Here is a 114,119-nt window from a genome sequence, read left to right as displayed (position 1 = left end):
ATCAGATCGTCTTATTCAGGTTTGTGGCGGTTTAACCGACCGTGAAATGGATGCTCAAGTTTTAGATTCGATGGATCTAGAACGTGAGCGTGGTATTACGATTAAGGCACAAAGTGTCACTTTGGATTACAAAGCCAAAGATGGCCTAGTCTATCAACTCAACTTTATTGATACCCCAGGTCACGTTGACTTCTCCTACGAGGTCTCGCGCTCATTAGCAGCCTGTGAAGGCGCTTTGCTGGTGGTTGATGCGGGTCAGGGCGTTGAAGCTCAGACACTGGCAAACTGTTACACCGCGCTGGATATGAATCTAGATGTGGTACCTATTTTAAACAAGATTGACTTACCACAAGCCGATCCAGAACGTGTTGCTGCCGAGATTGAAGATATCGTCGGTATCGATGCCATGGATGCTGTGCGTTGTTCGGCTAAAACCGGTGTCGGTGTCGACGAGGTTTTAGAAGTCATTGTTGCCAAAATTCCACCGCCAGAAGGCGATCCTAACGCACCATTGCAAGCCTTGATCATCGATTCTTGGTTTGATAACTACCTAGGCGTAGTGTCGTTAGTGCGAATTAAACACGGTAGCCTGAAAAAAGGTGACAAGTTTAAGGTAATGTCTACTGGACAAAACCACACTGCGGATCGCGTCGGTATTTTCACCCCAAAACAAACTGATAAAACCGAGCTTAAAACCGGTGAAGTAGGCTTTGTGATTGCGGGTCTGAAAGAAATTCACGGCGCGCCTGTGGGCGATACATTAACTTTGGCCAAAAACGGTGCAGAAAAGCCGTTACCTGGTTTTAAGAAAGTGAAGCCTCAGGTATACGCTGGCGTATTCCCTATTTCTACCGACGAATATGAAAACTTCCGTGATGCGCTGAACAAACTCAGCCTGAACGATGCGTCATTATTCTTTGAACCTGAAAGTTCATCGGCACTCGGTTTTGGTTTCCGCATTGGCTATTTAGGCCTGCTGCACATGGAAATCGTCCAAGAGCGTTTAGAGCGTGAATACAACCTAGAGTTGATCACTACTGCGCCAACCGTAGTGTACGAAGTGGTGATGACCAACGGTGAAACGATTTACGTCGATAACCCGTCTGATTTACCAGCGATTAACAACATCGAAGAAATGCGTGAGCCGATTGTTGAGGCCAACATTTTAGTGCCAAAAGAATACTTAGGTAACGTGATTACCTTGTGTATTGAAAAACGTGGCACGCAAGTGAACATGGTTTACCACGGTAACCAAGTGGCTGTGACGTATCATCTGCCAATGGCGGAAGTGGTCATGGACTTCTTCGACCGTTTGAAATCCACTAGCCGTGGCTATGCATCACTCGAATATAACTTTATTCGTTTCGATCCCGCTGACATGGTGCGTTTAGATATTCTCATCAACGGCGACAGAGTCGATGCCTTGGCTATGGTTATCCATAGATCTAACATTCGTCACCGTGGTTTAGCCTTAGTCGATAAGATGAAAGAGCTGATCCCGCGTCAGATGTTTGATATCGCGATTCAAGCGGCTGTGGGCAGTCAAATTATTGCTCGTTCAACCGTGAAAGCCTTGCGTAAAGACGTAACGGCTAAATGTTATGGCGGCGACGTTTCTCGTAAGAAAAAACTCTTAAATAAACAAAAAGAGGGTAAGAAACGGATGAAGCAAGTGGGTAACGTTGAGGTGCCACAGGAGGCATTCTTAGCGGTACTTAAGCTAAACGAGTAATCGTTAGCATAAGAAATGACCATTTAGTTGACTATTGCGCCGCTGTTTGCGGCGCTTTAGTTAGGTTATCGTATTGGTTTATCACTTTGGTTTACCAAGGTCGAATACGGTAAGTTAACTAAAGTATGATATTCGCTGAGTTAGGCACCTTTAAATGATTTTAAAGCAGGAGTTCAATAAGCAATGGCAGCGTATTTTTCCATTATTCTAGTGCTAATCACCCTGATCTCGGGACTTATTTGGTTAGTCGACGTGCTCGCATTCGCCCCTAAGCGTCGTGAGAGTTTAGCGTTAGCCAAGGCCTCGCAAGCGACGTTAACCGAAGAAGCTGAGTACCAAATCATCCGTGAGTCGACCATAGTCGAAACCGCGCACTCTATTTTCCCTGTGATTGCCTTTGTGTTGATTCTGCGTTCATTCATATATGAGCCATTTCAAATCCCATCGGGTTCTATGATGCCAACCCTCTTAGTAGGTGACTTCATTCTGGTGGAAAAATTCAGTTATGGGCTTAAAGATCCTGTATGGCGCACTAAACTGGTTGAAACCGGCGAGCCAAAACGCGGTGATGTGATCGTGTTTAAATACCCTGAAAATCCGCAAATTGACTACATCAAACGTGTTGTCGGTTTACCGGGTGATAGAATTATTTACCGTAACAAGCAGTTGATGATCCAGAAGGCCTGTGGCGTTGAGCAAACAGATTGCCCAGAACCACAAGTTATCGCCCGCACTGAAATCAGTCGTGGTGATTACAGCCAAGATGGCGTGCCATTACTGCGTTACACGGAGCAACTGGGCGAAGTCGCCCACGATATTTTGATCAACCCAAGTCGTCCCGACATGCTGGGATATTTTAAGCGCGAAGGTAATTTACCCGCGGGTGAGTTTTTAGTGCCTGAAGGCCATTACTTTGCCATGGGTGATAACCGCGATAACAGCACCGACAGTCGTTTCTGGGGCTTTGTGCCAGAAGAAAACCTTGTTGGTAAAGCGGTAGCGATTTGGATTAGTTTTGAATTTGACCGTTCAAAAGCCGACTTCCTCCCAACTTGGGTACCGAGCGGCGTGCGTTTTGAGCGTGTAGGTGGAATTAAATAGCATGGAACCGATTAAAAATTTGCCACGTTTGTGTCGTACTTTAAGTTATGAGTTCAAGAATATTGAGCTGTTGACTCAAGCGTTGACCCACAGAAGTGCGGCAAATAAACACAATGAACGCTTAGAGTTTTTAGGTGATTCAATTTTATCTATTGTGATTTCTGATGCTTTATATCATCAGTTTCCGAAGGCGACCGAAGGCGATTTAAGCCGGATGCGCGCTACCTTAGTGCGCGGTGATACCTTAACGATCATCGCCCAAGAATTTAAGCTCGGCGATTATTTGTATCTAGGTCCTGGTGAATTAAAAAGTGGTGGATTTAGACGCGAGTCGATTCTTGCCGATGCGGTTGAAGCCATTATTGGCGCCGTTTACCTTGATTCCGATCTCGAAGTTTGTCGTGCATTACTGCTGAAATGGTATGCCGAGCGTTTGGCCGAAATTCAACCCGGGATCAGCCAGAAAGACGCAAAAACCTTACTGCAAGAACATTTACAAGGGTTTAAAAAGCCGCTGCCTGATTACCAAGTAATCAACATAGAAGGCGATGCCCACGATCAGACATTTACCGTTGAATGTCGTATTGAAGACTTGAGCCAAAGCGTCATTGGTGTGGCGAGTTCACGCCGTAAAGCCGAGCAAATCGCGGCCGCTCAAGTATTGGAGTTACTAAAGAAATGACCAAAAAAACAGACTTGTCAGGTATCGATGCTGCAAAAGCGGCAACTGAGCCGAGTTTAGATGAGTTACTGGCAAGGATGAATGCGGCCGCGCCAACGCCGTCGGCCCATTACGATGTCACTTATTGCGGCATGGTGGCGATCATTGGTCGCCCTAACGTCGGTAAATCGACGTTAATCAATCGTTTGCTTGGCCAGAAGGTGAGTATTACTTCTAAAAAACCGCAAACGACGCGCCACCGTATCATGGGTATTCATACCGATGGTCCTAAGCAAATCGTGTTTATCGATACACCGGGTTTGCACATTGAAGAGCAGCGGGCGATTAACCGCCTGATGAACCGCGCGGCGGCCAGTTCACTTGCCGATGTCGCTATGGTCATTTTCGTGGTCGATGGCATGACGTGGACCGCCGATGATGAGATGGTGCTCAGCAAGTTACGCCGTGGCGGCGAAGAGCGTCAGACGATTCTGGCGATCAACAAAGTCGATAATATCAAAGACAAAGAATCACTGTTCCCGTATTTGGAAGAAGTCGCCAAAAAATATCCTTTCGATGAAATTTTGCCAATTTCAGCCAGCAAGGGTACTAACGTCCAGCGAATTTTAGAGCTGGCAGCGGCATCGATTCCTGAAGGACCTTTCTTCTTCCCTGAAGATTATGTTACTGACCGTTCGCAACGTTTTATGGCGTCGGAAATTGTGCGTGAAAAACTGATGCGCTTCCTAGGTGATGAATTACCCTATGATGCCACGGTTGAGATCGAACAGTTTAAGATGATGGAAAATGGCGTTTATCAAATCAATGCCCTGATCCTCGTCGAGCGTGAAGGTCAAAAACGTATGGTGATCGGTAGCAAGGGCGAACGTATTCGCACTATTGCGACTCAAGCCCGCTTAGACATGGAAACCTTGTTTGATAATAAAGTCTTCCTTGAAGTGTGGGTGAAAGTGAAATCTGGTTGGGCCGATGATGAACGCGCCCTGCGTAGCTTAGGTTACGGCGACGATTAAGCATTAATTCCAGCGAGCGCGCTTACCGATGAAACGTGGCTATGTTCTGCATCATCGTCCGTATCGAGAGTCCAGTGTCTTAGTTAACCTCTTAGTTGACGGCATTGGACGGGTCGATGTGGTTGCCCGAACCGGCAGCGGTAAGCGCTCTATCAAGAGTATTCTCCAGCCCTTTCAACCGCTGATCTTCGAATTTAGCGGTAAGTCTGAATTAAAAACCTTAACCCAAGTCGAAGCCGCTGCACCTGCTGTGCCTCTATCGGGCCAAAGTTTGTTTGCTGGCATGTATATCAATGAGTTATTGGTTCGCACTTTGTCTGTGCAGCACAACGCTGAAGAGTTATTCCTCATTTATCATCAAGCCTTAGTCGGCCTTGCCGCGAAGTTTTGCCAATCCCAACTGCGTTATATTGAGCTCGCCTTGCTGCGGGAATTAGGTTTTATGCCTTCGCTTAGCCGCGATACTCAGGGCGAACCACTGGTTGCTGAAGATTATTACCAGCTCGTGCCTGAGTTAGGCTTTCAATTTGTGCTCAACTCCCGTGCGCGTAACGCCTATCAAGGCGCAATGTTGACGGCGCTTAACGATAATCAACTCACCGACGCACATTTTTTAAGCGCTAAGTTGCTGATGCGCTCCCTGTTAACACCATTACTTGGTACGAAACCTCTACTGAGTCGACAATTGTTCGTCAGCACTGCCGTACCAACTAAGATAGATGGGAATAATTCGCCCTAGCTCCTGTTTTTTAGCGTGAGCCTAAGTACAATAGGCCGCAATATCAGCGTTAAACATTAAGGAGTTCCCGATGAGCCGTATCTTATTGGGCGTGAATATCGACCATATTGCTACTCTGCGCCAAGCCCGTGGCACCAGTTATCCTGATCCTGTGCATGCCGCCGCCGTTGCTGAACATGCTGGCGCCGATGGCATCACTATCCATTTGCGTGAAGACAGACGCCACATCATAGACCGCGATGTATATTTGCTGGCAAAAACCTTGAAAACCCGCATGAATTTTGAATGTGCAGTGACTGAGGAAATGCTTAACATCGCCTGTGACATTAAGCCGACCTATGTTTGTTTAGTGCCAGAAAAGCGCCAAGAAGTCACGACTGAAGGCGGTTTAGATGTGGCGGGGCAGTTAGATAAAATCACTGCTGCGGTCACTCGTTTAGCCGCTGAGGGCATTCAAGTTTCCTTATTTATTGATGCCGATAAAACCCAAATCGATGCCGCTGTTGCCGCTGGCGCACCGCTTATCGAAATCCATACTGGCTGTTATGCCGATGCGAAAACGGAAGCAGAAGAAGCCACTGAGTTAGCGCGTATTAGCGAAATGGCCAAATACGCCCATGGCAAAGGTTTAGTGGTTAACGCGGGTCATGGTTTGCATTATCACAACGTGAAACCGATTGCGGCGATTCCTGAGTTATATGAACTCAATATCGGTCATGCGATTGTCGCCCGTGCCGCGATTGACGGTTTAGCGACAGCAGTGAAGGACATGAAAGTGTTAATGCTTGAAGGTCGTCGAGGCGAGTAATGGCGATTGTCGGCCTAGGCACAGATATCGTCGAGATTGAGCGTATTCAGGCGCATGTGGCGCGCGCAGGTGACAAGCTGGCGAAACGTGTGCTGACCGAGGCTGAGTTGGCCATTTATATTGCCCATAGTCAGCCAAGCCGTTATCTTGCCAAGCGTTTTGCCGCCAAAGAAGCTGCAGCCAAAGCGCTCGGTACGGGTATTGGCCGCGGCGTGTCGTTTCAGCATATTCACATTGGCAACAATGAGGATGGTGCGCCGACGATTCACTTTACTGAAGGGGCGCTTACGCGCTTACAGCAGCTTAAAGCGACGGTTGGGCATATCTCTATTGCCGATGAAAAATCCTATGCGATTGCGACGGTAATCATAGAGTCTCAATAAACCCGAGTTTTGTGTTTGTCGTCTATCAAGAAGGAACCTCAGGGTTCCTTTTTTCATTTATGGATGGGTATCAAAATAAGTGCCAAATCAGTTAATGCAACAATTTATTTACTTTTGCTGTTCAGCTTAATTGTTTTACGTTAGTTTATGGCTTGCGCACCTCGCAATTTGGCGCAGGCAAGAGCAGGGGAAAATGAAGAGGAACCCAGAATGAAATCCGCCGCAGAGCAGTTATCGACCTACAAAAGTGTGCACTTAAATCAGCGTAATATTCAGACCCATTTTATTGGTATCCCACTGATTATTTGGTCTGCTTTCCTGTTGCTGGCCACTGTACGTATTCCGCTTGGCAGTCTGGGTGAGACCAGTTTAGCCGTGATTGTCGGCGTGTTAGTGTCGGCCTACTATGTCCGTTTGCACTTAAGGCTTTCAATGGGGCTGATCTTATTTATGGTTCCTGTGCTGCTCACGACTGAATGGGCGGCACATATCGCCGGTGCCACTTGGCTTGCCCTAGGGGTATTTGTGGTGGGCTGGGTGTTTCAGCTAATCGGCCATCAATATGAAAAAGCCAAGCCTGCCTTTGTAGATGATTTGAATCAGTTATTAATTGGGCCATTCTTCTTGATGGCGGAAGTGTATTTTATGTTGGGCCTAGAAAAGGCGCTCAATGCCCAGATAACGCCGATGGCGATTGAAAAGCGCCGCGCACTTGAGGCGAAAAAGATTTAACTCGTTACATCACTTGGGAAAAGTATTGCTCGGGGGAGCAGTCGGCCGAACGACATATTAGTATGTGGTTCGGCCGATTTTTTATGGGGAAAATCGAAAGCTAAGCTCTAGGCGGGTGATAATGCAGCGGTATAATACGCACGGTTTTAATCATATTTTCAGCCACATCGATGATCTCTAAGGGATACCCAGCTAAACGTAAACTGGTATTCGCTGAGGGGATTTCCTCTAGGTATTCTAGGATCAGACCGTTGAGGGTTTTAGGGCCGTCGGTCGGGAAGTTCCACTTCATTTCTTTATTCAAATCACGAATGGTAATGCTGGCATCGACTAAGTAACTGCCATCTTGCTGCACTTTAATATCTTCACTCGGCGTGGTTAACATTGAGGTGGTAAAGTCGCCGACAATCTCTTCGAGAATATCTTCGAGCGTTACCAGACCTTGAATATCACCATATTCATCAACCACTAAGCCGATACGCTCTTTGTTCTGTTGGAAGTTAGCCAGCTGTACATTGAGCGGCGTACCTTCTGGCACAAAATAGAGTTCTTTCACTGCGCGCAGCAGAGATGACTTGCTGAATTGTTCTTTCGATTGTAGTCGCAGGGCATCGCGCAAATGAATAAAGCCCACCGCATCGTCAACTGTGTCGCGATACACTAGCACTCGGGTGTGCGGGCTTTGGATCACCTGACGATTGATGACTTTAAATTCGTCATTGACGTTAATCCCGTAGATATCCGAGCGCGGCACCATAATATCTTCAACAGTGACTTTCTCTAAATCTAGGATAGATAACAGCATTTCTTGGTGACGTTGGGGGATAAGTGCCCCAGCTTCATGTACGACAGTGCGTAACTCTTCTTGGCTCAACGCATCGCTACTATTGACGGTTTTTATCCCCATCAAACGTAAAAAACCTGACGTGATGAGGTTAACGCCTTTCACTAAGGGCGCTAATAGGATCAACAACCAACGCAGCAGTATGCTGGAGGGGAAGGCGATACGTTCGGGATTGAGTGCGGCGATGGTTTTGGGGGTGACTTCAGCAAATACCAATACAACGAGTGTCAGCACACCGGTAGCGATGGCGACACCTAAGTCCCCCCAGAGGCGCATACCAATAATAGTGGCGATAGCCGATGCTAAAATATTGACTAAGTTGTTGCCGATTAAGATCAAACCAATCAAACGGTCAGGACGCTCAAGCAACTTCAAAGCTCTAATCGCCCCTTTATGGCCATTACTGGCTAAGTGGCGTAGACGGTAGCGGTTGAGTGTCATCATGGCGGTTTCTGAGCCTGAGAAATAGGCAGAGAATAGGATAAGCACTAGTAAAACGATCAGGAGTGCGCTTGTCGATATAGCGTCCAAAAAAGGCTCCAATATGGCCAGTAAACTTAAGTAAATACCGACATTTAAAAAAAGTGTCAAGTCGGCAGCGGCATTAACTGCCTTTGCCGACTTAAATGTTTAGTTGAGGATTAACTCTTTGACAATGCGCGCGCCAAAATAAGCGAGCGAAAGTAAGGTGGCGCCAGTCAAAGTGTAAATGACTGCGGTACGAATTTTACAGCCGACCCAATACTGTTGCCACAACATAGTTATGTATACAAACCAAGCCATTATCGACAGGATTGCCTTATGACCTTTGCCATCGGCGAACATGTCTTCAAGGAAGATAAAGCCGGTTGCGAGTGATAAACTGAGCAAGATAACGCCGATAATCACTAAATGATAAAGTTGCTTCTCAACTGTCATCAGTGGCGGAATGCCAGGGCTCAGCATAAATTGCTTTTTCTTCAGCTTATTTTGGATCATCGCCAGTTGTATCGCATACAGGGCGGCAATCATCAGAGCACTGTAGGCCATGAGTGACAATACGACGTGGGCTAATACTTCAGGATAAAGCTCAAAATGCGTGATGAACTTAGGCGGCAATAACCAGAGTAGGGCGACCGAGAGCACAGAGCAGGCGTAAACCACGGGCACTACGACAATCACCTTCAGCCTGAACATTAATATTGTAAAAGTGAAAGCGATAATCCAGTTTACTAAGGAAATCACGTTCGTCAGGCTAAAGTTTTGCCCATCGGTGGTGAAAATCACTTGGGATAATGCTGCAGCATGCAGAATGACCGCAATAGCTGCTATACCTGCGACGGCGCGGCGATTCGGACCGTCGGGGTGGAACAATCGACTCGTCACTAGTACCAATGCAATGCAATAAAAAAACATGGCTGAGGCAGAAAAGATGACCATGGGTAATTAACCTATTTGTGTAGTTAAAGGTGCCTTATAAACGGGGCATACAGATCAATATTTTCCCTAGAATAACATGAGCCGTCGGCAAATGGGCAGTGACATGAGTTGCAAAATTTAGCAGATTCTTATTGTTAGGGTTAAATAGTGTGTTAACGACAATAAAACATGACTCAGCGCAAGTAAAACACTTAACCACAATCAAGATGGGTGCAGCAGTAGCATAATGCGCATGCATCGTTATAATACAGCCCATCAATCGAGATTCTTAAAGGTATAGAACAGGACGATGTTTGAGAACCTAACCGACAGACTGTCACGCACACTGAAAAATATCAGTGGCCGTGGTCGCTTAACTGAAGAAAACGTTAAGGAAACCCTGCGCGAAGTGCGTATGGCACTGCTGGAGGCCGATGTTGCCCTGCCTGTGGTGCGCGAATTCGTTAATAATGTAAAAGAACGTGCCGTTGGCCAAGAAGTCTCTAAAAGCTTAAGCCCTGGTCAAGCCTTCATTAAGATAGTTCAAAGTGAACTTGAAAAATCCATGGGTGAGGCGAATGAGGCCTTAGATTTAGCCACTCAGCCGCCAGCCGTGATCATGATGGCGGGTTTGCAAGGTGCGGGTAAAACCACCAGTGTGGCCAAACTGGGTAAATTTTTACGTGAACGCCATAAAAAATCGGTATTAGTGGTCAGTGCTGACGTTTACCGCCCAGCGGCGATTAAACAGCTTGAGACGTTAGCGCAAGAAGTCGCGGTGGAGTTTTTCCCATCGGACGTCAGCCAAAAGCCAATCGACATTGCGAAAGCGGCGATTGCCCACGCTAAATTAAAGTTCATCGATGTGGTGATCCTCGATACCGCAGGTCGTCTGCACGTCGACGAAGCCATGATGGACGAGATCAAAGGCTTACACGCTGCGGTCAAGCCTATTGAGACCTTGTTCGTTGTGGATGCTATGACAGGTCAAGATGCGGCGAATACGGCTAAGGCGTTTAACGAAGCTTTGCCACTGACAGGGGTTATCTTAACCAAAGTCGATGGTGATGCACGTGGTGGTGCAGCGTTATCGATTCGCCATATTACCGGCAAGCCGATTAAATTCCTCGGTGTCGGTGAAAAGACCGACGCGTTAGAACCGTTCCATCCCGATCGTATTGCCTCGCGTATTTTGGGTATGGGCGATGTGTTATCGCTGATCGAAGAAGTTGAGCGCGGCGTCGATAAAGAAAAGGCCATGAAACTGGCTTCGAAAGTGAAGCAGGGTGGCAGTTTCGATTTAGAAGATTTCCGTGAGCAGTTACAGCAAATGAAAAACATGGGCGGCATGATGAACATGCTGGAAAAACTGCCCGGTGTGGGTCAATTGCCCCCAGAAGCCTTAGCGCAAATCCAAGACGGCAAGATGACAGGCCAAATGGAAGCCATCATTAATTCGATGACGTCCAAAGAGCGTAAGAACCCTGATTTAATCAAGGGCTCACGCAAGCGTCGTATTGCTGCGGGTTCTGGCACGCAAATCCAAGACGTAAACCGTTTATTGAAACAGTTTACGCAAATGCAAAAGATGATGAAAAAAATGTCTGCTAAGGGCGGCATGCAAAAAATGATGCGCGGAATGCGTGGCATGATGCCGCCTGGAATGAAATTTCCAGGCCGTTAATCGGACATTTTTAGTTAAACCTAGCACTTTATCAGTCGGTTGACTCTGGTAACAATGAACCGCTAACGAAGGACGCAGGCGTAATAATCGCCATCTTTGGTTGCATTAGTTGGAAACTCAGGTAAAATCTTCCGGCTTTCTATCTGGGACTCTTCGCGAACACGGGGTTCCAGTTTTTATTTTTGCTTCAAAGCAAATCATTAGAGGATTGAAAACGCATGGTTACCATTCGTTTAGCTCGTGGCGGCGCAAAAAAGCGTCCATTTTACAACATCGTTGTTGCTGATAGCCGTAACGCTCGTGACGGTCGTTTCATTGAGCGTGTAGGTTTCTTCAACCCATTGGCCCGTGGCCAAGAAGAAACATTACGTTTAGACCTTGCTCGCGTTGAGCACTGGGTTTCTAACGGTGCAGCTGCTACAGAACGCGTAGCAAAATTGATCAAAGACGCTCGTAAAGCAACTGCTTAATAGCGTTAAGGTATAGATTGATGAGCAGTAACCAACAGCCAGTCGTACTGGGGAAATTAGGCTCCTGTCATGGCATTAAAGGTTGGCTGAAAATCACCGCCTATACCGATTCTGTTGAAGGTATCTTTGACTACTCGCCTTGGCTTATTAAAGAAAATGGTGAGTGGCGCGAAATAAAGGTCACCCAGTGGCGTTATCAAGGCAAGGCCGTTGTTGCCTTACTTGATGGCGTAGAAACACGGGAGCAAGCGCAAATGCTCACAAATTGTGAGATTGCGATTTTGCCGGAACAGATGAACGATTTGCCAGCAGATGAATTCTACTGGCGTGATCTCATCGGTTGCGAAGTGGTCAATACAACTGGCTATAACATGGGGATTGTCGATCAGATCGTGGAAACAGGATCGAACGACGTATTACTCGTTAAAGCCAACGCTAAAGATAGTTTCGGCAAAGTGGAACGTATGATCCCCTTTGTCCCTGAGCAGTTCATCAAAACGGTGGACCTGCAAGGTAAACAGATTTTAGTGGATTGGGATCCTGACTTCTAAGTCGAGGTACAACAGATGTGGTTAGGGGTAATAACCCTGTTCCCAGAGATGTTCCGTGCCGTGACAGACTTTGGAGTTACGGGTCGAGCCGTGAAAAACGGCCTGCTCGAGTTGCACACGTGGAATCCCCGTGATTTCACCCATGATAGACATAATACGGTAGATGACAGGCCTTACGGCGGTGGTCCCGGAATGTTGATGATGGTGCAACCCTTGCGCGATGCCATTCATGCAGCGAAAGCCGCAGCGGGTGAAGGTGCGAAGGTGATTTACTTGTCACCTCAAGGACGCAAGCTGGATCAGCAAGGCGTCACTGAGTTGGCTCAATCATCACGTTTGATTTTGGTCTGTGGTCGATACGAAGGTATTGATGAACGCATCATTCAAACGGAAGTGGATGAAGAGTGGTCGATAGGGGATTACGTGCTTTCGGGCGGCGAATTACCGGCGATGACTCTGATAGATTCAGTATCGAGATTGGTTCCTGGCGTGCTAGGAAAACAAGCTTCGGCGGAGCAAGATTCTTTCTCCGACGGTTTACTGGATTGTCCACATTACACTCGCCCTGAAAGCCTTGATGGTGTTGACGTACCGGCAGTGCTGCTAAGTGGCAACCACGAACAAATTAGACTCTGGCGTTTACAGCAAAGCCTTGGTAGGACTTTACTGAGACGGCCAGAATTATTGCAAAATCTAGCTCTGACTGACGAACAAACGACTCTATTAGCGCAGTTCGTTGAAGCAATGAACAAGCATGCTTAGTCGTAGCTCAGTTAATTCTAGAACGGAGTAAGTTATGAACAACATCATTAAAATGCTCAACGATGAGCAAATGAAACAAGACGTACCTGCGTTTGGTGCTGGTGATACAGTAGTAGTTCAGGTTCGTGTTAAAGAAGGCGATAAAGAGCGTTTACAGGCTTTTGAAGGCGTTGTAATTGCTAAGCGTAACCGTGGTCTGCACTCTGCATTCACAGTACGTAAAATCTCTAATGGCGAAGGTGTTGAGCGTGCTTTCCAAACGCACAGCCCACTGATCGCTAGCATTGAAGTTAAGCGTCGTGGTCGCGTTCGTCGCGCCAAACTGTACTATCTGCGTGATCGTTCAGGTAAATCTGCACGTATCCGTGAGAAGCTGGCAACTAAGTAATAGTTACCGCTACAGAAAACAAGACGTAGTGTTCGCACAGAAAACCGCCCTAGTGGCGGTTTTTTGTTGCTGTTTTTTGAGTATTTATACTTGATCTAAAGAGAATGAACAGGCATAGTGGTCGCCTGATTGTAATGGTGTAGCATTACAAAAGTGCATTGCGATGGATTTACGCTATTTTTCTTCCGAAATGAATGCCCAAGCTGACTTGAAGTCCTGCTTCGACAACTGGGTTAAACACTAAGTCTTAGGTGGTAAGCATGCAACAAGATACGATTAACAACGTACACATCAGTTCAGAAAAAGTCTTAATCACACCGCAAGAGCTTAAAAATGCCTTGCCACTCTCTGAGCATGCTTATCGTTATATCCTCAATGCCCGCAAAACCGTGGCTGATATTGTCCATAAGCGCGACAATCGAGTATTGATCGTCACCGGGCCTTGCTCCATCCATGATATCGCCGCCGCTAAGGAATACGCTTTAAGGCTTAAAACCTTGCACGATGAACTCAGTGATGAGTTTTACATCTTAATGCGAGTGTACTTTGAAAAGCCGCGTACTACGGTCGGTTGGAAAGGCATGATCAACGATCCCGATATGGATGAATCCTTCGATGTCGAAAAAGGTCTGAAAATGGCCCGTGAGCTGATGATTTGGTTGGCCGAATTAGGGCTACCAGTCGCCACTGAAGCGCTTGATCCTATCAGCCCTCAGTACATTTCTGAGCTAGTGACTTGGTCGGCCATCGGTGCCCGCACCACTGAATCGCAAACCCATAGGGAAATGGCATCGGGTCTTTCTATGCCAGTTGGCTTTAAAAATGGCACCGATGGTAAGCTCGATGTGGCGATTAATGCGCTAAAGTCAGCGGCCAGCAGTCACAGATTTATGGGCATTAACCAACAGGGCCAAGTCGCCTTATTACAAACTGCGGGCAATCCCGATGGTCATGTGATTTTACGTGGCGGTGCATCACCAAACTACGATGCCGCAAGCGTGGCAGAATGTGAGGCACAGCTTCACAAAGCCAAACTCAATGCACGTTTGATCATCGATTGCAGCCATGGCAATTCATCCAAAGACTACAGCCGCCAAAAGCCTGTGTGTGAAGATGTGTTCGAGCAGATTTATAACGGCAATAAATCGATCATCGGCGTTATGCTTGAAAGCCACTTAAATGAAGGCAATCAAAGCTGCGATAAGCCATTAAGCGAGCTAGCTTACGGTGTATCTGTGACAGATTCCTGTATTAACTGGGAAAAAACAGAAACCATTTTACGTGACGGCGCGGTGAAGTTATCTTCAATACTCCCGGCACGCTTCGATATGCTTAAAGTTGCTAACGCTTAAATTGGCGACAGCTTAATGGACTCAGGTATGAATGAAAAAACAACGGCCGAATTAGAACATCTTCGCGGCCTGATTGATGGTGTCGATCAGCAATTATTGCATTTACTGCGTAAGCGCTTAGATCTCGTGGCGCAAGTGGGCACAGTGAAACACGGCGCCGGTTTACCGATTTATGCACCGCAGCGTGAAGCCGCCATGCTCGCTAAACGCCGCGAAGAAGCGAAAAGCATGGGGATTGCACCGCAATTAATTGAGGATATTTTACGCCGCTTGATGCGCGAGTCTTATCTCAATGAAAAAGATGTAGGCTTTAAGCAAGTTAAAAAAGATCTCGGCTCAGTGGTGATTGTCGGCGGTAAAGGGCAACTCGGTGGACTGTTTTCACAAATGCTGACCTTATCTGGCTACCAAGTGAATCTGCTCGATAAAGATGATTGGCAGCAAGCAGATAGCCTATTTGCCGATGCGGGCATGGTGTTAGTGACTGTGCCGATTGCGATTACTTGCGAGCTTATTCGCGAAAAGCTGACCCAATTACCAGCCGACTGTATTCTGGCGGATTTGACCTCCATCAAGACAGAGCCGGTTAAAGCCATGCTTGAGGCGCATTCTGGTCCTGTCGTCGGTTTCCATCCTATGTTTGGTCCCGATGTGGGCAGTCTGGCGAAACAAGTCGTGGTGGTGTGCCACGGTCGTGAGCCTGATAAATACCAATGGTTACTCGAGCAGATCGCAATATGGGGCGCGCGGATTGTCGAAGCAGAGCCTGAACGTCACGACAGTGCGATGCAGTTAGTGCAGGCAATGCGTCACTTTTCGACCTTTGTGTATGGTTTGAATCTGTGCAAGGAAGAGGCAGATATTGATACTTTACTGCAATTTAGCTCGCCGATTTATCGCTTAGAATTGGCTATGGTAGGGCGCTTATTCGCCCAAAGCCCAGAGCTTTACGCCGATATTATTTTTGCCCAGCAAGATAGCCAGCATGCTATTGGTGATTACTTAGATAACTACCGTGAAGCGTTAGAGCTGCTAAAACGCGGCGACAGGAACGAGTTTATTAAGCAGTTCCAAACCGTCGCTAAATGGTTTGGGGATTTTGCCCCTCAATTCCAGCGTGAAAGCCGTATTATGCTGCAATCGGTCAATGATATGAAAACCAATTAATAAAGAGTAAGTTACTCTTAAAAACGCCCATCATTGACGGGCGTTTTTTTATGGATTTTTGGCAGGTCTTATTGCCTTTATTAGTGATTGCTTAAGGTGATCGTTCTCTAACATTTAGCATTCCATTCTAGAAATGACTGTCGCTTATGGCGTGTTTAGGTAGACTAGTTTTAAACATGCAAAAATAAAGCATGAATTTAAATTAGGAGTCTATCCATGTTCTGTATTCAATGTGAGCAAACCATTCGTACACCCGCTGGCAATGGTTGTAGTTATTCCCAAGGTATGTGTGGCAAGTTGGCGGCAACGTCTGATCTGCAAGATTTGTTGATTTATATGCTGCAAGGCGTGTCTGTGTATGCGGTTAAAGCCCGCGAGCTGGGCATTATCGATGCTGAAATTGATAGTTTTGTGCCTAAAGCCTTTTTCGCGACCCTCACCAACGTAAATTTCGATGACGAGCGCATTATGGCCTATACCCAGCAGGCGGCTCATTATCGTACTCAGTTAAAAGCTTCTTACGAAGCGGCTTGTGAACAAGCGGGTATTGCCGTTGAGCAAGTGCCGCAAGTCGCTCAGTTAGTGCTGGGGACCAGTAAGATTGAAATGCTAGCGCAGGCACCAATTGCACTGCTGAATAAAGATAAGCATGACGTTCATGAAGACATCATGGGGTTAAGACTATTGTGTTTGTATGGCCTTAAGGGCGCGGCTGCTTATATGGAACATGCTCGCGTGCTGGGACAGACTGATGCCAATGTTTCAGGGCGCTTCCATGAAATCATGTCTTTCTTAGGTGAGCCGAGTGTCGATGGCGATAAACTATTTACCACTGCGATGGATATTGGTCAGTTGAACTACCGCATAATGGCCATGTTGGATGCGGGTGAAACTCAGGCCTTTGGTCATCCAGAGCCAACGGTGGTGAATACTAAGCCCGTTAAGGGCAAGGCAATTTTAGTCTCTGGTCATGATATGAAGGATTTAGAGCTTATCCTTGAGCAGACAGTCGGTAAGGGCATCAATGTGTTTACCCACGGCGAAATGTTGCCCGCACTGGCGTATCCTGCCTTTAAAAAATACCCACAGCTTGTCGGTAATTACGGCAGTGCTTGGCAGAATCAACAGCAAGAATTTGCCAATTTCCCTGGCGCTGTGGTGATGACGTCCAATTGTATTATCGACCCCAATGTTGGCAGTTATAGCGATCGTATCTTTACTCGTAGCATAGTGGGTTGGCCTGGTGTGGTGCATATCGAAGGCGATGATTTCTCGGCTGTGATTGATAAAGCGTTAGCATTAGAAGGCTTTATCTACGATGAAATCCCCCACACTATCACCATTGGTTTTGCCCATAATGCCTTGATGGCGGCAGCGCCAGCTGTGGTTGAAAATGTAAAAAGTGGCGCGATTAAACACTTCTTCCTCGTTGGCGGCTGCGATGGTGACAAGGCCGACAGAAGCTACTTTACTGAACTTGCTAAATCCACACCTAAGGATTCAATAATCCTGACGCTAGGCTGCGGTAAGTACAAATTCAATAAGCTCGAATTTGGTGATATTAACGGTATCCCACGCTTGCTCGATGTGGGCCAGTGTAACGATGCCTATTCTGCGATTCAGTTAGCGATTGCGTTAGCTGAAGTATTCGAATGTGATATCAATGAATTACCATTGAGTTTAGTGCTCTCTTGGTTCGAACAAAAAGCCATTGTGGTGTTACTGACACTGTTGTCACTCGGTGTGAAAAACATTCGCACAGGCCCGACACCACCTGCATTTTTAACCGCCAATCTCGCCAAAATTTTGGAGGAGAAGTTTGGCTTACGCAATACCACCACAGTTGAGGCCGATTTAAAGACCATGTTGAACGTGGCGTAAATCAGTCGGTGCTCATTGCTGAAGTCCGCTGAATATTGTGGCTTAAATCAGCAATGAGTGGTTGCTTAACTGCGGTTTTAATTTCGATTTTGCCGAGGGTTAAAACCGCAGTGTGTTGCAGGTAAAATGTAATGAATGCGATAAATTTGAGTGTGATGGCAGGGGCGAAAGCGCTCCATAAACCCAAAAGTGTTAACCCAGTAGACGGTGGGCCAGCGCAAATCGGAGCAGGGCTAAGTGAGCTGGTGTGCGTTGAACGCTGGAATGAAACTATCGATGTGGTGAGTTTTCGTTTTCAGGCGGGCGAGCCGATGAAGTTTGACTATAAGCCCGGCCAGTTTATGGCCTTTGTGCTCGACATTAACGGTGAGCAAGTGTGCCGCAGTTATACTTTGTCGTCATCACCATCGAGACCCTATTCCTTGATGGTGACAATTAAGCGTGTGGCGGGTGGACTGGTGTCTAATTATCTTATTGATCACTTGCAGCCAGGCCAGCAAGTGCGCGTACTGCAACCGACGGGGCAATTTAACTTAGTTGATATCCCTGCGGCGAAATACTTGTTTTTGAGTGCAGGTTGCGGCATTACGCCCATGTATTCGATGTCACGTTATCTAACTGATACTCAAATTGATGCCGATATTGCCTTTGTGCACAGCGCGCGCTCAGACGCCGATATTATCTTTAAATCATCATTGGAGACGATGGCAAACCGCTTTAACGCATTCAAACTCAGTTATGCGCTGGAGTCGGCGACCGAATCACTTTTATTCTCTCCAAAGATAAGCTTTGATATAGGGCGATTAACTGCGCAGATGCTGCAAACCTTAGTGCCTGATGTTACTGAGCGAACAGTTTATCTCTGCGGGCCTGAGCCTTATATGCAGGCCGTAAAAGTGTTATTGGCCGAACTCAATTTTGATATGAGTCAGTTACACCATGAGAGTTTTGCCACCGCGGAGAAAGCCGCACGTCATCAGCTTATGCAAGCAAATTCACCTACTGAAACGCATGATAATCCACAAGCAGAGGCTTTTACCTTGCCTATTTTTAACTTAGCTATTGGGGATCGCAGCACAAAGCTAACACAAGGGCTGAGTTTACTTGAGGGAATCGAGTCTGAAGGATTACCGATTATTGCGGCTTGTCGTTCGGGCGTGTGCGGCGCTTGTAAATGCCAAGTCTTGGAGGGAGAAACCACATCAACGAGTGTGATGACACTGAGTCCTGCGGAAATTGACGCGGGGTTTGTGCTGGCGTGCTCTACAACGTTAACGTCCGATGTGAGACTAAAACTCTAGCGCGCTGATTAGTGATAGTTATACAGGGCTTATCAGGCTTATTCTTAAATGGATGGAAATATTTCTAATCCTTAGTTGCGCTTATCTCAGTGAGAACGTAAGGTTAATGACAAGGGCGTATGATGTTGGCGCCCAGTCCATTAGTCTGGCTGGAGTCTCTCAATGACAATGACAACCACTTATGCCGCAAAAATTGAAGACCGTTCTCTTGGGCATTTGTTGTACGCCTTGATGTCGGGCTTTCCCTTATTATTACTTCCCGTGCTGCTAAGTTTGTTCATTAATGTTTCCCAACGTCAATCTCATGGAAACCCATTATTGGCGTCGCATTTGCGTTGGCAACGGCATTCTAATGTCGCCTTTCTTGGCTTGTTAGTGCTCGGCTATTGCGTGCCGTTAACTTGGCTCAGTCTTTCGATTTATCTTTTTGGGATCATTTGGTTTTGCCACAGGATCATTAAAGGGTGGTTAAGTCTATTGGATGGTTTAGAAATCTAAACTTGTGCTAGAGTCTCTAAATTGATGATATTTAGAGGCTCTTATGTCCAGTTACCAAATTCTGTGTATCCTCTGCGCCTTGGCGCTAGTCACTTCAGTTGTCTCTTCACGCGTCCATAAACTGCAGGAAACTGTGGCCATTACGGCTATCGCCCTAGGCATGAGTTTGTTATTACTCCTAGGGGGAAAGGCCTTAGGCGGGCATGTCTATTTGTATTTTGTCTCAGGCTTAGAGAAGCTCGATTTTCAAGCCTTGCTGCTCAATGGCATGTTAGGTTTTTTACTCTTTGCCGGCGCATTGCAGATCCGTTTAAAAATACTGAGACATCAGAAGTGGGAGATTTTAATCCTCGCCTTTGTCAGCACTTTATTATCGACCTTTATCATAGGAGGACTGTTATTTTGGGGCGCACCTATGTTGGGTCTACCGCTACAACTCAGCCACTGCTTGCTGTTTGGCGCCTTGATCTCGCCAACCGACCCCATCGCCGTTTTGGCTATTTTAAAGAAAATGGGCGCACCGGAAGATATTGCTATCCAAGTGGAAGGTGAATCTTTATTTAACGATGGCATAGGGTTAGTTATTTTTGTGGCGATATCGCAATTAGCCTTCTCCACTGAACCGCTGACGTTTATCCATATCTCTGAGTTATTTATTCGTGAAGCAGTCGGTGGGGTCATTTATGGCGGCATACTTGGCTTTTTATTGCATCATTTTTTCCGCTACTGTGAGGAAGAAACGCAATTGATGCTGGTTACACTGCTGATCCCAACCGCGGGCTATGTGATGGCGGAAGTGTTTGGAGTTTCTGGACCTTTAGCTATGGTGAGTGCGGGGATCATCATAGGTAATTTCAGTGTGCCTAAGTTCTTTGCCCGCCACGAGCGAGTGAAGTTACTGACATTTTGGTCGCTGATTGAATCCTTCTTTAATGCATTACTCTTCCTACTGCTCGGCTTACTGCTTTTGTTAGTCACTTTTAAAGCGCCGTTGTGGTGGTTTATGTTTGTGGCGATTCCATTGGTATTATTGGCGCGTGCCGTGAGCGTGTTATTACCTTATTTGGGCTTTAGGTTGTTTAAGTCTTACAACCCCTATGCAGAGACGATTCTGATTTGGGGTGGTTTAAGGGGAGGATTAGCACTCGCGATGGCGATGAGTTTACCTGAGGGGATTGTCATCGATGCTATTGGTGGTGTGGAGCTGAGGGAATTATTGTTAGTGATGACCTATGCCATCGTCGTATTTTCGATTTTAGTGCAGGGCTCTACTATGACAGGGCTTATCCGCAGGAGTAATGCGGTTACCGAACCATCGAGGGCTGTCGGCTCTTCTGAAAATGCATAAAGGATGACTGGGCAGCGATAGTAAACAATATTAAGCCTGTTAGTCATCACGCTGACTTGCAGGCTTATTTCAGTCAATCAGGGATAAAAGAAGTCTCATTTATCCCTGAATACACTTCGAACTAACCCCATTTCACTTTAAATTAAATCACTCAAGATCAAAGTTTTAGACCGCCCGATATAATTCCCGCACTACAGCGCTAATTAAGTTAAGCGACTCAGAGTCATTATTGCTGTCGAGTGGGCAATTGAGTATCAATCCATCCACTTTAAGCTGCTTAATACCTTGGGTTTGAACCAGCAGGGCATCATCCGAAACGGCATAGCTAGGGTTGATCAAAATGGGCAAATGACTCGTGGCTTTAATCTGGATCAGGCTCGCCAAATCGAGTGAGGGTAGATTGGCGTTATTTAAGGTTCTAATGCCAGAGTCACACAGAATAAGTTGCTGATTGCCTTGGCTTAAGATAATTTCTGTTGCCGTGAGTAATTCTTCAAAACTTGCCATATCGTTACGTTCAAGTATTAAAGGTACAGGTAAGGTGCCCGCTTGGATGAGTAAGGTTTGATTAAACATCTGCTTACCCGCCAAGAACAGCATATCGGCGTGCTGAACGGCTAATGGCATATCGGCTTCTTGCTCTATGGCAATAATGCACACTAGACCATATTGGTGCAGGATTTGACGCAGTTTAGCTAGGGTCACTTCCGCCATAGCCACTTGATTAACAGCATTAAGTAGAACCGCTTGGAATCCCGCTTCTTTAAGCTGTTTCACTTGCTGCTCGAAAGCCGATAACGCTAAGTGTGAAATGTCATTATTCAGCGTGATTTGCGCTATGGCACCGACATGCCCTGCACCGATTGTCATTGCACCGCAGTTGATCTCACTGGCTTGCTCTTTATAGGCTTTGCTATATCGAACAGGGCTGGTATTTGCATCATTCTCGCTGATAACTTGATCCTTAGAGGTGCTAGGTTCAATCAGTAACTGGCTGTTGCTCAGCTGCGTGGGCTTAACTGTTTCGCAAGGATAACAGCCTAATACTTTGATAAAACGGGTGATCCGCTCGAGTTGCTTTAAACCCGCCTGCATAGATTCACTGGAGATATTCGCATCGATATCCAAATAGAACATCTCTTCCCAAGGTGTTCCTGGGATCGGGCGTGACTCTAATTTGCTCATGTTTAACTGATGCGCCTTCAGAACCAGCAGAGCTTCCACTAAAGCACCTGCTTTTTGGCCTGTTGCCATGATCAATGTAGTCTTAGCGGGTAACTGCTCTGGCACGGCAACGGCTTTGCGGGCAACAACGATAAAACGGCTCTGGTTGATCTTCTGATTCGCTAAGCCTGCTTCTATCGACTCTAGCTGATAGAGTGCACCACCTTCGGCGCTACCAATTGCTGCAGCGCTGTTATCTGGGCTTTGATTCACCTTGTCCATGGCTTCTGCGCTGCTTGAGCAGTACTCCAGTCTCAAGTCTTTGTGCTGACTTAAATATCTGCTGCATTGGCTAATAGGCTGAGGGTGGGCATAGACAGTTTTGATGTCGGCTAATTTACTGCCAGCTTTTCCTAGTAGGCAATGGCTGACTTCAATCGTCGTTTCACCAACGATCGATAGACTGGTGTGCTGCAGTACATCGTAGACTTCGTTGATTGAACCCGAGGAAGTGTTCTCAATCGGCAGGAAACCATAATCAGCATGCCCAGACTCAACGGCTTGCACTATTTCATCGAAACTTTGGCAACCTAAGTCTAGCATTTCAACTTGGCGGCGTTGGCAATAGCGGGTCGCTGCGAGATAAGAGTAAGAGCCTCGTGCACCGAGGTAGGCGATACAATACTGCTGTTTTTGTGTTTCTGGGTTGGCACGGCCGTGAAGGTAAGCTTGTTGATTCAATACAGAATCTTCAATGATGCTTTGGTAAAGGGAGATAACATAGTGGGCATCTAATCCCTTTTCTCTGCCTTCTTTCACTAGTCTAGCGAGCAGTTCCTTTTCCCTTTGAGTATCTCTGATGGGTCTGACATCCACTTCTTTGCTACGTGCCACTTCTAGACTTAAGCGACGGCGCTCTGCGAGTAATGCCAGCAGTTCATTATCCAGATTGGTGATCTGCTCTCGGGTTTGATTTAAAGGCTGTGGTGTATGCATTCTGACCTCAATTGCCGCCATGTATTTTATCAATCGTTTAAGACAAAAAAGCCTCCCAGTTGGGAGGCTTTGGATTTTTACTTTCGTTTTTACACAGTAAATCCGCCTCCTAGAGTGGGGGTGTAAAAAAGAAAGTAAAAAAAGCTGCTGTTATCATTTTCATGGTCTTAAAACTAAAGGGCTAGGGCTTAGCTGTCAATCAAAACTTTCTCACAGACAGCCTAAAAAGAAAGCGCACCCGAGGGTGCGCTGGTTTGAGTATGAATATATGGTCAAGCGAGTTTATCCTCCTTATGGTCAGTGTGGGACAAGGTAAAACACTCGTTTATCTTACATTTACGTGTAACAGTAAAACGTTAACAACTCACTAGATAACGACTTGCATTTACAATGAACATTAACAAGTACTTTATGCGGCATAGCGTATAACATTGAAACTATGCTTTTTGAGTACCAGCGAACTTACGTTGACATGTCTTGCACTTATATTTTAACAATTAACACTTACATGGATCTATAACATTAAAAACTAACACTAACAAAAAAACATTTAAAATAAACGATTTACGGCTCATCAGTTGTACTAGGTACATATTACTGTAAAAACAGCTTAGCCTTGTCATGCGTTTAGGTCTTGCTACTTACGTTATTACTTTTTACTTTAAAACCTAACGTGTTAATACATGGAGCGTATAACAAACTCTCATTTACTGTTATTACATTTTTCGTCAAGTCTAGATGTCCTCCTTTTTAGTTGATAATTAAACATTATTTAAGGTGTCTATAAAGTATCAAAACTCAACTAACGGTAAAAGTTAACACATTACATAAATAAATATTTATACGATTTACAGTTTTTACTATGCAAATAACACTAAGTAAACTAATAACTTTTAATAAAACCAATGTATTGCACTTACATTAAACGCTTACATTAAATCTCACGCTAAAAACGCTAACTTACATATCAGTGTAAATATGACTCACTTCATATGACTAATCTACATCTAACTAAGCGTGACAGTTGTTAGCTCATTTATCTCCGTGTTTAGCACGCATTGGTGCCGACCCGTTTTGCAATAAGCACTTTTGCCAATTTAGCTTTTGTTAATGTGACTTTTGTTTATGTTTACCTAGGCCTCCATTGTGGATATAAAAAATTGGATAGTTAAAGGTTTCGCTAATGTACTCGTTGCGCTGTACTCGGCTCCTTATGTTTACTCTGGTATTCAGCAATGCCGCCTGTTTCTGGTGGTCATCCTGTTATTCGGTCAAAATTGAGCACTACTTTTAGTGAATGCCAACATACTTGATTGTAACTAATATCAACAATATCAATATTATCAAATTGTTCGCTTTTGTGTTGCCTCCTTTCTAAACTTACTATTGAAAGTGGAACCTAGTTGAAGGTATAACATTGAGCTTTTGAACGTGAAAATTATAAGTAAAATTAATCATTAACAGTAAATCTTAGAACTTAAAACCCTTAATACTTAAAACTATATAGCTTAGATTGGTCGTGCTCCTTAGTTATATCCAGTAACGTTATTTATAACTTAATATCTGTTAATCAATATATGTAAATCAAAAATTAAAGTAAATCAACATTTGAAACGATTTAAATTCGCACCACTTCGATTCTTGCTGTCACTTTGTAAAGTGTAGTAGGTATTTAGTCAAACGAACTGTTTTTTCATCATTAAAATGATTGCACTAACCTTTTGTAAAAACTGTGATCTGATTAAATATTTCTACTTTATTGCTCTCAAAGTGGTGCGTTTCTCGCACTCACTAAACGTAAATTATGCCGCATCTTCCTCCTCGTACTCGTCGTCAACTTCAACAATATTATTAGTCGGTGTTAATGATGTGGAACGTTGTGCTTCCGGTTTGTGTGTTATGCGATTGAGCTGCTTCTCTAATTTTTGGCCCATAGCGTTAATCGCAGTATATAAATTTTCATGTTTTGCTTGAGCGAAGAGTTCTCCATTTGGGATGCCAACCGATGCTTCAATTTTGAAACCAGGTTTCTCCTCCGTAATGATTACATGGGGATTTATCATTTGCACATCATGCCTTGAAAGTTTTTCGAAACGGCTTTCAATACGTTCGCGAATAGGAGATGTGACTTCAAGTTGCTTGCTAGTAATCTTTAGCATATTTCGAACCTTCTGTTGTTTCCTTGGATTTCAGATTACCAAGGTCTGCACTATAAAACGAGATCTAGATCACATTTTTGTACCAGTTCGTTACTGTTCGTTGGATATTTGATCACTTAGACAAATATCAATAATTCCTGGCCAAAAAGCCTTGTATTGCCTGCTAAATCGGGTCATATTCGATGGGATAATTCCGTAGTCTTTGCCCTTATTTGCTTATATTTACTTTAAGTTTCATCCCAAATCCCGATAAAATACCTCAACTTATTTCATTCGTTCACTTTGAGTTTGCCCATTTTATGAATACTGAATACGTTAAGATTAAGGTCTGGGATTTACCCACGCGAATTTTCCATTGGGGCATGGTGTGTCTGTTGGCACTTTTATGGTGGAGTGCTGACGCTGGCGAAATGCAGTGGCATCAAATTTTTGCTTATAGTTTGCTGATCCTCATTGGATTTAGGATCTTCTGGGGGATCATTGGTAGCGATACGGCAAGGTTTAGCCATTTTGTTCATCACCCTAAGGTTGTGCTCGACTACTTGAAAGCAATCAAAACTAAGGGAATGTCCGTTGTGCTGGGGCACAATCCTATTGGTGGCTACATGGTTGTCGCACTGATTGGGATCATTAGCCTGCAATTAGTCACAGGCCTTTTTGCGACCGATGATATTTTTACCGAAGGTCCGCTCTATAACTATGTCAGTTCAGATACCAGTGGATTTTTGACTTGGCTACATAAGATGAACTTTAACCTTATCCTAGCGCTGAGTGCCATTCATGTACTGGCAGTGGTTATCCATGCCATCAAGGGCGATAAGTTAGTTGGTGCTATGCTCAGTGGTTACAAGAAGGTCTCTAAGGTGGCACTGTCATCAAGCGTGAATCGTGATCTTACATTCAAGTCAGAGTGGCTTGCCTTAGTGCTGCTGGCTGTATTAGCGGCTGTGGTCTTTGTGTATTTAATGTGGCCGATAGTGCAAGTGCTATAGTTTTACGCAGAGTGTTTGAGTAACAAAAAGCCTGCTAATTAGCAGGCTTTTTGATGGACGAAAAACTAAATAGAACTAGTCTTTCTTATAAACGTCGTGACAACCTTTACAGCTTTTTCCTGTATTCATAAAGGCTTGCTTGATTTCAGCTTGATCACCTTTTTGAGCAATAGTAGCAAGAATGGCGGCATTCTCTTGGAAAGTTTTCATTTTTGCATCGAAATCAGCTCTGTCTTGCCAAACTTTGGCTAAGGCTTCAGTGTCGCCTTTGTCTGAGCCATCAATAAAACCTTCGAAAGGAATTTTTGATAATGCAGCAACATTCGTTGCGCGCATTGCGAAGGTTTCCGCTTCGAAAGGTTTTTTGCCTTTCATCATGGCAGCCATATCGCCGAAGTTATAAGCAATAAGACCAAATGCAGATTGGCGGTATTCAATCGCATCTTTAGAATCTTCGAAATTGTGTGCCTGTGCAGCTGAAGCCAATAGAGTACTGGCAACGAGAGTAAGTAGTAATTTTTTCATCGTATTCTCACAAATTAGCGTCGAAGTGTGACATTGCGCTTCTATTGTACACAAATTAACTTGATGTACTAGAAGCATTTTTGTCAGTTTTTGTCTGGATAAGATGACTAAACGTAACAAGTTATTTGTATGAAAATTGATGTCGGTTTAACAACAACGCTACTCTAGATGGTTTTAGTGTTAAGCCAGTCATTGCCTAAGAAAGATCTGGCTTATATGAATTTAACTGTAAGCGACTAATTTTTGTATTTAACATAGATACAAGAAGGGCAGCCTAGTGGCTGCCCTTCATTCAGTTAGAACCAATTATAACAAGTGAATCAGAGTAAATGAGAAGCTTAAGCTTCTAACTTAGCGAACTCTGATTTTTGTTCGTTGAGCTTGTCCATGTCACGCTTGAGATCGGTCATCTTAGCGCGCTCTTTGTCGATAACCTCGGCTGGAGCTTTTGCCACAAAACCTTGGTTCGACAATTTGCCTTCGATACGAGCGATCTCTTGGCCGAGTTTTTCAAGCTGTTTGTCGATACGGGCCATTTCGGCGGCGACATCGATTAAGCCTGCCATAGGGATCAGCAGCTCCATTTCGCCAATCAAACCTGTGGTCGACATAGGCGCAGTTTCGCCATCGGCTAAAATGGTCATGCTTTCTAAGCGGGCAAGTGTGGTGAAGAAGGTTTGGTTGGCTTCAACACGGGCTTTATCCTGCGCGCTAACACCACGAAGTAGGGCATTTAGCGGTTTAGATGGGGCAATGTTCAGTTCGGCGCGAATGTTACGCACAGCGACGATCACTTGCTTAACCCATTCTAAATCGGCCATTGCTGCGCTATCGACTTTAGCTGCATCAAATGTTGGGAACGGTGCCAGCATGATGGTATCACCAGCGACACCAGCTAACGGTTTAACGCGCTGCCAGATGGTTTCAGTGATATACGGCATCATAGGGTGCATCAGGCGTTGCATCGCTTCGAGCACTGTCACTAAGGTGTGACGGGTGCCGCGCATTTGCGCTTCGCTGCCATTTTGCAATACCGGTTTAGTTAATTCTAAGTACCAGTCACAGAACTGGTTCCAAGTGAACTCATACAGGGTATTGGCTGCTAAGTCGAAACGGTAGGCTGTCATGTGATCGTCAAAGGTCTTAACGGTTTGATTGAACAAGCCAATAATCCAGCGATCGGCCAACGACAGTTCCATCTCGCCGCCTTTGTGCTCTGGTGAGCCTGGGCCGCAATCTTGATCTTCTGTGTTCATCAGCACGTAGCGTGAGGCGTTCCATAACTTGTTACAGAAGCTACGGTAACCGTCTAAGCGCTTCATGTCCCAGTTGATGTCACGACCCGTTGATGCCATTGCCGCAAGCGTAAAGCGCAGTGCATCAGTGCCGTGGGCTTCGATACCGTCGGCAAACTCTTTGCGAGTGCTCTTTTCAATCTTGGCGGCCAGTTGTGGCTGCATCATGTTGCCGGTACGTTTTTCAACTAAATCTTCAAGTCCGATACCGTCGATCATATCTAATGGATCGAGTACGTTACCCTTAGATTTTGACATCTTGTTACCCGCTTCATCGCGGATAAGGCCGGTTACATAGACAGTTTTGAACGGGACTTGTGGCTTGCCGTCTTCATCTTTGATGAAGTGCATGGTCATCATGATCATACGGGCAACCCAGAAGAAGATGATGTCAAAACCTGTCACCAACACGTCGGTTGGGTGGAAGGTTTTTAAATCTTCTAAATTGTCAGGCCAACCTAAGGTTGAGAACGTCCACAGGGCTGAGCTGAACCAAGTGTCCAGTACGTCTTCGTCTTGGCGCAGTGTCATTGAGTCGGCGATATTGTGCTTAGCACGGACGTCGGCTTCGTTGCGGCCGACATAGACTTTGCCGTTTTCGTCGTACCATGCAGGGATGCGGTGACCCCACCACAATTGGCGCGAAATACACCAGTCTTGAATGTCACGCATCCACGAGAAGTACATGTTCTCGTATTGCTGCGGCACAAATTTAATGCTGCCATTTTCAACGGCTTCGATAGCGGTTTTCGCCATTGGCGCAACAGCCACATACCATTGGTCGGTTAGCATAGGCTCGATAACCACACCTGAGCGATCGCCGTAAGGCACTTTCAAGGCGTGAGGCGCGATTTTTTCGAGCAGACCTAAGGTGTCAAATTCAGCGACGATAGCATCGCGCGCTTTAAAACGGTCAAGTCCGGCAAAACGTTCTGGCAGGCTGCCATCGAGCGTTTTGTTGAAAGTACCGTCAGAGTTCACCACTTCGGCGCTTGCACGAATGGCGGCATCTAAGGTCAGTACGTTGAACATTGGGAGGTTGTGACGTTTACCGACTTCATAGTCGTTAAAGTCATGGGCAGGGGTGATCTTGACACACCCTGTACCGAAGGCCATGTCGACGTAATCGTCGGCCACGATAGGAATGCGGCGGTTAACAATCGGCAATAGAATAAACTTACCGACCAGCGCTTGATAGCGTTCATCATCGGGATGCACTGCAACCGCACTGTCGCCGAGCATGGTTTCTGGGCGCGTGGTAGCGACTTCTAAATAGTCTTTACCATCGGCTGTCAGTTCACCGTCGGCCAGTGGATAACGCAGATGCCACATGTGGCCCTGTTTTTCTTTGCTTTCCACTTCTAAATCAGAGATAGCCGTGTGCAGCTTTGGATCCCAGTTGACCAAACGCTTACCGCGATAAATCAACTCGTCTTCGTACAGACGTACAAACACTTCTTGCACTGCCTTGGACAAGCCTTCGTCCATAGTGAAACGCTCGCGGTCCCAATCAACAGAAGCGCCCATACGACGTAGCTGCTTAGTGATAGTGCCGCCCGATTGCGCTTTCCATTCCCACACTTTATCCATAAAGGTATCGCGACCTAAGTCATGACGATTTTTGCCTTCTTCGGCTTCAAGCTTGCGCTCAACCAACATTTGGGTGGCGATACCCGCGTGGTCGGTACCGACTTGCCATAGGGTATTTTTGCCTTTCATCCGTTGGTAACGGGTTAAGGTATCCATAATGGTGTCTTGGAAGGCGTGGCCCATGTGCAAGCTACCCGTCACGTTTGGTGGCGGGATCATGATGCAATAATTGCCTTGGGATTCATCGCCGTGTGGCTTGAAGTAACCTTGCTCTTCCCAGTTTTGGTAAAGAGTTTGCTCGATGGACTGCGGATCGTATGTTTTTTCCATGGGAACGTGTCTGTCTCAAACTAATTAAGTGGATGTGTTGCTAAGTCTTGGGTCTGTAAATTGACCCCTAAGCCGCGATACTGTCGATAACGTTCGCGAGCGACCGCTTTATGCTGATCGTCATTGGCAACAAAATCGATAATGTGGCCAAAGTTTACCGCAAATGGGGGCGCTTGGTCTGCAAGATTAATCAGAACTTGGCGACTTTTGTTGGCGCCGAGGCGATCAAAACCAATTTCAACCGGCGATCCTGTCATCGGGCCTTCACCTTTTAGGTTATGGGGTACAAAGGCACTTGGCTCAAATTGCCATAAAAGTTCATCAATTGCATGGGCTTGCTGTTTATCTTGGCAATGGATATAGACCCATTGTTGCTTCACAAAAGCCTGCTGCGCCAGTTGGCATGCCAGAAGATGCATCTCGCAAAGTGCAGGGTTCGCATTCGCGGTTACAACAGGTGAATCAGCCTTGGCTTTGGCAGGCGATGTCACTGGCGGCATAAGATAAAACAGCACTTGAGTCATGATTTCAATGCCTTGCTTCACTTGTTTTAGTGGCGAACGAAAGCAGCAGTTTACACTAAAAGTCAGTATGGGTTAATGCTTAGGACAAACCTTACGGTGAGGTTTTATCTATCACTGTCTGGCTGGACTTAATGGGATGCTTTCAAACCGTTGGAGATGAAGAGGGTAGAGCTATAACTCTTTGAAAAATGATTCTAAAACCATTAGTTTTTCAGTTTTTTTATTTTCTTAATTTATTCAGAAAATCGATTTTCTGATTAAATTAAGAAAATAAAAAAGGCGAAGATTTTCATCTTCGCCTTTCATTTATCGAGCCTTTAACACACTAAGGCCGGATAGTCGGTTATTCGCCGAGTTCAACGCCAGCACGATTGATCAGGAACTGAGTCAATAGTGGCACTGGACGACCCGTAGAACCTTTGTTAGCACCGCTATTCCAAGCCGTGCCTGCAACGTCTAAGTGAGCCCAGTTGTACTTTTTAGCAAAGCGAGAAAGGAAACATGCTGCTGTGATAGCGCCAGCTGGACGGCCACCTAAGTTGGTCATGTCAGCAAATGGGCTGTCGAGCATATCTTGATACTCATCCCACAATGGCATGCGCCATGCGCGGTCACCACTTTGCTCACCAGCACTTAATAGCTCGTGTGCCAGAGGGTTATGCGATGAGAACAGACCCGATGCGTGTTTACCAAGGGCAATCACACACGCACCAGTCAGGGTTGCAGTATCGATAACTAATTCAGGATCGAAACGCTCAACGTAGGTTAATACGTCACACAGCACTAAACGGCCTTCCGCATCGGTATTTAACACTTCAACGGTTTGACCTGACATAGTGGTCAGAATGTCACCTGGACGGTAAGCATTACCCGATGGCATGTTTTCACAGCCAGCCAGAATACCCACAACGTTGATAGGTAACTTCATATCACAGATGGCTTTCATGGTGCCGATAACACCTGCTGCGCCGCCCATGTCATATTTCATTTCGTCCATGGCTTCGCCAGGTTTCAATGAAATACCACCCGAGTCGAAGGTTAACCCTTTACCGACTAATACGATGGGTTTTTCTGTGCTATCGACAGCGCCCTTGTATTCCATCACTGTCATGATGGATTCGTTGGCACTGGCGCGACCGACTGCAAGGTATGAGTTCATGCCCAGTTTGGCCATTTGCTCTTCACCGATAGTGGTGACATGCAGAGTGTCGTGCATTTCAGCCATTTGGCGCGCTTGCGAGGCCAAATAGGCTGGATTACAGATATTAGGTGGCATGTTGGCCACATCGCGACATAAGTGCATGCCGGCAGACACTGCCATACCATGCTCGATGGCGCGCTCACCTAAGGTTAATTCACGGCGAGTGGGTACATTGAACACTAATTTACGCAGTGGACGGCGGGTTTCACCTTTGCGGGTCTTTAGGGCATCAAAGCTATAAAGACTGCTATTGGTGGTTTCAACCGCTTGGCGCACTTTCCAATACGTATCGCGTCCTTTCACGTGCAGTTCAGTCAAGAAGCAAACTGCTTCCATTGAACCTGTTTCGTTAAGGGTGTTGATTGTCTTAGTGATGATTTGTTTGTATTGGCGTTCGTCTAGTTCTCGTTCTTTGCCACAACCCACTAATAAAACACGTTCACTCAATACGTTAGGAACATGGTGCAGCAACAACATCTGGCCAGGTTTACCTTCCAGATCGCCGCGACGCAGTAGGTTACTGATATAACCTTCGCTAATTTTATCTAATTGCTCCGCGATACCAGACAGACGACGGGGTTCATAAACACCGACCACGATACAGGCTGAGCGTTGTTTTTCGGGGCTACCGCTCTTTACGCTAAACTCCATGAGCACTCCTAGATTCTTAAAGACAAATTTTTATATTTATTGGATAATGTCTGCTTGTCCCGAAAAGGGCCTAAGTTATTACTCCAAAGGTGATTTATTCTCGGCGCTTGAGTCACGCATTTCGTGACGTTAAGTTTACCTAGAACCCCTGAAGCTGGTCAGAAAACTATCAAAAGTAAACAGTTTACATGAAAGTTAGTCTGTTACCAGCAAAAAGATAAGTTTAGAGACCGGATCCTGCCTGTGATTGTATTTAAATACCTTATTCGAGAAGTTTTAAAGGCACAAATTGCGGTACTTTTAGTGCTGTTAACTATTTTTATTAGCCAGCATTTCGTGCGTATACTGGCCGATGCCTCCGACGGCGATTTTCCCGCCTCTTTAATCATGACTCTGATTGGGCTTAACTTGCCATATCTAGTGATCTTAGTCCTGCCGTTAAGTTTGTTCTTGGGGATTTTACTGGCCCACGGCCGTATGTATTCCGAAAATGAAATGGTCGTTCTCCATGGTGTTGGGGTCAGTGAGTGGTATGTCACCCGCGTGACGCTGATTCTTGCCGTGATCAATATGTTGTTTACCGGCTATTTATCCCTTTATGTCGCCCCTTGGGCAGAAGAGCAGCAAAACCAAGTGCTCGAAAAAGCCCAGTCCGAAGCCGGGCTTGCGGCCTTAGTACAAGGGCGTTTTCAGGCGAGCCCTAATGGTCGCGCGGTATTATTTGTAGAACGTATCGGTAAAGATAACGAGTTAGATAAAGTGTTTGTGGCCCAGTTGCCAGACCCAGATGACGAAACCGGTGTCACCAATGTGGTGGTGGCCAAGGGTGGTCGAGTGCAGGAAGATAGTTCAGGCGCCCAGCAATTGAACCTGAATGATGGCGTGCGTTATCAAGGCAGCCCGAAGGCGAAGGACTACCAAATGATCGAATTTGGTGGTTATAAAATGCAAATTAAAGAGCAGCAAGTCGACGAGCGTCGGCGTAAGTTATCTGCGCTGCCTGTCGATGAACTCGTCAAAATCGAAGGGGCGGAAGCCGTTGCCGAATTCCATTGGCGTCTTGCCATTCCGCTGGCGATTCCGATCATGACCTTGATTGCGGTGCCACTGGCGCGGGTGAATGTGCGTCAAGGTAAGTTCGCTAAAATGTTCCCTGCAGTACTCTTGTACCTTGGCTATTTTGGCCTCATGGTCGCCGGACGTAAGGCATTGCAAGATGGGATTATTCCATTGTATTTAGGCATGTGGTGGATCCATATTTCAGCGCTCTTGATGGGGCTGTTCTTGCTCGGCAAAGATAGGCCTATATTTAGTCGTATCTCGACCCTGTTTGCCCATAAGAAGGTGGCGGCATGAAGATATTAGACCTTTATATCGCCAGAGTATTGTTAAGCACTTCAGCGCTGTGTTTGCTGGTGTTGACTGGCTTGTCGGGCATCATTAAATGGGTTGACCAGCTGCGCTTAGTCGGTCGTGGCACCTATAGCATGATGGATGCGGGCATCTATGTGTTGTTTTTAGTGCCACGGGATATCGAAATGTTTTTCCCTATGGCCGTGCTGCTGGGCGCGTTGATTGGCATGGGAATGCTGGCATCGAACTCTGAACTTGTAGTAATGCAAGCTTCTGGCATGTCACGTTTGCAGATCACTATGTCTGCGATGAAAACCGCTGTGCCCTTGATGTTGCTGGTGATGGTGTTAGGGGAATGGGGCGCACCGATTGCCGAGCAAAAGGCTAATGAGTTGCAAGCTATTAAACTCTCAGGCGGGAGTTTAATTAAGTCCCACCGCGGTATTTGGGCAAAAGACGGTGATTTGTTCGTGAACATTGGTGAAATTGAAAACATCAATAAACTCAACAACATTACGCTTTATAAGTTCAATAGCGAACTCAAGCTCACCAACGTTGTACATGCGGACCGCGCGGTGTTTTCCCAAGACCGTTGGCGTTTATTCGACGTCAAACGTACCGATTTAAGCTATGAGAAAGTTGTGCTTGAGTATCTGGAAGAAGACCAATGGCAGTCGAGTTTAACGCCGGATAAGCTCAGTGTGGTTTCGATTAAACCTGAAGCGTTATCTATCCGCGGTCTGGTCGGTTATCTCGATTACCTTAAAACCAACAGCCAAGATCCTAGCCGCTATGAATTGGCACTGTGGCGCAAGGTGATGCAGCCGGTGACGGTTGCTGTGATGATGTTAGTGGCACTGTCGTTTGTATTTGGGCCGCTGCGAACTGTGACTATGGGCGCGCGGGTATTGCTAGGGGTTGTGGCGGGTTTCAGCTTTTATATCAGTAATGAGATTTTTGGTCCTATGAGCATAGTGTATGAGTTACCTGCCTATGTGGGGGCTGTGGCACCAAGCTTGCTGTTTACCGGCGTTGCCTTCTACTTTATCCGGCGATGATACTCATCTTATTACTCCCCGTTTAGTTTATAAGAATAGTTTATAAGAACAGTTCCTAAAAAATAGCCCATAAAAAACGACGCTTTTGCGTCGTTTTTTGTATTTCGGATTTACTTAAGAATAAACTTATGCCCCGTGCCAGTTACGCATTTGATTGGCTTCTTTAGACAATACAACCACTTCTGAGCGGGTCATACTATCTTGTAGGGCAAGCTTATTGCCATTGATGAGGATCCACAGATTACCAATGCCGAGCAGTGACCAAACGATGCGAGCGTAGGCCGTGATCATGCTTAAGTTTTGGCCGTTTGGATGTTGGATCTTAAGCCGCCAAGCGCGCATCCCTAAGGTTTGACCGCCCTTACTCCAGAACAAGGCGTAGAAAGTGCCAACACACAAGACGAGCCAGAGTTGATAAATACCATGGTAAATCGGCGTGCCATTGAGCGCGTCAGAGACATGCTCAAAGCCATTCATGCCAGCCAATCCTGAAGCGGTAAGGCCGTAGAAAATGCCAAAGCCCACAGCGCCAGAAACCATATAAACGGCCACGGCTAACAGCGAATCGTAAACGGCAGCACCTAAGCGGCGAAAGAATCCCGCACGGGGAAAGTTAGCATGTTCGGTATTGAGCATCACAGAGTCCTGTTTTTAAAGTGCTTAAGGCGAATACAAAAATGAATAACCTGCCTAGGCTTCGGGTTCTTCGTCTCTAACAAAGTGGATATTGCTAAAGCCAAAACGGGCAAATTCTACTTTTCTGAATTCTTTTTCAGCCTTAGCACCCTTGCGCGACGTCATGGCGACTTGTTGCTCCATGGCCAAAAATTTGGTCAGATCGATACCTTCGGCTTCGGCCACGGCTTCATATAAATCATGGTGTTTGTCGTAGCTAAAGGCGATGGTTTTAGTCTTACCTTTGAAGGTATAAGTGACTTGACGGGCCATGGGGGAGCTCTCCTGAAATCAGTCTGAAATTAATTAAATTCACTTCTAAAAATAAAATACACAGCACCTAATATGCACAATCCTGCCCACAGATAATCGAGCTTCAATGGTTCTTTCATATAGAAATAGGCAAAGGGGACGAACAGACTTAAGGTGATGACTTCTTGTAAAATTTTTAACTGGCCGACGTTCATAACCGTGTAACCGATACGGTTAGCGGGTACTTGCAGCAAGTATTCAAATAGGGCGATGCCCCAACTCACTAAGGCGGCGATAATCCAAGGCTTTGAGCCTAAGGTTTTCAAATGCCCATACCAAGCAAAGGTCATAAAGATATTGCTTAGGCAGAGTAAACCAATAGTGGTCAGGGTTGGATTCATCTTTCATCTCTATGATTAAATTTATAAATCATATACATAGCGTCGTCGGTATAACTGCCAAGGCACTTGTCTATGGCCTGAGGCTTAAAGCCCATTTTTAGCCAATAACTGTCGGCGCCTTGAACGGCAACGAGGGACAAGGAATTGAGATTATAACGATCCGCCAACAGTGTTAAGCGGGTGAGTGCTTTAGCACCTGCGCCTAAACCTTGGGCTTTGGCTGAAAGCGCAATATCGTGCAGGTATAAAGTATCAGCCTTAGGTAAATGGGTGATGGGCTGATATAGCGCTGGCGGCATATTGGTGGTCCAAGGGTGAGCCAAGCAATAACCGACAACTGAGCCATTTACTTCGAACACAAAACAGGACTGTGGAGATACCTGCCATTTACTTTGCAGCACGTGCAATGGCTCAGGATCCAGTTGTGAGTAACACTCATCTTGGATTGCTAAAATGGCATCCCAATCCTGTGGGGTGATTGCTCGCAGTAACATGGCAGACATTTATCCTGTTTCAAGAGCCCCGTTTCAAGAGTTCTGTTGAAGGAACTCCGTAGAAAGAGTCCTGATTCAAATAAGCTCGGCATTATAACCTCAAGCGGCTTCAAAATGCAGGCTCCAACGGCAATATAAAGCGCTTTAAAACCCGTATAAACTGAGCTTTCAGCGCTTTTAAGTGTCCGCAGCGGTTAAATGCCCAGATATCGTTGGCGCAGGTGACGCTCAAGATATTGACCATTTAAGGTTTCGCCCGTTGCTTGGCGGATCAGTTCATCGGTCGTGAGCAAGGATCCCTTTGACCAAATGTGCTCGCGCAGCCATTGGAATACCGAGTCCAACTTGCCTGCATCGATTAGGGCTTCAATCGGTCCTAAGGCTTTTTCCATCGCAAAACGACATTGAGCGGCATACATGGCACCTAAGGTGTAACTTGGGAAATACCCTAGCTCACCGACAGCCCAATGGATGTCCTGCATGCAACCGTCGCGGTAATTGCCATCAGTATTGATCCCCAGTAATTGTTGCATCTGCGTCGACCAAAAATCAGGTAAATCATCGACGGTTAAGCTGCCGTCGACAAAGGCTTTTTCTGCCTCAAACCGCAGTAAAATGTGGCAGGGGTAAGTGACTTCATCGGCATCGACGCGGATAAGTCCGGGATTCACGCGGGTGTAATGCTGGGCTAATTCTTGGGCGCTGAAATGACAATTAAGATGCTGCGCGATTTTAGGCTGCAACTGGCGTAGAAATGCCGGATTTGCCCCAAGCTGCATTTCGCAAAATAGACTTTGGCTTTCGTGGATGCCCATAGAACGTGCAAGCCCAGCGGGTTGACCGCGCCACGCTTGAGGTAAACCTTGCTCGTATCTGGCATGGCCTGTTTCATGAACTATGCCCATGATAGCACTGCTAAAATCGGCCTCATTGTAGCGAGTCGTTATCCGCACATCGCTTGGCACGCCGCCACAAAATGGATGGCTACTCATATCCAGCCTGCCGTGATTAAAGTCAAACCCCAAAAACGCCATGACGTCACGGCCAAGGGCTTGCTGCGCGCTGATATCGAAGGGGCCATTAAGCACAAGCTTAGGCTCGTTTGCCTGCTTAGTCAGCACTTCTTGGATGAGTGTCGGTAGCCAATCTTTCAGGCCGCCAAAGGTTTGTTCTAGCTTTGCCGTGGTCATTCCCGGTTCAAATTTATTGAGCAGGGCGTCATAGGGCGTGATATTTTGCGCTTCGCCGCGGATCTGCGCTTCTTCCTTGGCAAGGTCGATGACCGCTTTTAGATTGGGCTTAAAGCCCTGCCAGTCATTATTTTTACGCTGCTCGCGCCACGCATTCTCACATTGATAGGCCATCTTGGTTTTGGCTTGTACTAGGTCGCCGGGCACTAAGTTGGCCTGTTGATACTGGTATAGTATTTCCCGCAGATTGGCTTCTTGCTCTGTTGAGAGTGATTCGTCCTCCGCGCCGTGTAAGTGCTCGGCTAAGGTGTCTGAGGTTTTGAGACCGTGGATATGCAGCGCCAGTTCTGCCATTGCATCGCCGCGATCTTGACCACCGCCCATCGGCATCATGGCCGCTTGATCCCAGTCACCCAAAGCGCTGAAATGTTCAAAGTGAGAAATTTTCTGGAAATGTGCCGTTAGTTTGTCGTAACTTGGCGTTGGTACTTTAGTCTTAGGTGTGCCCATGGGATTTCCCTTCTGGCGCATAAAACCTGCGCGAATAAATAACAATAACAGGATGATAATACAATGAAGTCAAAATCATATAGCACTAAAACGCTAAAGGCCGCGCTGTGCCTGAACCTCGCCGCTATCGCTTCGACGGCGCAGGCGGGTGCCGATAAATTTGTGGCAGGGCCTGCTATTCCTGAGTTTGGTCAGATTGCCAAAGTCGACAGCATGATGCCCATTCCTAAGGACATGAAGTTTAAAGTGGCTTTTGATATGAGTAAGGCGGCCGATGTGGGCAAGACGAATCGTCAGCTCGAAAGTTTAGCGCGTTTTATCAACATGCATGTGGCGGCAGGCGTTAAAGAAACCGATATCGAGCTGGCTATGGTGGTGCACGGTGGCGGTATTAGCGATTTAGCGGATGATGTTTTTTATGCCAAGCAGCATTCAGGTGCCGTAAACGCCAATCGCACTTTGGTTAAGGCTCTGGTTGATCACGGCGTGAAGTTTTATATCTGCGGACAGAGCGCCGCTTATTTTGATTTAACCAATGCCTCATTATTACCTGGTGTTGATATGGCATTATCGGCGATGACAGCCCACGCTATTTTGGCGCAGCAGGGTTACAGTGAAAATCCATTTTAGGGTAAATTTTTAGTTTGGAAATAAGGCTTGGCTTGCTATTCTGTGGCGCATAAGTCGATAATTACAGTGAAATAAATGGAATGCTGTATTGTTCAAGGAGATGACTATGTGGGCGTTTTTAGTTGAGCAGCCTAATTTACCTTACACCATAGCTTTTGCCTGTGTTCTGGCCCTCGGTGTGTTTGAAGCCTTCGCGTTAGTCATTGGCTTAAGCATGATGAGTGCGCTAGACCAATGGGTGCCTATCGATGCGGATTATGACGCAGAGGTGAGCCCTGGCGGACTTACTGGCATTGCCGGTTGGCTGTGCCTCAATCGACTGCCGTTATTGATTTGGTTTGTGCTCGCGCTGACCAGTTTTGCGATAGCGGGTTATATCGTCAATTTTATCAGTTTCAATGTCGCTGGCCTTTTACTGCCGCAACTGTTCACCTTACCCATAGCCATAGTTGCGAGTGCCTTTTCTTGTCGTTATTTCGGTCGAGTGCTGGCTGATCATCTGCCGAAAAATGAATCGAGCGCAATTTCGCTTGATGATTTGAGCGGCTATGTCGCGACTATTACCTTAGGCTGCGCCATTAAAGGCATGCCCTCTGAAGCCGTTGTGCGTGATAAACACCAACAAAAACATTACGTCTTAGTCGAGCCTGAAACCTCGGGCATCGAGTTTGCCTCTGGCACTCAAGTAGTGCTACTTAAGCGTGAAGGCCGTGTCTGGTCTGCTACGCGTTTTGATAATTAATCGTCCCCAGCCATAAATCAATTGAAAGGAAATCAAATGGATGTGTTAACTGATATCGGTTCATCCGGTAGTTTTATTTTGCTCGTTGCCGGCATGGTGTTACTTGGCTTCATCGTGATCGGGTTAATTTTTGCCAAGTTATATAAACGTGCAACCAAAGAAATGGCCTTTGTGCGTACCGGCTTTGGCGGTGAGAAAATCATTAAAGATGGCGGCGCTATCGTACTGCCAGTGCTGCATGAAACCATTTCGGTCAACATGAATACCCTGCGTATCGAAGTGGAAAAAACTCAGAAAGATGCGTTGATCACTAAAGACAGAATGCGTGTCGATGTGAAGGCCGACTTCTACTTACGTGTTGCCCCAAATTCCGATGGTATTTCGATGGCGGCGCAAACCTTAGGTACGCGCACAAACCGCGTTGAAGAGCTTAAAAAGCTGATGGAGTCTAAGTTTGTCGATGTACTCCGCGCTGTTGCTGCTGAAATGACCATGACAGAAATGCATGAGCAGCGTGCCGATTTTGTGCAACGTGTGCAAAATAACGTGGCTAACGATCTGGAGAAAAATGGTCTCGAACTCGAGTCGGTTTCGTTAACGGGTTTCGATCAAACTGATCTACAGTTCTTCAATGAAAACAACGCATTCGACGCCGAAGGTCGTGCACGTCTTGCGAAAATCATTGAAGAGAAACGTAAAGAAACCAACGATATCCAACAGGATAACCGGATTAAGATCGAGCAACGTAACCTCGAAGCCGAAAAAGAATCCCTAGAGATTGAAAAGTCGGAAGAAGAAGCACGCCTGATCCAGCAACAGTCTTTGGAATTTAAACGCGCCGATCAAAAAGCGGAAATCATTAAGCAGAAAGAAAATAAGGCCCGTGAAGAACGCGAAGCCGAAATTGCTAAAGAGCGCGCTATCGAAACGGCTCAAATCGAAAAGACGAAAGATATCGAAACCCGCGAGATTGAAAAGTATAAGTCGATTGAGCAATCGCGCATTCAACAGCAAAGAGATATCGAAGTTTCTGAGCAGGAAAAACGCATTGCGGTTGCGGCGAAATCTGAAGAAGAATCAGCTGCCCGTGCCCGTGCTGCTGAAGCCGAAAAGCTGAAAGTTGAGAAAGAAGAAGCGGTAATCACAGCGCGCCAAGTGGCCGAAGCGAACCGCCGTAAAGAGATTGAAGTGATTGATGCCCGTAAAGAAGCTGAGCGTGATGCGGTAGGCGTAACTGTACAAGCCGAAGCTGAGAAACGTGCCGCTGAAGACAGATCGAGTGCGATTTTGATTGAAGCGCGCGCCAGTGCCGATGCGAAAAAACTGCAGGCCGAAGCGGATGAGAAGGTCTACGCCGTTGAAGCTGCGGGTAAGCAAGCACTTTACGAAGCCGAAAACGTCTTGAGTGATGAGCAAATTGCCCTGCAAAAATCCCTCGCGATTTTAAAAGCGCTGCCTGAAATCGTGGCACAAGCCGTTAAACCGTTGGAAAACATCGAAGGCATTAAAATCCTTCAAGGCTATGGCGCTGGCAATCAATTGGCAGCGGGTGGCGAAGGCGCTCACCATCAAGGTGGCATTGCCGAGCAAGTGACTAGCGCTGCATTAAACTATCGTGCCAATGCGCCGGTGGTTGATGCTATGCTTAGGGAGTTAGGGTTAGTGAATGGCGACTCTGGCACCTTAAATGATTTATTAAACGGCAATAACACCTTAACCGCCGAGGCGTTAAGTGGCGTGAAGCCGTCTCATGCTGGACTTAAAGATTACAGCCAAACGCAGGTGGTCGAGAGTCAAAGTGTGCCTAAGCCGTAAGGTCGACTTAGCTAACTTTACGAGGTTAGCTTTATGAGATTAAATCTGCTTGATTAAATAAAAACGCTCGCATTTTTGCGAGCGTTTTTATTTTGAGGCCAATAAAATCTACCAGCCTATTGGCGCACCTTATCGCCCCCCCCCAATGAGCGACCTTCGGCATGATAGGTTGCGCAGGACTCCTGTCCCGATGGGTAAATTCGACCACAGCTGGCATCACTTTGATAAACCCCGCCAAAGCAGCGTGCATGGACGACTAAACCATCGATCAGCGTGTGACAAGCCGTGCAGGTTGCTAAGGTTGGCCGTATTGGCTCAGCTTGCCAGCGTTTGAGTGTACTTGTTGATAATTTCGTCAATTTTACCGTTGGCTTTTAGGGTTGCTATCGCTTGATTGATGGCAGGCAGCAAATCGGCATGCTCCTTACGTAACCTAAACACTAAGTCCCCATCGGAATGCACCGCCGCAAGGGCGACAGGGATCCGCAACTGAGTCGACCAATACAAGGCTGGATAATTACCGGAAATAATCGCATCGACTCTGTGTTTATCTAAGGCTTTGACTAACTCTTGCTCAGAGGTAAAGTCGGCACGGATAAAGTCCTTATCGTCGTGGTATAAATAACCGCGCACTGTCCCGATTTGTTTACCTTTTATCTGGTCGACATCCTTATATTTACTGACATTTTCAGGCAGGGTGACCACATATTCGGTGATTTGCATTATGGGGGCGGATTTAACAAACAGCGGCCCCAAATCCTGCTTTTCAAACCAACTCGGGCTGACGATATCAAAGTCGAGTTGACCGGTTTCCAGAGCGTTATTAGTGCGCTTTGGCGGCAAGGTGAGGATTTCACCGTCGATTTTAGCTAAGGATAGAATCATCGGGATAAGCTCAGTGATCATCCCCGGCGCCTCGGCTTGATCACCGATAAAATACGGATACCAAGAGTAGGAGCCAGTGATATTGTATTTGAGCTGCTCCGCATAGGCGTGTGGTTGAGTAAAGCAAAGGGCAAACAAGGCAAATCGAACTAAGTGTTTATACTGCAAACATCGCTTAACCATATTGCTTTTATCCTTGTTATCTCTGCTTTAGCCAAGGCCTATCCGATGGCCATTCTACCTAAACTGTGTGAATAAATTGTTTATTGGGTCACAATCAGTCACATCTGCCATAGTTAAACAGTTTTCACCTTTACGCCATTACACTTTACGCTATGACACCTAAGCCAATAGCTGACACAGGGCGGGCTGCTGATTATGCGGGAAAATTTGGTAGGTTTTATGGTGCTTAACCAAGCTGGTTTTCTTATTGCCTTGGCTGAGTAATAACCTATGGGATAGGGCGATACGCGTTAGCGTCTGTTCATCGGCGCGGACATATAAGTTGATTGGTTTGACTAACTGATTGTCTTTAATATGTTGATTAAATTCTTTTGCATCAATTACTAAGCTAGATTGACCATCAGCATCGAGTTTGAGCTTGGCGCTGATTTCAGTGTCAGTAAAGACTAACCATTCGGCTTGCTTTAAAGTTTCTATCATAGCATTTAATGCCGTACCTAACGCTTGCTCTGATGTCTCAACTGTTTGATATTGATGCACTATCCTTTCTAGCAAACGCTTGAGTTCGGCGCCCGCACCTTGGCTGCGAGCCAAACGTATCCAAGCCGTCAGATCGTCGGCTACCAGTTTAGAAAAGCGTTTTTCCTTTAAGGACTCGACCATCCAATTACACAAAAAATGACTTTCCTGCGCAGAAGTGCGCTGGGCTTTCTTGGTCTGTGCTGAAGCGGTTAAATCGGCAAGACCCGCAAGGGCGAGTTCGAGCACAGCTTGGTTATAGGTTTGAGAATTCATTATGACTCCGCCGCGGGCTGAAGTGATGTTATCTATTTGAACTTGGACGATATTGATTGCGGCGGAGCTAGTTTAGCAAAGCGGTCGATAAACCGATATTTATTCTTGCGATCCCACCAAACTTGCGGCGGTTAAGATCAGCTTAGGTGCGGGTCTGACCTTGTAGTTAGGATTCACATATTGGAAATGAATCAAACCTTTATCATCGCTAATATAAATGGCGGGTACAGGTAAGACTAAACGTTTGGCTCCCTCGGGAGTCGTCCACATTGGATTATCGACATGAAGACGCGAAGTATAGATCTCAGTGACCTTTTCGCTTGTGTAAAAAGCTAAGCCAAAGGCTTGCGCTGCCAGCATTTTTTCATCGGAAAGCAGCAGATACTTAAGCTCATTTTTTGCCGCCGAAGCCTTAAGTTGCGCTGGCGTATCGGGTGAAATACCCACTAATTGAAAGCCCATTTTTAATAATTCAGGTTCAATCGCCTTTAGCTGTCCCATTTGATTGTTGCAAAAGGGGCACCAGCCGCCACGGTAAAAAAAGAAAATGGTTGGTTTTTGTGCGGTTAATTTCGCTAAATCAACGCTTTGGCCATTCATATCTTGTAAGGTAATTGCGGGAATTTGTTCGCCATTGAGCAGTGGGCTAACCGAATATTCATCCTTAGCGATAGGTTGAGCTAGCGTGGTAAAACTGCCAAGCAGTAGGCTGGTGGTCAGTAAAAAGCGCTGTAGTAGGGACGGCATAAGTAATCTCTCTTTGTTATGGGTTATTCTATCAATTCAAGCGATTGGCTCTGGTTTGTACGCTTGTTGGGGCGTGAATGGGGAAGACTGTTATAAGAACGGCGAATGCTGCAATTTATTGCAGTGTGTATCCAGATTAAGTGGTGTTTTTAAAGCAATGCAGCTCAATCACCCAAAAGCTCGTTTTAGTCTCATATAAGTCAATGGTGTGAACCGATAATGTGGGCTAATCGAGTCAGCAGATCGAGTGAGCTAAGGTGGGGCGCCGAACGCGAAAGTGATAATATTGCCACAGCCTTGAAAGGCTGAAGTGATGTTTGGTAATTTTTTCAATAGGAAAGTGGTAAATGGATAAGGGATTATTTAAGGCGTTAAAGAAAGTCTATTATAAAAAGTCGTACCGCAAAGACGAGCATGGTTATCAACAAAGAATCGATAATGGCGATGTGTTTGATGTCGATACGGGAACTAATATCTACTCCTATCAAGGCCTATCTGATACCGAAATCGCATTGATTGAACAGAGTGGCTATCCGGTCAATAACAGGGTTAAGCTAAGCCATGATGAGGCCGTTCTTGCCTATAAAAAACTACTCCTAGAGCCTAATTTGTCACTGGAAAATCTGTTGGCGGCCTATTTATGTGGTTTTTCAAGTTTCCCGCGCGGTCGTCAACCCATTCTCAGCTATCTGTTTGCGAAGGCGCTACCAGAACATTCGATGGCAACCGCTAATGACATTTGTCCTGTGTGTTCCATCAAGCGCGTTAACTGGATTGAGCAGGGGCAAAAAATCTTTTCCTGTTACGCTGGCAGTGTGTGGAACGAGCGCTGGGCGCACAACCTCATAGAATTACAAGAATTTTGTACGCTATCGCCTTGTAAACCCAATGCAGAGGATGTGGCCATCTTCAGTTCATTAATTGAAGCTATCCGTCAGGCTCCTTTAGATGAAACACCCGGAAAACTCGAGCAAAGGGTGAAGAAAGCCAAGATTATCCCCAATTTTAATAAGTACAGTTTCCGTGGCCAACTGATGGTGTTAGCTGAGCTTGGCATCATGCCAAATTCCTATGTTGAGCCGCTTTATGAAGCATTTACGCCATTTGAGGAGATCTGCAATATCAAATACCCGGGCAGTATTCGCTCTGACATCATCTTACCAGCTTGCGGGCTGGCGCGGCGAAAATCCCATTGATGAGCAAAGGCTTAAACAGTTATTTGGTGGTTTTTTGGAATAAGTGATCGGCCACAGTTCCGTGGGTTAAGTATTGTGCAAATGAGGTAGGGGATAACTTGCCGATTGAGTCCGTCACAGAGTTCGGACTGAGATAAGCCATCTTTAGAGCGAGTCACTCTTATAGCCTATGGCTTGTAGCTTATTATTTCGGCTCAATAAAAAAGCGCCCCTTGGGACGCTTTTTGCTTTAATAACGAGACTGATAGGCGAGGTGCATTGCCTATGTTAGTTGTTTATTTCAGCTTTTTCGCTTTGCTAGGTGCTTGACCCACCTTCATTTTTACGCGGCGGCCTTGCATGTTTTTCTCAGCAGTAACTTGAGCGCCGACGTTGTCGGTTCTTTGTTGTTTCTTGGCAAAGCTACGGCGGGTTTGCAATTGCTTTAATAGCAATTCGCGGCTGCCCACTTCATAACCTGGCACAGTGACACGGCGAATTTGTTGACCGATCAGTTTTTCGATATCGGCTAAGGTACGTTCTTCTTCGCGGCTCACAAATGAAATGGCTACGCCAGTTTTACCCGCGCGACCTGTACGACCGATACGGTGGACATAGTCTTCGGCGAGGAAAGGTAAGTCATAGTTGACTACGTATTCAAGGCTTGGGATATCCAGACCACGGGCGGCAACTTCGGTGGCAACCAGTACGCGTACATCACCTGCCACAAATTCACGCAGGGCGCGGCGACGACTGCCTTGGCCTTTATCACCGTGGACCACTTCAGATGGGATCCCATCTAAATTCAATTCTTTGACTAGCGTATCGGCGGCATCACGGGTCGCGGTAAATACTAATACCTGTTGCCAGTTTTTCTTGCCAATTAGCTCAGACAGCAGTTCGCGTTTACGGCGTTGTTCAACCGGATAAACCACTTGGCTAACCGTATCGGCCGTCGTGTTTTGCTTATCAACGCTGATCACTTGCGGTTTAACCATCATATCGTTGGCGAGTTTTTTCACCGCACTTGAGAAAGTGGCCGAGAACAACAGGTTTTGACGCTTCTTATTTACCGCTTGAAGGATCTTTTGGATATCGGCGCTAAAGCCCATGTCTAACATACGGTCGGCTTCGTCTAGGACTAAAAAGTCGACGTTCGACAGGCTTAAGTTACAGGCGGTAAGGTGCTCAAGTAAGCGACCTGGGGTGGCAACAATAACATCGGCGCCGCGTTTCAGCTTTTGCGCTTGTGTTTCTATCTTTACGCCACCATAAATGGTTAACACGCTGAAGTTTAAGTACTTGCAGTAAGCCGTAACGTTGTCAGCGACTTGAGCCGCAAGCTCACGGGTCGGCGTAAGGATTAATACGCGGGCATTCGACTTTAACGTTTCGCTTGGATTTTCAACCATCTTTTGCAGGATCGGCAGCGCGAAGGCGGCGGTTTTACCCGTACCGGTTTGGGCACTGGCTAAGACATCTTGGCCGCGGCGGATAGCAGGTATCGCTTGCTGCTGAATAGGCGTCATTTGTTGATAACCGCAATCTGAGATAGCGCGCAAAATCTCGGGGGAAAAACTAAAAGATTCAAATCTCATTTTGGATTCCTATCGTTCACTTATTCAAACATTCAAGCACCGCGAGCCTCTATTATTTACTCGACTAAGGAGAGAGGCGTGCCGACTGGCTCATTCTTCCACACAGATTTTATAAGAAAAATGGCGGGCGCGGAGTATAGCAAAAATTTCGGTTAAAACCTGAACTTTTTAGTGTTTTGGCATTTTATCTGCATCATTTTATCGCCAAGAGATAAAAGCCTTAGCGACGGCTCAGGCGGGATAGGGCCAATTCTGCAAGCACTGGGTTGGATCAGTACTGGATTGAGTATGCTCTTAGCTGAGTATGATTTAAGGTTGAGTGACGGCTGGCGCAAAGAATGGGCTAAATAAACGCGATAGAAAAATGCCGCAGTTTTGGCTGCGGCATTTTATATCTTGCTTATGACTAACCGAAGGTGCGTCTCAAGCCGAGGGCTTTCTCGGCATTATGCTTAAGCAGATGGGCGGCATCACCAATCAGATGGGTTGCGGCCAAGTTCTCTGCGCTTGAATGGGTGATGGAGTGTATGTTGCTGGCAATCTCGTTGACCACTTGACGCTGTTGATCCGCTGCGACCGCATTTTGCTGGGCAAAGGTGTGGATATCACTCACTTCTTGGTAAATGGTATTCACATTGTCGGCGGACAGTTGGATGTCGCTAGCGCAGCGTTCCGCGTGTTGGCGGCTTTGTTCCATTTCTTTGGCCCATGCGTTGAGCATAGAGAACATCTTATCGACACTCTTTGAAATACTGTTGGTCGACAGTTGGGTTCGACTCGACAGCGCGCGCACTTCATCGGCGACCACGGCAAACCCACGGCCTTGTTCACCTGCACGGGCAGCTTCAATGGCCGCATTGAGGGCGAGAAGATTAGTTTGCTCGGCGATGGAGTCAATTTCGCCCATCGCATTAGCAACTTGCTCGGCTTCTTTATTCAATTGATGGGCATTGTTAGCTGCATCGGCAACAGACTTGGCCAGTTGTTCCACTTTTTGAGTGTTGGCCTTCATATTGGCGCTACTTTTAAGGCAAAGATCGTAGGCGGTATTGATGCTGGTGGATGTGAGATGGGTATTCTGCGCGACTTCAGTGATGGTTGAACTCATTTCTTCCATCGCACTAGAGAGCTGTTCTAGCTGACTTTTCTCTTGATCTAGGCTGACATAGGTTTGCTCGGTCGCGACCACTAATTGATCGGCAATCGCATGCAATTGATTGGCTTGATCTTGTGTGCGCCCCAGTACGCCACTCATTTTGGCCTGCAGCATGATGAGCTGGAAATCGAGGATAGAAGACGTATCGGCACCCGAGTAGATGTAGCGACTGATAGAGTCGTATTTAGTTTGCATTTCAATCAGTTTAGCGGGAATGCGAAAGGCCTCATCGTAGAATATAGCCAAGTTTAAACTCATCAAAACCGCCCCCGCGATAATCACGCCCCAGCCCCAAAAGTAGCCCGCGATCAGTAAGCCGGTCGAGGCGACAACCGCCGAGAGGATACGTTTCTGCATTAAGCTTAAGGGCTTAGAAATGGATTTATCCAGTTTAAGTCTTTGGTATATCTCATTTGCTTTGCTGACGTAGGCGGCTTGAGGCTGAATACGCACCGACTGATAACCAACGATAGTGCCGTTTTCAAATAATGGTGAGACAAAGGCATCGACCCAATAGAAGCCACCATTCTTACAGCGGTTCTTCACTATGCCGCGCCAAGATTGGCCCGACTTAAGCTTTTCCCACATTTCTTTAAAGGCGGCGCTCGGCATATCGGGATGGCGAACCATATTGTGGGCACTGCCAATTAACTCTTGGGCGCTATAGCCAGAGACTTCAGCAAAACGGGCATTAACGTAAGTAATGATACCGCGAGTGTCGGTGGTGGAAATGAGTTCATCTTGTGGTGTTAAGCGGATTTCTTGATCTGATCTCTGTGCATTCAGTGTTCTGTGGGCAGACGCGTTACTCTGGCTCATTTAGTGTGTCCATTCAGGGCCGATATGGTTTATTGGGGTTCAGGGGCGCGGTGTTAGGCGCTAATTTTCTTGCGCTTACTCTCATTGGGGTAAGCTTGTTATGTGACAAGACTATCATTTTTGTATGGGTATAGGAGAGCGGTTTTTGATGGTTTACCCATAAAAATCAATCGTTCGTTGTATTTGTAAGCTATTGCAAAATATAAAAATTTTAAGTAGTGCAAATATGGAATTAAACGAGCGTTTATCCTGCTAAAACGCAAATTTCAGTATTTTGTATAGGGTTATTGTTTTAACAGATATTGAGTAGAAAGTAGGCATCATATTATTTGCAAAATCTGTGCGGTGGCATTGGCCTAATGTCCTTGATTCGTTTGCCATATCGCGGCATTCATTCGGACGGTTTATTTGTCATAGTCTATTCTTTAATGGGCAATAAACTATGGCTTGCTGGATGTGTGATTTATCTGGCTTTGCCTCAGTTTTGTCATCTTATTCGCACCCTTTAGTTTATTAACTCAGGTTCATTAGCTTAGGTTCATAAGATCAGCTTCATTAGCTCATAGCGGGAATGCAACATAAGAGGATTTTCCCATGGCGATATCACTTAGACGTGGCGTAGCGAAATTGGCTACCGCGTCCTTGGGGACAGCAGCGGCACTGCCCCATTGGCGACGTTTGATTTTTGAACGTCTATTTGGCTTCCTTGCGCTTCTCTGCGTGCCCGTATATATCACCAGCGTGTATTTATGTGTCATCGCCGATCTTTGGTCTATGGTGGTATTCGATACGCTGGCTTATTTGTTTTTATTGGTTTTACTGTATTTTCCTAAGCTTGCTGATAGCACGCGTTTTGGCGGTGGTTGTTTGTTAGCGTTTGCTATCGGCGTTGGTTTTTTGATTGCGATTGGTCCATCGGGTGCGGGGTTCTTCTGGTTATTTATCTTTGCGCCATTAGTTGGCATTTTCTTAGGAAGTCGCGCGAGCTTATATGCCCAATATTTAAATGGGCTGAGTCTGGTACTGATTGGGCTTGCCTATCACTTTGGCTGGTTAAACTGGCCTGATATTCACGGTTACAGTTTGGGTATTTGGGCCGTTGTCGTGGTCAATTTTATTGTAACCAATGCCATGTTGACCCTAACCATCACTTACTTATTAGGTAAGTTGGCGGATTCACTCGATTCAACCTTAGCCTCGCGCCAAGCGACTGTATTAGGGTTGGCCAAACTTGCTGAATACAGAGATAACGAGACGGGTGCGCACTTACTACGTATGCGGCAGTATTCGAAAATGCTCGCGGCGCAGCGGTTGCAGGCCGACAATCCACCTGCTGAATTAAACGATGATTTTATTCAAGATATTAGTCTATCGGCCATTTTGCACGACATAGGTAAAGTCGGTATTGCCGATGCGATTCTACTCAAACCGGGTAAATTAACCCCGCAGGAGTTTGAGCAGATCAAAGCTCACCCTGTGATTGGTGGGCAAGTGCTACGCAGTTTGTTGGAATATGCGCCCCAATGTACGTTTATTCGGATGGGCCAAGATATCGCGTCGGGTCACCATGAAAAGTGGGATGGTAGTGGTTACCCCTTAGGGTTGAAAGGTGAGGATATTCCGCTTTCGGCACGCATAGTTGCCTTAGTGGATGTCTATGATGCGCTGACTTCGCCGCGATGTTATAAGCGACCCTTTAGCCACCAAGAGGCTATCGACCTAATTATTGAAGGTAAAGGTAAGCATTTCGATCCTGAGTTAGTCGATTGTTTTATGGTAATTCATCAGGAGTTTGAAGTGTTATCTAAGGCATCGCTGGATGATGCTTATCAGCCTATGGCGCAGCCTACTATGGTCTAGCGGCTCAAGTTTACAATCGTGTTTTGAAATTGAAAATGTGTTTTGAAACCATGTTTCGAAACTATGAGCTGAAAGCATGCTATTGAAATACGACTAGGCCTTGAAAATACAGAAGCAGTGCTAAAAAAACGCCCAAGGCTCATAGCCTTGGGCGTTTTATTTTGTAGCATATAACGGATGTAGAAGATGATTTAAATGACGACTTAAATCGCTACTTATCCGCAGGAGTGCTAAATCGCTCTAAATCGCTCTAAATCGCTCTAAATCGCTCTAAATCGCTCTAAATCGCTTTAGTCACTTGCGTTAACCACGCGAGTTCATCACCGGACATCTGCGGCGAAAGTGTATTAAACACTTGCTGATGGTAAGCATTGAACCAGTCAATTTCGCTTTGTGTTAGCAAGCTCTTATCGATTAGGCGGGCATCCATAGGGATCATAGTCAGTGCATCGAACTCATACATCTCGCGCTCTGCGCCTTTCAGTGCTTCACAGTGTTGCACTACGACTAAGTTTTCTAAGCGAATGCCAAAACTCTCAGTGCGGTAGTAACCCGGCTCGTTGGAAAGCACCATGCCGGGCATCAGTGCGATACCGTTGACATTTTTACCTATGCGCTGTGGGCCCTCGTGCACACTTAAAAAGTGACCCACACCATGGCCTGTGCCGTGGTCGTAATCAAAGCCATGTTGCCATAAATATTGGCGGGCGAATGCATCGAGTTGCTGGCCTGAAGTGCCTTTAGGGAAGCGAGCTTGGTCCAGCGCGATATGGCCTTTTAGCACCAGCGTGACCATTTTTTTATGTTCATCAGTGACTTTACCAATCGCAATAGTACGGGTCACATCTGTGGTGCCATCGATATATTGCGCGCCAGAATCCACTAAGTAGATGCTATCCATCGTCATCATCGCTGGTGTGCCATTGTTGTGATTGTAATGGCACATGGCGGCATTGGGGCCCGCTGCAGAAATAGTGTCGAAACTTGGCTCGCGATAGCGCTCATCTTGCAGGCGGAAGCTTTCTAACTTATCGGCAAGTGTGGCTTCATCGTGCATACGCTTGGCGGCGACTTCGGCATCTAACCATGCAAGGAAGCGGCTCACAGCAACGCCATCACGAATGTGACAAGCGCGCATTCCGGCAAGTTCTGAGGGATTTTTCTGCGCTTTAGGCAAAGAAACCGGATCAATGCCAGCAATCAATTTAGCCCCCGCTTCACGGGCGAGGTTTTGTGCCCAAGCGTTAGCTGAGTTTGGATCGGCAAGCAGTTTAACGCCTGATAAACTCGCCAGCGTATCGGCGAGGGACGCTTCACTTTTAAAGCTAACGCCTGCACCGACATGCTCCTCAATGCCCTCTGGAAGTTTGCTTAAATCGGTAAACAGCTGCATATCGCCATTAGCGTGGAGTAGGGCACTGCCGAGCACAACGGGCAGACGCGGCACATCGTTACCGCGAATATTTAACAACCAGCAGAAAGAATCTAAGGCGGCGATCAACGCGACATCAGCACCGGCTTTTTTCACTAAGGCGCCAATTTCAGTACGTTTTTGCAGACTGGTTTTACCGGCACTCTCGTTACTGAATAACGTGATTGGCGCACTCGAGGGTGCGGGGCGATCCTGCCAATGTAAATCGATAGGGTTTTGCTCAACCGCCACTAATTCGATTTGGGCTTTGTTTAAGGTCGCTTTGGCATTTTCAAACCAAGCTAAAGTATGCAAGCGTGCATCGAAGCCAACGCGTGACCCCGCTGGTAGCGTGTCACATAACCATTCAATTTGTGGCGTGTCTGTCAGGCTTTCGTAGCTGAAAAGTGCAGCATCCACTTGCAGACGAACTTGCACCGTATAACGGCCGTCGGTAAATATTGCTGCTTTATCTTTCAATACGATAGCCATGCCTGCCGAACCGGTAAAGTGGGTTGCCCAGTACAAACGTTCGTTGTGTTCTGGCACATATTCGCCCAGATACTCGTCGGCGCGGGGAATGATAAAAGCATCGAGATTGGCAGAAGATAATTCGCTGCGAATAGCGTCGAGGCGGCTGGCGATAGAATGTGACATATGGGCTCCAAGTGAGACTGGCACGCTGTGCAAGTCGGTAGGCAAAGCTTGCCTAAGGATAAGTAGGTCTATGTTGATTTGAGTTCTAACCAGCTCGGATTATCGCAAGCCTAACGCGCGAGATGCAAGGGGAGCGAATAAAGGATTTTGTATACAATCGTGAATTTGTGCTGACTGCGATGGGCAAGCTAAGCTTTTAAATCCTTAATTTATTTGTGTGACTCTTAGCATAAAACCTGAGTAAAACAAAATGTCAGTCATGTTTTTTTAGACTTGTTCCTTACAAATTAGCTACTTAAGTTTTATTCAATCGCTAACATTTGGACCCTATGCTAACATTTGCCATCTCCGCTCGGGGTCAGAGTGGGGCGCATGTATCAGTGGAGTAAGCGATGCAAATACTAACAATAGATGTGGGCGGTACGACAGCCCTGTTCGAACTTCAGCTCGCGGGACATACAGAACAATATAAAATTCCCACAGGCGAAGGTTTTAAAATTGAAGAGTTAAATAATCAAATCGCTGCGCTCGAACGCGATTACGATTTACAAGATTATCAATTAGCGATTGGCGTACCAGGACTGGTACAAAATAATCGTTTGGTTGCCTGTAAATCATTACCCGGGCTCAATGGCTTGAGCTTCGATACAGTGAAAACCCAAGGTGAGCTTAAGTTTATCTGCAACGATATGGATGCGGGTATGCAAGCCACGTGCGATGCCAAATATGCCTGTGAGTTGTTGGTCATGTGCGGTACAGGGATAGGGATGTCGATTGCGTTTAATGGGCAAGCCTTTACCGGTGCGACGGGGGTTGCAGGCGAGTTGGGGCATTGCCGCGTGATGACAGAATCAGGTGAATTTAGCTTAGAGCAACTCGCCAGTGGCGATTCTGTGCGCAGCCGTAAAATCACCACTCAGGATGATTTATACCGTGCGGGCAGTTACCTTGGTATGGGGTTGGCGTGGACCGTTAATTTATTTAATCCCAATCGAATTTGGCTCGCAGGCAACATGATGAACAATGCCCCTTACTACAAAGGTTGCCTCGAAAGTTTAAAACAAATGGCATTAAGCGCGCCCTTAGCTGAGATGAAAATCAACCGTGTCGATGATATGGAAACCTTAGTGTGCCGAGGTTTGTCTGTGATGCTCGCAAGGGATTATCCCCGCGCACAAGGATCATAGATGCTGTTTGCTTATGATTTTGAGTTATTAGAGTTCAGCGGCTCAGTGCTACTGGTTTAAGCAGTATTAGCAGCATAAATAGTGAAATTGAGAACAGGACAGATGATGCCTTTGGCTTATCGTGTCCTGTTTTTTTATGGCTAAAATAGTCAGCAAATCATTAATTATCAAAGTAAATATTAGAAATAGTTGAACTGTATTTAATTGCTTTCTTATCAGACCACTACCTTAGTTGATAATATTTTGTTGCATTTTTATTGCGCTTACGTCTATGCTGATTATCGCAATGACAACGTTGTCATCGCGTGTAAAAGGCAAACCAGTTGAAAAACTGGGACGCAAAGCCTCCGGTCTAAGGGTTCGTCTGTACCTATGATAGCGGGGATACCACAGGTTTTTCTTCGTGCAATTGTCTGTCGTGTTGCATGGTCTTAAGAGAGTGTTGTTTCCTGTCTACGCTTTGTTTGCCTTATTGATTCATATAAAAAATTCAATAGGGATATCTCATGTTCAAGACTCAAATTTCAACATCAGCCTTGCTGGTGGCATCGGCGCTGGCATCTACCGTGAGTGCCAGTGCATTTGCCGCAGCGCCCGGCAAACCGACTATAGGTTGGGGTGAAACCAAGTTCGCTATTATCGAAGTTAATCAAGCTGCTACGGCTTACAATCAGTTGGTAACCATTAAAGATGCCGCCGACGTGTCCGTCAGCTGGAACCTTTGGAGTGGCGATGTGGGCAATAAAGCCCAAGTGCTGCTCAACGGTAATGTCGCTTGGGAGGGCCCCACGGGCGCTTCGGGCACCGCTAACTTTAAGGTGAACAAAGGCGGCCGTTATCAGATGCAAGTGCAACTGTGTAACAGCGATGGTTGTACGGCGAGCGATGCCAAAGAAATCCTCGTGGCCGATACCGATGGCAGCCATTTAGTGCCACTCAATGCTCCGCTTAAAGAAAACAATCGTCCATACGTTAACAAGTCGGGCAAAGTGGTCGGCAGTTACTTTGTAGAATGGGGTGTGTACGGCCGTAAGTTCCCAGTCGATAAGATCCCAGCACAGAACTTAACTCATATTTTATATGGCTTTACCCCTATTTGTGGTGGTGATGGCATCAACGATAGTTTGAAAGAAATCGACGGCAGTTTCCAAGCGCTGCAACGTGCCTGTAGTGGCCGTGAAGATTTTAAAGTCGCTATCCACGATCCTTGGGCGGCGGTCCAAATGCCACAGGCGGGCGTGAGTGACTACTCCGATCCCTACAAAGGTAACTTCGGCCAATTGATGGCGCTCAAGCAAGCCCACCCCGATCTAAAGATTTTGCCTTCGGTTGGTGGCTGGACGTTATCTGATCCCTTCTTCTACTTTGGCGATAAAAGTAAGCGCGATACCTTTGTCGCATCGGTGAAGGAATTCCTGCAAACGTGGAAGTTCTTTGACGGCGTTGACATTGACTGGGAATATCCAGGTGGTGGCGGTGCGAATCCAAACTTAGGTAATGCCAATGACGGTGAAACCTATGTGACTCTGATGCGTGAACTGCGCGCCATGCTCGACGAGTTAAGTGCTGAGACGGGTCGTACCTATGAACTGACTTCCGCAATTGGTATCGATGCTCAAAAAATGGCAAAGGTCGATTATCAGGCCGCTCAGCAGTACATGGATTACATCTTCTTAATGAGTTACGACTTCAATGGCGGTTGGACGAACACTGAACTCGGTCATCAAACCAATCTTTATGAGGCGAGTTGGGATCCTGATACCCGCTATACCACAGACAAGGGTATTAAAGCTCTGTTAGCTCAAGGTGTTACTCCAGGAAAAATTGTGGTTGGTGCCGCTATGTACGGCCGCGGCTGGACAGGCGTGAATGGCTACACGGGCAATAACCCATTCACAGGGACAGCGACGGGCAAAGTGAAAGGCACATGGGAAGATGGCGTGGTGGATTATCGCCAGATAGTGAACGAGTACATGGGGAGCGGTTGGACTTACAGCTATGATGAAACGGCCGAGGCGCCATCTCTGTTCAAGGCATCTACGGGTGATTTAATCACTTTCGATGATGCTCGTTCCGTTAAAGCTAAGGGCCAATATGTGCTTGCCAATCAGCTAGGTGGTTTATTTGCGTGGGAAATTGATGCCGATAACGGCGATATTCTAAATGCGATGCACGAAGGTTTAGGTCATGGCGAAGGAACTACGCCACCGGTGAATAAAGCGCCGATTGCCAATGCGGGTGCGGATGTGAATGTCACAGGTCCCGCCGATGTGGTGCTAAATGGTAGCGGATCGCGCGATCCTGAAAATGAGGCACTGACGTATCTTTGGACTCAAGTGTCTGGCCCAACGATTGCCATCGCAAACGCCGATATGGCGAATGCGGCAATTCAATTGGCTGCAACGCAAACTGATGTTGCCTATAGTTTTAGTCTTAAAGTCACTGATCCAGAAGGGTTATCTGCCACAGATTCAGTGACAGTGACCAATAAGGCGGATACTCCGAACCAAGCTCCCGTGGTGAGTGTAGCTGCCACTGCAACAGTGGAAGCGGGTAAAACTGTTAGCATAGTGGCGAGTGCCTCTGATGCCGACGGTGATGCCTTAACTTACGCTTGGACTGTGCCCGCTGGCGTGTCGGCAACCGGACAAAATAGTGCCACCTTAGTGGTCACTGGGCCTAATGTCACCGAAGCGACCAGCTATGGTTTGAGCGTGCTGGTTTCTGATGGTGCCTTAGATGCGAGCGCATCGACGAATCTGACAGTGACGCCAAAAGTGATCGGTGGTGGTTGTGATGCAACCGATCCTAATGCCGGTAACTATCCTGCTTGGCAAACCAGTGTGGTGTACAACACGGGCGATACTGTGAGCCACAGTCAGTTGGTATGGAAAGCGAAGTACTGGACTCAGGGCAATACGCCAGCTCGCACCGCTGATCAATGGCAGTTACTCAGCCAAGTTGATCTCGGTTGGGATGCGAGTGTGGTGTATAACGGCGGTCAAACCACCAGCTATAACGGTCGTGTGTGGAAGGCGAGTTACTGGACTAAAGGTGATGTACCAGGCGTTGCGGCGGTATGGGTTGATATTGGCGCAGCAAGCTGTCCTTAATCATCCAACATACTAATATTATTTGAGTTATTGAGACAAAAAGCCCTGCGATAATGCAGGGCTTTTTATGACGCGATTAGGCTCATTGAAGACAGATTTAATCAATCTTAAGCAGTTCTACATCAAAAATGAGCACTGAACCACCACCAATTTTGCCCGTGCTGCGATTGCCGTAGGCGAGTTCACTTGGGATAAAGAAACGCACTTTATCGCCAACGACCATAAGTTGCACGCCCTCGGTCCAACCTTTAATTACGCGGTTAAGCGGAAATGCGATGGGCTCACCGCGATCAACCGAACTATCGAACACAGTACCGTCGATCAAAGTGCCATGATAATGCACTGTTACCGTATCGCTGGCTTTAGGGTGAACAGTGCCATCGCCTTGAGTTAACACTTGATATTGCAAACCCGAAGCTGTGGTGATAACACCTTCTTTAGTTTTGTTTTGCGCTAAAAATTCATTGCCTAAACGGATATTCTCTTGGGCGGCTTTTTGGCCGTTCATTGAGGTAAAGAAGTAAAAAATCACCCCAGCAATCACAGCAACGGCAAGTAACATTTTCATATAAAGAGCACCTTAGTTAATTTTGGCCATATTATCAGTTTTTTAGCTTGAGATGCTATCGGCACTCGCGTGTGCGTAGGGCTGGCTATCTGGTGCTACCAGTTCAACGCTTTAAAAACCCCCTCAAGACTTTATCCCGCTTTAGAGATCGCTTAACCTGTGGGCTTAAGACTCAATAAAAATTCAATAAAAACAGATAAAAACTAGAATTTAGATAATAAACAAGGAAAGTCTATGTTAAACAAAGCGGCAAAACCTCTGGTCAAACTCGTCGACCGATTCCTACCCGATCCCTATATATTCGTGCTTTTACTCACCTTAGTGGTGTTAATTGCTGCCGTGGTCGCAGAACACAAAACGCCACTAGAAGTCATTAATTATTGGGGCGATGGCTTTTGGACCTTGCTGAGTTTTTCGATGCAGATGCTGTTAGTGCTGGTGGCGGGATTCATGCTGGCAAGCTCGCCGCCGATTAAAAAGCTGCTCGATGCGATTGCAGGATTCGCTAAATCGGCACCGCAAGCCATTATTTTAGTAACCTTGGTCTCACTGGCCGCCAGTTGGGTTAACTGGGGATTCGGGCTAGTGGTGGGCGCGTTATTTGCCAAAGCCTTAGCGCGTAAAGTGAAAGTGGATTATCGGCTGCTGGTCGCCAGCGCCTATTCTGGCTTTGTGGTTTGGCATGGTGGGCTTGCGGGTTCTATCCCATTAACCATAGCAACGGCTGGGCATTTCTCTGAAGCACAAATTGGCATTATCCCAACCAGCGAAACCATTTTCGCGAGCTTTAACTTACTGTTAGTGGCGATTCTGTTTGTGGTCATGCCCTTAGTGAATCGCTTTATGCTGCCTGAAGACAAGGACAGCATTTATGTCGACCCAAGTGCCCTTAACGACAAAGGCAGCGAACCCGCAGCTTCGGCGCTGGAGCTTAACCCTGCCAATGTGAGCGAGTGTCAGCTTGAAAGCCGTCCTGCGGAAAAGCTTGAAAATAGCCGCTTACTCGGCTGGAGCGTCGGTGGCGCTGGGCTTGTGTACTTAGGCTATTACTTTTGGGTACAGGGCGGCAGCTTAAACCTTAACTTAGTGAACTTCTTATTTTTGTTTCTCGCCATCCTCTTACACCAAACGCCACGCAGTTTATTAACCAGCTTGAATGAGGCCATTAAGGGCGGCGCAGGGATTGTGATCCAATTCCCTTTCTATGCGGGCATTATGGCGGTGATGGTGCAGTCGGGTTTAGCCCAAAGTATTTCGGAAGGTTTTGTGGCCATAGCCAGTGCCGAGAGCCTGCCATTTTGGAGCTTTATTAGCGCGGGAATTGTGAATATTTTTGTGCCATCGGGTGGTGGTCAGTGGGCCGTGCAGGCGCCGATTATGTTACCCGCCGCCGAAGCCTTGGGCGCCGATGTTGCTCGGGTAGCCATGGCCGTAGCTTGGGGCGATGCCTGGACTAACCTTATTCAACCTTTCTGGGCACTGCCCGTGCTGGCAATTGCAGGCTTAAAAGCGCGGGATATTATGGGATTTTGTTTAATGCAGCTGATGATCACAGGCGTGATTATCAGTATCGCGTTGAGCTGGTTTTAAAGATAATAAACAGTGCAAAACTAAACAGGGTAATTCTATGATTACCCTGTTTTTTAGTTAAGGTTTCAATGATATTAATCGCTTGAACCATTTACTTTTTTTGTTGCTTCATCAGCAGTGATTTGACCAAATAGAGCTGACATCATATAGCTAATACGATTCGCAGCATTACCAAACTTACTCGGGTTCGCAGTATAGGGTACTTGAAACTTAACACTGCCAACTCTTTGGCCATTCTGAAATGCGTTAATTTCAGCGCTTTTTAAATATAATGCCAAGTCCCAAGTCCAATTACCTTCATATTCTAATGTGAGTTTATTTAAATCATGTTTAGAACCATCAGGCTGCACTGTGTAGGTGTAATTATTTGCTTTTAGCCATGTCTCCATTGTTTCTTGGAAGCCGTCACGTGTTTCTTTATCTTTAATAATGACTATTTCTACATTGTTAGTATTTGTTTCTATTGGTTTTGCTGTATAGCGAGGTGCGGCACAACCCGATAGTATTGCAACACCCAAAACTGCAACTAAAAATTTTTTCATAATTTAACCTTTTGTTTTTGTATTAAAATAAGTTAAAGCGTATTAGTGACAAACTTTAGATTTTCATAGAATCCATAGCTTGCTAGATAAACATATCTACGGCGCCGGTTTTTATGCCATAACCCAGCACGGCTAAGTTAGCGACAACGGTGAGCCAGAAGACGTTTCTAAATGAGGCTTTAACTGACTTGTGCCTTAACACGTTTTGGGCAAACAGGGCGCCGGGCCAACCGCCCATGAGCGCCAGCAGATGCAAAGTGCTTTCTTTAGTGCGCCATTTACCGCGTTTTGCGGCGGATTTATCGATAGCGTAGGCGATAAAGGTTAGCAGGCTCAGTGTGAGGTACATACCCGCAATGCCGTAGGGCAACATATGTTGCTGCGCTGCGCCGATTAAACCAGCAAGAAAAATCACCACCAATAACAGTGGCATAAGGCTTGAGCCTGAAGCGGCTGCATTGGATTTTTGAGCGCGACTACTTTGGGCGCGATTGTTTGTTTGAGCACTATTGTTTGAAGTGCGACTGTTCTGAGCGCGATTGTTTTGTGGTCGACTCTTTTGAGCACGATTTGTTTGAGGTGAAGCGCTGTTGCCCATTTTGGCCGGTTTTTTGTTCGTCATTATCTGGTATCAATCTCGTGTCAGTGTTTTTAAGCTTGCTTGTGTTCTTGTGATGTCGCGTATTTTTTAAACGCGAGGTGGCGCCAAAGTTTTTCCAATGGCCCTTGCTTGAAATAGCGTAAGTACAGGCTGGCTAACAGTAATTGCACTACTGAATAAACCAGTGCCATAGCCATGTATCCCCATCTGTCTAGACTCAATAGCAATTCGGGGGCGAAGTGCCTAAACACTAACACGCCAACGATGGATTGCAGAATATAGAGGCTAAAGGCGAGTTTGCCAACATTTTGCAGTGGCGTGAGTCTATTTGGATTATTTTGGCAAATTTTAACCATAATATGAATGTAAATCAGCGCCATAGGAATAGCGCTTAGCATGATTAACACATCTGAAAACGTGACTAGAATAGGGTTGTCCGTAAAGTCTAAACCGGTATCAAGTAGCGATACCGTCACGCTGGCTAGCACTAATTTCAGCAGTTGTGGTTTGCTAAAACCCCGCTCAAAAGTCCCCTGTTGATACAAGGCCATGCCGAGCTGCATCAAGCCCGCCGTAAACCACATTATGGTAAAAGGGATCACCAGCGCCATATAACCCACTTGCATCAAATGCAGAAACAGTTGGTCGGCATAGCCTGAGGTCCATGCGCTGTATTGCTCTGCAAATAGACTCGATTCTCGAGTGAAAGGTTCATCGCTGCCCGTAAGGCTAATCAGCGTGATGATCACTAAGGCGCTTAAAATAAAAATATTCGCTTTGCGCTTAAGGGCTTCAATACTTAAATCTTTGTAACACAAAGCTAAAAATCCGCTGAACCCATAGGTTAATAAAATATCACCAGGCCAGATAATGATGCCGTGGAGTAAGCCAAACACCATTAGCCATTTCAAACGTGAGCGCAGTAAAGGATATGCTTCTAGGCCTTTGGCGCTAAATCGCTGATATTGAATAAAAAGCCCGACGCCAAACAAGATGGAAAACAGACTGATAAAGCGCGCCTCGATGAAAAAGTTACTGAACACTTTGATTATGTGATCCGACAGCGGCGGCGTTTCGTGGGGCGCATAGCCAAAAAAAGTAATGCCCATAAAATAGATATTCATAAAAAATATCCCCAACACGGCTAAGCCGCGAATGGCATCGAGATTGGCATTACGCTGTGCAGGAATCGTCATGACGACTGGCTGCGTGGAGTCTGTTCTTGACCAAGGGTCTTTAGGTAAGTTGGCTGGCACGTTAGCAGAGTTCCTTTCGCTAGTAGACATGTTCCACTTTTCACTGGGATTTGGGAGGGCTAGCCTAGCAGGCGCTAGCCCCCAATGAAATACAGCCAATACAAAAAGTGAAATACAAAAAAGATAGCAAGTGAAATATAGAAAGTGATTGAGAAGAGTGAAGATCCACTACTCGCCGATATCTTCGTTCCAGAGTGTGGGATGGTTAGCGATAAAGTCGTGCATCAGTTGTTTGCACTCGGCGTTATCGACCACAGTGACATCGACGCCGCGGGATTTGACATAGGCTTCTGGCCCTTGAAAGGTGGTGTTTTCACCGACGATGACTTTAGGTATGCCATAAAGTAATACCGCGCCGCTGCACATATCACAGGGCGATAGGGTGGAATACAAGGTTGCTCTTTGGTACTCGGCGGCACTAAATCGGCCGGCATTTTCGAGGCAATCCATTTCGGCATGTAGTACTGAACTGCCTTTTTGTACCCGTTTATTGTGGCCGCGCCCGACGATTTTGCCATCGATCACTAATACCGAACCAATGGGGATGCCGCCCTCGGCGAGTCCTTGTTTGGCTTCTTCAATGGCTGCCGCTAAAAATTCATCCATCTTGATATCCTTAAAATATGAACCCTTAATATTAAACTCAGCATAGCACTCGTTTGGGAGACAATCTAAATGGTTTTGATTTGTTGCTTCAATAAGTCCCTCAGGCTATCAATAATCGGCAGCGAAGCCATTTCTGGCCGATAAATCAGGCAGATATCGGCGGGGATTGTTTGTTTTAATTTAATAAACTTTACCCTAGGCCAAGGCTGTGATGCATAACTTTGCGGCACTATGGATACCCTGTTATCGCCAGCGATGATGGCCATCAAGCTATTGGGCTCGATCATTTCCTGTACTAATTGCGGCATAAATCCTGCGGCCTGACAGCTGGCGATAATCAAATCGCTAGAGGCGGAATTGGCACGGCTGAGTAAGGTAAAGGGCTCATCTTTGAGTTCACTTAAGTCGATGCTTTTACGTCTGGCTAAGGGATGTTTATTTGCCAGCGCTAACACCATAGGTTCGCTGGTGATGGTTTCGGCGATTAGGTGCGGCAGATTTAAGGTGTCGGCGTAGCGCACTAGGCCAAAATCGATTTCTTGATGCGCTAAGGCGACTTTTTGAGTTTCAGGTGATAACTCTTGAAAGATCAGCTCATTTTCAGGGCATTGCTTGCGAAAGCTTTTCAGAATGTCACCAAATCCCATCCAAAAAAGCGAGCTCATGATGCCAATCCGAATATGGTTTCTATCGAGTCGTCCAAGCTGAGCCACTTGCTCCAATGAGGTATTCACCAGCGCGAATATTTGCTCGCACTTTTCTTTTAACAATTGGCCATAGGGTGTGAGCTCTACTTGCCGAGTGCTGCGAGTGAACAGCTCAACACCAAGGAGCGATTCCAACTCTTTGATTTGTGCGCTCAGCGGAGATTTCGATAGATGCAGTTGCTCGGCGGCAGCGGTAAAGTTTTTTACTTCAGCAACCCGATGGAAATACCGCAGCATCTTCAAGGTAACGAGTTCTGGTGCGTTTATCTTGCTCATCTCAGGCTCACTATTTTTAGCTATTGTCCTTTTTATCAGCACAATAGTGCGGTTAATCGCGATTATTTGCAACCCCAAGCCCGCTTATACTGAGGGTCGTTTACTCTTTCATTCCTTTGCTATGAGGTACCTTGTATGAGCCATGATCCTGTTATTAATGCCCTTGCGACGATTCGAGCCCGTAAACCGAATTTCTCTCCCCGCGCAGCGATGATTTTGGGCTCAGGGCTTGGCGCGTTTGCCGATAATTTAGATAACAAAGTGGTGATCCCCTATGAAGATTTAGACGGCTTTCCCGTGAGTACCGTCGTCGGTCACTCGGGAGAGCTCGTGCTAGGCAGCTTACATGGCATCGATATAGTGTGCATGAAAGGCCGCGGGCATTTTTACGAGCACCAAAGCATGAAAGTGATGACGACGCCGGTGCGTACTTTCAAACGTTTAGGGTGTGAATTGTTACTGGTGACTAACGCTGCGGGGTCATTACGACCAGAGCGGATCGGCGTGGGATCATTAGTGATTTTCAGCGATCACATCAACACTATGCCGGGTACGCCCATGACGGGCGCAAACGATGAAAGTTACGGTTCACGTTTTTTTAGCCTAGCCAATGCTTATGATAAAGACCTGAGAGTAGAAGCCTTAAGTGTCGCAAAAGCCGAAGGCATTGAAGTGAATCAAGGGGTCTTTGTGTCCTACTCTGGCCCGTGTTTTGAAACCGCGGCCGAAATCCGCATGATGCAAATCATCGGTGGCGATGTAGTGGGAATGTCTGTGGTGCCAGAGGTTATTTCGGCGGCGCATTGTGGTTTGCCCGTCTTGGCTGTGTGTGCCATTACCAATATGGCAGAGGGATTGGGGGACGTGCAGTTATCCCATGAACAAACTTTAACATCCGCTAAGCTTGCCGAAGCTGACTTTATCCGTTTAATTGAGCGTTTTACCGCCAGCCATTTTGCTTAATATCTGGTTTAACTGGGCTGCTGTATAACGATAGGGCGCGATAAAGGGCTGCTATTTTAAAAGCTCGTATTTAACAGGTCGAATTAAGCTCTCGTATTTAAGAGTTCGGATTTAAAAATCCGCACTTAAAAGTGAGCGAGCAAGGCGGCGTGCAATTGCGCTATCTGAGTTTTTTAACGAAATACGGCTGAAGGCTAAAATGGGAGCTTAGCTCCCTTTTTAGCTGCTGACATTAAGCCGCAGCGCTCGATGCAAAACGCTTATTTCTGCGGTTTTTCTGAAATCCACAGCTTGATATGGCCCTTAACCACAACTACACCTTGGGTGTCGTAGGCGGTAACGGGAACCAACATATCGCCCGGAGTCCATTGCTCTGGCGTCACTTCGGCGATACACAAAATATCGCTGCCGGCTTTAGCGGTATAATCCAAACTCATGCCCTTAGGGATCCAACGTAAATGCTTTGGAATTGAGGCTTCGGCCATCACGCCCATCGCCATTTCTAGGCCGTTACAAATCGCAATCACATGCACAGTTTTTATATGATTATGAACGGCATGGCGTTTTTTAATTAAACAGGCGCAATGATTAAGGCGTAATTCAGTGATCAGTGGTTTGATGGTGCCGAAATAGGGTGCCATGCGTGAAACCATGATTGAAAACAGTTTTTGGCCGAAGGGATAACGGCGAGTCTTGTGGTAGAGCGCGAGCACTTTATTTGGTTTTTGTTCTGCAGTGCTAGAAGAGTCTGTCTGGCTCATGGTCATCCTTAATAATGATGCAAAGGGGGATTGTTATCTTGAGCCTGTTCCAAGTTGGGTTTGGACCGCTCTGGTCGGATGAGTGTAACATTAGGATAACAACAAATACCAGTCGGCATAATTAAGCAAACTTCATTTCGCGGTTTTTAGTGTAACACCGTATAATTGCGGCCAATTTGTCGTTTAACGGCAATGGCATATTGATTTAACTACAAGGACTCACAGTGAAATATTTGCTGACGTATTTTAAGGGAATGGCCATGGGCGCTGCCGATGTGGTGCCAGGCGTTTCAGGCGGCACCATAGCGTTTATTACCGGTATTCTCGATACCTTGCTCGACAGTGTAAAACGTATCAATCCTTCCCTTTGGGGCGTAATCAAGTCGCAGGGCATAAAAGGGGCATTTGCCCATATTAATGGTGGCTTTTTAGTGAGTCTGCTGGCGGGGATCCTAACCAGTATTTTTACCTTTGCTAAGTTAATCTCTTGGTTACTGGTGACGCACCCGATCCCGATTTGGTCGTTCTTTTTTGGGCTTATTATTATCTCTGTCGTGCATATGCTTAAGCAAGTGAATGGTTTCACTGTGGCACGTTTAGGTTTATTTGCCTTAGGTGTGCTGGCAGCATGGGCGATAACTGTGTTAAATCCGGTCGCGGTAGAAGCCAGTTATATGAATATCTTCTTCGGCGGCGCGATTGCGATTTGTGCTATGGTGTTACCGGGGATTTCAGGCAGTTTTATCTTATTATTGTTAGGCTTATATCCCGTGGTTTTAGCTGCGGCTAAAAATATTCAGCTGGATATTTTGGCCTGTTTCGCCGTTGGCGCTGTGATGGGATTACTGACGTTCAGCCATTTATTGTCGGCATTGTTGCGTAAGCACCACGATGCCACTATCGTGTTTCTAACCGGATTAATGTTAGGCACCTTAGGTAAAATTTGGCCATGGAAAGAAACTTTAACTTGGCGGACCAACTCCCATGGTGAGCAAGTGCCGTTATTGGAACAGAATATTTCGCCGCTTAATTTTGAACAAGTGACCGGCCAACCTTCGCAACTCGCCTTTGCGATTGTGTGTATGCTGGCGGCGATTGCACTGGTATGGGGGTTAGAGAAAGTGGGCAAAAGAGATTAATCCTTTATTTAATACCCTTGATATAACGTTTCCCCTATCAAAGCAGCGAGCCTTCGCTGCTTTGTTGTTTTCGCCCCAAAGGCAACAGATATTTAATTTTCATGGTTTTTTTGTACAATACTTAGCCTTTGCAGAGGTGTGGCTTTGGTTGAAGGCACCTGTATAAATTCAGTATGAGTTTGTCGTTACGATAAGGATGTTTTGTGAATAAGAATACCGTTTCATGGGCGGGCGCCGCGCTCGCTTTCTTCGCGTTAACCCATGTGATTACCAATAGTATCAATAAGCAAGATGTCGGGCTCTCCCCAGAGCAACGCACGCAGATGGAAAACACCTTGCAGCAGTATGGGCCCAAGGGCAAGGCATCTCAGTATGGCCAATATGCTCCAGCCGATAATACCAATCTCACAACTGACAACTCCCTCAAGAATGTCCGGCATATCTACAGTAATAAAGGTGCTTTTGCGGCACTTCGGCAGGATGGCAGCGTGGTGACATGGGGCGATCGTCAGTGCGGCGGCGACCATAGCGCCGTGGCGGCTGAATTAGTCAATGTAAAAAGCATTTTTGCTTCGACAAATGGGTGTGGTTTTGCGGCATTAACCCAAGACCATCGACTGGTGATTTGGGATATGGGGGATGCACCAGCATTACTTAAAGATAAATTCACGCAAGTGGCAGATTTTGTAATGCGTGATGATCTGTTTGCCGCCATAAAACGAGATGGCAGCGTCATCAGTTGGTCTATCGTGGATGGGTCTTTGGATGAATTAAATCACGGAATTTATTCAGCGCCAGCGTTGAAGAATGTGCAGAGTGTGAGTATCAATGATGCAGCATTTGCTGCGTTACTACAGGATGGCACTGTGGTGACCTGGGGTTCGGCCTATCACGGTGGTAATAGTCAACACCTTGCCGCAAAACTTAAGAATATTAAAGCTGTTTATGCGGCGCCAAGTGCCTTTACTGCCGTGACTCAAAACGGGGAGCTAATGTCTTGGGGGAGCGTCAATGATGGTCAAGAAAGCCAAAGACAACTGGCTAGACTCATTGAGTTTACGGCAGTTACCAAAGTTGTTCATTCAGAATTTGGTTTTACTGCATTAATGGCCGATGGAAGAGTCTATGCGTGGGGTGAAGGTTTTTTGCCAGAGAGTCGTGTACTTTTTCCGTTAGCCTTAGCGAACTCACCTGCTAATAGCCAAGAAAAAGTCATTGATATTGTAGCTAATGATGGCGCTTATGCTGTGTTAAAAGCGAATGGCGATGTTGTAGTTTGGGGTCATAAACGCCATGGCGGTAATGCTTCGGCCGTGCAAAACAAGTTGCAACATGTACGCGCACTATATGCGATAGATACGGGGTTTGTTGCGCTGCGAGAGGATGGCACATCAATAGGTTGGCAAGGAGCAGAGGATTTAAGTGGTGAACCTATGATGCAAGAGATTACAGATGTAGTTCAAGTGGTTACGTTAAATCAGAGTTATGCTGCGTTGAAAGCGGATGGCACTGTAGTAGAGGATAGCGCGGGACCTAAGCTTGGTGTCTCTGAGGTTATCGAGCTTATCCCAAGTGTTATGGGATTTACCGCTAAGCGACGTGATGGGAGCCTTTCTGTTTGGCAATTTGGCGGGCTGAGTTGGCATGCTAAAAAACAAGATATTGATCTAACCGATGTCATTGAGGTGCGTGGCAACATATCAAACATGATAGCGCTCACTTCTGATGGTAAAGTTTTGACGTGGGATCTGTTAGGGAGTGGCGGTGAAGCTGATGCTGATATGTCATATTAAAACGAGGCTGGAATATTTCATTTCAGCCCGTTGATTCAATCATGCACGCAATTAAGCTTGATTGGCTTTGATTTCTCGCAGATAGCGATAAATCGAATGCACTGAAATCCCCAAGCGAGTTGCTGCTACTTGGGCGCTGTCCTTGAGTTCGAAAATCCCTAACTCATGCAATTGATTAACGATTTCGCGGTTCTTCTGTGAAGGGGAAATCCCAGAGTTTGAGCGCACTTCATGGTTGATACTGTCAATCGTGCTATGCAGCGCTTCATCGATATTGCGGGCAAACACCTCGGGCGAGCTGGTCAGTTCGCTGCCAAGGAGTTGCTCTGGCATCATAGTGCGCAGCACAGATTGCAGTGGTGCATCCATGTCGCTGTTAATGCACAGCAAACCTATGGGCTGATTTTTACTGTTACGGATCACAGTCGTGATCGATCTTAGCGTCTTACCATTGGCGCATTTCGTTAGGTAAGAGTTAGAAATATCCTGACCTGTCTTGAGTTTAAGCAAGGCAAGGTTGGTTATCGGCGCACCGACTTCACGGCCTGTAACATGGCCATTGGCAATTTTGACCACAGACGGATGTTTCGCATCTAGGCTGTGCAATACCACTTCTGTGTGTTGGCCATACATGGCAGCGATGCCATCGACGATATTTTCGACCGATTTCAGAATATCCAGATCACTTTGCGTTAAATCTTGCAGTTTCACAATTTCAACCTTTAGTTATTAACCCGCTATTATTCAGCGGGTTAAAATCATTATGCCGACATAATATCGATAATAGTGACATCTGTGGATGACATGCCATTGAGGATCATTTTGCCAATGTTTTTAATGGTTTTTTCAACATCGGTAGCAATAATACCTTGGCCGGAGACATTGTGACTACTGAGCGCCATCAAAAATGAGCGTACGGCCGCACTGGAGGACGTGCTGACCTTCATGGCGCAGGAGGCTTTCGCGCCATCACACACCATGCCCGAGCTGTCGCTGATCACGTTTTGAATCGCGAAACAGGATTGTTCGAACGAACCTCCCGCCAAATACACCATAGCCATAGAAGCGGCTGCGCTGGTGACTGTATTACCACAAAATGCCGACAGGGGTGGGTAATGGGACTTGATATAAATCGCCCCTAGATGGCTCATTATCAAGGCGCGGGCGAGCTGTTCTTCCGAAACCTTATAGCATTGCGCCGTTAATACCACGGGAATAGTCGCGGCTATGCCTTGGTTGCCACTGCCAAGATTACTCATGGCGGGCAAGTTCGCACCGCCCATGCGCGCATCGGAGGCGGCAGCCGTTAACATCACGATTTTATTGAGTAAATCTTCACCAATAATGCCAGCGGCTATGCCACTTTTCATGGTGCGACCGACTTCGAGTCCATAGGGATTCGCCATGCCTTCATCGGATAATTTGCCGTTTAGCTCAGAGGCTTCGAGGATGAATTTGATCTCTTCGAAGGGGACTTCTTGGGCGAAGCGATAAATGGATTCGATAGTGATGTCCACGCCTTCACAGATAGACCCCGTGGCTTTAGCTTGCGTGCTATCGACACTGAAGACGGATTCGCCGTTGAGGCGCTTTTCGGCGATCAGTGTATGGCCGCCGCAGATTTTCACTAGGGCTTCGCGGTCGCCTTTTTTCGCGATGACACAGCAATAGATAAACTCTGCCGTTTCAGTGCGCTCAACTGTGACTTTACCCGCATCAATCAATGCCTGTGCTTTGGCGACTTGCTCCGGCGTGATTACGGCTAATACTTCTAAGCCCGCATCAGGATTGCCAGCAATGGCGCCTGCAGCAGCAGCAATTGCCAGACCGATTTTGCCTGTGCCAGGTACAAATACGCCCATAGAGTTTTTATAAAGATTGTCAGACACTTGTACCGCAATTGAATCGGGTTCAACACCCAGTAAGGCGCGGGCGACGGCGGCGGCGTAAGCAGCGGCGATGGGCTCAGTGCAGCCTAATGCGGGCTTAACGACTTGTTTGATGATGCGAATATACTGCTGCCATTGGGGTTTCATCAGCTTACAACCTTATGTTAATGCTTAAATGTTAACGTGTGCTATGGCTTCAACTTCCACTTTAACGCCCAGTGGAAGATCCTTCACCGCAAAACAGCTACGTGCAGGGCAGTCGGTTTTAAAATAGGTTTTATACACTTCGTTAAAGGCGGCAAAGTCACTGATCTCAGCAAGATAACAAGTGGTTTTGAGAACCGTGTCTAAGCTGCCACCGCCCGCTTCAAGCACGTATTTGAGATTATCTAGCGATTGAATCGATTGTGCGGTGATCCCACCGTCAACCACGCCGCCTTTCTTTTTACAAACGGGCAGTTGGCCAGAGGTGAAGATGAGATTGCCATAGCTCGTACCGTGTGAATAAGGGCCAATGGCCGCGGGAGCACGTTCTGCATGAATAATAGTTTTCATTGTCTCTCCAACTTGCAAATAAAATTGAATGCCTAGGTCGGCGCATGTGCAACATTATTTGTATTTTTATGTTTTATTGCAATTATTTTTTAATGAATTTCATTTGTCACTGCGGTTTGTGCGCTATTTATCTCGTTTTCAGTCAAGTTGTGAGCTTTAACTCTTTGTTCAACAAAAGTTGAGTATATTGATTGCTGAGTTTGTTTTGTTCAAATATATTTGCATAAAATAATAGCAACAAGGTAAAGGTGAAATAATGGATGCAACAATTACTGCTGCACAGTGGAAAGCAGATACCCGCTTCGATAGTACGGATTGGGGCTGGATTATCATGAGTATTGGAATGGCGATTGGCGCGGGGATCGTGTTTTTGCCTGTGCAGGTCGGTTTAATGGGGTTATGGGTGTTTTTACTGTCTGGCATTATTGGCTATCCTGCCATGTATATGTTTCAACGGTTGTTTATCAATACCTTAGCCGAATCGCCTGAGTGTAAGGATTACCCGAGTGTGATTTCGGGTTACTTAGGTAAAAACTGGGGCATGCTGTTGGGCGGCTTGTACTTCATCATGCTGGTCATTTGGGTGTTCGTTTATTCAACGGCCATTACAAACGACAGTGCTTCATTTTTGCAAAGTTTTGGGGTCACCAAAGCGTTATTGTCAGAAAATCCTTTTTATGGTTTAGCCTTAATCTGCGGCTTAGTTGCCTTAGCCTCCCGCGGTGAAAATCTACTGTTTAAGATCTCCACTTTTATGGTGCTGACTAAGCTGGGTGTTGTGGCTGTGTTAGGGTTATTGATGGTGGATAAGTGGGATATCAATAATATTGGCGCTATCCCTGCAACGGGTGATTGGTTAAAAGATGCGGTCGTTATGCTGCCTTTTACGCTGACATCGATTCTGTTTATTCAAAGCTTAAGCCCTATGGTGATTTCATACCGTTCACGGGAAAAATCTTTAGCCGTGGCGCGCTTTAAAGCGATGCGCGCGATGAATATTGCCTTTGGTGTCTTGTTTGTCGTGGTGTTCTTTTATGCCGTATCATTCACGCTCGCTATGGGTCACGAACAAGCGGTGCGCGCATCGGAAGAAAATATCTCGGCCTTGGCCATGGTCGCCCAAGGTATGCAGGGGCAAACGCTGAAATTACTGAGTCTGACACTGAACATTTTTGCCGTCATGACGGCTTACTTTGGCGTGTATCTTGGTTTCAGAGAAGCTTGCCAAGGGCTAACCATGAATATGCTGCGTCGGTTTATGCCTGAAGATCGCATCAACAAAAAGCTTGTCGGTTACGGCATCATGATTTTCACGATTCTACTGTCGTGGGGCGCGATTGTATTGAATGCGCCAGTGCTAAGTTTTACGTCAATTTGCAGTCCAATCTTTGGTTTAGTGGGTTGTTTAATTCCCGCTTATTTAGTGTATCAAGTCCCCGCACTGCATAAGTACAAGGGCATGTCGCTGTATATCATTATCATCACGGGTTTATTACTGTGTGTATCACCTTTCTTGGCGTTTAGTTAGCAGGGTTAAAATGGGGGAAGTTAAGCTTTGATGCATAAAAACCGGTATTGAGTTACTCAATACCGGTTTTTTGCGGGGAAAACGACCTTAGACAATTATATCAAGCCATCATTTCAAGCAATCATGACAAGCCATGATCCCAAGTAATCATCATAAGTCGTCCTCAAAGTTTGAATTGTGAGGTGGCGTTTTTCAGTTCATCGGCAAAATCAACTAGCCCTTCGGAGACATTGCGAACCTGCGACAGAATTTGCAATGTCTGTTCGAATGAAGCGTTCATATTGACGACATTATCGACCACTTGGGAAGCGACTGAGGCTTGCTCTTCCGTTGCCGAGGCAATGTGGGTGTTCATGCTATTGATACTGACAATCTGCTGCTGAATCGATTTTAATGCACTGCCTGTGTTTTGGGCATTGTTTTCATTTTCTGAAGATTTCGACATGGCCACATTCATGGTATTGACCGAAGAAATGGCCGCCGTTTTAAGGTTTTGCAGTACATGACGAATTTCTGTGGTTGCATCTGCGGTTTTAGAGGCGAGGGCACGGACTTCATCCGCTACCACGGCAAAGCCCCGTCCTTGCTCACCCGCGCGGGCAGCTTCGATGGCAGCGTTCAGTGCCAACAGGTTAGTTTGCTCAGCAATCGAGGTAATCACATTTAAGATAGAGGTGACATTTTCAGTGTCTCTGGCAAGTTCATTAATCGAGTTAGAAGCGGCCTGAATCCCCGTATTTAATTCCTGTGAAATATCAATAGTCCGCTGGACGACAGTCATACCTTGCATGGCTTCTTTTTCGGCTATCTGGGCAGCACTGGCGGCTTGGCGCGCATTTTGTGAAATTTCGATGACAGAGTGGCGCATATCTTCCATTGAGACTTGCACAGCACTGGCATCATGGCTTTGTTTCTGAGTTGCATGCGTTGCATCTTCCATACGTTGTTTGAGTAAGTGCGAGCTTGCAAGCAAGGGATCGGTAACATTCACCACCCTGCGAATCGAATCACCGAGTAACCCAAGGAATCGATTGAAGTTACTCGACACTTGGCCGAGTTCATCACTACCAGACACGTTAAGTTTATGGCTAAGATCACCCTTACCATCGGCGAGTTCACTCAATGACTGGGCAACATTACGGGCAGAAGAGCTAATGGCGCGTGCAATGGCGATAGTGACAATAAACATCACGATCAGCAAAGCGATACCGATGGAGAGGGTAAGCCATAAACTTTGCTCCGATCTGTCGCCTGCTTCTTTTATTGATTGTTTAAATTCGAGTACTTTTTCTTGTTTGTAGTTTTGTATTTCATTGAGCACTGCTTCATAGGCTTGGGATTTTTCTTGGCTGATTTGGCCAATATTTGCCATATCAATCGTACCTGCCAGCATGCCTTTAGCCAGCTTAATTGTCATGTCGTTATAACGGGTTAATTTAGCCGATAGATTGTTGAGTTGATTGGCTTGTGAGGGATCGACGTTGTCTAACTGTTGGAGGTTTTTGCGTAAAGATTCGTACATAGTACCTGCATTGGTTAACAGGTCTTCGTCGGCAAAAGAAACGGATTGAGTATAAAGCTCATCGAGTCGTTGGATAAAAAACACGTTTTGATTGGCGAGTTCAACCCTTTGGTAAACTTGCTGCTCCATATAGTTAAGAGTGGTGCGATTTTTATTTATGGAGATAACACTAATGCTTAAGTTTAAAGCGAAAATTATGACTGCTAAAATAAATATCGCGATAACTTTTTTAAAAATAGAAATGTTATTAAAGAAATTCATCCCTTGCCCCCAAGTTGTGCCGAGCTAAAGCCCGGCACTCCAATCTAAAACTCGGCAATAACTTTTACCGAATCATTGGCCTCACTACTATCAATATAGCCAATAATATTAGGGTTAGATGCAACTAATTTTATCATCTCCGCCCCACTACTGACCTCCTTGGGTGGCGTTCCTTTGCCTGTAAACACTTTCTGTGACCAATATGACTTAAGTTGGCTGGATGACTTGCCCAATACTTTAGTGTCAAATGTCTCCCTTAAGGGCATAGCGCTGTCAAGATTGACCGGTACTGCTTGGGCTCCTCCGGGGAAGGTCTTTGTTTTTCCTAAAAAAATATTCTCAATTGATTTTTGATCTATTGCATCCGCATTACTGGGATTTACTATGACAACTACGCCAGCAAATAATGGCATTGAGAGTAAACTGAGTAGGATTGAGCAAACTAATTTTTTCATATCTCTCTCCTAAAATACTAAATCAATACCAAGACTGATGGATTTCGAATCCCCTGCGATTTTCAAGCCTGGGCCGCCATCATCTTTAACATCATCATATTGAATTTTAAAGGCTGCCGAGGGGTGGAAATCCCAACGTATTCCTACTGAACTCGTATGGTGCACTTCGAGATTTTTACCTTCATTGAAGTCCGAATAGGAAATGTATGGCATCACTGAATCGATACGGTAGCCGAAAGTGAGTAAGTAAGTATCTAGATTACTCCCATCGAGATCTAAGCGGTTCAGCTCAGATAAAAAAAGGAAGTTCTCATAATCTACGTTAACTGATAGTCCATAAAACTTGCCTGAACGTTGGGTGCTGCCATTCCATTCCTGCTGAATTCCACCAATATAACGTTCATTAGTGTATTGCATATGTGTAAGGCGAATATCTAACCAATCTTTATTGAATTGGACAACAATACCGCCTATGTCCTTCCACACTTCTCGGGTATTTTCGAGGAAGAAAAAGTCAGATAACAGTTTATTGGGTTCACTATCTTCGCTACCGTAATAAACTTGCCCTGACATGGTCCAGTCGCCAATTAAATAATTATATAGCGCGCTGACACCTGTGTAGTTAAATATTTGCCATGTGTAGTTATCTGCGGGTGGACGTATCCAAGGATAGGCATATCCAACATCAAAGAAATCACTGTAATAGTAGAGAGGTAAGCGTTTTTTACCGCCTTGTACAGTCCAATGATCATTGATCTCGTAGGATAAATAAGCCCATTCAAAACTTGCCGAAAAATCATCGGCACCGCGTGAAACGACCTGTGCAGTGGCAGTTAAACCTTCGAGTAAATCAGCAGAAAATTGGATACCAAATAAGGTATCCGGTTTAAAGCTAATATCTTCATCGTAGGCACCAACGAGTGGATAGTCTGCGAGAAAGGTGGGACCTAAATCAAACTCAGCAACGCCAGAACCTTCGAGAACTTGACCCGCGACAACTGAGGCAAAACCTGAAATGTTCACTTCTGCATACGCGGTGGTGCTGAGCAAGAGTGAGCAAAGACCTAATGAAAACTTATGTTTCATAAAAAAGCCCTTTAAAGTGAAGTATATTCGTTTTTAAGCCTAGAACAGGTGTGAACATACGCAAACTTTTATGGAACATTTTTGCAACACGGTGGTCTAAGTCCCATTTCGGACGATGGGCTTGAAATTTATGTTGTGATTATGGAGTTGAAAGCGCTAGATGTGCCCATTCTAGAGGCAACAAGTTTAGAGGCCGCAATTTTAGTACACACTTAAATTGCAGATTTAAGCGTATAATTTTTAGCTATTAAATTCGAATTTTAGCTAGAAAATTCGAATTCAGTTTCATTTTTTGTAAATAATAGTTCGGCCAAGAGAATAACTCATTTTATTAAATGAGAACTCTGCACGTTTGCACTATAAATAACTAGGAATTATCTCCCTCATAAATATTAACTTCGACTAATGTTGATATTTTTGCGGTGTGATTATAAATGAAATACGAGTGATACTTGTTTTAGTCGGCTTAAATTTGTTCAGTTTATATAATCCTCTTAATTTTTCATCGTCTTAGTCTTCTAAAATTGCTCTTCTAAGAAAAGTCGACATTTATCCCATTTTCACGAGTATGTAGCGCTGCGGCATATTTTACTGCGTCTTTTTCTCCGATTTACGGTCTTTGTACTGTATGGTGAGCAGCCTCAATTGGGTTTGATTGCTGCATAGGGCCATAGAACCTATAATCTTGCTCTGTGATGTTGAGTTCTCTTCTTTCTAACATGATCCAATAAAAGGAATGTCATAATGCAAAGACGCAATTTTTTAAAAAGTGCGGCTATTTTGTCGACTGCGGGTTTTATCACGCCGGTACTGGCATCTTCCTCTAAATCGAGTGTCGTTGAACATAGCTCAAGCGATGGACGTCGCCGTTTTATCTTAACCAACACTTACCATCTTGTTGCTCCTGAAGGCTCTGTGGGCGTGGTTAAGTTGTGGATCCCTTTGCCTGAAGACACGCAATTCCAACGGGTCAGTAAGCTGAGTTTCACCGGCAGTTTTAAAGATGCCTATATCAGCTCAAACAACAGCTATGGCGCTAAAACGCTGTTTGCGACTTGGCCAGATGCTAAAGACAGCATGACAATGACCGTTGAGTTAGACATTGAAACCTTAGATTGGGAACCGCTTAAAAGCGGCGCTTTGACTCACTATCGCACACCAACACAGATCCACTATCCTGCAGATGTAGAACGTTATTTACTGCCGACTAAACATATGCCAATTAACGGTATTGTGAAGCAAACGGCGGATAAAATTGTGGGTAGCGAAACTGAACCACTGAAACAAGCGCGACTGATATACCTTTGGGTTAGCGCCAATATGTTCCGCGACAATAGTGTGATTGGCTGTGGTACAGGTGATGTGGCCAGCATTTTAGAAAGTGGCAAGTTAGGCGGTAAGTGTACCGACATTAACTCGGTATTTGTGGCGTTAATGCGCGCTGTGGGTATCCCTGCCCGTGAAATGTTTGGTATTCGCTTAGGTCAGGCGATCAAGATGGGTCATTACTCTAAAAAGGCCTTTGGGAGCGCCGATGACAAAGGGGCTGCCGATGTCAGTGGCGGTCAACATTGCCGCGCTATGTTCTATTTAGCGGGTTATGGTTGGTTGCCCGCCGATCCTGCCGATGTGACTAAAATGCGCTTAACAGAGAAAAAAGAACACAGCGATCCTGCGGTTCAGGCGGTGAATGATTACCTCTTTGGTAACTGGGAAATGAACTGGGTTGGCTTTAACTATGGTCGCGACTTTGATTTATTCCCTGAAGCCGAGCAGACACCACTGAATAACTTTGGCTATCCGTATGCGGAAGTCGATGGCGATCCTGTGAATTATTATGAACCAAAAGTGTTTGCCTATGACTACCAGTCAACCGAACAACGCTAAGGGACTCTTAGCGACGATGGCCGCCGCAGTGATTGCTGCGGTTGCTTCAAGCCTATGCTGTATTGCCCCGCTTATTTATCTGGTGTTCGGGGTGTCGGCCGCGAGCCTGTCGGGGATTGAGCAACTGAGCTGGCTGCAAGTGCCCATGTTGATACTGTCGACTGGGCTTATCCTGATAGGATTTTGGCGGCTCTATTTTGCTAAAAAACCACTGTGTACTGCGACGTTGAGTCGTACTCAGATGGTGTGGCTGTACTGGTTAACTGTGCCTGTCGTGCTGGCATTTCAGTTATATCCTTTTGTATTACCTTGGTTATTAGAGGTGTTCGAATGAAGTTAGTGTTATTTCTCGCCTTGAGCTTGTGTTCAGCGTCGAGCTGGGCGGCAAACGTGCTGGTTACCTTAGATGTTAAGGGCATGACTTGTCCGCTGTGTGTCACTGTCGTGAATAAAGCCCTGCGTAAAACCGATGGGGTGATTAAGGCCAAGGCTTCGTTGAAAACTGAGCAAGCAATAGTGACTGTGCCAGAGGATTTTAATCTCGATAATTTGCTCAAGGCCGTTGATGAAACGGGTTACAAGGGCAGTATTAACAAGATAGAGAAACAAGCTTAAGCGTCTTAGAACAGTTGCTGGTAACGCATTTTAGCAGCTCGTTTTAGCCACTTTCTCTTAGCCAGTTTTTAGCAAAAGAGTGAGCCAAAAAATATTAAAGATCAGCCTAGGTTCAAATGCTTAGGCTGATCTTTAACGAATAAACTAATCTTCACGTCATCAGTTTATCTTCCACACCTACACTGCGCTCAATACTCAGTACACCTCAATCCGCTTCACGTCTTGGTATACCATTGCTTTATTAGCTGTAATACACCTCGGGATCGACTCTGCGCTGCCTCTGTTCATTTTTCTCTGAAGACTCCTTTATCAGATCCATTTTTTGCGCTTGCAGTAACTCTAGTTGCTTGGCTTTTTCTTCATCAGACAGGCTTTCATCGTTGGCAATTTTTTCCATTTCAGCTTCTAGCTGCTTCAGTTTTTCCCTATCGATACCTGTACGCTTATCGAGGATCGTCTGCATGGCTGCAGCCAATTTTTCGGTGCTTTTATCTGACTCAGGGGGGCCAGCAATGGCTTGCACATTACCCGTATAGCCTTGTTTGGCGTTAGGTGCGAGATGGCTATAGGTATCGGCTGTCGCTACAGGCGCAGAAGAGGAGAGGGTTACAGTATCTTGGCTTGCTGCGGGACTCGATGCCGCCATCGAAGTGGGATCATTGGCTTGGCTACTCTGGTTCGATTTGAGTTGCGTGAGTGCCAAATTAGCATAGGGATTGGTATAGCTGTTGGGGTTGATTGTGCTCATGTCCGATTCCTTTTGGTATGGCCAAGTGGTTGCGATTGAGTCCCTTGGTCACCTTTGGCTTTAATGCTGTGCGGTTAAATGGTGCTACTGGGCGTTCAACTCAATCTAATGATGCTCGGTATTTTATTAAGCAAGTTAGAGGCCAACTCAGACTTATGTGGGGTTTATGTATGGTTCATTCGTGATTGATTTATCAGAAGTCACGCTTGAACAAGGCTTTTAAAAAATATTTATACAAAAACTTGATCCTTGTACAGCTATGGTCCGTAATTAAAGACATAGTGATACAAGGAGTCGACTTATGTACAAGTTTAACCCGCAGCGAATTCAGATTGGGATCAGTGCTTGCTTATTAGGGGAGAAGGTTCGTTTTGATGGCGGACATAAAAATTCTACCTATTGTAATCAAGAGATTAAGCAATTTTTCGATTATGTGCCTATCTGTCCTGAAATGGCGATTGGCCTAGGTGCACCCCGTAAAAGTATCCGTCTAGTCCGTGATGGTGAAATCATCTTAGTGCAGAGCGGTGACGGTAGCTTAGATGTGACCGATAAGCTCAATGAATACAGCGAAAACAAGGTTGAAGAGCTCGAGTTCCTCGGCGGATACTTGCTTTGCGCTAAGTCGCCAACCTGCGGCATGGAGCGGGTGACAGAGTACAAAATTGGCACTAACAATGGCTCTAAGTCGGGGATTGGTGTGTTCGCCCGCAAGTTGATGGAACGATATCCACTATTGCCCGTGGAAGAAGAAGGCCGCTTGCATGACATGGTGCTGCGGGAGAACTTTTTCACCCGCGTTTATGCCTATCACGATTGGCATCTGATGAAGCATGAAGGGCTGACTAAGCATAAGTTAGTGAAGTTTCATTCCCGCTATAAATATCTGTTAATGGCGCATAGCCCTACATGGTATCGCGAGCTTGGGCCGATAGTGGCCAATATTGAGGATCTTGAACAAAGCGCAACCCGCTACTTTGAAGGCTTTATGACGGCCCTCAAAATTAATGCGACCCGTAAAAATCATACCAGTACGCTGCAGCATATTCAGGGCTACTTTAAAAAGCATTTGAGCAAAGAGCAAAAGACAGAACTGTCTGAAGCGATTATGAAATATCGCGAAGGTTTATTGCCTCTGTTAGTGCCTATCACGCTTATCAACCATTATCTGCGGGAATTCCCAACGCCTTACATAGAAGAGCAAGTGTATTTGAATCCCCATCCAGAGGCGTTGAAGCTGCGCTATGCTTATTAGTATTTTTTTGCCGTACTGAGTAGTTTTTAGCTTTGAATTTAGTGAGTTATTACTGATATATGAAACAAGATACCCAGTCCATAACCAACGATGAGCCCAATGATGGCGTGTTACTCCCCATTGGTGAAGTGTCGGCCTTAACCGGCGTGAATGCCGTGACCTTAAGGGCATGGCAGCGCCGTTTTGGTTTAGTGATCCCTGCGCGCACGCCCAAGGGACACAGATTATATACGAGTAAAAATATCCAAGAAATCCACGAGATTAATACATGGTTAGCTAAAGGTGTTGCGATCAGCAAGGTTAAACCTTTGCTGATGAGTGCCGCCAAATTATCAAGTGAAATGATTGAATCCCAAGTTGTCGATCTGTGGGGCGAGCAAATTATTGCGCTGAATGCAGCATTGTTCGACTTCAATCAGCATAAATTGCAGCAGATATTAGACGATGCATTTGGCTTATATCCGTTTCAATTACTGAAAGAAAAGTTACTGCAACCTTGGCTTAATCAACTCGAAGACTTAGTGGATGAGCGGCTCGATGCCGAGTTAATTCTCGCTTGGTTAAAAAGCGAATTACTCAGCCGAGTAGGCGGGCGTTATGCCTTTACCGGACAGGCCGTTGCGGCGCGAATGGCTGTGGTGCAGTTATCCCGCGGCGCGGCCACGCCGCCTAATTCTGCCCGTACTAAAAGTCTGTTTTCTTTGCTGCTATCGCTCGAGTTAGCGTCGCTTCGAGTATCGGTTATCGACCTTGGTGAGCAGACTATTGGCTGTTTACCGCTACTGCAGGGCAGGCTTAACGTCGATGCGCTTTTGCTGATCCCTGATCCAAATCATTCGGGGTCTGAGCAGACTGAAATGCTCACTGTATTGGCACAAATGAGTTTCCCATGTCGATTTGTTGGTCCCTTTGCGCCGACGTTGATTTCCTTATCGGCTTTCTGGGCGCCTTCGATGACTGACTTTATTGGACAAATGCCGTCTCGCTCTGTGGGGAAGGTCAACAGAAGTCACAAAGGCAAAGGGAAAAGTATTGGCGTGAGTCAAAGCGAGCAGGGCAATAGTGGAGAAAACAATGACATCAGTTAACGATTCAATGCCAGTAGATTCAATGCGAATAGAAGTGCAGGGCAATAATGCACTGATGTGGTTTCGCCAAGATTTACGCCTTGCCGATAATCAGGCGCTAAGTGCAGCCTGTGATTGGGCGCGGGAGAATGGCGTGGCACTTAAGGCTATTTATATCGCTACGCCAACTCAGTGGCAACGCCATGATGTGGCGCCCATTCAGTTAGATTTTATCGAACGTCACATCAATTTGCTTGCCCAAGGGCTGGCGAGTTTGGGGATTATATTCGAATTAATTCAGTTAGATACCTTTGCCGATGTGCCAGCGTTTATCAGTGATTACTGCCAGCAGCAAGGTATTAGCCGCGTGTTTGCCGGCAGTGAGCCTGAGATTAACGAGCAACAGCGTGACCAAGCCTGTATTCAGGTGGGTATTCCTCTGGTGCTAACCGAAGAGCATTGTTTGCTTAAGCCGGGCACAGTGCTGAACTTGTCAGGCGACATGTATAAGGTTTTCACTCCTTTTAGCCGTAAGTGGCGAGAAATTGCCGCTCGCCATGCCATTTTGCCGCTTCCAGTTCCAGCGCCGCTTGGACCTGTGTTGACCGAGCCAAAGCCGCATTTGTTTAACAATGTCACTAAAGTATCGAGTGAACTTTGGGCTGCGGGAGAAGGGCAGGCAAAGCGTTTGCTCTCGGCATTTATTCAGCAGAAAGTGCAGGATTATAAGCAAGATAGGGATTTCCCTGCCATCGATGGCACCAGTTCAATTTCACCTTATCTGGCCATTGGCGTCATTAGCCCAAGACAATGCGTTTCCGCGTTGCTGCATGACTTCCCCGAGGTGATTGTCGACGATACTAGTCCAGCCCGTACTTGGTTAAATGAGTTGATCTGGCGTGAATTCTATCGTCATTTGCTGGTGGCGTTTCCTGACTTATCTAAGAATCATAATTTCAATCGACAAGCCGACCATGTGCAGTGGCGCAATAATCCGCAGGAGTTTGCCGCTTGGTGTGAAGGTCGTACTGGCTATCCGATTGTCGATGCGGCAATGCGCCAGCTCAATCAAACGGGTTGGATGCATAACCGTTTGCGTATGGTGGTCGCGAGTTTCCTGACGAAACATCTACTGATTGATTGGCGTTGGGGCGAGCGTTATTTCCGTCAAAAGCTCATCGATGGTGACTTGGCCGCGAATAATGGCGGATGGCAGTGGTCCGCAGGATGTGGCTGCGATGCCCAGCCTTATTTCCGCATTTTTAATCCTATGAGCCAGAGTGAAAAGTTTGATCCAGATGGCAGCTTTATCCGTAAGTACTTACCAGAGCTCGCATCTTGGGGAATTAAGCAATTACATCAACCCAGTACAGCGCAGACACCGTCCTTGTTTGAACAGCCGTTATTTAACACTAAAACGGCTTATCCGAGTGCGATTGTCGAGCATAGTGCAGCAAGAGCAAGGGCGTTAACCGTACTAGGCGTATTGAAAAAGGCCGCGGCCCAATAAATAGGATCAGGAGCAATAACCAGATGACAAACCAAGCGACGACTGAGACTAATACGCTTGTTGATGATTTTATTCAGCTTTATCAAGCCTTGAATAAAGATAACTTGCACCTGTTGGGACAAGTTTACGACGACAGTATTAGCTTTACCGATCCTATGCATCAAATCAAAGGGCTAGAGTCGTTAACTCAGTACTTCGCGAAGTTATATAAGAATGTTAAGCATATTCAGTTTGAGATCAAAGAAGTACAGCAGGATGCGAATCAAGCCGCGCTGTTTTGGCAGATGGAATATAGCCACCCTAAGTTGAATAAAGGCGGACTTATCCGTGTTGATGGCATGAGCCAACTTAAATTCAACGACAAGATTTATTTTCACAGGGATTACTTCGACTTAGGGCAAATGTTGTACGAGCATTTGCCTTGCATGGGCGGGCTTATCCGCTTGCTTAAAGACAGGGCGGCTAAGTAATGGACGTTGTTAAGCCATTGAAAATTAATACCGTGCTTATTACAGGTGCAAGTTCAGGCATTGGGCTGCAACTGGCGCAGGATTATTTAGCCTTAGGTTGGCACGTCATTGCCTGTGGCCGCTCCCAAGAAAGATTAGATGCGTTAGCCTTGAATGAACTCGTCGGTGCCACACTGTTAATTTTTGATATATCCCAGCGCGACCAAGTTCAACAAGCTGGCCAAGATTTAGCCGAGCTGTTGGCGAAAGCCGATTGTCAGCTTGATTTGGTGGTTTTGAACGCGGGTAGTTGTGAGTACATAGACGATGCTAAGGCCTTCGATGATGTGTTATTCGAGCGCGTCGTCCATACCAATTTAATTGCGATGGGATATTGTCTCAGCGCATTTTTACCTTTAATGCCAAGGGGTTCACGTATTGGCTTAATGAGTTCCAGCGCTATTTATTTACCTTTCCCTCGCGCTGAAGCCTACGGCGCCTCTAAAGCTGGCGTGCAGTATCTCGCCTCGAGTCTCTCGCTTGATCTTGCTAAGAATGACATAGGTGTGAGCTTGATTTGCCCTGGTTTTGTGGCGACGCCACTGACCGCAAAAAATGATTTTTCTATGCCAATGCAAGTGAGTGTACAAACCGCTTCTAAGGCGATACGTAATGGGCTGAAAGGTGGCAAGCGCGAGATCCATTTTCCGCGACGCTTTACTTATCTATTGAAATTGATGTCGTTTTTACCTGCCTTTGTGTGGCAAAAAATGATTGCAAACGATACTCAAGCCAAGCCGCTTAAGGACAAGAGTTTATGAAAAATATCGCCATCGTCGGCACCGGCATTTCTGGATTAACCTGCGGCCATCTATTAAGCGAGTCGCACAAGGTCACAGTGTTTGAGGCCAATGACTATATCGGCGGCCACACGGCGACAGTCGATGTGGAGCACCAAGGCCAAACCTACGCTATAGACACAGGTTTTATCGTGTTTAATGACAGAACCTATCCACGATTTGAGCGTTTATTGGCTCGCCTTAACGTGACCATATTACCGACTGAGATGAGTTTCAGCGTCCATAATGCGCTGACAGGGCTTGAATATAACGGCCACAATTTAGGGAGTTTGTTTGCCCAAAAGCGTAACCTGCTGAATCCGCGCTTTTGGGCCTTTTTAAAAGAAATTCTGCGTTTTAATAAAGGGTGTAAGGCACTCTATCAACAGGATATTTACCCTGAAGGCAACTTAGGTGATTATTTAGACAGTGAAAATTTTTCGCGCTTTTTTGCCGAGCATTATATTTTACCCATGGGCGCGGCAATTTGGTCTTCGAGCATAGAAGATATGCGTGCGTTTTCGTTGAAGTTTTTTATTCGTTTCTTCCAGCACCACGGTTTATTAAATGTCAGTGATAGGCCTCAGTGGTATGTGCTAAAGGGCGGTTCACGTAGTTATATTCCTGATCTTATTGCGCCCTTTAAAGACAATATTCGCCTTAACTCCCCCGTGACAGGTATTGAACGTCATGGCAATGGGGTGAAGCTAGAGGTTAACGGTGAATGGTTGGAGTTTGATGAGGTGATTTTAGCCTGTCATAGCGACCAAGCACTGCGGATGTTAAACGATCCCACGCCAACAGAACGCGCCATTTTAGGCGATCTCAGCTACCAGAATAACGATGTGGTGCTGCACATGGATACGCGTATCCTGCCTAAGCGAAAAGCGGCCTGGGCGAGTTGGAACTATAGGTTAGATGGCAATCTAAAACGCCCAGCGTCAGTAACTTACAACATGAACATACTGCAACAGTTACCAGCCAATGCGCCGACGTTTTGTGTCACTTTGAATCAGTCAGAGTTGATTGATGAGGCGAAAGTGATACGCCGCTTCAATTATGCCCACCCAGTGTTTAACGAAGCCAGCCTTAAGGCGCAGGGCCGCCGTGAGGAAATCTCCGGGCAAAATCATACCCATTTTGCTGGAGCTTATTGGCACAATGGTTTCCATGAAGATGGTGTTCGCAGTGCACTGGATGTGTGCGCCCATTTTGGTGTCAGCCTATGACCGATGTAAATGTGACAAGCTTAAATATGACAGAGCTCAATAGCGGCATTTATTACGGCACTGTATCTCACAGCCGTTTTACGCCGATTAAACATAACTTTAGTTATGCAATGGCGCTGCTGGCGATTGACTTAGATGAAGTCGATAAGATCAGTGCAATGGGGCGAATTTTTGCCAGTCAGCGCCGCGCTTTACTGAGATTTAATCCGAGAGACTATTTAACTTCTTTTACGACTAAATCCAATAATAGCGGTGAAGTGGCTGTTGCCGATCCGAGCGCCGCGGCACTTAAGAGTCGAGTGCTGGCGCAAGTGGCCGAGTTAGGTGCTGATAAGCTTTGCGACCGAGTTCTGTTTGTGGGTCAGATCCGTCATTTTGGCGTGTATTTCAGCCCAGTAAATTTCTACTTTTGTTATCAAGATAAAACGCCTTTATACATGTTGGCCGAGGTGAGTAACACGCCTTGGGATCAACGCCATTGCTATTTAGTGGATGTAGCCGCGCCCAAACCTTCTGACAAAGTGTTTCACGTTTCACCCTTTATGACCCTCGATATGCGTTATCTCTGGCATGTGGCTGCGCCGAGTGAAGACTTAAATATTGGTATTGAAAACAAGTCGATGCAAGAGAATGGTAAAAAACTGTTTAATGCCAATCTAATGATGAAACGCCAACCAATCACGGCGGCCAATTTACGGACGCTTTTATTTCGCTTTCCTTTTATGACTCTCAAGATTTTCTTCGGGATTTATTGGCAAGCGCTGAAACTCTTTTTCAAACGTGTGCCTTTTGTGCCGCATCCAGCTCAGATGGAGAAATAACATGGAAAATACTGCTTCGCAAACCTCAGTTGCTACAGGGAAACTGCCCGACAGTATTGCGCGTAAAGTCTTGCTTAAGGCGCTGGAAAGCCTGCCCCATGGTTGCTTGACCTTAGTTGAGGGCGATAAGAGTTATCGTTTTGGTGAGAGTCAAACCGATTTACATGCCACGCTTGTGGTTAAACACCCCAGTTTTTATCGCCAAATAATGCTTTCAGGCTCTATTGGTGCGGGAGAAGGTTATATTCAAGGCCATTGGACGAGCCCAGATCTCACCAAAGTCGTGCAACTGTTTGCCCGCAATTTAGCCCTGCTCGATAGGATTGAAGCCAAGTTTTCATGGTTAACCGGCACGATAAACCGCGTGAAGCATATGCTGAATCGTAACTCGCAGGAGGGCTCGAAGCGCAACATTCTGGCCCACTACGATTTGGGTAATGCCATGTACGAGCAGTTCCTTGACCGTGAAATGTTGTACTCGAGTGCGCTTTATCCCCATGAGGAAGCCAGTTTGCAGGAAGCCCAGCTGTTTAAGCTGATGACTATCTGCGAACGACTCGATTTACAGCCCGGTCAAACCTTGCTTGAAATTGGTACTGGCTGGGGCGCGCTGGCTATCTATGCGGCCAAGCACTATGGCGTACATGTGACGACGACGACGATTTCAGATGCGCAATTCGCCTATGCCAAAGCGCGCGTTGAAAGCGAAGGCCTGAGCGATAAAGTGACTCTGCTGACCGAGGATTATCGCAATCTGACGGGGGAATACGACAGGGTTGTTTCTATTGAAATGATTGAAGCGGTAGGGCATGAATATTTACCGGGTTTCTTTAAAAAGCTGGAATCACTGTTAAAGCCCCATGGGCGTATGCTGCTTCAGGCGATAACGATTGCCGATCAACGTTACGACAGCTATCGCAAAAGTGTGGATTTTATTCAGCGCTATATTTTCCCCGGTGGCTGTTTACCTTCTGTCAGTCAAATGGTCGGTCATATTGCCAAACAGACGGATATGGTGGTCTGGTCGCTCAATGATATGGGGCTCGATTACGCTAAAACGCTGAGGCATTGGCATGAGAATTTCGATCATGCTGTGGGTGAAATCCAAACCTTAGGTTATGGCGAAGACTTTATCCGCATGTGGAAATTCTACCTAAGTTATTGTGAAGGTGGATTTTTAGAACGCACCACAAGCACAGTGCATTTAGTTGCCGTACGTCCGGACTATCGCGTTCTAGGCAATGGTCAGCCTAGCTAGGCTGTTCCTGCGGCAATCCGGTTAGATTAGCCGTTGAGAGTAGTTCGTTTAGGTGCATCCGTTTAAATGAAATTGTCGCTGTAGTTGTAGCAAGATAAAAGTGAGGTAAAGATGAAGTCAATGTTAGCTAACTCTCGGCATCTGCCTAAACATCAGGGTTTTATTCTCTATAACGCCCTGAGTTTTCAGGCTGTGTGGTGGTCTAGTGTGCTTTGGCTTAACTTGTCACTGCTGCTAACTATACCTTTATTATTGCTTCACTTTATCCTGTTGTCCTCATCGGGTAAGGGCCAATATCGTCAAGTGGATTTGCGATTAATGCTCAAGGTTGCCGCCCTAGGGATCGGCATTGACACTGTGCTGTCGGTTTTAGGCCTGTTCGAGTTTGCAGCCTTCCCTTGGTGGCTTGGCTGTTTATGGCTGCACTTTGGCTTGAGTTTAAATCATAGCTTAGCGTTTATGCGACCCTTACCGCTGATATTTCAGGCGTTACTCGGAGGAATATTTGGCACGTTAAGCTATGTCGCGGGCGCGCAGTTTAATGCGGTGACTTTGCCCTACGGCAATGTCATTTCTGCTGTGGTGTTATTTTTTGTTTGGCTAGTCTTGCTGCCATTTTTAATCCAACTTGCTAATCCCTATGGATTTAATCGAAGCACTAAGGCTCGCTCTTTTACTGTGTTTGGACGTTAATTATCGAAATCTAGGAATTGAGTCCGGTTAAGTCATTTTTTAGTCAATACGTGTTGTAAGACATCATGCAGTCAAAGGGGATCCTATGTCGTCAGTTCGTAATCGCAGCTCAAATCTTGGTTTTTCATTTTTGAATTCAAGCTGCTTAAGTTTATTGGCGCTCAGTTTATTGACCGCACCTCTAAAAGCATTAGAGGCGAAAACGCCAGATTTTGAAAACATTACTATCGAGCTGAATGATGCCGCCGATGTGACGCAGACTTTTCAGGAAGTAGGGCGCGGAGAAATGGATTGGCTGTGGTTTAGTTTGTATAAGGCGAGACTGATGACGGTAAATGGCCGTTATCAACAGGGGCAATATCCTCTGCTGCTAGATATTGAATATTATCGAGATATAGAGTCTGAAGATCTGTTAGAAGCGACCAAGGATCAATGGCAGCATCTAGCGTTTGCCGAAAATGATATCCAGCGTTGGTTGAGTTTATTAACCGCGACTTGGCCCGATGTGAAGCAGGGCGACCATTTAAGTTTTAAGGTTATGGATGGGCAAACGAGTCAGTTTTTCTTTAACCATCAACCACTCGACATTATCCACGATGCTAATTTTGCTGAGGCATTTTTAGCGATTTGGTTATCGAAAGACACTAGCCGTCCGAGTTTGCGGGCGCAATTACTCGGAGAAAAACCATGCGATTGTTAACACGACTTATCGGTCGAAAGTTATTGTTAGGCCTAATAATGATAGGGCTGCTATCGAGTTGCTCATCGGTGGAAGTGACGGATTATAAAGATACTCATCCTACACTGGTGTTGGAATCATTCTTTAATGGGCCATTAAAAGCGTCTGGAATAGTGCATGATTTTAGTGGCAAAGTGATCCGTAAATTCAATGTCACTATGGAAGCCAGTTGGCAGGGAAACGAGGGCGTCATCAATGAATGGTTTGTTTATGATGATGGCGAAACTCAAACTCGTGTGTGGCGCATTAAAGCGCTAGGGGAAGGGCGATACTCGGGAACTGCAGGCGATATTATCGGCACCGCCGATGGTCAATCCAGTGGTAGTGCGCTACGTTGGAAATACGATATGTTATTACCCGTGGATGGCGATGAATACCAAGTTCATTTCGACGATTGGATGTTCTTAGTGAATGACAATACCATTATAAATCAGAGCGATATTATTAAGTTTGGCATCACAGTCGCCCAGGTGACTTTAGTAATCCAAAAATAACATGAGCCAATTTTTGCCTAGTTTGGCTTAATTACATTTATCTCAGTTTGTCTTGGATTAACTAGGCCTATTATGGCTTACATGTTTATTAAGGCTTAAATGTTGATTAAGACTTAACTTGAGTTAAACAGTATAGCTTGACTAATAATCACCTTTTGTCTGCACTAAAGTATTTAGCTCAAACCAAAGTGGCAGCTAGGCATTTTTTGCTAGTGGCATAAAGTGATAAATATGAGAGTCATTTTGGTGTAACTCATTGTTTATTATTTTAATTATTCCGAGTTTAAGTTGGTATAGATAAATGATTAAAAAACACTTAGTTCTATTGGGGGCCTTGTTGAGTTTGTCGTTAACGGCTTGTTCATCTTTTGACGTTAAGTTTGAGGATCATTCTGAGAAACAAGCTGACCCTCATCAACCTGCCAGCGATCCTATGGTGCAAGATAATGAACGTCGTATTCGAGATGCGAGGGCAGATGGTCGTTTAGAATCCGATTTTTTAAAACCTAGGTACCCGGTTAAGTTTAAATAAGCAAAGTGCTTTAGGGACTCGCTGCAACCTCAATACTTAACCTTCAACAAGCATTGAGGGTTAAGTATTGAGGTTGCTAGGGGAAAGGCGAAGAACTAGCCTGCTTGACGACTGTTATCTATCGACTTTTTGTCATAATATTCAAACGGAAACAGATTACGAATCCTTTGCTTCACATTGTCACTCACGTTGGCAGAAATATGTAAGCGTACATCTCCAGATTTTTCAGCCCTAACAGTACAGGTCAGTTTTTCAGCTTTAGCAATGTGGCGGCATTCCCGCTCGAAGCGCTCTGGGATTTTGCCTTTATGCTGAGTCATGCGGCCATCTTTAAAATGCATTTCAAAAATAGTTAGGCCTTTCTTGCCACCAAATATGAGTTTGTAAACGAGAAAAATACCAATAGCGACAAAAATGAGTTTGAAAATATCGGCTGTCATAACGCCTCCTATCTTATGTTTATAGGTCAAAGATACTCCTGAGTGACTTGTTTTAACAGTGCGCTAACACGCAATTTTGAATTGGCAATAAAATCATTCCCGCCTAGACTTAACTGGCGAAGGAAAAGTAACCCCTCAGTTAAGGAAAACGCCATGTACTTATCAAATGCAGATCGTTGGTCATTATTGTGTAAGAAGCAAATCGATGTAATTGAAAAACTTTCTACACAATTCCCCGAGAGAAAAGCACATCTTAGTGAGCTCACTCAAGGGTGGCGCCATGTTCAACATCAAGTTCAAGCCGGTGATAGGCCTATGCCACTCGAGCTAATTAAATAAGCGCGAGCTGCTTGATCTGATAGTTTGTATAAGAGCCCTATGGAGAGTATTGATGCTCTGTTTACGCAATTTATCGAGTACTTGAGTAAGGCGGGGTTCGCTAGTGAGTTCTTTTCAGGATAAGCAACACACAAACTGCTGGTGTTGATGTAAGTCAGTTACACTTTGCTTTGAACTAATTCAAATTTCAGATACAAAAAAGCCACTCATTGAGTGGCTTTTTTGTTTATATGGTGCCGGCACCAAGAGTCGAACTCGGGACCTACTGATTACAAGTCAGTTGCTCTACCAACTGAGCTATGCCGGCTAAATTGTGGTGCCCGAACCCGGAATCGAACCAGGGACACGAGGATTTTCAATCCTCTGCTCTACCGACTGAGCTATTCGGGCAACTAACTAAGCGTTAGTTAACTACTTCAAACTAAGTCGTAAAGACCTTGTTCGTTCGAAGTGCGCGTATAATATAGTGCTCGCTTTGGCTGTGCAAGCCCTTTTTAAATGACTGATTAACTATTAAACAAAAATCGAACATTTATTTGATTCTTCCACTTTACTCATATTGAGTCGCTGAAAGTTTCAGCATTTTAGTGATGATAGCCTTGCCTTTAGACTGATAAGGTTAACTTCAGTGCTCGTTTAATCTGTGTTTTAAGAAAGAAAATTAACGCTTAAGGCATTTTATGTATGCGAAGGGGGAGGGAATATCGTCTGATGGCGAAGTTTAGTGAGTGTTACGGTACTTTTGTCGACAGCAGATTTTGGTTTATAAGTTTGTCTGCAACTATGATTTTGAACTGGCATGAATTGAACGACCAAGAGTCGAGTTCAGGACCTACTGGTATTATCGAGAGTAAGTCAGTTGCACCTAACACTTCAAATTTCAGATACAAAAAAGCCACTCATTGAGTGGCTTCGTTGTTTATATGGTGCCGGCACCAAGAGTCGAACTCGGGACCTACTGATTACAAGTCAGTTGCTCTACCAACTGAGCTATGCCGGCTAAACTTATACTGCAAAATAATGGTGCCCGAACCCGGAATCGAACCAGGGACACGAGGATTTTCAATCCTCTGCTCTACCGACTGAGCTATTCGGGCAACTAAACTAAGCGTTAGTTGACTACTTTGAACTCGCTAGCTGAGCCGTCTCGTTCGAAGTGCGGCTATATTAGCTAGGGAGTTTCACCTCTGCAAGTGCTTTTTCCCAATAAATAACTCGTTCGGCGGTTTAATGTGCATCTTGCTTGTTTTTTATCTCTTATTCAGCGGATTCAGGTCAATTTCATTCGTTGACTGTAGTTTTCAAGTCAGAAGGATACTGATGTTTACTATAGATTTATGCTCATAAATCCTAGTTTCCTGCTTACTTTCTAAAATTTAGAAAGATATGAGCGATTTTTACTGATTTTAGTTTTTAAAATTAAACTTATGATAATGAATATTATTTCATGGATGGCATGAAGAAAACGCGAATACGGAGTCGCAGTATGTTTCGAAATAGTAAGTTGGCTTATGGGATAACCGCAATTGTGACTCATTGGCTGAGTGCGATCGTCGTCATTGGGTTGTTTGCGGTAGGTGTGTGGATGGTGGAGTTAACCTACTACAGCGCGTGGTACAAGACAGCGCCACATCTACATAAGAGCGTCGGGATTTTACTCTTGGCAGTGACGTTATTCCGCTTGTTGTGGCGCTTAGTGAATCCTAAGCCCGTACCAGAGGCGAATCATAAGCCTTGGGAGAGGCTGGCTGCTCATATTGCGCATTTGGCTATTTATATATTGCTGCTGGTGATCATGTGTGCCGGCATTCTTATTTCAACGGCAGAAGGCCGTGGAATTATGGTGTTTGACTGGTTTGAACTACCAGGATTTGGACCTTTTTTTGAAAACCAAGCTGATATAGCAGGCGATATTCACCAATACGCAGCTTATAGCTTAATCGCACTCGTGGTCATCCACGCAGTAGGTGCGTTAAAACATCACTTTATCGATAAAGACGCAACTTTACTCAAAATGATTAAATTTAATCGAGGATAATACAATGAAAAAGCAACTGTTAAGCGCACTGATTGGTGCATCTCTATTGGCGCCGATGGCGGCTTCAGCGGCGGACTATGTCATTGACCGTGAAGGAGCACATGCCTCTATTACTTTCAAAGTGAGCCACTTAGGTTATAGCTATGTCGTTGGTCGCTTTAATGATTTTAGTGGTGACTTTAGTTATGACGCGGCTAAGCCCACTGCGGCTAAAGTGAATGTAACAGTAAATACACTCAGTGTGGATTCAAACCACGCCGAGCGTGACAAGCATATTCGTAGCGCCGATTTCCTTAACACGAGTAAGTTTGCGCAAGCGACGTTTACCTCAACCACAGTTGAAGATAAAGGTAATGGCGACTTAGTGATTAACGGCAACTTAACCTTAAATGGTGTCACTAAGCCATTAGCGATCAATGCCCATGCAGTGGGCGAAGGTCAAGATCCTTGGGGTGGCTACCGTGCCGGTTTTACGGGCACAACCACGTTTGCGATGAAAGACTTCGGTATCAAAATGGATTTAGGCCCAGCGTCTAGCCATGTTGAGTTAGATCTTGTGGTTGAAGGCGTGCGTAAGTAACGCTCAGTTATTCATCTCGTGAAGAATAAACAAAAAGCGCCGAAAGGCGCTTTTTTGTGGGCTTTATCATTAGGTTAACGATAAAATTAATCTTGGTCTTTTTCAGGCACAAAACCTTCAATTTCTACTTCTTTACCTTCAAAGAGGAAAGAGGTCATTTGCTCTTCAAGAAACTTACGATCATCAATATTCATCATGTTGAGTTTCTTTTCGTTAATCAGCATGGTTTGCTTTTTTTGCCATAGGCCCCAAGCTTCTTTGCTGATGTTATCAAAAATGCGCTTACCTAAATCACCTGGATACAGTTGAAAGTCTAGGCCGTCGGCTTCTTTATTTAAATATACGCAATTGACTGTACGCGCCATGATTATTCCTTACTGACTGCGGATTGAACGAGTGATCCCAAATTGGCTAGCACGCGCTCGGTGGCGGCGGCGAGTCCCACTTTGGAAGGATGACTTATGTTATACCAGAGAGACTGATTTTGTTCCATGACCGCGCCCACGCTCTGTTTATTGCCGTGGGTTTTATCGCCATGAGTTTTATCTAAGTTAAGCATCATGGGCTGAATATCTAAATGGAAGTGGCTGAATGTGTGCCTAAAGCCAGTTAGCCATTCGAGTTGCTGTGCAGCAAACCCTTGTTCTTCAAGATGAGTTTCAAGTGCGGCTTGGGTGGCAAACTCAGGGAAACACCAAAGTCCGCCCCAAATTCCCGCTGGCGGACGTTTAGCTAAAAACACTTGGTTGTCTTGCATTAGCACTAACATCCACGCCGCTTTGGTCGGTATGGTTTTTTTAGGCTTCTTGCCGGGGAAATCGGTTTGTCGTCCAATCAGCTGAGCTTTGCAATCAATCGCTACAGGGCAAGCGGCGCAGTTAGGTTTGCTACGAGTACAAATACTGGCGCCGATATCCATCATGGCTTGATTATATTTCTGAATATCTTGCTGCGGCGTATACGTGTCAGTCAGCTGCCAAAGCTGCGCTTCGACAGTTTTTTGCCCCGGCCAACCGGCGATAGCGCCGTGTCGTGCTAACACGCGTTTGACGTTACCGTCGAGAATGGGGTGATGTTGTCCAAGCGACAGCGATAATACTGCGCCTGCCGTTGAGCGGCCGATGCCGGGTAGGGCGAGTACTTGCTCAAAATCCGTTGGAAATAGTTCCTGATAATCGTCGCGGATCATCTTGGCTGCTTTATGCAGATTACGCGCCCTAGCGTAATACCCAAGGCCGGTCCAATGATGCAACACCTCATCATCTGGCGCGTTAGCAAGTGCTAACACATCGGGAAAACGCGCCATAAATTTAAGGTAATAGGGAATAACAGTCGCAACCTGAGTTTGTTGCAGCATGATTTCAGAAACCCATACGCTATATGGGGTTTTATCTTGCTGCCAAGGGAGGGTTTTACGACCGTGATTGTCGTACCAAGAGACGATACGTGTGGCGAAGGAGGCTGAAGATTTCATCGGCGCAGTGTAGCGGCAGTTATCTTCTTAGACAAGCTCAAAGACAAGTGGATAAGGGCTAAAAAGCCGAAAATCACTGCTAAATTCGCACTCTCAAATAATCTTGGTATACTTTCGCCCCATTAGTGCTTGCACTGTATGTTGAACTTTGGATAATGCCCTTCTTTTATGATGGTGCTGTCCACTAGACGAGGCAAAAATGAGCGAAGTCACTACCGCTGAATTTAATGAAGAAGGCAAGTATCTGCGTAAGATCAGAAGCTTTGTCCTAAGAGAAGGTCGCTTAACTAAAGGCCAAGCCCAAGCTATTGAAAGCCAGTGGCCAACAATGGGGTTAAATTACAGCCCAGCGCCATTGAACCTGAGCGATGTTTTTGGCCGTGAAGCCGATACTGTGCTGGAAATTGGCTTTGGCATGGGCGCCTCTTTAGTGCAAATGGCTAAAGACGCACCAGAGCAAAATTTTATTGGTATTGAAGTGCATAAACCGGGTGTTGGTTCTTGCTTAAGCGATGCCGCCATTGCGAGTGTGACTAATTTACGTGTGTATCATCATGATGCCATGGAAGTATTAGAACATGCGATTGCCGACGGTTCATTAGCCCGAGTGCAATTGTTTTTTCCCGATCCTTGGCATAAGAAACGTCACCATAAGCGTCGTATCGTACAAGCTGAATTTGCTGAACTGATCCGCCGCAAGCTAAAAATTGGCGGCGTGTTCCATATGGCAACCGATTGGGAAGAATACAGCGAGCATATGTTGGAAGTGATGCAAGCAGCTCCTGGTTATCAAAACCAGTCGAGTGATGGCACTGTGGTGCCGCGTCCTGATCATCGCCCACTGACAAAGTTTGAAGCCCGCGGCCATAGACTGGGTCACGGTGTATGGGATCTGATGTTTGAGCGTATTGCTTAATCTAGATATTTCAATTGATTAATTAGTTTTTTAACACAACGGGGAAAGTCACTATGGCAACTAATCGTAGCCGTCGTTTACGTAAGAAAATGCGCGTTGATGAATTCCAAGAGTTAGGTTTTGATATGGCTTGGACTTTTGATGCATCAGTATCAGAAGCCGATATCGATGCAACTGTTGATAAATTTATCGATGAAGTGATCGAAACCCGTAAGTTAGGTTTCCATGGCGGCGGTCACATCGAATGGGAAGGCATTATCGCAACCCAAACGATCGGCAAATGTACCGAAGAAGATATTGCAGCAGTTAAGGCATTCTGGGCGAATCAAAAAGTGTCTCAGGTTGAAGTTAGCGAACTGTACGACATTTGGTGGGGTTAATGCCCGAGTTGGCATTACTTGAGGAAGTGGTCGAGAAAGTTCGACCCTTGCTCGGCCAAGGAAAGGTTGCAGATTACATCCCCGCACTGGCCAGCGTTGATGCTGGAAAATTAGGCATTGCCGTCACAACCGTTGATGGTGAAACCTTAGGTGCGGGCGATTACCTTGAGCCGTTTTCGATTCAAAGTATCTCCAAAGTTTTCAGCTTAACCTTAGCGTTAACTTTATATGAAGAAGCCGAAATTTGGAGCCGAGTTGGCAAAGAACCTTCGGGCCATTCATTCAACTCTTTAGTACAAGTCGAGTTAGAACGTGGCAAGCCGCGCAACCCATTTATCAATGCTGGCGCGTTAGTGATTGCTGACTTATTGCAGAGTCGTTTAGGTGCACCTAAACACAGAATGCTCGAGTTAGTTAGGCAACTAAGCCAAAACGATAAAGTCAGTTTCGACAAACAAGTGGCCGACTCAGAATATCAGCATAGTGCGCGCAATGCGGCGATTGCTTATTTGATGAAGTCCTTTGGTAATTTTCAAGGCGATGTTGATACTGTGCTACGCACCTATTTTCATTACTGCGCCTTAAAGATGAATTGCGCTGACTTGTCTAAAGCCATGTTGTACTTGGCTAATCGCGGCAAAAGCATAATTGGGACTGAGCTTATCTCTCAGGTGCAAACTCGGCAGCTTAATGCCCTGTTGGCGACTTCGGGCCTATACGATGGAGCGGGCGAGTTTGCCTATCGTGTCGGTATGCCTGGTAAAAGTGGTGTCGGTGGTGGCATCATTGCCGTTATTCCTGGGGAACTGTCGATTTGTGTTTGGTCGCCAGAACTCGATGGCAATGGCAATTCGCTTGCTGGCACTGCCATGCTTGAGCATTTAAGCCAACGCCTTGGTCGTTCCATTTTCTAGTTTTACTTCACGTTTTTATTAGCACTATCAGACTAAAAGTTAGCGAATTTCGCTAATGACCTTTTAGTGCTAACTTTCCTAAATCCAACATAATCATATTGTTATAAAGTTGGCACGTCTCCTGCTATAAGCTATTCAGTAGTTTAGGTTTATCGAATTATTCAGATTAAAGGACGAACAACATGAAATTAAATAAGCTATTAACTGGATTTGCCTTATCCGGCGTGATTTTAGGGACATCTGGCCTACAGTTGGCGCAAGCGCAAACAGAGCCTAAAGTCGATGAACGTTGTGAAGTCTCTTTAAATTATGACGTTATGGTTGAGCCTAAAAAATTAGTCATGAGCGAGAAGGGCACCGAAAAGTATCGCATCGAAGTCGATAAGTTATTTGTTGAAGGCAAACAAGTAAACTTAACCGATAAGCAAAAAAAGCTAGTGACTCAATACGCCGATGAAGTGTCGACGCAAGTGCCTGAAGTGATTGAAGTCGTGAACGAGGCCGTCGCATTAGCTTCGCAAGCGGTGAGCATGGCGTTAACCCCTTTAATGGGCGATGCGGCCGGTGCTAAATTCGATGAAATGATGGCAGGCGTCCAAAAGCGTGTTGATTCAGTTGCCTACCGTCATGGCGATAGCTTCTATCTCGGCGCGACGGAGGACTCGATTCAGAACACCTTTAACGACGAATTCGAGCAGGAAATGGAGCAAATTGTTCAGAACTCAGTGGGCACCATTATGATGACCATAGGTGGCCAAATCATGTCGGGTGACGGTGATAGTTTTGAAGCCAAGATGGATGCCTTCTCCAAAAAAATGGACAACTTAGGCCAAGATATTGAGCAACAAATTGAGAGTCAATCTAAGGGACTGGAAGCTAAAGCTGACCGTTTGTGCGACCGATTTGAAAATCTGTTAGTGCTTGAAAATCAATTACGCCAAGAGGTACCAGAACTCGCGCCTTATGCGTTGACACAAAACTCAACCAAGGAGCTGCGTGAATAGTTCTTGTTAATCGTCCTTACTAATAGTTTTTGTGAATAGCCCTTGCTTTTAACTGCAATAACTTCTATCTCCTTGTGCATGAGTCAAATTTGAATGCTACGCCCCTAGTCAATTTATCGCCTAGGGGCTTTTTTATTGGCTAATTCTTAGTGGCGAAAGCTATGAGGATAAAGTCGATGTGGCTTGTAGGCTTGGCTTGCAGCGATTTAGTTCGGAATGTTACAGTCTAGAGACGAATATTTGGTATACTCTTAAAATATAATTAAAAGCTGGCATATCAGTCAGATATAACACCCTACTTTAGTGGACTTTTTCGGTCTAAATCTCTGCGTTATATCACTTTAATGCGAGATATCAATGCTATGGTTATTTTTAAGCGATGATTACGCTAACCACTGCTATTCACCGAAAGTTAATATCATTGTCGTAAACAGCTTAAGGCGACTTCCATGTTAGAACTGTTAGAACCTATTGCGATTTTTACTCATGTGGCCAGAGCTGGTAGTTTTAGTGCCGCCGCAAGAAGGCTTGGGATTTCTAAGTCTAAGGTCAGTACACAAGTCGCCGATCTTGAACATAGACTTGGTGTTCAATTAATCCAACGTACCACCCGCAGCTTAAGCCTGACTGAAGCAGGGCATTTGCTGTATCTGCAAGGTGAAGAATTGCTGCGTGACGCTGAACAAGCGATAGCCAGCGTGCATAACTTAAATGATGCGACCCGCGGCGTGCTTAAGGTGGGGATTTCCCAGTCCTTTGGGGTGATGCATATCATTCCTGCGCTGCCATCCTTTATGGCAAAACATCCTGAGCTTGAGCTACAAGTGAGCTTACTGGACCATAAAGTAGATGTAGTGAGTGAAGGCTTAGACTTACTGTTAACTATGTCGGAGCAATTACCGCTTGGCATGGTTGCTAGACCTCTGATGAAGTGCCAATTCCTGTTAGTTGCTTCTCCAGGCTACATTGCTCAACATGGCGAACCAACTCGACCTGAGCAGTTAGTTGACCACAATTGTTTGGTCTATCAAGGCGAGTGGCACGAGCACAGCATGTGGCAATTTAAGAAGGGTGATGATTACTGTGAAATTGGCGTATCGGGCAATTTCAGGGTGGATAACGCACCCGCATTAAAATCCGCCGCAATCAGTGGTCTTGGGGTTGTGTATCTTGCAAGTTATCTGATGGAAGATGAAATTGCCAAGGGGACATTAGTGCCTTTACTGAAGGATTGGCAATTGACCCACCATCTGCCATTGCAGGCGGTTTATCCCCGTCGTAAGCACTTAGCACCTAAGGTCAGTTCTTTTATCGAATTCATCAAAGATCACATAGGAACGCCGCCGTATTGGGATGCGCCCTATGTCGAATTATTCAGTAAACGTCAGTAAAATAGGAAACATTGTTCTCAAAACCAGTTATATGTGATTTTAAATTAACTAGGCACTTTTGTGACTATTTAAAATCAATGCTTTAGGTTGAATTGGTGGGTACATTTGCGAATGATTTTTTAGGGTGTTCTAAAGCTGTTTTTTATAACATCCTTGAACTCTGTTCTTAATTGAATACAATGGTGGCAGTTGATTCGGAATGACCTGAGTCCTATACGTTTATTGGAAATGACCCCTTTCAATTTTTGTGTACAGGTCGGCATTAATGCAGTTTTGGATCACAGCCAACAGAAGTTTGAGAACTAAAACAATGTTGGCTCTTTAAACCATCATCCTAGTTTTTGGTTTACCTCAGCCTTATCGCTGAGGTAATTTTTTATTGATGGTTTGTGCAGCCTTGGGTAAGCGTTTTGTCTCCCTGTACCCTAAAGTCGCAACTGTGTGTTAAGTGATGTGAAGGCGAGTGCTAAAGCATAAATTAATACAACAAATATAGTGACCCACAGTGAGAAGGGTTCTGTTATCTAACGGGATAATGGTACCAATAAAAAAGCCACTTTCGAGTGGCTTTTTTATTGGGCGTAGCTTAAGACTTTCATCGATGTCGCTTTAGTCGTGAAGCAGGTTAACAATGCTTCACGGCTAGGCATTAAGGCATTAAAACATCAGGGTATTAGGCCTTCTTCTTGCTGGCTATCCAGAGATCAACTTGTTGCTCTAACACATCCAGCGGTAATGCGCCGTTAGCAAGTACTAGCGTATGGAAGTCGCGGATATCAAATTGACTGCCAAGCTGTTGTTCTGCTTTATGTCTGAGTTCCAGCAGCTTAATCATGCCCACTTTATAGGCTGTCGCTTGCGATGGCATAACGATATGGCGTTCAACCATTTTCACCGCATCCGATTTAGCATTGGGCGTATTATCCACGTAATAGGCAATGCCTTGCTCGCGGGTCCACTTTTTAGCGTGGATACCAGTATCAACGACTAAGCGACATGCACGCCATAGCTCCATTGCTAGACGACCAAAGTCAGAATAGGGATCGGCGTAGAGTCCCATTTCTTTCGGGAAAGATTCGCTATATAAACCCCAGCCCTCGATATACGCGGTATAGCCACCAAATTTGCGGAACTTAGGAATATTTTGCAGCTCTTGGGAAATGGCTATCTGCATATGATGACCCGGAATACCTTCGTGGTAGGCCAGTGCCTCCATTTGGTATTTCGGCATGGCTTTCATGTCATATAGGTTTGCATAGTAGCTACCTGGACGCGAACCATCTGGTGCCGGTTGCTCATAGAAGGCTTTGCCCGCGGATTTTTCTCTAAAGGCTTCAACCTGTTTCACTATCATGGCGGCCTTAGGTTTTACTTTGAACACTTCATCTAAGCGCGATTTCATATTGTCGATGAGCTTAGTCGCCTCAGCTAAATAGGCGGCTTTGCCTTCGGCGGTATTGGGGTAGTAGAACTGGGGATCGTCACGCATGAAGCTAAAGAATTGCTGTAAATCGCCTTTAAAATTGACCTTCTTCATAATGGCGCGCATTTCGTTATGAATACGTTCCACCTCAGAAAGGCCTAAGTCATGGATTTGATCGGCGGTCATATTTGTGGTGGTAGTACGGGCTAAGGCATTATTGTAAAAGGCGGCGCCGTTAGGGAGCTTCCACGCACCATCACGGTCGTCTGCTTTGGTTGCTAAGGTTTTTATGTAACTGATGAGCTTGTTATAGGCGGGCTCGACTTGAGTCACTAGTGCTTGCTCAGCCTGTTTAAGCAGTGTTTGCTTTTCCGTTTCTTGAATCGCTAATGCGTTCACTTTACGGCGAAAATCTGCGAGTAGCGCGCTATCGTCGCTCTTATCAAAAGGCGCACCTTTGATGATGTTTTGGCTGTCTGAAATGACATAAGCGAATACAAACTTAGGCGCAATAATGCCTTTATCTGCGCGGACTTCTAACACTGTCTGTAATTGACTTAAACGTTTAGGCACGCCATTCAAGCGGCTGATATAGGCCTTGGCATCGCTGACATCTGTAATTTGATGTTGGTTAATCAAGAAGGAGGCGATCATAGAGTGGCCGCCATACATCTGATTCACAGGGTAATTATGGTAGCGCCATTGGTCATCTTCGATGTCATTTTGCAGATTTTGTTTGAGTAAGGTGAGGCTGAGGTTTGTTTGTGGATCGAGTTTGGCCGCATCAATCAGATTGACCTGCGCCAGTTGTTTTTTCGTGCGTGCTAGGGCTTTATCATCGGCGGCATCACCCAGTTCATCCCATTTATCATAGTCTTGCTTGATCCCCATATAGGTTTGCGAAATAGGGCTCGCCATGATGTTTTCCATGAAGATGGTTTCGAACAACGCATTGGCTTTGTCTGACTCGGTTTGCACCACTGCATTCATAGGTTCGCTTGCACTGTGTAAGGCTGGCGAGCTTGATGCTGCATATGCGGGAATGGTCAGCAGGGCTGAAAGGGTTAGTGCGACTAAGCTGATTTTAGTTTTTATTGGCATGATCAAGCTTCCTGGATTGAGTTGCATCAATTCTAAAGAAGCTGGACAAGAATGTATGGATATTAATGTTAGAAAATGTGTTAGCAGTAATAGTATTAAACTGCACTATTGACCACTAACACATTATTTATATAGCTATTTTAACGGCAGTGTTAGCAGAATTGTGTCAGTAAATCATTAACAAACATGTGACCTTTACTGGTTAATTGCCAATGTTCAGCGGATTCTGTGAGTAAACCGCGTTGTTTGGCCTTTTCCATTCCTTCGGTCAATGTGTCTCTGTGCTGTCCGGTACGCAGTTCAAATTCTTGCTTAGGGATAGGTGTCATCAGGCGCAGGCGATTCATTAAATATTCAAGCGCGCGATCTTCCTCTGCCACATCAATCGATTCGAAGGTGTAGTTGCTGGCACTCAGATATCCCTTGGGATGTTTAATTTTTACCGTGCGTATAATGCGGTTTTCTTCTGGCAGCGTCACTTTACCGTGGGCGCCACAGCCTATGCCTAGATAATCACCAAACTGCCAGTAGTTGAGATTGTGCTTACATTGGTAACCGGGTTTCGCATAAGCGGATATTTCGTATTGCTCATACCCTAATGCGGCCAGCTTTTGTTGACCTTGCTCATAGATATGCCAGAGCGCTTCGTCATCGGGCAACTGCGGCGGTTTTGAGTGGAATAGGGTGTTGGGCTCAATTGTTAACTGATACCAAGACAGGTGGGGCGGATTCAGCGCCGCTGCCGTGTCGATATCGGCCATCGCTTCAGCAAAACTTTGGTTGGGTAATCCATGCATTAAATCGAGGTTAAAACTCAAGTATCCCGCTTGGCTGGCTTTTTGAGCAGCGACTTGTGCCTCGTTTTGATCGTGAATACGTCCAAGTAAGTTGAGCTTATCCTTAGAAAAACTTTGCACACCGATAGATAAACGAGTGACACCGGCTGCGCGATAGGCACTAAAATCATCGTGTTCTAAGGTGCCAGGGTTGGCTTCCATGGTGATTTCGATATTGTCACTAAAGGGGATTAGCGCATTGGCACCATCGAGTATGCGTTTGATTTGCAAAGCATCGAATAAGGATGGTGTGCCGCCACCGATAAAGATGGTATGGATCTGCCGCCCTTGGACGAGATGTAAATCTTGGCGTAAGTCTTCCAATAGCGCATCAACATAGGCTTCCTGTGGCAGCTCACCATTTTGACCATGGGAGTTAAAGTCGCAGTAAGGACACTTTTGTACGCACCAAGGAATATGGATATACAGACTGAGTGGCGGCAGTTCGAGCTTCATCGCAGTAGTCACGGCAGTTGACGACATTATTGTGCATTCCCGCCAGTTAACACGCCTTGGGCTTGCATGGCAGCGATGAGTTGCACTAGGGCTTTACCACGATGGCTTAAGGCATTTTTCTCGTTGCTGCTGAGCTGTGCCGCGCTACATTGATAATTTTCAGGGATAAAAATCGGATCGTAACCATGGCCATTGTCGCCACGTTGGTTAAAGTCGATTTGGCCTTCCCATGCGGCTTGGCAAATAATTGGGGTTGGATCTTTGGCGTGGCGCATATATACCAGCACGCATTGGAATCTCGCACTGCGAGGTGCTGGCTGGTCTTTTAATGTCTCAAGTAGTTTCAATACGTTGTCTTGATCTTTGGCATTCTCGCCCGCGTAACGCGCTGAATAAATGCCGGGAGCGCCTTGGAGTAAATCCACTTCTAAACCTGAATCATCGGCAATGGCCGCAAGTCCGGTGATTTCGGCGGCATGTCTGGCTTTGATAATAGCATTTTCGACAAAAGTGGTGCCCGTTTCGGCCACTTCGCTGACATTAAACTGACTCTGCGGCAGTACAGTGACACCGTAGCTGGCGAGCATTTGATCGAATTCGGCGAGTTTGCCTTTGTTGCCACTGGCGAGGACGATTTGTTGCATGGAACACCTATATCATTGGGGCGACTTATACTGCGGCAATGATACCCAAGCTGAGGGCTAAAGGACAGGAAAAGGGCGGGACGGTACAGACTTGTATCGTCCCAAAGTTACTTATGTATTGCGGTAATCTCAGCTTGGCTTATTCGACGTAGAATTTTTGCTTGAACTGCAAGTTGGTATTTAATTGATTACCATGCTTGATCGCGATATTGAAGTTTATCTCCTGATCATCGCGGTAAGGAACTTCGGCAATATAATAAATCGCATCACCTTCACGGATCTCTTTGAAGGTTAAGTTGATTCGAGCATCTAATAAGTTATTGGCGACACCGGTAATTTCAACGGGTACTGCGGGTTTATTCGCTTCGCTGATATCTAACACCGCAATGTTGATAATGCCTGTATAGCTACTGCGCTGAATGCCATAGGATTTGGCTATGCTAGGCGTCAAAAAAGTACTGCCAAGTGCCATATAATGAATGTCAAAATTGCCGACAGTTTCTTTTTGCTCTGCGTTTGCAACACCACAAAGGCTAGCGGTGAGGGCTAATACAGCCAGAATATTACGGAACATGATGGGATACCTCATATTAGGGAATGTTTGAGTATAGGTCGCTGTGACTATTGTTTATGTTTATCTGTTTATCGATAAATTAACCGCATTCAAAGAAGTATTTTGGTTTTTAGCCTTTCAAGAGTATTAGCTCAGCTAGTTTGTCCCATTAGCTCAGTAATGATGCTTGGGATGATCTTTGGGTCAATCACGCGGATTTGCTTATGCCGACCAAGTTCACCTTTCATTATATGAATGTCGCTCTTGGGCACTTTAAAGGTCTTTGCTAAGTACTTGCTTAAATGGGCATTGGCCTTGCCATCAATAGGCGGCGCAGTGATGGCTACTTTTAGCTCATCACCGTGCAGTCCTACAATTTGATCTCGGCTGGCCTTAGGCTGAATGTAGAGATTAAGCAGCAAGTCACCTTGCTGCAAAGTCACTGCACTCATTAGATCACAGCCCAATAAGGAACATATTGAGCAAGTAACATATTGAGGAAATTCATACCTATAATCACTAACATCACAGATAAATCTAAGCCACCAATTGGCGGTATGATACGGCGGATTGGGGCTAATACAGGTTCAGTTAACTGACCCATGATCATCACAATTGGGTTATAACCTTGGTTAAACCAACTTAATATTGCGCGTATCAACAGCATCCAAAACAGCAATACCCCTGCTTTTTTGATCACAGACACAACGGCAAACATTAGAAACAGCATTATGTCTATGCCACCGCCTGCGATAAGGCTGATCAGCAGTACTTTGACCATCACGACCAGCAACGCGAGGACGAATGATGCGGTATCAAACCGTCCTAAGGAAGGCAGAATACGGCGCATTGGCGCGATGAGCGGGTGAGTCGCTTTGACAATAAATTGGCTAAAAGGATTGTAAAAATCCGCCCTTGCCAGTTGCAGCCATATCCGCAAAATCACCACCATCAAATACAAGTCGAATAGTGTGGTGATTAAAAAGGTAAATGCATTCATCGAGATTTCTACCTATTAAAGTCCGATATAAAAACGCGTTAGTGGAAATTAAAATGTCTTAGCCATTTCTTCTGCACGTTTAATGCAGTTTTTCATAGCTTTTTTTACTAAACCACGCATATCCGCAGCTTCAAATGTCGCCAGCGCCTGTGCGGTGGTACCGCCCTTTGAGGTGACATTCTCCCTTAGATTACCTAAGGTCAGTTGTGGATTTTGCTTTGCCATCATAGCAGCGCCGAGCGCGGCTTGCTGCACTAAAGTTCTGGCTTTGTCTTCATCCATTCCCATTTCTTTGCCTGCATCTATCATAGACTCCATTAGCAAAAAGAAATAAGCCGGTGAACTGCCCGATAGTGCAATCACTTGATCTAATTCAGACTCTTCATTAACCCACACAATTTCGCCGCCGCTAGACATCAAACGATCGCAAATGGCTTTTTGCTCGGTAGAAATAGCCTGAGGCGCATAGAGGCCTGTCATACCTACACTAATCTGCATTGGTGTATTGGGCATAGCGCGAATAAGTTTAATATCCTGCGCCAGGTAATCGGTATAACGCTTTGCTTTAATGCCTGCAGCAATAGTGATGACTAACTTTTGCGACATGTCTACAGTTTGTAATGCTTCACACACTTGCTGCATCAATTGCGGTTTTACCGACAGCACTATGACATCGGCAGCTTGTGCTGCAGCTAAATTATCTTGAGAAACCAAAATCCCTAAATCGGCTTTTAGTGTATCGAGTTTTCCTTGGCTAGGATTGGTCGCTTGGATGAGTTGAGCAGGATAGCCGCTATGAACTAGGCCACTGATGATGCTGCGCGTCATATTGCCGGCACCGATAAAGCAGATTTTCTGTTGATCCATTTGATTCTCTTCAGTGTGTTAACCGTTAATTTGTAACAGATTCACCTTAAATTAAGATGATAAAACAGTTAGTCATTTGAATGTCAGAGCCAGATTTAGTCGACTCTCGCTAATTGATCTTAAATATTGCGCTCTTTAATACAGTATTTGGGCATAAAGCCTTAAAAACAAGGTCAAGTTCGCACACTGACCTTGAACTTCATGCCTCGAGTGAGTTTACGCCGCGTAATTGCGCTCACCAAAAATGGCACTGCCAATACGCACCATAGTTGAACCGCAGCTAATCGCTGCATCTAGGTCATTACTCATCCCCATGGAAAGCGTGTCTACACTAGGGTAATGCGATTTAAGCTCTTGAAATAGATTGTTTAACATAGAAAACTCTTTAAGCTGTAACTCAGTATCTGCGGTAGCCGTTGGGATCGCCATTAGGCCTCTCAGTGCGAGATTAGGTAGCTGAGCGATCAGTTCGGCCAGTGGCAGCATTTGCGCCGCATCTATGCCAGATTTTGTGTCTTCAGCACTGATATTAATTTGAATGCAGACGTTCAATGGCGCTAATTCAGCTGGACGTTGATCATTGAGACGTTGGGCAATTTTGTCGCGCGAGACAGTGTGCATCCAATCGAAATGCTGGGCGACTATGCTGGTTTTGTTGGATTGGAGTGGCCCGATAAAGTGCCATTCAATGTCCGGAAAATCCCCCTTTAGTGCGGTAATTTTCTCCGCGCCTTCTTGGACATAGTTTTCGCCAAAGCAACGCTGACCCGCTTGATAGGCTGCTATAATGTCTTCAATAGGTTTGGTCTTGCTGACGGCAAGTAAGCTAATACTGCTAGGTTGGCGTGCACATTTTTGCGCCGCTTGTGCGATCCTGCGCTGGGCGATTGCGAGTCTGTCTGCTATTGTTGTCATGATGTAATTATCTAGTTGCAAGGATATCCCAAACGATGGAAATCACTGAGTTATTGGCATTTAGTGTAAAACACAAAGCCTCGGATCTACACCTTTCTGCAGGGATATCTCCCATGATCCGTGTCGACGGTGAAGTGAGAAAAATTAACCTGCCCGCGCTCGATCACCAAGGCGTACACAGCCTAGTGTACGACATAATGAATGATAAGCAGCGCAAGGACTACGAAGAACATTTAGAAATCGATTTCTCGTTCGAAGTCCCTAATCTTGCACGTTTTCGTGTTAACGCATTCAATCAATCCCGTGGTGCTGCGGCCGTATTTCGTACCATTCCTAGCGACATCTTGTCACTTGAGCAATTAGGTGCGCCGGAGATTTTTAAAAAAATCGCCAGTTTCCCTCGGGGATTAGTCCTAGTGACTGGGCCAACAGGTTCAGGTAAGAGTACCACACTTGCCGCTATGGTGGATTACGTTAACGAAAATCGACACGATCACATCTTAACCATTGAAGATCCTATCGAATTCGTTCACCAAAATAAGCAATGTTTGATTAACCAGCGTGAAGTTCACCGCCATACCCACAGCTTTAATGCGGCGCTTAGAAGCGCACTACGTGAAGATCCGGACGTGATTTTAGTCGGTGAGATGCGTGACCTTGAAACCATTCGTTTGGCGATGACCGCCGCAGAAACGGGCCACTTAGTGTTTGGTACCTTGCATACCACCTCCGCCGCGAAAACCATTGACCGTGTGGTCGACGTATTCCCCGCCGGTGAAAAAGACATGGTGCGCACTATGTTGTCGGAATCGCTGCAAGCGGTTATTTCGCAAACCCTGATTAAAAAGGTAGGCGGAGGCCGTGTCGCCGCCCATGAAATCATGATGGGCACTCCCGCTATTCGTAACCTTATTCGTGAAGACAAAGTGGCGCAAATGTATTCGGCGATTCAAACCGGTATGGCCCACGGAATGCAGACCTTAGAGCAGTGTTTACAGAACTTAGTCAATCGCGGTCTTATCACCCGTGAAGATGCAATGGCGAAGAGTTCGAATAAACAAGCGACATTTTAAGGATTTATGATGGATGTTCTTCCGTTTTTAAAAGTGATCGTTGAGCGCAAAGCCTCCGACTTGTTCATCACAGCAGGCTTTCCGCCAAGTGCTAAGATTGACGGTGAATTGCGTCCCTTGGCCGAAAGTGCCTTTACTCCGGCACAATCACTGGATTTTGTTGAATCCTTAATGACCGAAGCGCAGAAACAAGAGTTTCATTCGAGTCGTGAGTGTAACTTTGCTTTTGCGGCAAAGGATTTAGGTCGTTTTCGGGTAAGCGCCTTCTGGCAGCGTGAATCGTCAGGCTGCGTGATGCGTCGTATCGAAACTAAAATCCCTGACGTCGATGATTTAAAACTGCCACCCATTCTGAAAGATCTGGTGATGAGCAAACGGGGTCTTATCATTATGGTGGGCGGAACGGGGACGGGTAAGTCAACGTCCTTAGCGGCCTTGGTAGGCTATCGCAATGCCCATGCCCGTGGTCATATTTTAACTATCGAAGATCCCGTCGAATTTGTTCACGACCACAGAAAAAGTATTATCACCCAACGTGAAGTCGGCATAGATACTGAGTCTTTTGATGCGGCGCTAAAAAGCTCTCTTCGCCAAGCCCCCGATGTGATCTTGATTGGTGAAATTCGTACCCAAGAAACGATGGAGTTCGCGTTGTCATTTGCGGAAACGGGTCACCTTTGTATGGCAACCTTGCATGCCAACAATGCCAACCAAGCATTAGACCGGATTATGCATCTCGTGCCTGAGAGTAAACATCAACAATTGTTGTTCGATTTGTCATTGAATTTGCGCGGTATTGTGGCTCAGCAATTGATCCCAAAAGTCGATGGCACAGGGCGCCGCGCCGCGATTGAAGTCTTGATTAACACCCCAAGGGTGGCAAGTTTAATTGCGAAAAACGAGCTGCACTTGCTCAAAGAAACCATGGCCAAATCCAACGAGCAGGGCATGCAGACGTTCGATCAGGCCTTGCTCAAACTTTATATTGATGGCGAGATTAGTTACGCCGATGCGCTGCACCATGCTGATTCACCGAACGATTTACGTTTGATGATTAAATTACAGAATAAAGAATCCACGGGCTCAGGCTTTATGGAAGGTGTCACCTTAGACATGGACTAACGCGATAGTCAGGTTCTAGGTTAAGCAGCTCTTTATGGGCTGCTTTTTGTTGGTGTCGTTAGATTTTCGTTCAGCTCAATCGGTTTTACTTCATCGCTATGCGGTCGTTAACCATAGCTTTTATTTTTTAATTCAATATGATCTTTACCTAGTACGTTTACGTAATGTACCGGTAAAGGAGAAAGCAATGAAAAAATTACCTATGATATTCGCTATGACAGCGAGCTTGATGAGTGTTGGCTCTATGGCGGCCACTTGTCCTGAGTATTTAAACCTTGAAGTACGAAAATTACATTCTGAAGAGACAGTTAATCTGTGTGAATTGACTCAGGGAAAGCCAGTGTTGATTGTTAACACTGCGAGTAACTGTGGTTATACCCCGCAGTTTAAAGCGCTCGAAGCTCTGCATGAAAACTATAAAGACAAAGGCTTAGTGGTTATTGGTTTCCCATCGGATGATTTTTTCCAAGAAGAAAATGATGAGAAAGACACGGCTAAGGTGTGTTACATCAATTACGGTGTGACTTTCACTATGCTGTCGACTTCGGCTGTGCGTGGCAGTGACGCCAATAGCGTATTTAAATACTTAGCCGAGAAAACCGGTGCGCCTAAGTGGAATTTCTACAAGTATGTCGTTAGCGGCGATGGCGCGGTTGTGCAACAGTTCAATTCTAAAGTGAAGCCAGATAGCGAAGAGCTTAAGCAAGCAATAGAATCTGTACTTTAATTTTATAAGTATTTATTAATTAAGAGGCTGTTTTGGCTAAATTTTCAGGCTTATCCAAAGAAGTTGGACACGGACAACGCGGCAAAGTGGGCGTGCTGTTATTAAATTTAGGTACGCCAGATGCACCCACAGCATCGGCTGTTAGGCGTTATCTAGCTGAGTTCTTAGCGGATCCCCGCGTAGTCGAAATTCCTAAATTAGTGTGGATGATGATTTTACACGGGATCATTTTGCGGGTACGCCCAGCAAAATCGGCGGCGTTATACCAGAAGGTATGGACGGCGGCTGGCTCACCGTTAATGGACATTAGTTTGCGTCAAACGGCGAAGTTAGCGAATAAACTTAACGCCGATAACCATGATGTTTCTGTCCATTTAGCAATGCGTTATGGCAGTCCATCGGTTGCCAGTACATTGCAAACTATGCATCAAAATGGCATTGATAAAATCGTGGTGTTACCCCTGTATCCCCAATATGCGGCGCCCACTACGGGTTCTGCTTTTGATGCGATTGCGGCTGAGTTGTCTAAATGGCGCTATATTCCATCGTTGCATTTTATTAATACTTATCATGACAATGCTGATTTTATTAATGCATTAGCGAGTTCGATCACGGCTGATTTTGAAGCCCATGGTAAACCGCAAAAATTGGTGTTGTCTTATCATGGTATGCCTGAGCGTAATTTGCATTTAGGCGATCCATATTACTGCTTCTGCATGAAAACGACTCGACTAGTTACTGAAAAGCTTGGGTTAGGTAAAGATGAGTTTGTGATGACATTCCAATCGCGTTTTGGTAAAGCTAAATGGCTACAACCTTATACTGATGCGACTTTGAAAGCGTTGCCGCAACAAGGCGTGCGCGATATTGCTATCGTTTGCCCCGCTTTTAGCGCCGATTGTTTAGAAACGCTGGAAGAAATTGTTGGTGAGAATGGTCATCTCTTTGCCGAGGCGGGTGGTGAGAAGTTCCGTTACATTGCTGCACTAAACGATGATGATGCGCACATTACTATGATGGCCAACTTAGTGAAGCCACATTTTTGATGCGATAATTTATCGGGTTAAACATCAAACTGAAAAGGATAAGGCAACTTATCCTTTTCTTTTTTCTGTGGTTTTATTTATTGTGGCATTACTTGCCGAAGTTATTTTCGAAGTAGCTTTCAATAATCAGTACGGCAGACACAGCATCGACTTGGCCTTTGGTGAGCGCCTTGAATCCGCCTAACTCGAATAATCTTGCCTTAGCATCGGTAGTGGTTAATCGCTCATCTTGAGTGGCGATTTTGACTTTGAACTTAGCATTGATACGGTTCGCAAATTTACGCGCCCTGTGGGTCATATCTTGCTCAGTGCCATCCATGTTTAAGGGCAGACCAACAACCACTAGGTCGGGTTGCCACTCTTTGATTAAATCGCCTATCTGATCCCAGTTGGGGATCCCATCGACGGCTTTGATTGACAATAATGGCGTGGCGCTAGCGGTGATTTCTTGGCCTATAGCCACACCAATACTTTTAGTACCAAAATCAAAGCCTAATACGGTTTTCGAATTCATAGTGTGCTGACTTATATTAAGAAATAGGCTTAAGCGTGACCCGCTTGAGCTGAAACCTGCCAAGCATCAAATCCAAGAGCTCGGCTGGCCTGTGGCCAACGGTCTTCGTGTTTAATGTCAAACAAGAGTGCATTGGTTGCTGGAATCGTTAGCCAAGAATTATCGGCAAGCTCTTGTTCGAGCTGATCTTTGCTCCATCCAGCATATCCTAAGGCGACGAGGAATTTCTCTGGCGATCTGTTGCTTCCTATCGCGGTTAACACATCGCGTGAGGTAGTTAGCATTAAACCACAACCCAGATCTGTGCTGTTGGCCCAATAGGGCTGAGAGGTATGCAGTACAAAGCCACGATCTTGGGAAACGGGTCCGCCCATCATGACATTGGCATTGAACGCTAAATCGGTGGAGACTTGCTCAGCTGGCAAATCCATTTGTTCTAATAGCGAATTAACTTCGATACCGAGCGGTTTATTGATCACCAGTCCCATGGCGCCTTTGGCATCATGTTCACAGATATAGATGACTGAGCGTTCAAAAAACGTATCGTGCAGTGAAGGCATGGCAATTAAGAAATGGTTCTGCAAACTCTCCATTAAACTACTCCGTTCGATGTGGCTAAGTTGATCTAGCATGCTGCTATATTGCTAAGTCGGGCGAGATTAACCGCCAGCTAATTTAACTTTGTAGTTCTGCTTCTCAAGCAATAGCTTTAATTGCTCGCGGTTATCGGTTTGGACCTCAATAGTGAAATCTTTAACCGTGCCACCACAACCACATTGTTTTTTAAGGGTTTGAGCCATTGCTTTTAACGCGGTTTCATCGAGACCTAGGCCTGAGATAATCGAAACGCCTTTGCCTTTGCGGCCCTTACTGTCTCTATGGATCCTGACTATACCGTCGGATTCAGGAATCGCTTTAGTGACGGGCTCTGCATTAATACGGCCTTTGTCGGTGCTGTACACTAAGGATACATTAGGATCTGCTTTCATAGATTTCATTCATTGGTGTTAAAAGATGACTTATACCCGTTGAGTTTATCAAATTTGCAGGGGTTCTGGGAGGTAAAAAAAGACCACTTGAGGATTATCCTTAAGTGGTCTGAACAAAATGCTAACTCTTTGCAGGGAAGTAAGCATATTTTTGAAAAAGGGAGCGTTATCCGCCGTTTTAATTCATGCGCATAAAGACCATGACGATCAGCGCTACTGCTGTCAGTAAGGCGCTGGGCATAATAAATTTATGCAGCTTAGGTAGCGCAATTAAGCAGGCGGTGGTTACAAAGCCGAATGCGGCGACTGTTGCATAATTAGTGCCATTCGCGACGGCATCGATGACCAACCAGCCAAGTACAATGAGAGGTAAAATCAGTAAGCTGACGGGTAAATGACGCTTTATCTTAGCGTTATTTGCCTCGAGTGAGATTTTTTCTGGCGCAAGGAAAAAAATGGCTGATGCAACCAAAAACGCGCTAATAAACCAGTACATTTCATTACTCCTTCAATCTCAATTGATAATCATTATCATCTTTGATCTTGCTGAAGTCAAGCTGAATGAGATGCTGCTTTTTAATCAATTGAGTTGTAGATCAGATGATTGCTCTGTAAGCTAAATTCATATCTCTGATACTTGTCTTTGTTCGGTTTGAACATCTGAGGAAATTAAGATGAAAAATATTTTTGTAGCTTTAGCCGTGCTGGCATTAAGTGCCTGTAGCTCGATGAAGTCTGGTTGGGACTATGATCCTAGCGCCAATTTTACCCAATATAAAACCTATGCCTGGGTTGCTCAGAAAGCCGATTCTGCCGGATATCATCTTGATGGCTTGATGGATCAAAGAGTAAGAGAGGCGGTTAATAGCCAGTTAGCGAGTAAAGGCATGACATTAGTCGATGCGAAAGACGCTGATGTATTGGTGAACTACCTGACCAAAGTCGATAAGAAAATCAATGTTGATACCTTCAATAGTAATTTTGGCTACAACCCATACTATGGTCCAGGATGGGGTTGGGGCGGCAATATGCAGACCCAAACTACAGTGAGAGAATATGAAGTTGGTACTCTGATTATTGATTTAGTTGATAATAAAACTACTAAGCTTATCTGGCGTGGTTCTGTTGCCGATACCATTCGCGACAAAAATACCCCAGAAGAAAGAGTACAGATCATCAATCAAGCGGTGGGCAGTGTGATGGCAAATTATCCCCCTAAGCCTGACACTAAGTAGTTCTGACTCAGTTTGAATGAAAATTAAGCGGCCTGAGGGCCGCTTTTTTGTGGCTGATTTTTATGCGTTTTGCCCATTCGATTAGATGATCTGCAGTTATTTATCATCTGATTGAATTTACGTTATTAATACTTATTAAAAATTTTAGTTATCTAAATAGACGTGAGAAGTAGTTTTGCGCATAACTGGCTATTTTATTTGCAATTTATACAGTGCTATTTTGTGGTTGTAGGTATTGGCAATTCATTATTGATGAAATGATGAATTAATTTTTCTAATGATCAATTCAAAATAAAATCATTATAGAACTGAGGGTTTCTCAGGCAGAATCTGTTTCTTTACCTTGTTGGTAGTAGCAAAGATGCATGAGACGCAGATTATTGGATTACTTTGGCTGATTGGTATCATTGCCGAGGCTATGACGGGCGCTCTGGCGGCGGGTCGCAAGCAGATGGATTTGTTTGGTGTAGTGATCATTGGCTGCGCAACGGCGATTGGTGGCGGCACACTAAGGGACATGATGCTCGGCAATTACCCCTTAATTTGGGTTGAGCACGTGAATTACCTTATTGCGATTGCATTCGCTTCTTTGCTCACTGTCGCTATCGCCCCTGTGATGCGTTATCTATCTAAGTTGTTTTTAGCTATCGATGCTTTAGGGTTAGCCGTGTTCTCTATCGTGGGCGCGCAGAAGACCTTGATGCTGGGATTTAGCCCAACGATTGCCGTGGTGATGGGATTGGTGACGGGCGTTTTTGGTGGCGTTATCCGCGATATCCTGTGTAATCAAGTGCCTTTGATTTTTAAGAAAGAACTCTACGCGGTGATTTCACTACTGACGGCAGGCTTGTATATCGTCTTAAAAGCCTATCAATTAACCGAGTGGATTAATCTGGTTATTTGTCTGAGCGTTGGTTTTAGCCTGCGGATGTTAGCGCTGC

111 protein-coding genes, 4 tRNA genes, 1 pseudogene, 1 riboswitch and 1 other annotated feature (2 of these 118 running past the window's edge) are annotated in these 114,119 nt (G+C 45.7%); of the genes and pseudogenes, 63 read left to right on the top strand and 53 right to left on the bottom strand.

Going from position 1 to position 114,119, the window contains the following annotated elements; translation table 11 throughout:
• The 8 genes from lepA to Q4Q52_RS01510 all read left to right on the top strand — a co-directional run.
• Positions 1-1,732, top strand: the 3' portion of a protein-coding gene (gene lepA / locus Q4Q52_RS01545; protein ID WP_220592334.1) for a translation elongation factor 4. The gene continues 59 nt to the left of window position 1, outside the view; 1,732 of the gene's 1,791 nt are visible here — the last part of the coding sequence; its start codon lies off the left edge, out of view; its stop codon occupies positions 1,730-1,732.
• Positions 1,733-1,915: 183 nt separating this feature from the next.
• Positions 1,916-2,833, top strand: a complete 918-nt coding sequence (gene lepB / locus Q4Q52_RS01540) for a signal peptidase I (RefSeq protein ID WP_311905042.1) — start codon at positions 1,916-1,918, stop codon at positions 2,831-2,833.
• Between the two features lies 1 nt (position 2,834).
• Positions 2,835-3,515 carry a ribonuclease III gene (gene rnc / locus Q4Q52_RS01535; protein WP_006080779.1) on the top strand — a complete coding sequence of 227 codons (681 nt, stop codon included), beginning with the start codon at positions 2,835-2,837 and terminating at the stop codon, positions 3,513-3,515.
• Positions 3,512-4,528: a GTPase Era gene (gene era, locus Q4Q52_RS01530; RefSeq protein ID WP_006085067.1), complete on the top strand. Its 1,017-nt coding sequence runs from the start codon at positions 3,512-3,514 to the stop codon at positions 4,526-4,528. Before rnc ends, era begins: the two co-directional genes overlap by 4 nt.
• Before the next feature lie 28 nt (positions 4,529-4,556).
• Complete coding sequence (gene recO / locus Q4Q52_RS01525; RefSeq protein WP_220776556.1) at positions 4,557-5,267, top strand: DNA repair protein RecO; 711 nt, start codon at positions 4,557-4,559, stop codon at positions 5,265-5,267.
• Between the two features lie 70 nt (positions 5,268-5,337).
• Positions 5,338-6,075 carry a pyridoxine 5'-phosphate synthase gene (pdxJ, locus tag Q4Q52_RS01520; protein WP_311905041.1) on the top strand — a complete coding sequence of 246 codons (738 nt, stop codon included), beginning with the start codon at positions 5,338-5,340 and terminating at the stop codon, positions 6,073-6,075.
• Positions 6,075-6,458: a holo-ACP synthase gene (gene acpS, locus Q4Q52_RS01515; RefSeq protein WP_259543807.1), complete on the top strand. Its 384-nt coding sequence runs from the start codon at positions 6,075-6,077 to the stop codon at positions 6,456-6,458. The genes pdxJ and acpS overlap by 1 nt, the downstream gene beginning before the upstream one ends.
• A 210-nt stretch (positions 6,459-6,668) precedes the next feature.
• Positions 6,669-7,190, top strand: coding sequence for an Mpo1-like protein (locus tag Q4Q52_RS01510; protein ID WP_311905040.1), 522 nt, complete (start codon positions 6,669-6,671; stop codon positions 7,188-7,190).
• A gap of 100 nt (positions 7,191-7,290) precedes the next feature.
• Here Q4Q52_RS01510 and Q4Q52_RS01505 read toward each other — a convergent pair whose 3' ends face one another.
• Positions 7,291-8,565 carry an HlyC/CorC family transporter gene (locus tag Q4Q52_RS01505; protein ID WP_106651789.1) on the bottom strand — a complete coding sequence of 425 codons (1,275 nt, stop codon included), beginning with the start codon at positions 8,563-8,565 and terminating at the stop codon, positions 7,291-7,293.
• 99 nt (positions 8,566-8,664) lie between these two features.
• Positions 8,665-9,453: an inner membrane protein YpjD gene (locus Q4Q52_RS01500; protein WP_220592342.1), complete on the bottom strand. Its 789-nt coding sequence runs from the start codon at positions 9,451-9,453 to the stop codon at positions 8,665-8,667.
• Between the two features lie 289 nt (positions 9,454-9,742).
• Between Q4Q52_RS01500 and ffh the strand changes: the two genes are divergently transcribed.
• From ffh to Q4Q52_RS01445, 11 genes are all read left to right on the top strand, one after another.
• Positions 9,743-11,116: a signal recognition particle protein gene (ffh, locus tag Q4Q52_RS01495; protein ID WP_006080787.1), complete on the top strand. Its 1,374-nt coding sequence runs from the start codon at positions 9,743-9,745 to the stop codon at positions 11,114-11,116.
• A gap of 218 nt (positions 11,117-11,334) precedes the next feature.
• The gene (gene rpsP / locus Q4Q52_RS01490; RefSeq protein ID WP_006080788.1) at positions 11,335-11,586 is read left to right on the top strand and encodes a 30S ribosomal protein S16; all 252 of its coding nucleotides are present in this window, start codon (positions 11,335-11,337) and stop codon (positions 11,584-11,586) included.
• A gap of 20 nt (positions 11,587-11,606) precedes the next feature.
• Complete coding sequence (rimM, locus tag Q4Q52_RS01485) at positions 11,607-12,137, top strand: ribosome maturation factor RimM (RefSeq protein WP_006080789.1); 531 nt, start codon at positions 11,607-11,609, stop codon at positions 12,135-12,137.
• Positions 12,138-12,152: 15 nt separating this feature from the next.
• Positions 12,153-12,899 carry a tRNA (guanosine(37)-N1)-methyltransferase TrmD gene (trmD, locus tag Q4Q52_RS01480; protein ID WP_006080790.1) on the top strand — a complete coding sequence of 249 codons (747 nt, stop codon included), beginning with the start codon at positions 12,153-12,155 and terminating at the stop codon, positions 12,897-12,899.
• Positions 12,900-12,933: 34 nt separating this feature from the next.
• Positions 12,934-13,287: a 50S ribosomal protein L19 gene (gene rplS, locus Q4Q52_RS01475; protein ID WP_006080791.1), complete on the top strand. Its 354-nt coding sequence runs from the start codon at positions 12,934-12,936 to the stop codon at positions 13,285-13,287.
• A gap of 260 nt (positions 13,288-13,547) precedes the next feature.
• Positions 13,548-14,639 (top strand): 3-deoxy-7-phosphoheptulonate synthase, encoded by a 1,092-nt coding sequence (locus Q4Q52_RS01470; protein WP_115335237.1) that lies wholly within the window; start codon positions 13,548-13,550, stop codon positions 14,637-14,639.
• Positions 14,640-14,666: 27 nt separating this feature from the next.
• Positions 14,667-15,806, top strand: a complete 1,140-nt coding sequence (gene tyrA, locus Q4Q52_RS01465; protein WP_259543818.1) for a bifunctional chorismate mutase/prephenate dehydrogenase — start codon at positions 14,667-14,669, stop codon at positions 15,804-15,806.
• 216 nt (positions 15,807-16,022) lie between these two features.
• Complete coding sequence (hcp, locus tag Q4Q52_RS01460; protein ID WP_311989665.1) at positions 16,023-17,687, top strand: hydroxylamine reductase; 1,665 nt, start codon at positions 16,023-16,025, stop codon at positions 17,685-17,687.
• 131 nt (positions 17,688-17,818) lie between these two features.
• Positions 17,819-18,988 (top strand): hybrid-cluster NAD(P)-dependent oxidoreductase, encoded by a 1,170-nt coding sequence (locus Q4Q52_RS01455; protein ID WP_311989664.1) that lies wholly within the window; start codon positions 17,819-17,821, stop codon positions 18,986-18,988.
• Between the two features lie 162 nt (positions 18,989-19,150).
• Complete coding sequence (locus Q4Q52_RS01450; RefSeq protein WP_006080796.1) at positions 19,151-19,486, top strand: hypothetical protein; 336 nt, start codon at positions 19,151-19,153, stop codon at positions 19,484-19,486.
• Between the two features lie 43 nt (positions 19,487-19,529).
• Positions 19,530-20,834, top strand: coding sequence for a sodium:proton antiporter (locus Q4Q52_RS01445; RefSeq protein ID WP_311989663.1), 1,305 nt, complete (start codon positions 19,530-19,532; stop codon positions 20,832-20,834).
• 165 nt (positions 20,835-20,999) lie between these two features.
• Here the strand turns inward: Q4Q52_RS01445 and Q4Q52_RS01440 are convergent, their stop codons facing one another.
• A complete protein-coding gene (locus tag Q4Q52_RS01440) occupies positions 21,000-22,994 on the bottom strand; it encodes a chorismate mutase (protein WP_311989662.1) in 1,995 nt (664 codons plus the stop codon).
• 41 nt (positions 22,995-23,035) lie between these two features.
• Positions 23,036-23,152 (bottom strand) — a sequence feature (Phe leader region).
• 1,644 nt (positions 23,153-24,796) lie between these two features.
• The gene (gene hpf / locus Q4Q52_RS01435) at positions 24,797-25,153 is read right to left on the bottom strand and encodes a ribosome hibernation-promoting factor, HPF/YfiA family (protein ID WP_006080799.1); all 357 of its coding nucleotides are present in this window, start codon (positions 25,151-25,153) and stop codon (positions 24,797-24,799) included.
• Positions 25,154-25,452: 299 nt separating this feature from the next.
• Between hpf and Q4Q52_RS01430 the strand changes: the two genes are divergently transcribed.
• Positions 25,453-26,145: a cytochrome b/b6 domain-containing protein gene (locus Q4Q52_RS01430; RefSeq protein ID WP_311989661.1), complete on the top strand. Its 693-nt coding sequence runs from the start codon at positions 25,453-25,455 to the stop codon at positions 26,143-26,145.
• A 75-nt stretch (positions 26,146-26,220) separates the two neighbouring features.
• Here Q4Q52_RS01430 and Q4Q52_RS01425 read toward each other — a convergent pair whose 3' ends face one another.
• The 4 genes from Q4Q52_RS01425 to pepA form a co-directional block, all read right to left on the bottom strand.
• Complete coding sequence (locus tag Q4Q52_RS01425) at positions 26,221-26,670, bottom strand: cytochrome c (protein ID WP_311889400.1); 450 nt, start codon at positions 26,668-26,670, stop codon at positions 26,221-26,223.
• A 338-nt stretch (positions 26,671-27,008) separates the two neighbouring features.
• Positions 27,009-29,885 carry a valine--tRNA ligase gene (locus Q4Q52_RS01420; RefSeq protein ID WP_311989660.1) on the bottom strand — a complete coding sequence of 959 codons (2,877 nt, stop codon included), beginning with the start codon at positions 29,883-29,885 and terminating at the stop codon, positions 27,009-27,011.
• Positions 29,886-29,905: 20 nt separating this feature from the next.
• A complete protein-coding gene (locus Q4Q52_RS01415) occupies positions 29,906-30,409 on the bottom strand; it encodes a DNA polymerase III subunit chi (RefSeq protein WP_311989659.1) in 504 nt (167 codons plus the stop codon).
• A 343-nt stretch (positions 30,410-30,752) separates the two neighbouring features.
• Positions 30,753-32,261, bottom strand: coding sequence for a leucyl aminopeptidase (gene pepA, locus Q4Q52_RS01410; protein WP_106649869.1), 1,509 nt, complete (start codon positions 32,259-32,261; stop codon positions 30,753-30,755).
• A gap of 243 nt (positions 32,262-32,504) precedes the next feature.
• On the opposite strand from pepA, the gene lptF reads away from it, so the two are divergent.
• Together lptF and lptG are read left to right on the top strand one after the other, a co-directional pair.
• On the top strand, positions 32,505-33,617 hold the full coding sequence (gene lptF / locus Q4Q52_RS01405) for an LPS export ABC transporter permease LptF (RefSeq protein WP_011847425.1): 1,113 nt from the start codon (positions 32,505-32,507) through the stop codon (positions 33,615-33,617).
• Complete coding sequence (gene lptG / locus Q4Q52_RS01400; protein ID WP_311989658.1) at positions 33,614-34,672, top strand: LPS export ABC transporter permease LptG; 1,059 nt, start codon at positions 33,614-33,616, stop codon at positions 34,670-34,672. Before lptF ends, lptG begins: the two co-directional genes overlap by 4 nt.
• A gap of 126 nt (positions 34,673-34,798) precedes the next feature.
• On the opposite strand, the gene Q4Q52_RS01395 is transcribed toward lptG, so the two are convergent.
• The 5 genes from Q4Q52_RS01395 to Q4Q52_RS01375 all read right to left on the bottom strand — a co-directional run bounded on the left by Q4Q52_RS01395 (position 34,799) and on the right by Q4Q52_RS01375 (position 38,194).
• Positions 34,799-35,308 carry an RDD family protein gene (locus Q4Q52_RS01395; protein WP_006082594.1) on the bottom strand — a complete coding sequence of 170 codons (510 nt, stop codon included), beginning with the start codon at positions 35,306-35,308 and terminating at the stop codon, positions 34,799-34,801.
• 54 nt (positions 35,309-35,362) lie between these two features.
• Complete coding sequence (locus Q4Q52_RS01390; protein WP_006082593.1) at positions 35,363-35,620, bottom strand: DUF2960 domain-containing protein; 258 nt, start codon at positions 35,618-35,620, stop codon at positions 35,363-35,365.
• 29 nt (positions 35,621-35,649) lie between these two features.
• Entirely contained in the window at positions 35,650-36,000 is a 351-nt protein-coding gene (locus Q4Q52_RS01385; RefSeq protein ID WP_006082592.1) for a DMT family protein, read from the bottom strand.
• Entirely contained in the window at positions 35,997-36,494 is a 498-nt protein-coding gene (locus tag Q4Q52_RS01380; RefSeq protein ID WP_006082591.1) for a GNAT family N-acetyltransferase, read from the bottom strand. The genes Q4Q52_RS01385 and Q4Q52_RS01380 overlap by 4 nt, the downstream gene beginning before the upstream one ends.
• A 194-nt stretch (positions 36,495-36,688) precedes the next feature.
• Positions 36,689-38,194 carry a carboxypeptidase M32 gene (locus Q4Q52_RS01375; protein WP_311989657.1) on the bottom strand — a complete coding sequence of 502 codons (1,506 nt, stop codon included), beginning with the start codon at positions 38,192-38,194 and terminating at the stop codon, positions 36,689-36,691.
• A 63-nt stretch (positions 38,195-38,257) separates the two neighbouring features.
• Here Q4Q52_RS01375 and Q4Q52_RS01370 point away from each other — a divergent pair, with 63 nt between their 5' ends.
• The 3 genes from Q4Q52_RS01370 to Q4Q52_RS01360 all read left to right on the top strand — a co-directional run bounded on the left by Q4Q52_RS01370 (position 38,258) and on the right by Q4Q52_RS01360 (position 41,381).
• Positions 38,258-38,824, top strand: a complete 567-nt coding sequence (locus tag Q4Q52_RS01370) for a DsrE family protein (protein ID WP_311989656.1) — start codon at positions 38,258-38,260, stop codon at positions 38,822-38,824.
• 106 nt (positions 38,825-38,930) lie between these two features.
• Entirely contained in the window at positions 38,931-39,566 is a 636-nt protein-coding gene (locus Q4Q52_RS01365) for a YqiJ family protein (RefSeq protein ID WP_011847422.1), read from the top strand.
• Positions 39,567-39,602: 36 nt separating this feature from the next.
• Entirely contained in the window at positions 39,603-41,381 is a 1,779-nt protein-coding gene (locus Q4Q52_RS01360) for a flotillin family protein (RefSeq protein WP_311989655.1), read from the top strand.
• A 116-nt stretch (positions 41,382-41,497) separates the two neighbouring features.
• Here Q4Q52_RS01360 and Q4Q52_RS01355 read toward each other — a convergent pair.
• The 4 genes and pseudogenes from Q4Q52_RS01355 to Q4Q52_RS01340 all read right to left on the bottom strand — a co-directional run.
• Positions 41,498-41,686: pseudogene (locus Q4Q52_RS01355) on the bottom strand (hypothetical protein); the annotation flags it as partial.
• A 10-nt stretch (positions 41,687-41,696) separates the two neighbouring features.
• Positions 41,697-42,449, bottom strand: a complete 753-nt coding sequence (locus Q4Q52_RS01350; RefSeq protein WP_311989654.1) for a transporter substrate-binding domain-containing protein — start codon at positions 42,447-42,449, stop codon at positions 41,697-41,699.
• Between the two features lie 159 nt (positions 42,450-42,608).
• Positions 42,609-43,244, bottom strand: coding sequence for a DUF2913 family protein (locus Q4Q52_RS01345; RefSeq protein ID WP_311989653.1), 636 nt, complete (start codon positions 43,242-43,244; stop codon positions 42,609-42,611).
• Positions 43,245-43,343: 99 nt separating this feature from the next.
• The gene (locus Q4Q52_RS01340) at positions 43,344-43,991 is read right to left on the bottom strand and encodes a peroxiredoxin-like family protein (RefSeq protein ID WP_311905362.1); all 648 of its coding nucleotides are present in this window, start codon (positions 43,989-43,991) and stop codon (positions 43,344-43,346) included.
• Positions 43,992-44,338: 347 nt separating this feature from the next.
• On the opposite strand from Q4Q52_RS01340, the gene Q4Q52_RS01335 reads away from it, so the two are divergent.
• A complete protein-coding gene (locus Q4Q52_RS01335; RefSeq protein ID WP_311989652.1) occupies positions 44,339-45,187 on the top strand; it encodes a hypothetical protein in 849 nt (282 codons plus the stop codon).
• Positions 45,188-45,462: 275 nt separating this feature from the next.
• On the opposite strand, the gene Q4Q52_RS01330 is transcribed toward Q4Q52_RS01335, so the two are convergent.
• Both Q4Q52_RS01330 and Q4Q52_RS01325 read right to left on the bottom strand, forming a co-directional pair.
• Positions 45,463-46,764: a DEAD/DEAH box helicase gene (locus Q4Q52_RS01330; RefSeq protein WP_011847413.1), complete on the bottom strand. Its 1,302-nt coding sequence runs from the start codon at positions 46,762-46,764 to the stop codon at positions 45,463-45,465.
• Positions 46,765-47,170: 406 nt separating this feature from the next.
• Positions 47,171-48,739, bottom strand: a complete 1,569-nt coding sequence (locus tag Q4Q52_RS01325; RefSeq protein ID WP_311989651.1) for a methyl-accepting chemotaxis protein — start codon at positions 48,737-48,739, stop codon at positions 47,171-47,173.
• Positions 48,740-49,333: 594 nt separating this feature from the next.
• Here Q4Q52_RS01325 and Q4Q52_RS01320 point away from each other — a divergent pair.
• Positions 49,334-50,599 (top strand): HD domain-containing phosphohydrolase, encoded by a 1,266-nt coding sequence (locus Q4Q52_RS01320; protein ID WP_311989650.1) that lies wholly within the window; start codon positions 49,334-49,336, stop codon positions 50,597-50,599.
• 280 nt (positions 50,600-50,879) lie between these two features.
• Here Q4Q52_RS01320 and Q4Q52_RS01315 read toward each other — a convergent pair whose 3' ends face one another.
• Positions 50,880-52,667, bottom strand: coding sequence for an aminopeptidase P family protein (locus tag Q4Q52_RS01315; protein WP_311989648.1), 1,788 nt, complete (start codon positions 52,665-52,667; stop codon positions 50,880-50,882).
• Positions 52,668-53,059: 392 nt separating this feature from the next.
• Between Q4Q52_RS01315 and Q4Q52_RS01310 the strand changes: the two genes are divergently transcribed.
• The gene (locus tag Q4Q52_RS01310) at positions 53,060-53,854 is read left to right on the top strand and encodes an ROK family protein (RefSeq protein WP_311989647.1); all 795 of its coding nucleotides are present in this window, start codon (positions 53,060-53,062) and stop codon (positions 53,852-53,854) included.
• A 303-nt stretch (positions 53,855-54,157) separates the two neighbouring features.
• Positions 54,158-54,246: riboswitch (cyclic di-GMP riboswitch) on the top strand.
• A gap of 114 nt (positions 54,247-54,360) precedes the next feature.
• A complete protein-coding gene (locus tag Q4Q52_RS01305) occupies positions 54,361-56,967 on the top strand; it encodes a glycosyl hydrolase family 18 protein (protein WP_311989646.1) in 2,607 nt (868 codons plus the stop codon).
• Between the two features lie 97 nt (positions 56,968-57,064).
• Here the strand turns inward: Q4Q52_RS01305 and Q4Q52_RS01300 are convergent, their stop codons facing one another.
• Positions 57,065-57,535 (bottom strand): FKBP-type peptidyl-prolyl cis-trans isomerase, encoded by a 471-nt coding sequence (locus tag Q4Q52_RS01300; RefSeq protein ID WP_106649891.1) that lies wholly within the window; start codon positions 57,533-57,535, stop codon positions 57,065-57,067.
• A 234-nt stretch (positions 57,536-57,769) separates the two neighbouring features.
• Between Q4Q52_RS01300 and Q4Q52_RS01295 the strand changes: the two genes are divergently transcribed.
• Positions 57,770-59,125, top strand: coding sequence for a TIGR00366 family protein (locus Q4Q52_RS01295; protein WP_311989645.1), 1,356 nt, complete (start codon positions 57,770-57,772; stop codon positions 59,123-59,125).
• 74 nt (positions 59,126-59,199) lie between these two features.
• Here Q4Q52_RS01295 and Q4Q52_RS01290 read toward each other — a convergent pair whose 3' ends face one another.
• The 5 genes from Q4Q52_RS01290 to Q4Q52_RS01270 all read right to left on the bottom strand — a co-directional run bounded on the left by Q4Q52_RS01290 (position 59,200) and on the right by Q4Q52_RS01270 (position 63,113).
• Positions 59,200-59,667, bottom strand: coding sequence for an Sbal_3080 family lipoprotein (locus tag Q4Q52_RS01290; protein WP_012587132.1), 468 nt, complete (start codon positions 59,665-59,667; stop codon positions 59,200-59,202).
• Positions 59,668-59,749: 82 nt separating this feature from the next.
• On the bottom strand, positions 59,750-60,289 hold the full coding sequence (locus Q4Q52_RS01285; RefSeq protein WP_259585125.1) for a DUF1294 domain-containing protein: 540 nt from the start codon (positions 60,287-60,289) through the stop codon (positions 59,750-59,752).
• Between the two features lie 29 nt (positions 60,290-60,318).
• Positions 60,319-61,524 carry a DUF418 domain-containing protein gene (locus Q4Q52_RS01280; protein ID WP_311989731.1) on the bottom strand — a complete coding sequence of 402 codons (1,206 nt, stop codon included), beginning with the start codon at positions 61,522-61,524 and terminating at the stop codon, positions 60,319-60,321.
• A gap of 168 nt (positions 61,525-61,692) precedes the next feature.
• Complete coding sequence (locus tag Q4Q52_RS01275) at positions 61,693-62,130, bottom strand: nucleoside deaminase (protein ID WP_006082562.1); 438 nt, start codon at positions 62,128-62,130, stop codon at positions 61,693-61,695.
• A gap of 65 nt (positions 62,131-62,195) precedes the next feature.
• Entirely contained in the window at positions 62,196-63,113 is a 918-nt protein-coding gene (locus Q4Q52_RS01270) for a LysR family transcriptional regulator (protein ID WP_311989644.1), read from the bottom strand.
• Between the two features lie 135 nt (positions 63,114-63,248).
• On the opposite strand from Q4Q52_RS01270, the gene xapA reads away from it, so the two are divergent.
• Positions 63,249-64,076 (top strand): xanthosine phosphorylase, encoded by an 828-nt coding sequence (xapA, locus tag Q4Q52_RS01265; RefSeq protein WP_311989643.1) that lies wholly within the window; start codon positions 63,249-63,251, stop codon positions 64,074-64,076.
• 260 nt (positions 64,077-64,336) lie between these two features.
• Here the strand turns inward: xapA and Q4Q52_RS01260 are convergent, their stop codons facing one another.
• Positions 64,337-64,837 carry a hotdog fold domain-containing protein gene (locus Q4Q52_RS01260; RefSeq protein ID WP_006085741.1) on the bottom strand — a complete coding sequence of 167 codons (501 nt, stop codon included), beginning with the start codon at positions 64,835-64,837 and terminating at the stop codon, positions 64,337-64,339.
• 224 nt (positions 64,838-65,061) lie between these two features.
• On the opposite strand from Q4Q52_RS01260, the gene Q4Q52_RS01255 reads away from it, so the two are divergent.
• On the top strand, positions 65,062-65,976 hold the full coding sequence (locus tag Q4Q52_RS01255; RefSeq protein ID WP_311889359.1) for a DUF368 domain-containing protein: 915 nt from the start codon (positions 65,062-65,064) through the stop codon (positions 65,974-65,976).
• Positions 65,977-66,179: 203 nt separating this feature from the next.
• Positions 66,180-67,769, top strand: a complete 1,590-nt coding sequence (locus tag Q4Q52_RS01250; RefSeq protein WP_311989642.1) for a hypothetical protein — start codon at positions 66,180-66,182, stop codon at positions 67,767-67,769.
• Positions 67,770-67,820: 51 nt separating this feature from the next.
• Here the strand turns inward: Q4Q52_RS01250 and Q4Q52_RS01245 are convergent, their stop codons facing one another.
• The 3 genes from Q4Q52_RS01245 to Q4Q52_RS01235 are packed head-to-tail and all read right to left on the bottom strand — an operon-like array spanning position 67,821 to position 70,213.
• Complete coding sequence (locus tag Q4Q52_RS01245; RefSeq protein WP_106649898.1) at positions 67,821-68,480, bottom strand: transcriptional regulator; 660 nt, start codon at positions 68,478-68,480, stop codon at positions 67,821-67,823.
• Between the two features lie 50 nt (positions 68,481-68,530).
• On the bottom strand, positions 68,531-69,805 hold the full coding sequence (locus Q4Q52_RS01240; RefSeq protein WP_300476990.1) for a serine dehydratase subunit alpha family protein: 1,275 nt from the start codon (positions 69,803-69,805) through the stop codon (positions 68,531-68,533).
• A gap of 24 nt (positions 69,806-69,829) precedes the next feature.
• Positions 69,830-70,213, bottom strand: coding sequence for a RidA family protein (locus Q4Q52_RS01235; protein ID WP_300476987.1), 384 nt, complete (start codon positions 70,211-70,213; stop codon positions 69,830-69,832).
• 256 nt (positions 70,214-70,469) lie between these two features.
• Between Q4Q52_RS01235 and Q4Q52_RS01230 the strand changes: the two genes are divergently transcribed.
• Positions 70,470-71,741, top strand: coding sequence for an amino acid permease (locus Q4Q52_RS01230; protein WP_106649901.1), 1,272 nt, complete (start codon positions 70,470-70,472; stop codon positions 71,739-71,741).
• A gap of 163 nt (positions 71,742-71,904) precedes the next feature.
• Here Q4Q52_RS01230 and Q4Q52_RS01225 read toward each other — a convergent pair whose 3' ends face one another.
• Genes Q4Q52_RS01225 through Q4Q52_RS01215 form a run of 3 tightly spaced genes read right to left on the bottom strand, consistent with a single transcriptional unit; the run spans position 71,905 to position 75,065 of the window.
• Complete coding sequence (locus Q4Q52_RS01225; RefSeq protein WP_012197411.1) at positions 71,905-73,524, bottom strand: methyl-accepting chemotaxis protein; 1,620 nt, start codon at positions 73,522-73,524, stop codon at positions 71,905-71,907.
• 44 nt (positions 73,525-73,568) lie between these two features.
• On the bottom strand, positions 73,569-73,979 hold the full coding sequence (locus Q4Q52_RS01220; protein ID WP_006085733.1) for a phosphate ABC transporter substrate-binding protein: 411 nt from the start codon (positions 73,977-73,979) through the stop codon (positions 73,569-73,571).
• A 9-nt stretch (positions 73,980-73,988) separates the two neighbouring features.
• Positions 73,989-75,065 (bottom strand): hypothetical protein, encoded by a 1,077-nt coding sequence (locus tag Q4Q52_RS01215; RefSeq protein ID WP_006085732.1) that lies wholly within the window; start codon positions 75,063-75,065, stop codon positions 73,989-73,991.
• A 744-nt stretch (positions 75,066-75,809) separates the two neighbouring features.
• Between Q4Q52_RS01215 and Q4Q52_RS01210 the strand changes: the two genes are divergently transcribed.
• Genes Q4Q52_RS01210 through Q4Q52_RS01200 form a run of 3 tightly spaced genes read left to right on the top strand, consistent with a single transcriptional unit; the run spans position 75,810 to position 77,567 of the window.
• Positions 75,810-76,952 carry a transglutaminase domain-containing protein gene (locus Q4Q52_RS01210; protein ID WP_311989641.1) on the top strand — a complete coding sequence of 381 codons (1,143 nt, stop codon included), beginning with the start codon at positions 75,810-75,812 and terminating at the stop codon, positions 76,950-76,952.
• Between the two features lie 16 nt (positions 76,953-76,968).
• The gene (locus tag Q4Q52_RS01205) at positions 76,969-77,286 is read left to right on the top strand and encodes a hypothetical protein (protein ID WP_126493515.1); all 318 of its coding nucleotides are present in this window, start codon (positions 76,969-76,971) and stop codon (positions 77,284-77,286) included.
• Positions 77,283-77,567 carry a heavy-metal-associated domain-containing protein gene (locus Q4Q52_RS01200; protein ID WP_006085729.1) on the top strand — a complete coding sequence of 95 codons (285 nt, stop codon included), beginning with the start codon at positions 77,283-77,285 and terminating at the stop codon, positions 77,565-77,567. Before Q4Q52_RS01205 ends, Q4Q52_RS01200 begins: the two co-directional genes overlap by 4 nt.
• Before the next feature lie 241 nt (positions 77,568-77,808).
• On the opposite strand, the gene Q4Q52_RS01195 is transcribed toward Q4Q52_RS01200, so the two are convergent.
• Positions 77,809-78,315: a hypothetical protein gene (locus Q4Q52_RS01195; protein WP_259585115.1), complete on the bottom strand. Its 507-nt coding sequence runs from the start codon at positions 78,313-78,315 to the stop codon at positions 77,809-77,811.
• A 301-nt stretch (positions 78,316-78,616) separates the two neighbouring features.
• Between Q4Q52_RS01195 and Q4Q52_RS01190 the strand changes: the two genes are divergently transcribed.
• The 12 genes from Q4Q52_RS01190 to Q4Q52_RS01135 all read left to right on the top strand — a co-directional run bounded on the left by Q4Q52_RS01190 (position 78,617) and on the right by Q4Q52_RS01135 (position 89,201).
• On the top strand, positions 78,617-79,570 hold the full coding sequence (locus tag Q4Q52_RS01190) for a DUF523 and DUF1722 domain-containing protein (RefSeq protein WP_311989640.1): 954 nt from the start codon (positions 78,617-78,619) through the stop codon (positions 79,568-79,570).
• A gap of 59 nt (positions 79,571-79,629) precedes the next feature.
• Positions 79,630-80,658: a MerR family transcriptional regulator gene (locus Q4Q52_RS01185; RefSeq protein WP_311989639.1), complete on the top strand. Its 1,029-nt coding sequence runs from the start codon at positions 79,630-79,632 to the stop codon at positions 80,656-80,658.
• A complete protein-coding gene (phrB, locus tag Q4Q52_RS01180; protein ID WP_311989638.1) occupies positions 80,645-82,147 on the top strand; it encodes a deoxyribodipyrimidine photo-lyase in 1,503 nt (500 codons plus the stop codon). The genes Q4Q52_RS01185 and phrB overlap by 14 nt, the downstream gene beginning before the upstream one ends.
• 23 nt (positions 82,148-82,170) lie before the next feature.
• Positions 82,171-82,617, top strand: a complete 447-nt coding sequence (locus Q4Q52_RS01175) for a nuclear transport factor 2 family protein (protein WP_226058991.1) — start codon at positions 82,171-82,173, stop codon at positions 82,615-82,617.
• Positions 82,617-83,417 (top strand): SDR family NAD(P)-dependent oxidoreductase, encoded by an 801-nt coding sequence (locus tag Q4Q52_RS01170; RefSeq protein ID WP_311989637.1) that lies wholly within the window; start codon positions 82,617-82,619, stop codon positions 83,415-83,417. The genes Q4Q52_RS01175 and Q4Q52_RS01170 overlap by 1 nt, the downstream gene beginning before the upstream one ends.
• Positions 83,414-84,664 (top strand): NAD(P)/FAD-dependent oxidoreductase, encoded by a 1,251-nt coding sequence (locus Q4Q52_RS01165; RefSeq protein WP_011847385.1) that lies wholly within the window; start codon positions 83,414-83,416, stop codon positions 84,662-84,664. The genes Q4Q52_RS01170 and Q4Q52_RS01165 overlap by 4 nt, the downstream gene beginning before the upstream one ends.
• Positions 84,661-85,485, top strand: a complete 825-nt coding sequence (locus tag Q4Q52_RS01160; protein WP_311989636.1) for a DUF1365 domain-containing protein — start codon at positions 84,661-84,663, stop codon at positions 85,483-85,485. The genes Q4Q52_RS01165 and Q4Q52_RS01160 overlap by 4 nt, the downstream gene beginning before the upstream one ends.
• A gap of 1 nt (position 85,486) precedes the next feature.
• Positions 85,487-86,743 carry a cyclopropane-fatty-acyl-phospholipid synthase family protein gene (locus Q4Q52_RS01155; protein ID WP_311989635.1) on the top strand — a complete coding sequence of 419 codons (1,257 nt, stop codon included), beginning with the start codon at positions 85,487-85,489 and terminating at the stop codon, positions 86,741-86,743.
• 111 nt (positions 86,744-86,854) lie between these two features.
• Positions 86,855-87,436, top strand: coding sequence for a DUF2878 domain-containing protein (locus Q4Q52_RS01150; RefSeq protein ID WP_311989634.1), 582 nt, complete (start codon positions 86,855-86,857; stop codon positions 87,434-87,436).
• Positions 87,437-87,521: 85 nt separating this feature from the next.
• Positions 87,522-88,136, top strand: coding sequence for a chalcone isomerase family protein (locus tag Q4Q52_RS01145; protein WP_012587154.1), 615 nt, complete (start codon positions 87,522-87,524; stop codon positions 88,134-88,136).
• On the top strand, positions 88,124-88,669 hold the full coding sequence (locus tag Q4Q52_RS01140; RefSeq protein WP_011847380.1) for a DUF3833 domain-containing protein: 546 nt from the start codon (positions 88,124-88,126) through the stop codon (positions 88,667-88,669). Before Q4Q52_RS01145 ends, Q4Q52_RS01140 begins: the two co-directional genes overlap by 13 nt.
• 301 nt (positions 88,670-88,970) lie before the next feature.
• Positions 88,971-89,201, top strand: a complete 231-nt coding sequence (locus Q4Q52_RS01135; protein ID WP_311989633.1) for a hypothetical protein — start codon at positions 88,971-88,973, stop codon at positions 89,199-89,201.
• A gap of 95 nt (positions 89,202-89,296) precedes the next feature.
• Here Q4Q52_RS01135 and Q4Q52_RS01130 read toward each other — a convergent pair whose 3' ends face one another.
• A complete protein-coding gene (locus Q4Q52_RS01130) occupies positions 89,297-89,641 on the bottom strand; it encodes a DUF3634 family protein (RefSeq protein WP_006082536.1) in 345 nt (114 codons plus the stop codon).
• A gap of 153 nt (positions 89,642-89,794) precedes the next feature.
• Between Q4Q52_RS01130 and Q4Q52_RS01125 the strand changes: the two genes are divergently transcribed.
• The gene (locus tag Q4Q52_RS01125; RefSeq protein WP_106649920.1) at positions 89,795-89,980 is read left to right on the top strand and encodes a hypothetical protein; all 186 of its coding nucleotides are present in this window, start codon (positions 89,795-89,797) and stop codon (positions 89,978-89,980) included.
• A gap of 231 nt (positions 89,981-90,211) precedes the next feature.
• Here Q4Q52_RS01125 and Q4Q52_RS01120 read toward each other — a convergent pair.
• The 4 genes from Q4Q52_RS01120 to Q4Q52_RS01105 all read right to left on the bottom strand — a co-directional run bounded on the left by Q4Q52_RS01120 (position 90,212) and on the right by Q4Q52_RS01105 (position 91,077).
• Positions 90,212-90,287: transfer RNA gene (locus tag Q4Q52_RS01120), tRNA-Thr, on the bottom strand.
• Positions 90,288-90,294: 7 nt separating this feature from the next.
• Positions 90,295-90,370: transfer RNA gene (locus Q4Q52_RS01115), tRNA-Phe, on the bottom strand.
• Positions 90,371-90,904: 534 nt separating this feature from the next.
• Positions 90,905-90,980: transfer RNA gene (locus tag Q4Q52_RS01110), tRNA-Thr, on the bottom strand.
• Positions 90,981-91,001: 21 nt separating this feature from the next.
• Positions 91,002-91,077, bottom strand: a tRNA-Phe gene (locus Q4Q52_RS01105).
• A gap of 389 nt (positions 91,078-91,466) precedes the next feature.
• Between Q4Q52_RS01105 and Q4Q52_RS01100 the strand changes: the two genes are divergently transcribed.
• Positions 91,467-92,018, top strand: a complete 552-nt coding sequence (locus tag Q4Q52_RS01100) for a cytochrome b (protein ID WP_311989632.1) — start codon at positions 91,467-91,469, stop codon at positions 92,016-92,018.
• Positions 92,019-92,022: 4 nt separating this feature from the next.
• Positions 92,023-92,598: a YceI family protein gene (locus Q4Q52_RS01095; protein ID WP_006082533.1), complete on the top strand. Its 576-nt coding sequence runs from the start codon at positions 92,023-92,025 to the stop codon at positions 92,596-92,598.
• Positions 92,599-92,684: 86 nt separating this feature from the next.
• Here the strand turns inward: Q4Q52_RS01095 and Q4Q52_RS01090 are convergent, their stop codons facing one another.
• On the bottom strand, positions 92,685-92,963 hold the full coding sequence (locus Q4Q52_RS01090) for an oxidative damage protection protein (protein WP_311989631.1): 279 nt from the start codon (positions 92,961-92,963) through the stop codon (positions 92,685-92,687).
• A gap of 2 nt (positions 92,964-92,965) precedes the next feature.
• Entirely contained in the window at positions 92,966-94,072 is a 1,107-nt protein-coding gene (gene mutY / locus Q4Q52_RS01085; protein ID WP_311905337.1) for an A/G-specific adenine glycosylase, read from the bottom strand.
• A 199-nt stretch (positions 94,073-94,271) separates the two neighbouring features.
• Here mutY and trmB point away from each other — a divergent pair, with 199 nt between their 5' ends.
• The 5 genes from trmB (at position 94,272) to Q4Q52_RS01060 (ending at position 98,677) form a co-directional block, all read left to right on the top strand.
• Entirely contained in the window at positions 94,272-94,988 is a 717-nt protein-coding gene (gene trmB / locus Q4Q52_RS01080; protein WP_311905336.1) for a tRNA (guanosine(46)-N7)-methyltransferase TrmB, read from the top strand.
• A gap of 53 nt (positions 94,989-95,041) precedes the next feature.
• Entirely contained in the window at positions 95,042-95,368 is a 327-nt protein-coding gene (locus Q4Q52_RS01075) for a YggL family protein (RefSeq protein ID WP_006082529.1), read from the top strand.
• A complete protein-coding gene (gene glsB / locus Q4Q52_RS01070) occupies positions 95,368-96,282 on the top strand; it encodes a glutaminase B (protein WP_311889341.1) in 915 nt (304 codons plus the stop codon). Before Q4Q52_RS01075 ends, glsB begins: the two co-directional genes overlap by 1 nt.
• Positions 96,283-96,464: 182 nt before the next feature.
• Positions 96,465-97,286, top strand: coding sequence for a YggN family protein (locus tag Q4Q52_RS01065; protein WP_259540874.1), 822 nt, complete (start codon positions 96,465-96,467; stop codon positions 97,284-97,286).
• Between the two features lie 449 nt (positions 97,287-97,735).
• Positions 97,736-98,677 carry a LysR family transcriptional regulator gene (locus tag Q4Q52_RS01060; RefSeq protein ID WP_006082526.1) on the top strand — a complete coding sequence of 314 codons (942 nt, stop codon included), beginning with the start codon at positions 97,736-97,738 and terminating at the stop codon, positions 98,675-98,677.
• A gap of 673 nt (positions 98,678-99,350) precedes the next feature.
• Here Q4Q52_RS01060 and Q4Q52_RS01055 read toward each other — a convergent pair.
• The 8 genes from Q4Q52_RS01055 to Q4Q52_RS01020 form a co-directional block, all read right to left on the bottom strand.
• Entirely contained in the window at positions 99,351-101,201 is a 1,851-nt protein-coding gene (locus tag Q4Q52_RS01055) for a DUF885 domain-containing protein (RefSeq protein ID WP_311989630.1), read from the bottom strand.
• A gap of 152 nt (positions 101,202-101,353) precedes the next feature.
• Entirely contained in the window at positions 101,354-102,520 is a 1,167-nt protein-coding gene (gene hemW / locus Q4Q52_RS01050; RefSeq protein WP_115334186.1) for a radical SAM family heme chaperone HemW, read from the bottom strand.
• Positions 102,520-103,137, bottom strand: coding sequence for an RdgB/HAM1 family non-canonical purine NTP pyrophosphatase (gene rdgB / locus Q4Q52_RS01045; protein ID WP_012587166.1), 618 nt, complete (start codon positions 103,135-103,137; stop codon positions 102,520-102,522). The genes hemW and rdgB overlap by 1 nt, the downstream gene beginning before the upstream one ends.
• A gap of 139 nt (positions 103,138-103,276) precedes the next feature.
• Positions 103,277-103,711: a DUF4426 domain-containing protein gene (locus Q4Q52_RS01040; protein ID WP_006082522.1), complete on the bottom strand. Its 435-nt coding sequence runs from the start codon at positions 103,709-103,711 to the stop codon at positions 103,277-103,279.
• A 131-nt stretch (positions 103,712-103,842) separates the two neighbouring features.
• Positions 103,843-104,142 (bottom strand): DUF167 family protein YggU, encoded by a 300-nt coding sequence (yggU, locus tag Q4Q52_RS01035; RefSeq protein WP_006082521.1) that lies wholly within the window; start codon positions 104,140-104,142, stop codon positions 103,843-103,845.
• A complete protein-coding gene (locus Q4Q52_RS01030) occupies positions 104,142-104,690 on the bottom strand; it encodes a YggT family protein (protein ID WP_311989629.1) in 549 nt (182 codons plus the stop codon). Before Q4Q52_RS01030 ends, yggU begins: the two co-directional genes overlap by 1 nt.
• Positions 104,691-104,738: 48 nt before the next feature.
• Entirely contained in the window at positions 104,739-105,557 is an 819-nt protein-coding gene (proC, locus tag Q4Q52_RS01025; protein ID WP_311989628.1) for a pyrroline-5-carboxylate reductase, read from the bottom strand.
• A 216-nt stretch (positions 105,558-105,773) separates the two neighbouring features.
• Positions 105,774-106,472 (bottom strand): YggS family pyridoxal phosphate-dependent enzyme, encoded by a 699-nt coding sequence (locus Q4Q52_RS01020; protein ID WP_311989627.1) that lies wholly within the window; start codon positions 106,470-106,472, stop codon positions 105,774-105,776.
• 35 nt (positions 106,473-106,507) lie between these two features.
• Between Q4Q52_RS01020 and Q4Q52_RS01015 the strand changes: the two genes are divergently transcribed.
• The 4 genes from Q4Q52_RS01015 to hemH all read left to right on the top strand — a co-directional run bounded on the left by Q4Q52_RS01015 (position 106,508) and on the right by hemH (position 110,440).
• On the top strand, positions 106,508-107,545 hold the full coding sequence (locus Q4Q52_RS01015) for a type IV pilus twitching motility protein PilT (protein WP_006082517.1): 1,038 nt from the start codon (positions 106,508-106,510) through the stop codon (positions 107,543-107,545).
• A 9-nt stretch (positions 107,546-107,554) separates the two neighbouring features.
• Complete coding sequence (locus Q4Q52_RS01010) at positions 107,555-108,667, top strand: PilT/PilU family type 4a pilus ATPase (RefSeq protein WP_311989626.1); 1,113 nt, start codon at positions 107,555-107,557, stop codon at positions 108,665-108,667.
• 187 nt (positions 108,668-108,854) lie between these two features.
• A complete protein-coding gene (locus Q4Q52_RS01005; protein WP_311987699.1) occupies positions 108,855-109,394 on the top strand; it encodes a glutathione peroxidase in 540 nt (179 codons plus the stop codon).
• 32 nt (positions 109,395-109,426) lie between these two features.
• Positions 109,427-110,440, top strand: a complete 1,014-nt coding sequence (gene hemH, locus Q4Q52_RS01000) for a ferrochelatase (protein ID WP_259559835.1) — start codon at positions 109,427-109,429, stop codon at positions 110,438-110,440.
• 88 nt (positions 110,441-110,528) lie between these two features.
• Here the strand turns inward: hemH and ruvX are convergent, their stop codons facing one another.
• The 4 genes from ruvX to Q4Q52_RS00980 form a co-directional block, all read right to left on the bottom strand.
• Positions 110,529-110,954 (bottom strand): Holliday junction resolvase RuvX, encoded by a 426-nt coding sequence (gene ruvX, locus Q4Q52_RS00995; protein WP_220592405.1) that lies wholly within the window; start codon positions 110,952-110,954, stop codon positions 110,529-110,531.
• 29 nt (positions 110,955-110,983) lie between these two features.
• Entirely contained in the window at positions 110,984-111,547 is a 564-nt protein-coding gene (locus Q4Q52_RS00990; RefSeq protein ID WP_006082512.1) for a YqgE/AlgH family protein, read from the bottom strand.
• A 66-nt stretch (positions 111,548-111,613) separates the two neighbouring features.
• Complete coding sequence (yciH, locus tag Q4Q52_RS00985; RefSeq protein WP_037392612.1) at positions 111,614-111,943, bottom strand: stress response translation initiation inhibitor YciH; 330 nt, start codon at positions 111,941-111,943, stop codon at positions 111,614-111,616.
• A 178-nt stretch (positions 111,944-112,121) separates the two neighbouring features.
• The gene (locus tag Q4Q52_RS00980) at positions 112,122-112,439 is read right to left on the bottom strand and encodes a hypothetical protein (protein WP_006082510.1); all 318 of its coding nucleotides are present in this window, start codon (positions 112,437-112,439) and stop codon (positions 112,122-112,124) included.
• Between the two features lie 178 nt (positions 112,440-112,617).
• Here Q4Q52_RS00980 and Q4Q52_RS00975 point away from each other — a divergent pair, with 178 nt between their 5' ends.
• Entirely contained in the window at positions 112,618-113,178 is a 561-nt protein-coding gene (locus tag Q4Q52_RS00975) for a DUF4136 domain-containing protein (RefSeq protein WP_006082509.1), read from the top strand.
• Between the two features lie 361 nt (positions 113,179-113,539).
• Positions 113,540-114,119, top strand: partial view of a trimeric intracellular cation channel family protein gene (locus Q4Q52_RS00970; protein ID WP_006082508.1) — the 5' portion only. It continues 62 nt past the right edge of the window; 580 of the gene's 642 nt are visible here — the first part of the coding sequence; it begins with the start codon at positions 113,540-113,542; its stop codon lies off the right edge, out of view.

The organism is Shewanella sp. SP1S2-4, assembly GCF_031932075.1.
In the GTDB taxonomy this organism is placed as follows: Bacteria; Pseudomonadota; Gammaproteobacteria; order Enterobacterales; family Shewanellaceae; genus Shewanella; species Shewanella baltica.
This window is presented reverse-complemented; position numbering and strand designations above follow the sequence as displayed.

Bases quoted from the DNA above. Each gene is read 5' to 3' on its own strand.
- yggU (WP_006082521.1), bottom strand. From the start codon at position 104,142: ATGAGTGCAGTGACTTTGCAGCAAGGTGACTTGCTGCTTAATCTCTAC.
- Q4Q52_RS01310 (WP_311989647.1), top strand. From the start codon at position 53,060: ATGCAAATACTAACAATAGATGTGGGCGGTACGACAGCCCTGTTCGAA.
- rimM (WP_006080789.1), top strand. From the start codon at position 11,607: ATGAGCAGTAACCAACAGCCAGTCGTACTGGGGAAATTAGGCTCCTGT.
- Q4Q52_RS00975 (WP_006082509.1), top strand. From the start codon at position 112,618: ATGAAAAATATTTTTGTAGCTTTAGCCGTGCTGGCATTAAGTGCCTGT.
- Q4Q52_RS01445 (WP_311989663.1), top strand. From the start codon at position 19,530: ATGTCCAGTTACCAAATTCTGTGTATCCTCTGCGCCTTGGCGCTAGTC.
- Q4Q52_RS01040 (WP_006082522.1), bottom strand. From the start codon at position 103,711: ATGTTCCGTAATATTCTGGCTGTATTAGCCCTCACCGCTAGCCTTTGT.
- Q4Q52_RS01175 (WP_226058991.1), top strand. From the start codon at position 82,171: ATGACAAACCAAGCGACGACTGAGACTAATACGCTTGTTGATGATTTT.
- Q4Q52_RS01390 (WP_006082593.1), bottom strand. From the start codon at position 35,620: ATGGCCCGTCAAGTCACTTATACCTTCAAAGGTAAGACTAAAACCATC.
- Q4Q52_RS01425 (WP_311889400.1), bottom strand. From the start codon at position 26,670: ATGAAAAAATTACTACTTACTCTCGTTGCCAGTACTCTATTGGCTTCA.
- Q4Q52_RS01300 (WP_106649891.1), bottom strand. From the start codon at position 57,535: ATGAAAATGTTACTTGCCGTTGCTGTGATTGCTGGGGTGATTTTTTAC.
- Q4Q52_RS01380 (WP_006082591.1), bottom strand. From the start codon at position 36,494: ATGTTACTGCGAGCAATCACCCCACAGGATTGGGATGCCATTTTAGCA.
- Q4Q52_RS01370 (WP_311989656.1), top strand. From the start codon at position 38,258: ATGAAGTCAAAATCATATAGCACTAAAACGCTAAAGGCCGCGCTGTGC.
- Q4Q52_RS01340 (WP_311905362.1), bottom strand. From the start codon at position 43,991: ATGCCGTCCCTACTACAGCGCTTTTTACTGACCACCAGCCTACTGCTT.
- Q4Q52_RS01215 (WP_006085732.1), bottom strand. From the start codon at position 75,065: ATGAAACATAAGTTTTCATTAGGTCTTTGCTCACTCTTGCTCAGCACC.
- Q4Q52_RS01350 (WP_311989654.1), bottom strand. From the start codon at position 42,449: ATGGTTAAGCGATGTTTGCAGTATAAACACTTAGTTCGATTTGCCTTG.
- Q4Q52_RS01075 (WP_006082529.1), top strand. From the start codon at position 95,042: ATGGCAACTAATCGTAGCCGTCGTTTACGTAAGAAAATGCGCGTTGAT.
- Q4Q52_RS01345 (WP_311989653.1), bottom strand. From the start codon at position 43,244: ATGAATTCTCAAACCTATAACCAAGCTGTGCTCGAACTCGCCCTTGCG.
- Q4Q52_RS01065 (WP_259540874.1), top strand. From the start codon at position 96,465: ATGAAATTAAATAAGCTATTAACTGGATTTGCCTTATCCGGCGTGATT.
- Q4Q52_RS01205 (WP_126493515.1), top strand. From the start codon at position 76,969: ATGGCCGCCGCAGTGATTGCTGCGGTTGCTTCAAGCCTATGCTGTATT.
- Q4Q52_RS01010 (WP_311989626.1), top strand. From the start codon at position 107,555: ATGGATGTTCTTCCGTTTTTAAAAGTGATCGTTGAGCGCAAAGCCTCC.
- Q4Q52_RS01060 (WP_006082526.1), top strand. From the start codon at position 97,736: ATGTTAGAACTGTTAGAACCTATTGCGATTTTTACTCATGTGGCCAGA.
- Q4Q52_RS01090 (WP_311989631.1), bottom strand. From the start codon at position 92,963: ATGGCGCGTACAGTCAATTGCGTATATTTAAATAAAGAAGCCGACGGC.
- Q4Q52_RS01395 (WP_006082594.1), bottom strand. From the start codon at position 35,308: ATGCTCAATACCGAACATGCTAACTTTCCCCGTGCGGGATTCTTTCGC.
- Q4Q52_RS01365 (WP_011847422.1), top strand. From the start codon at position 38,931: ATGTGGGCGTTTTTAGTTGAGCAGCCTAATTTACCTTACACCATAGCT.
- Q4Q52_RS01440 (WP_311989662.1), bottom strand. From the start codon at position 22,994: ATGCATACACCACAGCCTTTAAATCAAACCCGAGAGCAGATCACCAAT.
- Q4Q52_RS01335 (WP_311989652.1), top strand. From the start codon at position 44,339: ATGGATAAGGGATTATTTAAGGCGTTAAAGAAAGTCTATTATAAAAAG.
- Q4Q52_RS00990 (WP_006082512.1), bottom strand. From the start codon at position 111,547: ATGGAGAGTTTGCAGAACCATTTCTTAATTGCCATGCCTTCACTGCAC.
- Q4Q52_RS01375 (WP_311989657.1), bottom strand. From the start codon at position 38,194: ATGGGCACACCTAAGACTAAAGTACCAACGCCAAGTTACGACAAACTA.
- Q4Q52_RS01455 (WP_311989664.1), top strand. From the start codon at position 17,819: ATGAATGCGATAAATTTGAGTGTGATGGCAGGGGCGAAAGCGCTCCAT.
- pdxJ (WP_311905041.1), top strand. From the start codon at position 5,338: ATGAGCCGTATCTTATTGGGCGTGAATATCGACCATATTGCTACTCTG.
- rnc (WP_006080779.1), top strand. From the start codon at position 2,835: ATGGAACCGATTAAAAATTTGCCACGTTTGTGTCGTACTTTAAGTTAT.
- Q4Q52_RS01360 (WP_311989655.1), top strand. From the start codon at position 39,603: ATGGATGTGTTAACTGATATCGGTTCATCCGGTAGTTTTATTTTGCTC.
- Q4Q52_RS01330 (WP_011847413.1), bottom strand. From the start codon at position 46,764: ATGAGATTTGAATCTTTTAGTTTTTCCCCCGAGATTTTGCGCGCTATC.
- tyrA (WP_259543818.1), top strand. From the start codon at position 14,667: ATGAATGAAAAAACAACGGCCGAATTAGAACATCTTCGCGGCCTGATT.
- Q4Q52_RS01095 (WP_006082533.1), top strand. From the start codon at position 92,023: ATGAAAAAGCAACTGTTAAGCGCACTGATTGGTGCATCTCTATTGGCG.
- Q4Q52_RS01315 (WP_311989648.1), bottom strand. From the start codon at position 52,667: ATGTCACATTCTATCGCCAGCCGCCTCGACGCTATTCGCAGCGAATTA.
- Q4Q52_RS01055 (WP_311989630.1), bottom strand. From the start codon at position 101,201: ATGCCAATAAAAACTAAAATCAGCTTAGTCGCACTAACCCTTTCAGCC.
- Q4Q52_RS01230 (WP_106649901.1), top strand. From the start codon at position 70,470: ATGGATGCAACAATTACTGCTGCACAGTGGAAAGCAGATACCCGCTTC.
- hemW (WP_115334186.1), bottom strand. From the start codon at position 102,520: ATGTCGTCAACTGCCGTGACTACTGCGATGAAGCTCGAACTGCCGCCA.
- trmB (WP_311905336.1), top strand. From the start codon at position 94,272: ATGAGCGAAGTCACTACCGCTGAATTTAATGAAGAAGGCAAGTATCTG.
- hcp (WP_311989665.1), top strand. From the start codon at position 16,023: ATGTTCTGTATTCAATGTGAGCAAACCATTCGTACACCCGCTGGCAAT.
- Q4Q52_RS01170 (WP_311989637.1), top strand. From the start codon at position 82,617: ATGGACGTTGTTAAGCCATTGAAAATTAATACCGTGCTTATTACAGGT.
- Q4Q52_RS01290 (WP_012587132.1), bottom strand. From the start codon at position 59,667: ATGAAAAAATTTTTAGTTGCAGTTTTGGGTGTTGCAATACTATCGGGT.
- Q4Q52_RS01220 (WP_006085733.1), bottom strand. From the start codon at position 73,979: ATGAAAAAATTAGTTTGCTCAATCCTACTCAGTTTACTCTCAATGCCA.
- Q4Q52_RS01190 (WP_311989640.1), top strand. From the start codon at position 78,617: ATGTACAAGTTTAACCCGCAGCGAATTCAGATTGGGATCAGTGCTTGC.
- mutY (WP_311905337.1), bottom strand. From the start codon at position 94,072: ATGAAATCTTCAGCCTCCTTCGCCACACGTATCGTCTCTTGGTACGAC.
- recO (WP_220776556.1), top strand. From the start codon at position 4,557: ATGAAACGTGGCTATGTTCTGCATCATCGTCCGTATCGAGAGTCCAGT.
- Q4Q52_RS01235 (WP_300476987.1), bottom strand. From the start codon at position 70,213: ATGAAAACTATTATTCATGCAGAACGTGCTCCCGCGGCCATTGGCCCT.
- rplS (WP_006080791.1), top strand. From the start codon at position 12,934: ATGAACAACATCATTAAAATGCTCAACGATGAGCAAATGAAACAAGAC.
- Q4Q52_RS01185 (WP_311989639.1), top strand. From the start codon at position 79,630: ATGAAACAAGATACCCAGTCCATAACCAACGATGAGCCCAATGATGGC.
- Q4Q52_RS01150 (WP_311989634.1), top strand. From the start codon at position 86,855: ATGAAGTCAATGTTAGCTAACTCTCGGCATCTGCCTAAACATCAGGGT.
- Q4Q52_RS01450 (WP_006080796.1), top strand. From the start codon at position 19,151: ATGACAATGACAACCACTTATGCCGCAAAAATTGAAGACCGTTCTCTT.
- Q4Q52_RS00980 (WP_006082510.1), bottom strand. From the start codon at position 112,439: ATGTACTGGTTTATTAGCGCGTTTTTGGTTGCATCAGCCATTTTTTTC.
- rpsP (WP_006080788.1), top strand. From the start codon at position 11,335: ATGGTTACCATTCGTTTAGCTCGTGGCGGCGCAAAAAAGCGTCCATTT.
- Q4Q52_RS01135 (WP_311989633.1), top strand. From the start codon at position 88,971: ATGATTAAAAAACACTTAGTTCTATTGGGGGCCTTGTTGAGTTTGTCG.
- lptG (WP_311989658.1), top strand. From the start codon at position 33,614: ATGAAGATATTAGACCTTTATATCGCCAGAGTATTGTTAAGCACTTCA.
- xapA (WP_311989643.1), top strand. From the start codon at position 63,249: ATGAGCCATGATCCTGTTATTAATGCCCTTGCGACGATTCGAGCCCGT.
- Q4Q52_RS01320 (WP_311989650.1), top strand. From the start codon at position 49,334: ATGGCGATATCACTTAGACGTGGCGTAGCGAAATTGGCTACCGCGTCC.
- Q4Q52_RS01015 (WP_006082517.1), top strand. From the start codon at position 106,508: ATGGAAATCACTGAGTTATTGGCATTTAGTGTAAAACACAAAGCCTCG.
- acpS (WP_259543807.1), top strand. From the start codon at position 6,075: ATGGCGATTGTCGGCCTAGGCACAGATATCGTCGAGATTGAGCGTATT.
- Q4Q52_RS01155 (WP_311989635.1), top strand. From the start codon at position 85,487: ATGGAAAATACTGCTTCGCAAACCTCAGTTGCTACAGGGAAACTGCCC.
- ffh (WP_006080787.1), top strand. From the start codon at position 9,743: ATGTTTGAGAACCTAACCGACAGACTGTCACGCACACTGAAAAATATC.
- proC (WP_311989628.1), bottom strand. From the start codon at position 105,557: ATGGATCAACAGAAAATCTGCTTTATCGGTGCCGGCAATATGACGCGC.
- pepA (WP_106649869.1), bottom strand. From the start codon at position 32,261: ATGGAGTTTAGCGTAAAGAGCGGTAGCCCCGAAAAACAACGCTCAGCC.
- Q4Q52_RS01270 (WP_311989644.1), bottom strand. From the start codon at position 63,113: ATGAGCAAGATAAACGCACCAGAACTCGTTACCTTGAAGATGCTGCGG.
- Q4Q52_RS01420 (WP_311989660.1), bottom strand. From the start codon at position 29,885: ATGGAAAAAACATACGATCCGCAGTCCATCGAGCAAACTCTTTACCAA.
- era (WP_006085067.1), top strand. From the start codon at position 3,512: ATGACCAAAAAAACAGACTTGTCAGGTATCGATGCTGCAAAAGCGGCA.
- Q4Q52_RS01160 (WP_311989636.1), top strand. From the start codon at position 84,661: ATGACCGATGTAAATGTGACAAGCTTAAATATGACAGAGCTCAATAGC.
- Q4Q52_RS01285 (WP_259585125.1), bottom strand. From the start codon at position 60,289: ATGACGAACAAAAAACCGGCCAAAATGGGCAACAGCGCTTCACCTCAA.
- Q4Q52_RS01125 (WP_106649920.1), top strand. From the start codon at position 89,795: ATGTACTTATCAAATGCAGATCGTTGGTCATTATTGTGTAAGAAGCAA.
- trmD (WP_006080790.1), top strand. From the start codon at position 12,153: ATGTGGTTAGGGGTAATAACCCTGTTCCCAGAGATGTTCCGTGCCGTG.
- Q4Q52_RS01195 (WP_259585115.1), bottom strand. From the start codon at position 78,315: ATGAGCACAATCAACCCCAACAGCTATACCAATCCCTATGCTAATTTG.
- Q4Q52_RS01200 (WP_006085729.1), top strand. From the start codon at position 77,283: ATGAAGTTAGTGTTATTTCTCGCCTTGAGCTTGTGTTCAGCGTCGAGC.
- Q4Q52_RS01295 (WP_311989645.1), top strand. From the start codon at position 57,770: ATGTTAAACAAAGCGGCAAAACCTCTGGTCAAACTCGTCGACCGATTC.
- Q4Q52_RS01305 (WP_311989646.1), top strand. From the start codon at position 54,361: ATGTTCAAGACTCAAATTTCAACATCAGCCTTGCTGGTGGCATCGGCG.
- glsB (WP_311889341.1), top strand. From the start codon at position 95,368: ATGCCCGAGTTGGCATTACTTGAGGAAGTGGTCGAGAAAGTTCGACCC.
- phrB (WP_311989638.1), top strand. From the start codon at position 80,645: ATGACATCAGTTAACGATTCAATGCCAGTAGATTCAATGCGAATAGAA.
- Q4Q52_RS01415 (WP_311989659.1), bottom strand. From the start codon at position 30,409: ATGACTCAAGTGCTGTTTTATCTTATGCCGCCAGTGACATCGCCTGCC.
- Q4Q52_RS01210 (WP_311989641.1), top strand. From the start codon at position 75,810: ATGCAAAGACGCAATTTTTTAAAAAGTGCGGCTATTTTGTCGACTGCG.
- rdgB (WP_012587166.1), bottom strand. From the start codon at position 103,137: ATGCAACAAATCGTCCTCGCCAGTGGCAACAAAGGCAAACTCGCCGAA.
- hpf (WP_006080799.1), bottom strand. From the start codon at position 25,153: ATGCTAAAGATTACTAGCAAGCAACTTGAAGTCACATCTCCTATTCGC.
- Q4Q52_RS01275 (WP_006082562.1), bottom strand. From the start codon at position 62,130: ATGGATGAATTTTTAGCGGCAGCCATTGAAGAAGCCAAACAAGGACTC.
- Q4Q52_RS01005 (WP_311987699.1), top strand. From the start codon at position 108,855: ATGAAAAAATTACCTATGATATTCGCTATGACAGCGAGCTTGATGAGT.
- Q4Q52_RS01385 (WP_006082592.1), bottom strand. From the start codon at position 36,000: ATGAATCCAACCCTGACCACTATTGGTTTACTCTGCCTAAGCAATATC.
- Q4Q52_RS01130 (WP_006082536.1), bottom strand. From the start codon at position 89,641: ATGACAGCCGATATTTTCAAACTCATTTTTGTCGCTATTGGTATTTTT.
- Q4Q52_RS01020 (WP_311989627.1), bottom strand. From the start codon at position 106,472: ATGACAACAATAGCAGACAGACTCGCAATCGCCCAGCGCAGGATCGCA.
- Q4Q52_RS01140 (WP_011847380.1), top strand. From the start codon at position 88,124: ATGCGATTGTTAACACGACTTATCGGTCGAAAGTTATTGTTAGGCCTA.
- Q4Q52_RS01430 (WP_311989661.1), top strand. From the start codon at position 25,453: ATGAATACTGAATACGTTAAGATTAAGGTCTGGGATTTACCCACGCGA.
- lepB (WP_311905042.1), top strand. From the start codon at position 1,916: ATGGCAGCGTATTTTTCCATTATTCTAGTGCTAATCACCCTGATCTCG.
- Q4Q52_RS01165 (WP_011847385.1), top strand. From the start codon at position 83,414: ATGAAAAATATCGCCATCGTCGGCACCGGCATTTCTGGATTAACCTGC.
- Q4Q52_RS01240 (WP_300476990.1), bottom strand. From the start codon at position 69,805: ATGAAACCCCAATGGCAGCAGTATATTCGCATCATCAAACAAGTCGTT.
- Q4Q52_RS01100 (WP_311989632.1), top strand. From the start codon at position 91,467: ATGTTTCGAAATAGTAAGTTGGCTTATGGGATAACCGCAATTGTGACT.
- Q4Q52_RS01260 (WP_006085741.1), bottom strand. From the start codon at position 64,837: ATGAGCCAGACAGACTCTTCTAGCACTGCAGAACAAAAACCAAATAAA.
- Q4Q52_RS01030 (WP_311989629.1), bottom strand. From the start codon at position 104,690: ATGAATGCATTTACCTTTTTAATCACCACACTATTCGACTTGTATTTG.
- ruvX (WP_220592405.1), bottom strand. From the start codon at position 110,954: ATGAATTCGAAAACCGTATTAGGCTTTGATTTTGGTACTAAAAGTATT.
- Q4Q52_RS01470 (WP_115335237.1), top strand. From the start codon at position 13,548: ATGCAACAAGATACGATTAACAACGTACACATCAGTTCAGAAAAAGTC.
- Q4Q52_RS01510 (WP_311905040.1), top strand. From the start codon at position 6,669: ATGAAATCCGCCGCAGAGCAGTTATCGACCTACAAAAGTGTGCACTTA.
- Q4Q52_RS01225 (WP_012197411.1), bottom strand. From the start codon at position 73,524: ATGAATTTCTTTAATAACATTTCTATTTTTAAAAAAGTTATCGCGATA.
- Q4Q52_RS01325 (WP_311989651.1), bottom strand. From the start codon at position 48,739: ATGAGCCAGAGTAACGCGTCTGCCCACAGAACACTGAATGCACAGAGA.
- yciH (WP_037392612.1), bottom strand. From the start codon at position 111,943: ATGAAAGCAGATCCTAATGTATCCTTAGTGTACAGCACCGACAAAGGC.
- Q4Q52_RS01500 (WP_220592342.1), bottom strand. From the start codon at position 9,453: ATGGTCATCTTTTCTGCCTCAGCCATGTTTTTTTATTGCATTGCATTG.
- Q4Q52_RS01145 (WP_012587154.1), top strand. From the start codon at position 87,522: ATGTCGTCAGTTCGTAATCGCAGCTCAAATCTTGGTTTTTCATTTTTG.